Here is a 115343-nt window from a genome sequence, read left to right on the forward strand (position 1 = left end):
CCGCCCATCGACAATATGAATGGTGCGGTCTTCCAATAATTTTCCATTACTGCTATCAAATAATTTGCCAGCGTAAATTGCGATGCTCTCGGCCCCAGCCTGTAAACTAAAAAGCCCGGCAAATACCGACAAAGCCACGGCGGCTGCGCGGTTGACAAAGTAGCTTCGGTTGGTCTTTGTTGTCATTGTCGTCCCCAGTAGATCTCTTTTAGATTCTTAACGTCCTTTACCAAGATCGCACAATCTACGCAATTACCCAGGCGAGAGGAAGCCTCTATGAAAATCTATGAGTTCGCAGCAGCACCAAACTGTCGACGTGTTCGCATGTTTATGGCAGAAAAGGGGTTAGATGCAGAATATGTCGGAATAGATATTACAAAAGGGGAAAATCTTAGCTCAGAGTTTCGAAGCAAAGATATCAATAAAAAAGTACCCGTAATGGAGCTGGATGACGGCACTTACATTGCGGAATCAGTGGCCATTCAGCGTTATTTTGAGGAACTACACCCAGAGCCACCACTCTTCGGCCGCACCCCCAAGGAAAAAGCACTGGTGGAAATGTGGAATCGCCGTGCCGACTTTAACCTTATGTTTCCTGTCGGGATGTGTTTCCAGCACGTTTCCGGTTTCTTTAAGGACCGGATGAATGTTTACCCCGATTTTGGTGAGGATTCAGGCAAGCGAGCCCTGAAGTTTATGGATACCCTCGACAACCACTTTTCAGACCATGAATACCTGGTTGGTGACTATTTTTCAGTGGCCGATATCAGCATGGTTTGCGGACTGGATTTCGGCAAAGTGCAAAACCTTCGACCCGATCCGTCCAAGCACTCTCACTTAATCAGGTGGCGTGAACAACTTAAAGAGCGCCCCAGTTTTAAAGCCTAAACCCTATTTCCCCGCCCAAACAGGGCGGGGAAATAATTTCAATCAGTCCTTTGCAGGAAGCACCTCAACGGGGCCAATATCCAAGGCTTCAACCTCGCCTTTAATCTTACTCAGATCCCCAACAATCACCCAGGTGAATTGCTCTGGCGCAAGATACTCCTTCGCGGAGGCCTCCACTTTCTCCTTATTCAGTGCTGAAACCCGCTGTGGGTATTCGGCAATATATTCCTCTGGAAGCCCCTTCTCCACCTGCCAATTAATACTGGAAAGCAATTGCCCTTTGGTCTGGAATCGAGCACTTTGCTTCAGGACCTCATCATTTTGGTAGTCCTCAAGCTCTTTTGCAGTAATAGGACGCTCTCCTAAGTATTCCTCATACTCTTTTACCAATTCCTTAATCGCTGGAGCTGTTTTATCAGTTTGCACAGGAGCAAAGAGGATATAAGGACGCTGCCCTTCTGTATCGAGGGAAACCGCGCGGGCACCATAGGACCAATGCTTGTTCTCACGAAGATTCATATTGACCCTGGACGTAAACTTTCCGGCAATAATATTTGTCATCGCATCAAAAGCTTCAGCTCCCTGCGGCTGCCAAGGCGGCATCAGCAAACCTGCCATGATATAACTCTGTTGTGCGCCGGGGCGGTCAAGCAAATAAACTCGAGCCTTTTCCGGGCGGGGCACCTTGGCAACTTCAATTTTGGGAAGCTCTGACTTAGGAGCAGTCCACTTTCCGAGTGTTTCATTCAGCAGAGGCTCTATTTCTTTTTCAGTAACATCCCCTACGATCGTCAGGGTTGCATTATCCGGACGCACCCAGGTCTTTTGGAAATTAACCAGATCCTCACGGGTTATGGACTTAATTCCCTCGGGAGTACCCGATCCCGTCAAGGGAGAGCCATAAGGGTGGTTTTCTCCAAATAGCAGCGGCGGCAGTTCACGCATAGCCAAGCCCTGAGGCTGGGCTTTTTCCTGGGCTATTGCATCCAGGCGATTGGACTTAACCCGCTCCAGGTCGGACTCGGGAAAACGAGGTTCAGTAACCACCTTCTCAAATAGCTCCAGCGATGGCTCCAGCTGCGTCTTAAGGGCACTCATGCTGATATTGTTATAATCAAGGCCGCTACCACCACCAATATTTACACCAAGCTCTTCTGAGCGAGAGCTAAATTCCAGGCTATCCAGGTCACCCGCACCTTCGTTCAGCATTTGCGCCGCAACTGAAGCCAGACCCGGTTTATTTTTATCTGCGGAGGCGCCACTGCGAAATTGCAGATTCATCAGAACAACGGGAGTATCGTGGCGTTCGGCCAGAACAACCTTTAATCCGTTTTTGAGAGTAAATTCTTTTTGTTTTGGCAGTTCCAGCTCTACATTTTTGTCTACCTCGGGGAGCTTGCTGCGGTCAGCACCCTCCGCCGCTGCCGTATACTTCTGCTTCGGCTCCATAATTAAGGTGTAGGAGTCCTCTTTCAACCACTGCTCAGCCACTTCCTGAACTTCGAGAGCGGATACTTTTGCATAATCCTCCACGCCTTCTATCAAGGCTCCGGGATCGCCAAAATAAAACTCCGACTGGGCAAGGATGTCACTCTTACCACCAAAACCACCGGTTTTTTCCAACCCCTTTACCAGCCCGGCAAACTCACTCTGTTTAACCCGGCGCAGCTCATCCGCGTTCACACCATTTTTTGCGAATTGCTTTAATTCTTTATTCAGTAAGTCTTCAACTTTTTCTACAGACTGCCCGGGTTTCACGTCGACGATAATCATCAACTGCCCTGCAAGCTGACGGCCGTAATAAAAAGCGCTGACACTGGTGGCCACTTGCTCATCGCGAACCAAACGGCGGTAAAGAAGAGAGTTTTTTCTATTGGCGAGAAGGGAAGTCATTAATTCCAGCGCGTCTTCCACTTCACTACCCACTGCGGGCACATTCCAAACCTTGTAGATTCGAGTTTGGGGCACCTGGTCGTAAACCACCTCCCTCTTTTTCACCTGGGTAGGCAGTTCCCAATTCTTAATGCGCGGTTGCACCCCTGTGCTCGGGATATCGCCAAAATACTTGCGTACCTTGGCCATCGCATCTTTGACCGTAACATCACCCGCAATTACCAAAACGGCATTAGCGGGCTGATAATGGTCCTCAAACCATTTTTTGACATCTTCAAGACTGGCGTTATCCAGGTCCTCCATCGAGCCAATCGGCGTCCACGAATAGGGGTGTCCTTTAGGGAAGGTACTCTTGGCAATAATATCGAACGCTTTGCCATAAGGTGCATTCTCCCCCTGGCGTTTTTCATTCTTTACAACACCGCGCTGCTCATCCAAAACCTCCTGGGTAATTGCACCTTTAAAATGCCCCATTCGGTCGGACTCCATCCACAGCGCCATATCCAGGGCGCCTTTGGGCACGGTGACAAAATAATTGGTGCGGTCATTGCTGGTGGTGCCATTCATATCGGTGGCCCCAGAGCGCTGGAAGGGTTCGAAATATTCCCCTGGGAAGTTTTCGCTACCGTTAAACATCAAGTGCTCAAATAAATGAGCAAATCCGGTTTTACCTGGCGGCTCGTCCTTAGAGCCTACTTTGTACCAAAGATTGGTAGAAACAACGGGGGCTTTGTGGTCTTCATGCACAATCACCGTCAGGCCATTGGGCAATACTTCCCTATGGAAAGGAATCTCCAACTTGGGTGGCGGGACATACGCCTCTTTATCGGATGCAGCAGCCTTGCTACTGGCTGCTGCTTCCTTATCCACCGAAAGCGCATGAGGCGTATCATCGGTAGACTTTCCGCAAGCGGTAAGGCCAGTAATAGCGATGGCAACGCTGATAAGTAGCGGACGCAAGTCCATATTGTCACTCCCTTTTAAAAAACCGCAATTTCAGGATGGCAAGTTTAGGCCAGCTTTCCTCCAGAGTGTCAGCAAAACCTTTTACCAACCGCAATTTAGCAAATATTCCAGGCAAAAAAATGGGCACCGAAGTGCCCAAATCAATACATCACAGAGAGAAGCGAGATGACAATCGCCCAAGGAATCAGGTCACCAGCTCTACTCCTGCGCTGAAAACATTACGCTGCCACAGTACCAGACTTGTCTTCGGCCTCGCCTACAACCGTATGGTGACCAAAGCGCTCCTCGGCAACACGGTCCGCTACGTGAGCGGTGGTCTGGCCGGTTTCATCGGCACGCTCGAACACTTCTTTCATAGTGTTGCCAATCTCTTCGATATGAGCGCGCACTTCTGCAGCGTCGTAATCGCCTTTCTGCTGGTAGTAAACATCGATAATACCGCCAGCATTAATGACATAGTCCGGTGCGTACAAAATACCTTTCTCGCGAAGCACTTCAGCATGGCGCTCTTCCGCCAACTGGTTATTGGCCGCGCCAGCGATCGCCTGAACCTTCAAACGGCTGATGGTGTCATCGTTGAGAATTGCACCCATCGCACAGGGGGCAAACAGATCTACGTCCAGGTCAAAGATTTCGTCGGCAGTTACGGCTATGGCACCAAGCTCTGTAACCGCACGATCGATATTGTCTTGGAAAATATCGGTGACAAACAGTTCCGCACCGGCATCCTTCAATAGTTTACCCAGGCGGAAACCGACGTTGCCCACGCCTTGAATAGAGACTTTTAAGCCGGTCAGGTCAGTCTTGCCCCAGCGGTGTTCTACCGCGGCTTTCAGGCCAACAAACACACCGTAAGCAGTCGAAGGGGAAGGATCACCACCATACTCGGAGCCCGCGAACAGGCCGGAGACAAACTCGGTTGTCTCACCGATAACACTCATATCCGCCACGCTCGTGCCAGAATCTTCAGCAGTGATATAACGGCCGCCCAAGGTATTAATAAATTCACCCATAGCGCGCAGTAACTCAGGAGTTTTTTCCTTGCGCGGGTCACCAATAATTACGGACTTGCCACCACCCAGCTTGAGGCCGGCCATTGCGGACTTGTAAGTCATACCCCGGGAAAGACGGAGAACATCATTCAGGGCCTCGCCATCGTCGGCGTAGGGCCACATACGGCAGCCACCCAGTGAGGGACCCAAATTCGTATTGTGTACCGCGATAATGGCCTTCAAGCCACTCTTTGCATCTTGGTAAAACGCCACTTGTTCGTGTTTATCGTAGGCGGAATGGGAAAAAATACTCATTAACTGTTCCTCTCCGGAAGGCCGGTTCTACAGCTGGGGAACAACCACAGCCCTTATCTGTTTTTATCTGGAATAAGATTATATCCAGCTCCCACAGACAAAGTTTGCATATTTTGCACACATGAGCATTAGAATAGCTAAAGCATCACACCAAAATATCATTTTTAGGATATTCGTTTGCCCCGGAATAACTTGGGCCGCCCAGTCATTAATCTAGGCGGCTAGCTCTACGCTCTTATTTCTCCATCAATTGGCATTGAATACCGGGCCCTCTCCTACCGCTGGCGGCTCTCTTATAAATTTCCTATAACTGCCCCTCAAGAGAACACGATTCCTGTATAAATCTTCTGGCAAAGAACCTCCTTTTGAAGCCTTCCTTAATATGCCTACTTTTTCAAAAATTTTTGAAAATCTCACAACACTGGCAACTAAGATCATTTCCACCGCCTAAGCGCGTTACATCCTCTGCGCATGGTCTGGTAGAATCCGCGCCCAAATCGACCCATAGAGATAAACTCGATGCTGAATGCCGACGCTCTAAAACAACTTTCGCAACTGAAAACAGATATTCGCTCCAGTAAGGAGTTTGCCGAAGGCCGGGTTCGCGGCAGTAACGGCAAGTTTGGCTTCGTTGAGTTGGATGACGGGAGGGAAGCCTTCCTGCCTCCCAATGAAATGGAGCGTGTATTTCCCGGTGACCGGGTTCGAGTAAGTCTCTCAGAAGAGAACAAGGGTAAACTCGCGGCAGAGCTCGATGCATTGATCGACAGCCAGCTCGACTACCTTGTTGGCCAGTATGTACAGCGCGGCCAGGGCCACTTTATCCAGCCCACGCAAAATGGCCTGTCCCGCTGGATTTTTCTCCCTCCCAAGGCTCGCGGCAAGGCCCAGCCGGGAGAGTTTATTGCCTGCAAAGTAAACCGCCATCCATTTAAAGACGGCAGAGCCCAGGCCAAGGTGGAAACCGTTATCGGCAAGCCCGATATGCCCGGTATCGAACACGCCTATGTTGTCGCCCAATTCAAGCTGCCTGAGCAATTTGGTGCCGCTGCACAAAAGCAGGCGGACACAATTGCGGAGAAACTGACAACAGTTACCGGTGAGCGCACCGAACTTTCCGAGCTGGGCTTCGCAACTATCGATGCAGAAACCACTCGCGATATGGACGACGCTCTGGCCGTAAGCAGCCATGACGGGGGCTGGACCCTGCACATTGCTATTGCAGACCCATCGTCGCTAATTGATGAGAACAGCCCCCTGGATAAAGAGGCGTTTAATCGGGCCCACAGCCAGTATTTACCAGGCGAAACCCTACCTATGCTGCCACGCAACCTGTGTGAGAACCTGTTCTCCCTGGTTCCCGGCGAGCTGCGCCCCGCCCTGGTGATCCATATCGATATCGATAGCGATGGCACCATTGGCAGTAGCCGCTATGAATTTGCCGCTATTCGCTCCCAGCACAAACTGAGCTATGAACAAGTCAGCCGCTTTATTGAGGGTGACGACTCCGCCGTGCCCCAGGAGCAACAGGACAGTCTGCGTAATTTGGCGGCGATCTACGAAGCGCGCGCCGCATACCGTGCCAGCCACTCACTGGCAATGGAAGATCGCCCGGACTATGAAATCCGCTTGAACGATCAGCGCAAGATCGAGCGTATCGAAAAGCAGGAACGCAATATCGCTCAGCGAATGGTCGAGGAAGCCATGCTCGCTACCAATATCAGCATGGGTGGCAAACTCGCCGAGATTGAGCAGGGCTGCTTCTCTGTTCACTTGGGCTTCCGTGAAGAGCGCATGGGAGAAGTTCGCAGCCTGCTGAAAGAGCTGCTGCCTGAGCATGCAGAGGCCGATCTGGGGCAACTGGAGCATTACCTTGCACTGGTTAAGCACCTGGAAAACCATGAAGAGCCGCAGATGAACAACCTGCTCGCCGTGCTCAAGCGTATGCTGCGCCCGGGCCAGCTCGATAACAAGGTAGGGGCTCACCTGGGACTAGGCCTCGAGGCCTACGCCACCGTCACCTCTCCAATTCGCAAGTACAACGACCTGCACAACCACCGCGTTCTGCGCGCTGCTGCGCAGGGAGAGAAAGCCTCCACCCTGGCCGATGATAAAATCGAATCCCTGCAGGAAAGCCTGATTCGCGGTCGCCAGGCCAACCGAGCCCTGGAGCAATGGCTCTACGCTCAATTTATCGAGAAGAAAGTTGGCCAGGAATTTACAGGGAAAATTACCCTGGTAAACGGCGCAGGCATCGGCGTGCGACTCGACGACTTTGGTATTGACGGCTTTGTGCGCATGAATGGCGATAAGAAGAATCTGCCCGCCTTCGATGGCAAGCACCTGGTTCTTACGCACAATGAAAAACGCTTCCACCTAGAACAGGAAGTTTCAGTTAAAGTAGCGTCTGTCGATGTAGACAAACGACGCATCGCCTTTGAACTGAACGCTGAAAAAACTGAGACTGCCGACGCGGCTCAAAAATAAACTCCTGCACATTTACCCAAGCCCGGCGCTCGCCGGGCTTTCCTGCCGGGGGCCAAAGCCCACCGCCTTTGATCGGCCAGCTAGCTTATAGCTCCGGCAACAATAGAATAAATCGAGGCCACTCATGAGCAATATTGCTGAATTGAACCCAACTCCACTGTGGGCACACTTTTCCAAGCTCTGTGAAATTCCACGCCCATCCAAGCATGAAGACCGCGTAGTGGAGCATATCGTTAACTTCGCTAAAGCACGCGGCCTAGGCGTTCAGCTGGATGAAATCGGCAATATTGTTATCAAGAAGCCGGCCACTCCAGGTATGGAAAACCGCAAGACACTGGCCCTGCAGAGCCATGTGGATATGGTGCCGCAGAAGAATGCCGACACTGAGCACGACTTTCTCACCGACTCAATCAAACCCTACGTGGATGGTGACTGGGTAACTGCGGAAGGCACCACGCTCGGCGCAGACAATGGTATTGGTGTTGCCGCAATCCTGGCCCTGATGGAATCTACTGATATTCCCCACCCCGCCTTGGAAGCCCTGCTGACAATTGATGAAGAAGCAGGCATGACCGGCGCCAAGAATCTTAAGCCTGGCTATTTTGAAGCTGACCTGCTCCTCAACCTGGATACTGAAGATGAAGGCGAGCTGTATATCGGCTGTGCCGGCGGTGTCGACGTCAATGTCAGCCTGCCCTATACGCCAGAAGCGATCCTGCCCGGTGCCGAAGCAGTAAAACTCTCTGTTCGCGGCCTCCGTGGCGGGCATTCAGGCTTGGATATCGACAAAGGCCGAGGCAATGCCAACAAGATCGCAAACCGCATTATCCACGCCGTTCTAACCCAGGTCCCCGAGCTGCGTATTGCCAGCCTGGATGGCGGTAGCCTGCGCAATGCGATTCCCCGCGAATCCTTCACAACCCTGGTCGTGCCTTCAGTAGCGGTCGATAAAGTACAGGAAATTGTAAAAAGCGAGAGCGCTCAAATTGCCCGTGAACTGGACAATGAAGCGGCACTGGACATCACCCTGGAAGCTACCGAAACTCCAGCCAACACCCTGGACGCAGATAGCCAATTGACCCTTATTCGCGCAATCCGCTGCTGTCCCAATGGTGTTGAGCGAATGAGCACTGCTCTCGAAGGCATTGCTGAATCATCCAACAACCTGGCCCGTGTTGTAACAATGGAGGAGAACGGTGAGCATCGAGTAAAAATCCAATGTCTTGTACGCAGCCTCTCTGACAGCGCCCGCGACCAACACGGCCTCAATGTCGCCGCCACCTTCCAGCTGGCAGGTGCGGAAACGACACTGGACAACGACTACCCTGGCTGGACACCAAATCCCGATTCACCGCTGTTGGCGATGATGAAGGATGTCTATAAAGAAATGACTGGCGAGGAAGCTGAAGTAAAAGTTATTCACGCCGGCCTGGAGTGCGGATTGCTGGCCAAACCCTACCCCAACTGGGATATGGTTTCCTTTGGCCCAACCATTCGCCGCGCTCACTCTCCTGAAGAGAAGGTACATATCCAGAGTGTCGCCAATTTCTGGGATTACTTTATTAAAGTGGTCCAGGCAATTCCCACTCGCGACTAACCGCCCGATCGGGCCTCGGATTACCCCGAGGCCCGAAGCCTTGCCTTTCCACTCCGCCCTCCAATTGCTACACCCAACGTATTAATCATACTAAAAACTGCTTTCTAGCTATTGTTAAAGAGTCAATGGACTATTTTAATATTTCTTAACTCCGCAGGTGCCCTGGGAAAATGAAGGAGAGTTATTCACTGGGTGCAAAAGCCTCAGAGCAGAAACGTGATCCTACCCACCAAAGACGGACACTCTCTTAAGCGATAAACTACGCAGCAGAGGTGCCCTATGACACGATCAAGTAAATCAACCAAAACCACTCGTAAAAAATACTCAGAGGAATATAGAAAAGATGCCCTAGCACTGGCGGTCAAGGTAGGGGTAAGCGTTGCCGCTAAACAGCTTGGGTTACATCCTTCCCAGATTTACGGATGGCGAAGCAAGGCTAAGTTACATCAGAGCCGAGGGGATGCCGAGAGAGAGCTGGCCACAGAGAATGCTCGCCTTAAGCGGCAGCTGGCTGAGCAGGCAGAGGAGCTGGCGATCTTAAAAAAGGCCGCAGCGTACTTTGCAAAGAGCCTGAAATGAGGTACGCCTTCATGCTAAAGCACAGGCATAAGTTCAGCATCAAAGCGATGGCTAAGGTATTGAGCGTATCTCGCAGTGGGTTTTACGATTGGGTGTCAAGATCGGCCGATCAATCCAAGCGCCAGCAGTACCAAATGGAGCTTGATGGTTTGGTACAGCAGCGCTTTATAGCCAGTAAAGAACGTAGTGGCGCCCCTCGCCTGACGAGGGAATTGGCCAGTGAGGGGAGTAAATATAATCAAAAAACAGTTGCTGCCAGCATGCGTCGACAGGGCCTACGGGCTAAAGCCGCCAAGAGATATAAAGCCACAACCTACTCAAAACATGGTCTGCCAGTGGCCCCAAATCTGCTCGAGCAGAACTTCAATACTGAAGCGCCGAATCAGAAATGGGTCGGGGATATTACCTACCTACGAACAGAAGAGGGTTGGTTATATCTGGCTGTAGTGATAGACCTATATAGTCGGCTGGTTATTGGTTGGGCGATGTCAGAAACGATGACAGCTACATTGGTCTGTGACGCCCTTCAAATGGCTTTATGGCGACGTAAGAAACCTACAAATGTTATCGTGCATACTGACAGGGGAAGCCAATATTGCTCTAAAGATTATCAATCTTTAATTACAGCTTATGATCTGCGGTGCAGCATGAGCGCCAAAGGTAACTGCTATGATAACGCCTGCGCAGAAACGTTCTTCCACTCACTTAAGGTAGAAGTAATCCATGGTAACCGCTTTCCTACAAGGTGCCTCATGCGGGAAACCGTATTTGAGTATATAGAAATAGACTACAATCGAAATCGCTTACACAGCGCCAATGGCTATCTCAGCCCTGAGGCGTTTGAGGAACAACTAGTCGCTTAGTGGTGTGTCCGTTGTTGGTGGGTAGGATCAACGCCTGCTGTTACAGAGGAAAATCTACGGGGATACAGAAGACATACATTTTCCTTCAAACTATCAAGTAGCAGAGTTTGGTTGTGGTGCAGGCGCCAATCTCTGGATTGCGCAAGAGGTATCCGCTGGTAGTTATATTGGCCTCGATATCCAGCCTGCCCAGTTAAACAAAGCCGAGCAAACAGCCCAAATGTTGGGGCTTTGCAACACAGAATTTAAGCTCTGTAATGCAGAAAAATCAGGGTTAGCAGATTCATCGGTAGATGCAGCTTTTGCACGCTTGGTTTTGATACATCTTCCAAACCCAAAAACCATGCTGCAAGAAATGATTCGCGTTGTACGCCCCGGTGGCAGACTTATTATTCACGAGCCTTACGACGCAACCTATTACACTGGCCCCGACAAGTTCAACCTAATGAAATGCTTCCGTGCACGTAATACGCTGGCCTACGGCAATGGGCGCGGTTCTCCTGAAATAGCCGTTAATCTTTTTCCAGTACTATCCTCCCTAAAGATCAGCGAAGTTGTAGTTTCACCCCATGTGATCAATGCCAATGGAAAAAGTGACGGGATTAGGTGTAAAAACTTACTGGAAAATATCATTGGACTTATAGAGCCTGTATCCGCAGAGTTAATTGCACAGAGCAAAATCACCCCTGAAGAATGGAAATCTGCACAACAAGAGGCCGGTATAGTTACCGCATACACTTTCCACACACAAACGCTTTGGAAAGCTACCGCCCAAGTTACCTAGCGGTAGAGAAATTGGAGATCCAATGTTGCGCTACCTCGTTGCGGCGACAAATCCAAATGGGTTCAAATCGCTGGATATATTTCAAGAAACGATAAACTCCAGCAGCCCTGGCAGGGTGGCCGCTGACTCGCCCATGTAGTCCAACACTCATCAACTTAGGACTCACGCTCCCTTCCCGCCAAAGCTGATCGAAAGCGCCTTTTAGCAATAAAAAGAAATCATCGGCAGTCGTGCACCCACTGGGCAGCAGGTACTGAATATCGTTATTCACCAAGGTGTAGGGAATCACCACCAATGAATCTGATTTCTGTTCCCAGAATGGCAAATCATCACTGTAGGAATCTGACGTATACAGTAATCCATCAATTTCTCGTACCAATGATCTAGTATGGGAGCTTACCCGGCCTGTATACCACCCAAACGGAGGCCTAGCGGTTAACTGCTCGATTATCTTAACAGTGAGCTGAATATCGTGTTTTTCTCGACCCTTAGGAGTATCTTTATAATCAATCCACCGGTATCCATGGCCAGCAATCTCATGTCCCGCTTCAACCAGGGCCAGCGCTAAAATCGGATTAAGCTCTAACGCCTGACCGGTAGCAAAAACTGTTAAAGGTACGTTGTAACTATTAAAGATATCGAGAAGCCGCCAGACACCAGCGCGAGAACCATACTCATACATACTCTCTACACTGAAATCCCGCCCTCCAACCCGTGCAGGCCTGCCAGGAAGTTCATGTAGGTAAGATTCCGATTGGCTATCGCCGTTTAGCTTGGTGGATTCTGATCCCTCCTCTAAGTTCAAGACAAACTGAATTGCAATGCGGGCCTGATCAGGCCAACGGGGATGAGGTGGACGCCCAGCGTAACCCTCCAGATTTCTCTTGTGCATCAACCCAGCTCAAATGTCGTTACACCAAAAATTCGGTCCCGCGCAATATCCGGCATTGGCCCCAGGTACATCCTTGCGCAGCCAAAAACTTCCTCCATTCCATAGTGCTTGGCCAGCGACATAGCCGCAGGATTATTTTCCGGCACATCCAGAAAGATAGGTCCATCATCTGCAAATGAGACCAGTCGCTTCAGCAACGTATCTGCCACTTTATAGCTATTTGCAAACAGAGGACCGACTTTACATCCATTGCGGCAACGCCTGATTACACCATAGCCACAAAGACTTCCAAATTGGACATAGCCCAAACTCAGAGCCTCTGGCTGGGAAATCCATGCTTTCAGAAATACCCGTCTACTTGCGGGAAAGCAGGTCCTGTCGTAAGCAATTATTTGATCGAAAGAAACTTCACTAAGCTGGATAACTTCATCAGGGCATTGAGTACTCACACCCTCAAAAGCAGAAAGCTCGACTCGATAACGGAGATTCCGATGGGAGAAGTTAAAACCGCCGCGGGCATAGTAATCCTGCATCGCAAATACCCCATCCATACCGATGCTTGCATCAGGCCTCAACCGGGTTTTTAAGCGGTCCCGTCGAATATACCAAAGTCTATTACCAAACCCATGACCTCTGAATTCAGGCCTAACGATAAAGAATCCCATAAAACCGAAATCATCACCGTACGCAGTAATTGCCCCTCCTCCAATCAAGTCACCCCGAACTTCCGCCGCAATGTAAGCTTCTGGATCTGTTTTCCAGAAAATTTCTGCATCGTGCAACCCCGGATTCCAGCCTTCAAGTGCAGCCCAGTCAACCAGTAAACCCACTTCTTTACGTGTCATCTCCCGAACAGTAAATGATTCATGCATTGACTTAGACTCTTCTCGTTATCGTATTTATTCAGCTACCTGGAGCGAGGAACTTAAAGGGTTCTGAAGGACTCAACTTAGATGCCACTTCCCCACCAGTATCCATTGGAGTATCTAATTTCATTGTCATTACTTTAGATCCCGGCTCAATAGAAACACTATCCATATCCAACCAAATTACTGATGGATTAATAACAGAGTCGAAATAGTAGCGGCTACTTTTTTGATCAATAACCGACCGCCACAATGTTGAGGCTATATTGGGTTTATCTGGATCATCCATTCCCAGCGGCACGCTGACAGCACGAATTTGGGAGAATGCGGATGCTAATGCATCGCGATACTTTTTATATTCTGGTGATGTTTTTAAAGCATAACTCGCCCGTACAAACCTGTCCGCCGCACTAATTGTACCCGGTAGAAAGTTTTGGCCTCCAATTGAATTCCAATAGGAATTGATTGCCAGTTGCTGATCATAAGGAGGAGAATTAGTCATTACCGTAAACTGCTTACCGTGATGGATCTTTAGCACACCATCAAGATATTCAAAAATAGCGGAATCACCACTGGGGTCTGAAATTGCAATATGTGTACTTGCCGGTCTCCCATTGGGAAGGTCTGCGCCAACCACAGTGAATGGGTCACTCTTTAACCCCTTTACCGCAGCATCAACCGTTGCGTAGTTATCCAGGATGTATTGCAACCAGGCCCCAACAGAGATAGTCGGCTTATCCCTATCGGCAGCACTCCCATAATCTGCCTCAGCCAAGTATAAAAGGTTGCCTACGAGGCCCTTTTCATTGAGCCCATCAGTTGTAGCCGCATCGTAAATACTGATAACAATTGAGCCAAACTTCGATGTCCAAGTAATAGATTTTGGGCCCAAGCCACCATTGCGCTCCATCCCCTGAGGGAAAACCCAAAATGCCATAGCTGCATCGGTATCACTCCAGTCCATGCTACGGGCAGTAATATAGGTCTTATCACCAGTTTCATAGAGTATTCGGGTACAAGCAATCGAAGACCTGGGCTCGAGTAGGCACAGCACTACAACAACAAAAACCATAACGGAGTTTATAGCTTTAGAAAAACATGAAATCCTTTTCACTTTACCAACCATCCCTCGAAATCATTAATTAATATACTGATCGTTTACAGTCACTATAATCGGCTATAAACAATAGAAAGTCCGGTTTCCATCATAGATGGCCAACAATGGTGAGACTGTCTTTCATTCCAATACTTGGCAACCTTGGCGTAAAGGTCCAGAAACTGACACCGCTTTCAACATTTACAGTTCAAATATCTTGTAACTTCAGTAAACTTTTACAGCTTATCAGCTTCACGCTAAAAGCATTCATTTTGGTATAGGCCACTCAAATAAAAACTATTTGAAAAACTGTACACCTATTAACCAGAAAGAAATGCCCCCTCTTATCGAAGTAGCAATAAGGCCAATCACGGAGCCCCTAATGAACTCAATTGGCAGACTGGTAATCCTAGTCAACAACTATGAAGAAGCTATTGCCTTTTATCGTGACAAATTGGGGTTTGAAGTATTTATTGACTCTCAAGCAGCACCACATCGATTTGTTCATATTCGACTTCCGGCACAAAAAGATATGGGTATATGGTTACTTCAGGCAACTTCTGAAAGCCAGCAAAAGAAAGTGGGAGCACAAACTGCAGGGCAGCCTTGTGCCGTTATTTATACAGATAATTTTGACAGAGAATATAAAAAACTTGCAAAAAATGGCGTTCACTTCAGCAAGCCACCCACTTCTGAAGGGGGTGCAGAGTTTGCCCACTTTGAAGATCTCTACGGCAACGAATTTATTTTAGTTGAACTACAAAAAGAAACCGTAGAGTAAATTTTAACCTGTCGCTTCTGATTCCCCCATAGAGTGCGGTGTAAGCAGCGACAGATCTTCACCTTCGCTAGTCTACCCCCTTAACCGCGATGAAATAACTTCCGACAAGTAATTTAAGAAAAGAAGTACGAAGCGGCTTTTCCTCTCCCAATCAATAAATCTTTTTCTTTTCTATATTTACATCTCGTTTTGTATCACATATAAATCGAGTAACATTCAGTTGACATGCACCTATATCCAATGTCCTTCGGTTAGTATAGAGCTGGCCATCGCACAAAATTTCACCACTGAGATACACCGTAGCTAGCTACTGGCTAGCGTACTTATATATGGAAATACTCACTTACTGAAACGATTTTCACACAGAAAAAACAAAGGCAGGAGCAAACCTTGGCAGAAGGTTATATCTCCAGAATAGAGCCAATTGGAATAACAATGAGAAGAAGCTTAATTATGCTGGTGCCCGGACTGACACGAGTCACCAGCACCGCCCAACTGTCAGAGTTCACCGAGGGAATGATCGCAGCCAGTGAGCGTATGCCTCTCACTCAGATTTCTGATCCTACCGTCCCCGCCGGCATCAACCGCCTGAGGGTCAACGGTAAACAGGAGCTTGACCTGGTTGAAGCTTACTGGAACGACTTAGTTCCTAGCATTACCCAGCAGAGCCTGAAAGTCCGCTTAGCCCGAGGCTTCTCCCTAATCTGGTTCTGGCTGGCCAACCTCCATATTTGGAAAGGGGTGCTTAAACGAAAGTACCTGACATTTGGTCTAACCCTTTCAGCATTAGCCTTTATTGTTTGGTACATTGGTACCATCATTTTGTTTGTCGAAGCTGTTGAGCCCACCAGTGACAGCCCGTTTTATCCCGCAGTACAACAGCTCAAGCAAGGTGTTGAGTATATAGGGGGCTGGCGGATCTGGCTGATTGCTACTGCCGTTGTTGCCGTTATGCCGGTTGCCTTACTAGTAGATATTTCTGACTTTTGTAAGCGCTATCTCACCAATGAGCCGGCGGCCAAGGGCAAGCCTGCAGTCCGCTTTGAGATTATCCAACGGGTCAGAGAACAGCTCGAAAAAAGTATTAAACTATACGACTACGATTCCGTAACAATTGTCGGACATAGTTTTGGCAGTGTTGTTACTGTAGACCTTTTTGCCGATCTTCCGCCAATCGGTAAACCAATCCGTATCCTAACAATGGGGTCCCTAATCGAAGTTCTGGGTAAGCAAGCTCCTTGGCTGCAGAATGAAGTAGAGCAACTGTCACAAAGAAAAGATCTAATCGAGTGGATTGATATCAAGTCTCACTCAGACTGGTTTGCCAGTGGTTCTGCGGTCCCAGCACGCCACCACTGTTATGAGAGAATTATCGGGTCTTACGGTACTTTTCCGGACAAATTGGCAGCTCGAGTTCACTCCCGATATTTCGATAATCAGGAGGCTGTTCGCTTACTGCTGACTTACTTTGAAAAGCAAAATGATCCCAGTATTTCGCCAACCTCGCACGAGATTTTGGAACCGGTATAAAGGGGTACCCAGACGACCAAATCAGAAATAAATGTATCTATACCTCAGCCCCCTTCCGGCGACTGGAGAGGGCCGAGCAGGACTATTAAAATGAAAATTAAAGAGGGAGCGATCATGATAAGGCAGCCAATAGCAATCTTTGCAGTTTTAGCCTTTCTTACCATTCTAGTTAGCGGATGCTCACAAATGGCGCCGCGCTATGATGCCGCGCTATACTCCGATTTAACCACTGTCAATGTAGAGATAATGGAATTTTTCTCTTCAGTTTCCAGTGGAACCAACAAAGATTCTTACTCAAAAAGAGATGAGAGATACCATGCATTGATCGGCAAAGTAGATGCGCTGGCAATGCAATCGAAAACCCGCCCTGCGCCTGAAAGTAAACTACTCAAAAAGATTAACAACTATTTGGAATCCTCTGGCAGGAATATTAGCTTTGAGCGGGAACCCCCCAGTGTTGCGTCACTGGAGAAAATTTCAGAGAGTTTGAACATGATGCGCACGGTAGATGAAGATAAGGGCCTAAACGCAACCGCTGTTTCTCTATTCAAAAATGAAATTGTTGTTTCCATGGACCAAGCACTCACCTATGAGTCTTTTCTGAATCGCTGAGGAAATTACTATGTCTATTGACGTTAACCAACTCGTTGCCGATATCAAAGGGGCAGCTTCTGCGGTAATTAACAGTGATATTTCTGAACTCAGGGGATTTTCCGAGCGCCAGTTATCCGCAATGGCTCAGCAAACAAAAATGATTGCTAAAGCAATTGCATCTGATGAAATATCTGGCGACCTGCAAGATTACTTTCTCGACTCCCTGGAGGATATGGCTAAGAACTTCGCCAACACCTTACGTGGACTCCTGTTAGTTACCATCGAAAAAGTCTGGAATGCAGTTCTGGGAGTTCTCTGGGGAACAATTGAAGCTTGCACCGGCATTTCCTTGAAAGCTGCTATCTGATTTCTGTTTAAATTGGGCTGGGGTAACTCAGCCCTCCCCCTCTACACTCAATCAAGATTACTCACCGGATCACCCCCACTACCAAGGACTCTATTCAGTCAGTCCGAAACAGCTCATGTTTCTGGCTCTCAGGATTTATTGAGCACTCACCAACGGGTAAAAAGAGTTTAACCCCCCTGTAAAGAATTATTCATCAAGACGCGTCAATGTACGCGCGCAAATAACCCAAGCCGCTAACCAGGCTGGTTAACACTTGCTGAATCACTACAAACTGGGGTATCCCGATGAATACTAAAAAGACCTACCTGGCAGCCGCCATTTCAGTGGCCACAATAATGAGTGCCAGTCCCGTGACCGCTGAAGACCTCAGCAACGCACAAATTGAAGAAGTAATGGTTCTGGGCTCCGGTAGCACTTTTAACAGCAGCGAAGTATCTGAGGCAATGCGCAAGCAACAGTCCTCTATCACCAGCGTTAATGCATTGATCGATAACCTTCCCGGTGTCTCAATCAATGAAGGAGATACTTACGGCTTTGACGACTGGTCAACCAATATCAGTATTCGCGGATTTACTAACAGCTTAGATGAACAGCAAATTGGCACTACCATCGATGGTATTCCCAATGGCGGTTCGAATTATGGTGGAGGCTCAAAAGCAAACCGCTTTGTTGATCCGGGTAATATCGGTTCAGTAGAAGTATCACAGGGTACTTCAGATATCGCTTCACGTTCCCGCGAAGCCCTGGGAGGCACTATTGATTATCGCACTGATGATCCTTTGGACACACAGCGCAGTCGAATAGAACTGTCCGCAGGCGAATTTGATGCACAGAGAGTATATTTTCGCTATGACACTGGTATTTTTGCCGGGAACAGCAAAGCCTGGATCTCATACTCTAACCAGGCAGCGACCGACTGGATTACTGAAACTGCTGAGAATGAACGAGAGCATATCGCGGCAAAACTAGTGACCAACTTGGAAGCTGGTACCATTAAGGCCTACCTATCTTACGACGATATCCACGAAGATAATTATCAACGAGTCTATTCGGACGCCCAATTTGAAGAGTACCCTGAAAACGATTTCCTTACCGGCAACTGGTCCGGTATTCCCTATATCGATCAACTCTATCGCCGTGGCTGGTCTACCTTACGCGAGAACCTGCTGGCCTACACCCAGTTCGATTTTGACCTGACAGACTCATTCAATCTACAGGCCGGACTCTACTACCACAGCAACGAAGGCCGTGGGGACTGGGTGCCCCCTTACCTGGTTGATATTACAGATGACAGCGAACAGGGCGAGTCCGAGTTCCTCGGCGGCTCAACTGCCTATGGCGGTAGCCAGTCGGGCATCATTTATTTTGTTGATGCCAATGGCAATGCCCTTACTTACGATGAAACATGTACAGCGTCAGTCACCAATATCTATGGCGATTCAGGACCAGCCTACAATCCAGATTGCTATGCAGAGGGCGCCATACCCGCAATGTCTTATCGGCACACTCATTATGAAAAAGAGCGTGCCGGACTGACTCTAGACTTTACATACGCTACCACCATCGCCGGGTTGGACAATGAGCTACGAGGCGGCCTCTGGTATGAAGACTCCACCCGTGACGAACACCGCGATTGGCACAAAGTCACTGATGCAACTCAAGGTGCCAGTTTCAATTCAACACCTTACTGGGTTCAATACGACCGCAGTTACCCCTCAACCAACACAAAGTGGTATTTACAGAACTCCCTGACCATCGACACTCTCACTTTGACACTGGGCGCCAAGCAATTCTTTGTCGATGTTGAAAGGGAAGATCTATTTCAGGAGTCTTCCGATGCAAGTGTTGACTCTGACTCAGACATCCTGCTCTCCGCCGGTTTGATTTGGGAAACACCTCTGGAAGGTGCAGAGCTGTTCGCAGGCTACGCTGAAAACTTTAAGGCGATTGGAGACAGCGTATTAGAGCGGCCCGATTCAGATCTCGACAATATCGAACCGGAAACCTCAGAGACCACAGAGCTCGGGCTTCGCTATACCGCCGATAATTTCTCGGCAACTGCCACCTATTTTCAAAATGATTTTGAAAACCGAATCATTTTCCTGGATAACAATACTTCCGCAGGTAATAACTATTTGATAGGTACCAATGGGACCTATTTTAATGCCGGCGGAATCGAATCTGATGGTCTGGAACTTTTCCTGGACTACGATTTATCAGAAACTCTAAATCTCTATACATCCTATACCCTGCTGGACACTACCTATATTGGCTCAGGAAACTCAGCAGTAGATGAAACTCAAGGAATAACACCAGGGAATGACGTAGTCGGAATAGCTGATCAACTCTATGTGATTGGCCTGGACTGGAATTCTGAAATATTTTACGGCGGCATCTCCAGTAAGTTTACCGGAGATCGCTTTGTCGACTTAGACAATAGCTGGACAGCCGACTCCTATATAGTTGTCGATGCCTACCTGGGCATGAATCTGGAAGAATTTAGCCCGGCACTACGGGGAGCCAACCTGAATTTAGTGATAAATAATTTACTGGATGAGGATTACTTAGGAACTGTCGTCTCTGGCGGCGCTTGGATAGGTGCTCCACGGACAGCCTCACTCTCTGCAACTATTGATTTCTAAGATTTTTTTGGCAGCCACACAATCGGCTGGAAATGCTAGCCGATTGTGCGTATGTTTAGTCAAGCAGTAGATTCAAAAATAAAGTGCAATAAATAATAAATATAGTCGAAAAATAATTTTGATTATTTGCGACAAATATAAATAATCCAAAAATATGCAAAGAGCTCTTTCAATGAACAGATTGACTACAGCAATCCTGACCCTGTTTCTTTCTACTCAATCCCTTGCCGCAGACAACCTCGTATTAGTTACTATCGACGGCTTGCGCTGGCAGGAAGTGTTCTCCGGTTATGACCCTGAACTTCTCAACCACACAGAGTTCACTGAAAATAAACAAGACCTTATCAATCACTTTCACGGCGATTCACTCATCGAAAAACGTCAAAAATTATTGCCTTTTATCTGGCAAATAGTGGCTAAAGAAGGGGTTTTAATTGGCAATCGCGACAAGGGGTCTAAAGCACAAGTTACCAATAGCTGGTGGTTTTCCTATCCCGGTTATAATGAGATTTTAACCGGCTCCGCCGACCCCAAAATCCATAGTAACGATCCAACTCCCAATGCCAATACCACCTTTCTCGAGTGGCTAAACAGCAAATCTGAGTACAAAGGCCAAATCGCTGCATTCGGTAGCTGGGGAGTATTCTCCTCGATACTTAATCGTGATCGCAGTGATATTTACATTAACGCGGGCCTGGAAGCTGCCGATTGGCCAAAATTGAGCCAAAGAGCAGAGTTTCTCAATGACTTGCAGGGGCAACTGCCGGTTTTCTGGGAAAACGTGCGGCCCGATGCATTTACCTATGGATTTGCAAAAGAGTACTTAATTAGCAAAAAGCCCAAGGTAATGTACATTGCCCTGGGTGAAACCGACGATTTTGCCCACGATGAGGAATATCACCAGTATCTCCACTCCGCACATCGGAGCGACATGATACTCGCCAAACTCTGGCAGACACTGCAATCTCTTGATCAATACCGAGACAATACCAACCTACTCATTACCGTTGACCACGGGCGTGGCAACACCGCTGAATCCTGGCCGCACCACGCCAGTGGCCCTGCACTGACCCAATACTTCGGTAAAGAAGATCACCCCCACAAAGCGGGTATACCCGGCTCCAATGAAATCTGGATTGCCGCACTGGGCCCAGACATTAAGGCCTTGGGAGAAGTATCCAGGGGAGAAGCCATTTTTCAGGATCAGATAGCCGCAACCGCACTACAACTGCTCGGCCATAAGTCAGAAGAGTTCTCGCAGGATAGTGGCAAAGCAATAGACAGTATTCTCAAATAAACCTTTGTTCAGCCAGGCCTGACAAGTTCGGCTGAACAAATTTTCACCGCCTTGGACCAGTAATATTCTGGAGCTTGATAACAACTTAAAGAACCCATCAATTAAGTGTTAACAGGCTCTAGCTGCCCCGCCCCGGTTTCCGCATAATGCAGGCCGCACTCGCAACTGAAAACAGATGGCCTGATGTATGTGGTTTAAAAACCTCCGTATTTATCGTTTGACGAAAGAATTTTCCCTGGATGCTGAAAAATTGAACGAATTGCTGGAGCCCCATGCATTTGTTCCCTGTGGCAGTCAGGACAGCACTCGCTATGGGTGGGTGCCTCCACTAGGGCGCCACGGCAGCCAGTTGGTGCACGCAACGAATGGCTACCTAATGGTCTGTGCTAAGAAGCAAGAAAAAGTGATTCCTGCTGCGGTAGTCAATGAGAAAGTTGAAGAGCTGGCACAAGCTATTTCTGAAAAAGAAGCCAGGCAGGTAGGTCGCAAGGAGCGGCAAAACCTTAAAGACGAGATTCTCCTTGAAATGCGCCCCAAGGCATTCGCTCGCTCCCGTCTGCAATATGCCTATATTGCACCTCAGGATGGCTGGGTAGTGGTTGACGCCTCTTCTGCCTCCGCCGCCGAGGAACTGCTGGAGAACCTCCGCGAGGCTATCAGTAGCCTTGCCGTGGTACCACTCTCCGCTAAGAACCTGCCTCAGCAAACGATGACCCACTGGCTCAGTGCCCCTGAAGCACCGCTTCAATTTGATTTTGGCCACGAATGCGAGTTGCGCGATCCCAAAGACAGCGGCAGTGTTATCCGCTGTAAAAACCAGGACCTCTGTGCCGAGGAAATTCATAATCACTTGGTGGCGGGACTACAAGTGCACAAGCTGGGACTGACCTGGCGTGGGGGCGTTGAATTCCTGGTAGATGATCAGCTGTCCCTAAAGCGCATCAAATTCAGTGACGAGCTTCTGGAGAAGGCCGATAGTGCCGATGCAGAAAGTGCAGCCCAGCGATTTGATGCAGATTTTGCGGTGATGACTCTGGAAATCTCAGCCCTGACCAAGGACTTGCTCTCTGCCTTCGGTGGCGTCAACACCGAGTCAGCTAGCGTAGAGGAACTGGCGGCCAAAGCCAGCCGCCAAGAGGTGGAGGCCCTGGCCAAAGAGGTAGAAGAGGTCGTTCTTTAGGGAACTCACATTGTGATGCGTACCTGAAAGGCACGTATCACCTCCCCCCTACCCCATCAATCAGATCTCAACCATTGGGCGGCCTGGTTCGGTCCACTGAACGTGGTACTTGCGCTGCTCAGGTTGGTCCACACGCGCAAAGGTATGGGCTCCAAAGAAATCCCGCTGTCCTTGTAGCAGGTTCGCCGGCAGCGACTCGGTGCGGAAGGCATCGTAGTAATTGAGCGCCGATGACAGGGCCGGTACCGGAATACCATTCAGAGTGGCGCTCGCCACCGCTTGGCGCCAGTTGGCCTGGTGATCGGCAATCTGCTGGGTGAAGAAATCATCCAGCAGCAAGTTGGAAAGCTTGGAATCTCGATCGTAAGCATCACTAATAGATTGCAGGAACACTGCTCGAATGATGCAGCCTGCACGCCAAATTCTGGCAATTTCAGAGAAGTTCAACTGCCATCCCTGCTCCCGCGCAGCCAGCTTCATCAAATCGAAGCCCTGGGCGTAAACACAGATTTTTGCGCAGTAGAGAGCGTCGTGTAGCTGTGCAATCACCTCTTCCCGTTGCTCTGAAGCCACTGGTGTCAACTCAGGCCCTTGCAGCTTCTTCGCTGCGCGGGTGCGCAATACCTTCCGGGTAGATAATGAACGGGCGTAAACCGCTTCGGCAATACTCGGAGCCGGACAGCCCACTTCCAGACTGCTCATGGCTGTCCAGAGACCAGTACCTTTTTGCCCTGCTCGGTCGAGGATAACGTCTACCAGCGGTTGTTCTGTCACGGAGTCCAAGGTAGAGAGCACTTCCGCACTGATATTGATCAGATAGCTGTTCAGCGGGCCTCGATTCCACTCGCGGAATACCTCTGCAATTTCCTCTGGGGCCATACCCAGCGCCGTGCGCATCACATGGTAGGCCTCACAGATCATCTGCATATCGGCATATTCAATACCGTTATGCACCATCTTCACATAGTGGCCTGAGCCTATCGGGCCGATATAAGCCGCACAGGGCTCACCTTCGCGAACCGGGTTGCCAGGCTCAAAGCGCTCAATCGGCTGGCCGCTGGCTTTATCCACTTTGGCGGCAATAGCATGCCAAACTGGCTCAATACGACTCCAGGCATAACGGTCGCCGCTGGGCATAAGGGATGGCCCAAAACGAGCACCCACTTCGCCACCGGATACTGCGGTGGTGAAGAAAATCAATTTGCCTTCATACCGTTTAGCCCGCTCTACAGAGTCGGTCCACAGGCTGTTACCAGTATCAACAACGATGTCGTCAGCCTTCAAGCCCGCATCGAGCAGCTTGCTGCATACGTCATCAACGGGGGCTCCAGCCGGAACCGAGAGAATAATCAAGTGCGGGGCTTTAACCTTCGCCAACAGCTCTGTGTAAGAGTTGCAGGCTTCAACACGCGCAGGCTGGTCTCCACGCTCTTTCTTGTCCTGCTCCAGCAGCGCATTCAGCCGGTTGTGATCCAAATCAAAGGCACAGACCCTATAGCCATTGTCGGCCAGGTTCAGGATCAGGTTCTTACCCATCACACCGGCGCCGATAAAGCCAATATCGCACTGTGAATCAGACATCAAGTTCTCCATATAAAGACAGGGGGCTTTCAAGGGCGCGGAGTATAGCAATATGAATCTGGAGCAGGGAGAGCAAAAACCAAACAAAATTGCCTTGAGGGCAGCAAATACAGCCTACAAGGTGTAGAAGCCGATAGCAGGTGGTCCGCTATGGGCAAATACTCCCAACCTGGTGTATTTTATCTTTTGGTGCCAACCGGCAATTCAATTGCCCCGACACCAGAGCTCCATAAGTTATTTCAAGTCTATTACGCTTTATAAGAAAAGCTGATAACGAACTGTAAGAGCAAGGACATATCCGCCCAATACGCTAATTGGGGAAATCTCTTCCGATGAGGCTGAGTTTCCTAACGATAACGTAGCCGGTTTCCCATGCACCGTAAGTGGCACTATCTTTACTAGCCCATAATTCTCCATCACAACTACTTAATCCACCATAAATCCATTTTATCGATTGAATTGAAATTTAATAAAATAAAACACATATTATTGGGGAGTTTGACTAAGAGGGATGACCTTGGACACTCTACTTTACTGAGCTTACTTACCAATGAAAGCCAACATTAAAATAAATCATAAAATACAATCAATCCATTATTTGGTCTTTCAGGGTTTATCGCCGACACCTCGATACTGGCATTTCAATATTCGCTTCACTACAGCAAAGCGTAAAATAAAAGCTCTTAACCTTACTGAAAGCAAGAAGTAAGCGATGAAAATAAATTGATTTTTTCAGCAAGATGGATCCTCACGATTTATCCTATAAGTGCATGAGCAATACCATGGTCATTAAAAATAGACTTATTAAGTCGACCGCCGGTGAATATGCTGGAGACCTCATAAGATCATTGAATCAGCCAAATGGAAAAACTACCTTCAACAGCGCCAAAACTCCCAGCGCAGGTTCAGACAACTAGAGGGAAATTAATAGTGTAATTTCAACAAGCTCTCATTTCACCTATACAGCCTCTAAGTCTATCCCGCCTTAATTAATAGCCCTAGATGCTAACAACACTAGCATTACGGAAACAGTTAATTTATATACCTGCCAACAATAATCAATGACTATTTTTGTAACCCAAAACTCATATGCAGTACGAAAACTGGCAGCGCCCCTAAAGCCAAGACCGCCAGATTTCAGAAGACATCAATAAAAATGCAAAAATAGGTTGGCAAGAAATCCTCTCACCAACCTAGATATTCATTCAATCAAATCTAAACAATGAATCACAGATTCCACTGGATTAATCAAAACCCTTTGCTAACACTTAAGCCAACAATACGAGGCTCTAATGTAAACACATTAGTAGTAAGACCTGAATCATCACTATTAGTGAACATATCAGTGATAGGCGCATCATCAAAAATATTCTTCACGTACAGCTGCATATATAGATCAGAGTCAGGATTGCTGAGGCTAACTGAAGCATTGAGATTACTCCAAGCCTTCAAACGATCATACTCAGTATTATATACACGAGCATAACTTTCCGACTGGCGGTAGTAATCTGCTCGTAGAGTTAAATCCCAATTCTCAATAGGAATCGTATGTTCCACTCCGAAATTAACGGTGAAACGTGGTGCGTTGGGTAACTCATTTCCACTTAAATCAGCAGCAAAACCACGCCCCCCATTAGGTGCATCGGTTAGCGGGTTGTAGGGATCGACTCCATAATTGATATCATGGCGCAATGCATCCGAGACTTCGATTTCTGGAGAGAATGAACCATACTGGGCGGAACCTGCACAAAGCGACCAAATAGCAAAAATATTAGGCGCAGCCATAACCGTTTCAACTAAATCCACAGGTGCAATACAGTTAGACGGCACCTGGATGCTAGGACGAACCAGTACCCAATCTTCATTGCCCTGAGTACGATCCATCACGTCAACAGACTCCTCTCCATCTGCAATTCGGGTTTTTAGGTACCCTAAATTCATATCTATTCGTGTTGCATCTGTAAGCTGCCAAGCCAGCTCAAGCTCAAGCCCCATAGTTTCCGCATCAAAATTCTCATTGAGAGAAATTCTGTCAACAATTTGAGAGACTTGATAGTCAGTATAATCGTAGTAAAAGGCACTAGCATTAAGCGATAAGCTACCATCGAAAAGAATGTTCTTACTGCCAAACTCAATTGCGTTGACAAACTCCGGCTCAAAAGAATCTTCCAGAGGCTGAAACTGTACTATTGCTGGATCAACCTCGGCTCGGGGAGGGTTAGTACCACCCCCTTTGTAGCCGTGGGCAAAGGACATATAGAGCATAGTTTCATCCGTAAAAGGCAGATCCGTCCTCCAGTCCAAAACTGCGCGCCCGGTGTACTCCTTCCAGTTCTGCGTAACCGGATCACCTTCCGGATAGCCTCGATGGACAAGCCCCCCGGAGACTTCACCGGAGGAGACTTCCCCCGTTACCGGATCATAAAAAGTACCTAACAATAGCTGACTGGGTACCGGAGTAGAGCGCTTGCGATCATTTGTATAGCGAAGGCCGGTAGTTAGCTTTACATCATCATTAATTTGCCAATAAGTTTCACCAAATAATGCCCAAGAATTAACTTCCACCAAATTTCGGCTCAAGAAATAGTTATGTCCTTCCTCATCAATGTTTTCTATCGAGTTAGGGTCAACATAAATACAATCTGAACCAACATTTACTTCTGGATCAGTACAGTTTTGAAATACTAAGTTGAAATTTTCATCGCGGTCGGCATTATATAGATATTGCGCCACCATACTAAATATATTATTGAATACAAAATAGTCATCTTGGGTTTTAAAGTCTAAATAGTTTGTGCCCACTGAAAAATTCCAAGGACCATCGAAAGATGTCTGCAATCGGAATTCCTGGCTCCACTGTTTATTATCTGATCGACTAATATCAACCGCCAACAGTCCTTCAGAGGGTCCCAACTGTGGATCAGTAAAAACTCCCCCCGGTGTAGGTTCTAAATTACCCCCATCATTAAAGATGGGGTCTGAAACATAACGATTATAATCTTGGGATGAATAGTAATCGTCCTTAGCATAAGTCGACTGAGAGTAAAATGTGAGAGAGTCTGTCAGGCCCCATTCGAAGTTCAGTTGCACTAAGTCATTCTCTGCGCGGAATACCGGATCATAACTGGTTTCAATTTTACGAAGATCACGTGACTGCGTTGAATTCGCATAAGGGTCAGTAAACCAGTCAATAACCTGGCCATAGCTCGTGACAATTAACCCGGTAGCCAAAACGCTCGCAAAACCCTGGGCATTGGGTGCGCTGTAAGCGTCATCACTATAAATCGAGCTAGGCAGACAACCCTGACTAAAAAACACTGGCGTAAAGCCTGTTAGTTCAGTATCACCAATATGTGTTCGGCCTGGATCTTTTGTACAAAGTTGCTTGCCCGTTCGTGAGCGCCGATCATCTTCTTCAAAGTGCTGCCATATTAAATTGGCACTAAAGGATTCACTGGGCTCCCACTCAAAGATTGCACGAGTAGAATATAGATCGCGGTCATTAACATCGTTACCGGTATAAGTGTTGTAATCAAAACCATCACGCTTAGTCATGGCCCCGGAGAAACGCAACGCCATGGTCTCCCCCAATGGCATATTAAACATTCCGCTGGCGCGCTTGGTGTTATAACTGCCCACCTCCGCCTTGATCTCAGAGGCAAACTCATCTCCAGGCATAATTGGCAACATATTAACTACGCCAGCTGTCGCGTTGCGGCCATAAAGTGTACCTTGGGGGCCACGCAAGACTTCAACCCGTTGCACATCAAAGAATTCTTGCTCAAATAATCGATTGCGAATTAAAGGAGCATTGTTAAAGCTCACAGCAACCGCCGGGTCTGAAGCAGCAGAAACAGCTTTAGTGCCTATACCGCGAATAGAGAAGTTATAGGTGCTGAAGTTGGATTTAGAAAAATTGGCATTTGGGACAGCTCGTAGCAACTCTTCCCCCCGCTCAATTTTAAGGTCATCCATACTGTCACCACTGAGTGCAGATACTGCAATGGGCACATCTTGAATACTCTCTTCAATCTTCTGCGCAGTAACCGTGATCTCCTCAATCACCTGTCTTGGGTGTTTACCTTCTTCACTCTCCTGGGCACTGGAAATGGTAGGAACAACTGCAAATGCCAAAGAGGCAACAATAGAGCTGTACCAGGGAGTAATTTGGCATGAATGTCCAGATTGATAAATCGCTTGTGCAATCAATGTTTTCTTTTTGACAGGTTTCATCATCACACTACGTCTCTCTTTATTGTCGGTATTATTGGGTTATTGACCTGATATAAACCTATTTCAGGCTCAACAACATTTAAGACGCGAGAGCTAAAAGAAAGGGGGGATAAAAAATAAACTTGATTTTCTGGGGGCTAAAGCAGAATTATTAACTAAATATTTCGAAAGCTGCAACAGTTAGAACTAAAAAGCCAAAACTCTAGCGCAGCGCTAGCAGAATCACTCACCAAAAAATTTCTAGTTGAGCTTATTGTCCCGTTAGACATCTACTCGAAAGAAGGTCGCAACCTACAGCACAATATGACCTATTTTGCGCCATCAAGGGGCTTCCTCTGCCACCTGCCTAACCTTAGTCAAAGCACGTTGTATTAATTCTTTAACCGAATCTTTAGAGATTCCCATTTGCTCCGCAATCGCTTGATAAGTCATTCCCTCAAAGCGATGATAGCGAAAAGCTGTACCAGCTCTTGGCGGCAATCCTAAAATAGCTTCCAGCACTCGGGTATAAGCCTGTATTCCCATCACCGTCCGTTCCGGACTAATCATGTAAGGGATGTCGACTTTGTGATCAATAGAGTCATGTAACCCTCCACACCTAGACTTTTGACGCCTACCATGACTAATCAAAAGGTTTCTTGCCATGGCATAAATGTAAATTCTTGGGTTTTCGATTTGCCCTCCATACTTTTTGATACGAATATATAACTGAATAAAAACCTCCTGAACTAGATCATCAACATCAGATAGATTAACTCGGGAAGAAAAGTAACGTTTCAAATCCAATCCATACTCACCAACCCACTGCGTCACATCATCCTGATAAAAGTTTTCCATTTTTCTAGTGAACCATCTCGTGTGACCGACCGGTTTCCCTGAGCTTCTGGAAAATTTTGCAATACTTAGTACAACTTACAGAGGCTCTCTAGAGACAATGAACAAAACAAACCATCGATCAATTATTTTTTGGTCAAATTATTTTTGTAGTACAAAACCAGCCTTTTTTTCAAAATCGAGTATCAACTAGCTAAACCGATATAAGTCTTTAGTTTTACTAAAGTTAACTTCCCCTAAAAACACAGGGAGTAGACAAAAAACATACGATAAACGACCACCTCCAGCGGTTGGAAAAAAGTAACGCCTAAATTACAAGCATAGAGAGGTATTACTATGAACTTCAGCGCCTAAAGGCTAATCAAATCGTAGACTATTAACCTTCAAAAGGAGGGAAAATAAAAGAGGGGAAAATGGAACAAGTACTTGGATAATTGTAGATATGAAAAAGTTACATTACGAAATATAAAAATAGAATTACTTACTTCTTCCGTTTTTGTAGTAGTAAAGTAGATTTTTACACTTCCACAGAAACATTGAGAGCTTCATACTCTTTATCTTATTACAAAAAAAATTGCTATCTTTTGAATAAATCTTATGCGAACAGTTTTCAAGATGAATCATTTCTATATGCTAGAGTACTTTCCTGACTTTTTGTTCACGCCGGCATAGTCGCAACTGGGAAAGAAAATGACACTTTCGTTTATAGAGCCTGTCAAGCCACTATACAAAAAGTACAAGCGTTTTATCCGTGCTAAAGCCCTGATAGGGTCCTAAGCAACCTTGTTTTGCACCCTCAGCCTTTGTTCAGCCCCTCCACTTTCAGTGAACGCAGACATCTCACCGTTCCAAATTCCTCGAAGCAGCAGCCTGGAGTTAAAGATCCTATCAGTACTAGGTCCTATTCACTTTACGTTAAGTTACCTAAGAGTTACGAAAGTACCCTCGACTAACGATATCCTTTAGTGCTTATGACAGATGCAGACTCAGCCTTTCAGGCCACTTCAGGTACAACTCAAGTGGCGATGGATTTAGGCAAACTGCAGGAAGTCATTTTAGTTGGACTATCTTACTCAAAAGGGTCAAAAATCATGCCAGCCGTATTCGGGACTTTACCCCCATCATCGATAAAAACTGGAAATATTTAACTGGCAAGGCCTATGAGCATGCCACTTTTATTCATGACGTCATTTTGCCCCTCCTAGCAAGATCATATCGCCTATTTGACAGTGGACACACGTTTATAGGGCACTCTCTAGGCGAGCTATTTGGCACATATATGTTGCTTACCAGGCCAAGCGGCTTTGATAACTATATCCTCAGCAGTCTATCGGTGTGGCACGATCGTGCAAGAATCCTTAATGTGAAAGCTACTCCCAGCTCTAATCACCGAAAGGTGTTTATTGAAGTTGGTGCTATAGAAACTCCAGAAAAAAGCCAAACTCGCAACGACATGTTAAGGGGAGCGAGGCAGCCCTAAAGAAAATTAATCATTGAAGAAGGCTAGAGGTAAGCTCCCGACTGTTCATTATTCCAGAAGCAAATCATGGCACTTCATTTCCAACTACTGCCATTCAGGACTTGGGCTGCCTATACAAAACAATCATGCAAGAGCAACAGTAACGTAAACTAATAGATGACAGTTTCATTAATACAAAGGTCTTTTATATCAACGGATGCAACCACTAAAATTTATAAAAATTTCATAGGTGTGATAAACAAACCAAAGATAAAAAGGCTATCCTTATTGTTATAGCTGGCATTTTTTCATTGACACTATAGCCTCACTTTACCAAAGCTATTATCTAGGGATGATAAACTTCAAATCGCCATACGATTCTCCCTCAGATACCCTACTTCAGGTAAAATATCTACACCAGAGGCAACCCATGAATCTGAGCATAATGATTTTTATAACAACCCATAATACCTGAACACTTGCCAGCCCAGGCGTAGAACCATTTTCTAGTTATTTTAGAGCAAGAGCTTAATTTCCGCGTAGTGAATTTAAGGCAAGCTAGCTTTCATGGAGTAGCAATGTTGCCTATCAATGATTATAACCTTGCACGGACCCCATAAACCCATTAGCACTGGGGTTTAAACATCCACCGTCTATTTTTCGGACTTCTGTCTGACAGCCCAATTAAACCGAAATCCCTAGTGAGAGGTTAATAGCTTATATTACCGATATTCACGAGGTATCTATATCGAGAAAAGCCCCATGGGCTCTCGAATAAACTTTTTATCCACTTGAAAATAAGAGCCCAATCTAAAACAATAACATTCGCCTAAGTTCGACAATAAGGAAGTATCGAAACAATGAAAAATAACGCCAAAAAAGCACATCTTTTAGCTCCGCTAATAATAATGCTATCACTGAGCCCTGTCAGCGGATCAGCAAAGTCCATTAACAATGAAAAACCGCACACCCTTACTACATGGAGCAAACAAACTGCAGAGGGCTATCAAGGCTTTATTGAGGTTCCAGAAGATCGCACTAAGAAAGATAGCCGTAATATCACCCTCCAATATGTAAGGTTTCCTGCAACAGGAAAGAAAGTGGGTCCACCAATAATCTACCTGGCAGGCGGCCCTGGTGGCTCAGGAATTACGGCCGTTAACTATCGCTTTGATATGTTTATGGCGTTGCGACAATTTGGTGATGTTATCGCATTAGATCAACGTGGTAGCGGCCATTCCAATGACCTTCCCAATTGTGAATCCAAGCAAATTGTACCTTCCCTTGAACCAATCACCGATACCCAGTATATCAACTACCACCGCAAAGCCCTAAAAGAGTGCTTACACTTTTGGGAGCTTACTGGTGTAAACCTAAATGCCTATAATACTCTCGAAAATGCCCGAGATCTTGATGCCATACGGAGCCATTTGGGTGCAGAGAAAATAGTATTGTGGGGAACATCTTATGGAAGCCATCTCTCTTTGGCAGCGGTAAAGGAGATCGAAGGTTCTATTGATAAGCTAATTTTATCCAGTGCAGAGGGTTTGGACCAAACCATCAAGCTGCCCGCCCGAACAGATTACTATCTAAACCGTCTACAACAGGCAATCAATCAGCAACCCGCAGCAAAAAAAGCCTATCCAGATATTAAAGCACTTATAAGCCGAGTCCATAAAAAACTTGAGTCACAACCATTGAAAATTAAAATCCCTCAACGGGATGGCAGGGAAGTCGAATCCCTCCTACAGCGTAGGGATATGCAACAACTAGCCTCGGCATTCATTGCGGACCCTAAAAGTGTCAGCCATCTACTCAGGTTTTATCGCGATTTGGACCAAGGAGCTACATTAAGTTTCGACAAGGTGCCCAGACGTTACTTCCCCGATGAATTTCTGCAACCAGGCATACCCATATCCCTGCGCCCGATGCCTACGGCGATGGATATAGCCTCTGGAATTGATATGAAGCGTAAAGCACAGGTTGTAGAGCAGGCACAAAAATCTCTACTGAAAGACTACCTAAATTTCTCTCTGCACTACGATAATTTAGCGCCAGAGTTGGATCTTGGGGATAAATTTCGGGAAAAGCCAGTCAGCAATATTCCGGTATTACTATTTAGCGGGACCTTGGACGGAAGAACTTACCTGGAAGGTCAATATGAAGCCATTTCAGGGTTCAAAAACGCCACTAAAATAACAGTCGAAAATGCAGGGCATAATTTATTAATGGCTTCCCCTGAAGTCCAGGATGCGATAAACCTATTTATGGAAGGGCAGCCTATCCCGAATACCCATATCGTAGCCAAACTACCCAACTTAGCTCCATAACCAGTATCCGCCGATCGATAGCTGCGCTGTTAGGGTAAAAGACTCTTCCGCAGCTTTCTCCCTTTTTCGCATCCAACAAACCCTCACATTACCCTTGTCCTAGAAGCAACTGGAGGCTGGGGGATGACCAATATCACCGACGAAGTCCATCGTGGTGCCATCTGTGACCTCAGGGCGTTGCAGCAACCTGGTCTCGACACCTTTAAACGTTACATTCGCGGCAGCTTACCCGGGCCCCCTTTTTGGCGACTAACGGGTATGACTCCCACCGAGGCCGGCCTTGGTAAGGCCACCTATTCTATGCCTATTACGCCGTGGCTAGCTGATGGGACCGGGATCTATTGGGGTGGGATCTATGCCATGTTTGCAGACGCCCCCTTGGCCTCCGCAATATGGACAACCTTGCCCGCTGGTAAAGTCTTGAGCACATCAGAATTAAATATGTGCTTTATTCGACCCATCACTAGCAGTACACAAAATATTGTTGGTAGAGCTACGACCGTTCATTCAGGCAACCAGGTGGGGCTCTCAAGTATTCAGATTAACGATCAGGAGGGGAGAACCCTCGCTTTCGGTAGCACTCGCTGCCTTATTGCCGACTTTCCAGTCAACCCAGATCAGGAGCTTCCAATTCCCGACCTAGGACCAACAGATACACCTGACCCTTATCTTCGCCCTCCTCCAAAAACGTTCTTTTGCGACATGGCACACTTACCGGAGCAAGTCCCTATCGAATTGCAGAGAACCACGATTAGTGAGGGGCGAACTCACCCTATCTGGATGCTCACAGGTTACCGCGCAATAGAGGTTGAAAATGGTCGCTGTATCTCGACTATGCCCTCCTCTCCCTGGTTCTCCAATGGGACCCTTTCTATATATGGTGGACTTTTGGCATGGGCCGCAGATTTCACCATGGGAGGCGCGGTCTACTCCACACTGCCTGCAGGATCTATATTCGCTACTCTGGACATGCATATCCGCTTTGCTCGCCCAGCCAAGCTCAACAGTGGCGACTTGATTCTGGAGGCGCAGGTACTCCACCGCGGCCGGCAGCTGAGGGTATCCTCTTGCAACATTGATACTCCCAGTGGCAAGCGGGTGGCTATTGCTACTGGCTCAGCCCTGGTAATTCCAGGGGGCGCTCAAATGCTGAGTGACGGCAAGGAACCCGATGAAATCATCGCAACTGCTACCTCCGGTAAGCCTTGGACACCATAAAAATCTTTAGCGGTAGTTGGACCATCTTCAGGTAAAATACCCTCACAAACTATCAACCCATATGGTTGGTGAAAATTTGATCAGGCATACCTGTAAAGGCTGCCGAAACTTTAGACTTTCACGGGGAAGAGACTATGGCCTCATTGCAAGACCAACTACTCCAAGCAGGACTTGTCGATAAAAAGAAAGCCAAACAAATCAGCAAAGATAAACGGAAGCAACAGAAAGTTGCGAAGAAGTCTTCACAACCCCAGATTGATGAAACAAAGCTAGCAGCACAAAAGGCTCAAGCAGAGAAAGCCGCTCGTGATCGCGCCCTCAATGCTGAGCGCGATGCGGCTGCACAGCAGAAAGCTATTGCCGCGCAAATCAAGCAATTGGTGGAAAAAAATCGCCAACCTTATACTGGTGAAATTACTTATAACTTCACTTTCGACAAAAAAATCAAAACCATCTATGTCAGCGAAGAATTAAGGGATCACTTGATTGCGGGGCGCCTGATGATTGTTGTCCAGGGAGAACAATTTGAGTTGGTTCCACGGGTTATTGCCGAAAAAATTGCGGAGCGCAATAGCGATATCGTAATCAGGCCTGCTGAAAGTTCAGCAGTGGTAGATGAAGATGATCCCTATGCAGACTTTCAGATCCCCGATGATCTTATGTGGTAAGCAGTCAAATGGAAAAAGCTGTTACTCAGGCGGTAGAACAATGGCTTACTGATGTAGTTGTCGGTCTCAACCTCTGCCCTTTCGCACGCAAACCTCTGCGTGCAGGGCAAATTCGACTCAAGGTGAGTCCTGCCACAGGAGACGAGGCGCTACTCAGTGATCTATTGTCGGAATTACGTCGGCTCGATACCACTTCGGAATCTGAATTGCTTACCACCTTATTGATTATCCCTAATCACCTAGGGAAATTCAGCGACTACAACCAGTTCCTGGATTTAGCAGAGTGGTTACTGGAACGCAACGACTATGTAGGCACCTATCAATTAGCCAGCTTCCACCCAGATTATCAATTTTCTGGCACTGCAGCCGCCGATGCGGAAAACCTAACTAATCGCGCACCCTATCCTATCTTACACCTGCTGAGAGAAGAAAACCTGGAAAAAATGATTGATCTATATCCAGATCCAGAGAGTATTCCAGAAAATAATATCCGTCGTATGGAATCATTAAGCCATGAGGAAAAACTAAAGTTATTTCCCTACTTATTTCTTCAGGGCAACAAGAAATAATGAAGTCTCTGGCAGAATTATTACGATTAAGGAAGCAGATCCGAGTTATCGGTTTTGATGACGCCCCTTTTGAAAAACGAAGGGGCGCGCCGGTAAAAGTAAGCGGTATTGTCTGCACCAAAACTCGCTTTGAGGGAATGCTTTGGGGGCAGGTAAGCAAAGATGGGATGGAAGCTACAGAAACACTTGCCACACTGCTGAAAGAAAGTAAATTCTACAGCCAGGTAAATGTCGTATTGACCGATGGAGTAGCAGTGGGTGGTTTCAATATTATTGATCTACCCAAGCTGGCCGATATCTTACAGCGCCCTTGTATCGCGTTAATGCGAAAACCACCAGACATTCAAGCCATTGATAAAGCGCTGCAAAATTTTCCTGACTATCAACTGCGTAAAGAAACCTTGATGAAAGCTGGGAGTATCCATAACTACAATAACTTCCATTTTCAAGTGCAGGGATGTGAACCGGAGATTGCCGCCCAGGTGTTAGAGCAAACCACTGACACTGGGTATGTCCCTGAAGCTCTACGTTTAGCTCATATGATTGGCGCGGCAGTAATGACCGGACAAAGTGGCAAATGCGCATAATTCCAATAGCATAACAGATCTACCATTTGTCGCGGGCAGCTATAGCTCATCTTTTACCGCGAGAATTATTATATTGCCCACAAATCCTGATATACCCACCTTAAACCTTTTGCCAACCCCACCGGGAAAGTGGAATAGTGGTCCGTACCGCTCACCACCTCTCCACTAAGCTTTAATCCACGATAATTACGCGACTGTAACTTAGCAAGAAATCTCTTATGCTCATCTACCATATCATTACGCATGTGGCTCTTTTGTATTGTCTCCAAAGCGCCAGTGGCAATATAGACGTTTACAGGCAGTGTGTTGTTATGGCTTGCATATTTATCCTCCAAATCAAAGATCATTTCATCCTTAAACCAAAGAGAAGGACTTGTCAGGATATAAGTGGAAAACAACTGTGGATTGGTAAGTAATACCCAAGCACCAAAAGATCCACCCAGTGAATGACCTGAAAGAATCCTACGTGTGGGATCCCCCCTAAAGCTCCCCTCAATAAAGGGCATTACTTCTTTTTCAATAAACTGTAAGTACTTACTGGCTCCACCAGTTGTAAAACGCTTCCACCCACTATCGACTACGGGCGTGAGATCTCGAACTCGACTATACTGTCCGTTTTCTCCGTGAGCGAATGAAATAGCAACTACGATGGCTTTATCCATATCCTTAAAGTGTGTAACACCCGAGGCAACCTTAAATGTATGAGGCCCATCATTAAGGTAAATTATCGGGTAGGTCTTATTTTTATTGTCATCGTTCGAGTAACCTGATGGTAACTTCACGTACAAGTCGTATTTGCGTTTGAGAATATCAGAGTCAACTGTATATATTTTAGATCCACTTAACTCAAAAGATTCAGAAACCTTGGTAATGAGGGGCTTTGCAATTAGTGAATTAGACAGCACCAGAATGGCTATCAGCAGAATAGCTCTAATCATATTTAACCTAGTTTAATTTTATACTCAATATTGCTTTAAGAAAAAATTCGCTACCAACAAAAATGTAAGTCAGTTAAACCCTGAATATAATAAGGTGAGAGAGAAATAAAAAAGCTTAATTATGAATCAAACTGATTTTGTTGAGCGTACTTTATCAATTCATCTTGAATCTTTTGAACCTGTTGAGAAAATTGATTTAAAGAATCTCCTACCAGCCCCTTACTAATAGGGAGGTCAAGCCTTAATGGATCAACAGCCGTACCATTTTTATGAATCTCATAGTGCAAGTGACGCCCCTGCACACGACCTGTAGCGCCAAGGTAACCGATTACCTGCCCTTGTTTTACTCTTCCCCCTTTACTAATTCCTTTCGCGTACCCCTTAAGGTGCGCATAAATAGTCTTTATCCCAGAGCCATGGCGAATACGAATATAGTTGCCGAAACTACCAAAATAAGAAGCTCGCTCAATAATACCATCACCTGCAGCCAATATCGGCGTGCCTAAAGGGGCTCCAAAGTCCAAACCTTTATGTACTCGAGTATACCCTAGGACTGGGTGCTTGCGGCGCCCAAAATAAGATGACAACCTTGCATTCTCTAACGGAGTACGCATTAGAAACCCTCTAGAGCCTTGGCCATCAGGGTAATAATAATCCACCCCCTGAGGCCCCTCAGTAGAAAACCGATATAAACTTATTTTTTCTCCACTAAGAATAAGCTCAGCAAATAAAATTCTATTTAGTTTTTCCTTTTCAGTTTGGCTATTGAACAAGGTATCATAGAAAACAGAGAATTGATCACCTGCTCGAATCTGCCGTTGAAAATCTACGGAATAACTAAATATTTCATTTAGTTTTGTGAGCACAGAATTAGATAGGCCAGACTCTTTTCCACTTTGGTATAAACTGCCCGAAATTTCACCTTTAACGTAGTATTTCCTGGCATCGACAGGAGATTCAAATTGATTAGCTCTATAATTGTCTCCATGTCTAACCAACTCCAAACTCTCTGCAAAGCCAACAACCAAGGTAAGCTTATTAAGCTTTCCAGTAGTATCTATTGTTAAGTTAAATTCCTTACCAACTGGTAGGATACTGACATTGACATGTTCCGACAAAGCCTGAATTATTTTATACGCTTCTGCACGATCGACTCCACTATCCACCAATAGTGATAAAACCCCTTGGTTTTTAGCTAGTTGAACTTTTTTTGTGCGCTCTAGATATTCTTTCTCAACTCTATATGGAGGGGCCACTTCCCTACGCTGCATCCCTTCATCTTGATGTACCAAGGATAGATCATTGAGTAGGGGCAGTGTAAAAGATAAATCATATTGTACCGATTTAACATTGGAATGGTTTTCCAATAACGGCCCTGCTATCGCCAGTGATTGAATCGACAAAAGAACCAGCAACAAAGCCATCCTCCAGATATCGATCAGAAAGAAAATAGTTAATCGCCTCACTGGTAACCCTACTTTTCTTAAGTAATAAATCACACTCCCCCCTTACTTCGCAAGCAAAGTGTCTGGGTTGATTCGCTTGCCTTCTTTGATGAGTTCAAAGTGAAGATGTGGCCCTGTTACACGCCCTGATATACCCACAGTTCCTATCGCCTGGCCGGCACGTACTGACTGCCCTGCTTCAACCTCCCGCTGATTTAAATGGGAGTACAGGGTTTTCGTATTATTACCATGATCAATAATTATGATTTTTCCATAATTTTTATGCTTATAATCATCAGTAGAGACTATTACAACACCTCTTTCAGCTGAAACCACCGGAGTACCAATCGGTGCCGCAAAGTCAGTACCTTCATGGGGTTTTTTGCGAATTTTACTGAAATCACCAAAAGGGCTACTAATACGGGCACTCTCAACCGGGACTGTCAATTTGGTAATCTCCACTGAAGCCATTGTTAATCCCGGTTTTAGCAGTAGCCCTCCGAGTATTAAAATGGTTGAAAAACTGCAGAAAAACATAGCGCGTAAATAGACACCTAATTCGCCATTATTAGCCCCCGCCCTTGAGGCTTCCATAATATTCAAAAGTCTGCGTCGGAAAAAAGGAGCCTGACTCGTACCACCAGAGAAAGAGAAAGCTACAACCCAGTCACTTGTTCTTTGTGAAGAGTTCCGTCGAAGAGTGTCAATCATTGCTTGTGCATAAACACGGTGCAATTTTCGCTTACATGACTTTAGAACTTCGCGATCGCACCCCAACTCTATCGCCCAGCTGAATCGAGACTTCATCCAACCTAAGAAGGGATTGAACCATAGGATGCAAGTAAATATATGCACAATCAGAATCAACAAGGGGTCAAGCCTTTTCAAGTGCATAATTTCATGCTCAATGATTAGATGACGCTCCGTTTCATTCATTGATAAAATATAGGAGGGAAGCACCAATTTACGACTGAATAGCTGCATCACAAATGGTGTAATCGTTGAGTGTGTTATAAACACCTGAGTTTTACTTCCGATTAGAAAATCACTTTGAGATGAAGTAAAAAACTGGTCAAATTTAACAACAGAAAGCTTATTATTTGCTATTAAACGCAATTTCTTGCCATAGAAAAACTGGCTCACTACCACTTTAGATAAGGTAAAAAACACCCCGGACAGGTATATAAGCAACCAAAGAAAAGCCAGTAATTCAACAGAACTCAAAGAAGTCGATACATACTCATGCAGAACTATGTTAATTGGTGGTATAGAGGTAGCCTCATAAGCTGGCGGTAATTCAAAATTCAGATCCGGAGCAATACCCAACGTTAACTGGTCGCTCAATTGCGCAAGAAAAAATGGGGAACCGGCAGCAACCATTGCACACAACCAGAAACTTCGCCAATGGTATATCGCATTAAAGCTGCCTTTATTTCTAGCTGTTGCCAGCCAAATAACAATAAAAACCAACCCCGCCCACAATATTGAGAAGAAAGAAGTAGCTAGAAAATCCAGTGCAAATGGTAGAACTGTAGAGACTATCTCGGCCATAGCCTATTCACCATCCTTGTTGACCGGCTCAGAGTCTGGCCAGGAATCGAGCACTGTCTGAAGCTCCTCGATATCCTTATCACTCATTAACTTACTGCCAGCAAACATCGACACAGGAAGGGGACCATCAAGCTCTAATACTCTTTCAGCGAAATCTTTTGCATATGACGCCAAAGTTTCCACCTTCTCAATCGCAGGCCTATAAACATGGATTCCATGGATCTCAGATTGAGCCACAAACGACTTATCCCGCATCCGATCTAGTGTCTTTCGAGTAGAGGAGTATGACCAACCCAATTCAGGTCCCACCCGATCATGTAACTCTCTGGCACTCAGCGGTTCTCGCCTCCAAAGGGCTTTCAACAGCGCAAGTTCTGATGGGGACGGTTTTACCTTTTTCATTTTATCTTCCCGTGTGACAGTCAGGGCTAGTGTGCGACAAGTGTCGCATTCGGTCAACCACCCTGCAGGGAAACTTGTTAGGTTGTTTTTTATACAGCCAGGATCGTAAACAGTTCTTGCCGGCTGGCAAAAAGTTAAAAGCTATCGATAGACCAATCGATTTTGATCAGTTTAAGCACCAACCAATATAAGGTTTGAAAGCGCTTGCAACCAACTCAAAGCCTCAGGGCTTGCTGCACCAGCGCCAAGCAAAGCCCCAATCCAAAGATATAAGTGCCTACGGCACCCAAGAAGCGCATTGGGTTAGGCTTTGCCATAGTGGAGGGAAATAAGATGCCTGCAACAAAAAGAAATCGACAAGCGGTCAGCAGAATAACAAACCACCAAACCCAGGTAGAAGACTGCCCTAAGCTCACTAAGTAAATAAGTACCATCAAAAGGGGAGCATATTCTGCTGTATTTGCATGGGCCCTTACCCATTTGTGCAGAGTATTATCGGGGTCGAAAGAATGCCCAACTAAAACCTCATACTTACCGCGCCCAACAGTAACCAAGGCGCCGAGCAGAAGGGATAATGCCGCTAAGAGCCCAATACACAAATAGTAAACATTCATAGAAATCTCCATTTCCTATGTTATTTGTACAGGGAGGGCATTTTAAGCCTCGCCTCCCCGCCCTAGTTGTTCACACTATATAAGCATCGTTTTCAGCTACATTTTAAAGAATCACAGCAGTATCTCTGGAGCCTGCCGCGAACAATGCAACCAGAGAAAACTGTGAAAAACCTTGATCAGTAGATAAATACTCTTTACACCAAAACCTAAGTTCATCCGACCATTTAACCAAGGCTTCCTGCCTCTTCGGCTCAGCATCATATTGGGAAGCCAGTCCAGCAAAGTGACAGTGCACAACTACTTTAGAGTCATTGCTCCGACTATCATCAACTACAGATACCGTCATAGAAGCAGATACAGACTCCCAACTAATCAGGAAGTACAGAGAAGTATCACTTACATTTTCATCAAGCTTGGAAATTGCGAGCTGTAATACTTCGGAAAGGTCCTGATAAATGTCATCAGTCGCCAAGGCAGTACTTTCCGATCGGTGTAACTCATGCTCCGTAGCAGCTTTATTTTCACCACCAAAGAGGCATGTCGACTTTTCTATCTGCCAAGCCAATCTCATAAACCCTCCAAATACATCAAGACTGAACAGAGAAATATTCTACGAGATTTATGAGTAGAGCACACTTCATCGTCTCCCAGCCGGCATACTCTTCTCCATATTCAAGCTCAAAGTAAGGCAATTCCCCTTGTAAACACACCAAGAATTGACCTCAAATGACAGCTCTACTACTTCGCGCTGGGGCGCTCTGATACACGCATGGTAATATCGGCATGAAATACTTCCTCTCCATTAGTATCAATAACGCTCACAGGCATAACAACATCGCCAGCCTCGATGGTTTTATACCCTGGATACTCACAAACGGCTCGCAGATTAGTCTTCGCCATCTTTAAGTACTTGACTTCCATCCCTACTGGTATCCAGCGAAAGCGTCGATCCAAAGACACATCCAAACAAACACCGCCAGCCAATTCAGCGGCGTTACACATAGCGATAGCGTGTACAGTACCGATATGATTTGTCACGCTCCAACGCTTATTCAGTAAAACCTCCACTTTACCCGGTGATAATTCCAAGAAACGTGGCTTGATTGAACGAAAATACGGTGCCTTAAGTGCCACTAATTTAGATACCAGCCAGCGGCCCAATGCCGAGCTGCCAAATCGCCCCCAAAGATTAAGTACCGGGCTTTTAGAAGATTGATAGTCCACCTTACCTCTCCATCCTATACATCGAACCGCCACTCTATATGGACGGTCTTAAGCTATTTAGGCCACTATATATCAACTTCCGGTAGTCCAGGATAATCAGATCTATCAGTTTTATTGACATAGGCTATTCCAAGTGCAGAAATGCCCAAGAGGAGGTTTGGTTCATAAGCGAGTGCAACTAATAAGGCTAGAGCTAATAATTTGTATTCCTTAAAAGCATATCCATTAATAGGTAAAGTAACTATATCTGCAAGCTGAAAGACATACTTAATGAAAATCGCCACTACGCACCCTGAAAGATTGTTTTTGATGTTCAAAAAATTTACCCATGCAATCTTTCACAAAAAAATTTAGATTGAGTACTTAGTTATATGTCAATTAATATTGGAGAATAGATATCGAAAATTATCAGACTAGAAAATCTTAGATTGTATTCTGACCATACTTCTCACTGCGGCACTTACTTTACCCATTTCTAATACACCTAATTATCACAATAAGTCCACCATAATTAAGGGGGTATTAAACATTTTTCAGAAATTTAATACTACAAAGGGTATCGTGGCAAGTCCACAGCGCACCAACAATATTGGACTCCCAGAATATCTACACCACTAAAGGACTCCTTTTCATGAGTCTAATTTTATTTAGCCACAAATCTATCACTATTTTTTCGTCACACCTATATAGATATCGGGATATAATTTTATGGCTATATCACTTACCAATTGCTACCGGCCTGGTCCTAATAGAGATCGAGAAGCTCAAACTCTACCCGCGAAGATTAGAGCTTCTAGTTAACACAAAAATTTAATTCCTATTCATGGGACCGACTCGGTCAGCCCTAGTAAGGATATATAATGGAGAGAACCAAGCTGTGTAAATTATCATATAAGAATAAAAGCCAGCTAAAAATTTTTTACTCAGGTGCAAATCTAGTGGAGGCACCAGCACAAAGCAAGGCAAGGCAAGGCAAGGCAAGGCAAGGCAAGGCAAGGCAAGGCAAGGCAAGGCAAGAAGAACAGAAGTTTCTAATAAAAATGTTATCTATATCTTGTAACTAAGGATAAAAATATCTTTTCTGAAAATGAGACAGCCCCACCGAATAGACTGTCCCATAAATTATCTCACGACAACTTTCGACGGTATTCCCTCGGCAACATACCCTTATTTCGGCGGAATGCCCTTCTAAGCTGCTCTTGAGACTTAAAACCACAGATAGTAGCAATACGCTCCTGTGTTAACGCTTGAGTTGCTAAAAGCTGGCAAACCTTTTCAATGCGAATTTTCTCAACGAATCGACCTGGAGTTACTCCCATATCCCGAGTAAAGCAGCGAGCAAAGTTTCTCGGGCTCATAGATGTCTTTTCCGCGAGACTATTAACGCATAAAGTTTTATCCAAATTACTATGAATCCATTGCACCAGCTCTAAAAAACGATCACTCTTTAACTGGCTCATAAGATAAGTGCTACTCTGTTTATGATCTCCATCTCTCTTGAGATATAAGACCATTAATTGAGCAACAGCTAAAGCAATACCCCGACCAAAATCATCCTCTACCATTGCCAAAGCCATATCAACCCCCGCACTAACACCTGCAGAAGTATATATATGATCATCTTTGACAAATACAGATTCTGAATCGACATCCACTTCTGGGAATCTCTTCAGCTGATCAATATATCTCCAATGGGTAGTGGCACGCCGACCATTTAGCAAACCTACTTTTGCGAGAATCAGAGCTCCATTGCCAATAGAGCCTATACGCTTAACTAAACCAGACTGAAGAGAAAGCCATCTACTCAAACATTCACTGATATTCAAATCATCAGCAGCATTAAGATTACCGCTCACAAGGAGAGTATGAATTCCTCTTGAATCAGTAAAACATCTATCTGAGCATATCCTTAAACCTGATGAGATTTCCTTGGTATCTCCATCTTCGGCTAAGAATTCAACCTCATACTGATCATCACAACTAAAGCCCCTATCCTTTAGCTGCTGATTTGCCAGCGAAAACACTTCTGCGGGCCCCATTACATCTAATGAGTGTGCCCCAGGGTAAAATACGATAGATACTTTCTTTTTACAGTTCATTTTAAATTGCAGAATAAGCGTAAAACTATATACCAAACTCAAAAATCACTGTGCGGATTACTAACTTATTAAAAGAAACTTCAGGAATACTATCTTGGGTAGCCCAACCACCTCAGAGGAAGGTGAAAAAACGCCATAGCGGAAGCTGAATAAAACCTAAATAAAATCCAGATTAACTGGAAACACTACTAATAAGTTAATTCTTCACTTGATCTGAGTAATATACCAGGTGGCTACTACCCAATAGTGAGAATTGATCACACGATGATTCTTACCCCAATTAGAGACTACAGGCAAACACACTATCCATCAGCCATACTCTCATCATCCATATACATAAAAATGCTATTTAATAAGGCACCTTCAGAACCAATATCACAAACTGTTAATCCTGTATAATTAAGCAATCCTGACCCTAAGGTACCAGCTTTTTCTATTCTGTAAAGTAATAACGATATTTTTTTTCGGAATATATAGTCGTATATGAAACAGCCCTGCATCCTGCCAAATAAACTTTGATTGCGGCCAATAATTACAACAAAGAAACACTACCCAGCCACATCAACAGAAGAGCCGCTTCAAAGACCTAACGCCATTAAAGGAAAAAGATAATCATTCCTAATAAAAGGAGCTGTAAATATCTAAAGTCCTATTCATCTCAGATAATATGAATTGATTCAAGGCAAGAAACAAAAGAAACTCACATTTATCGCCTAAAGCCTTCGCTCTATCGTATAACGACCTAAAAGCCCGCAAGAAGTGCACCGCCGTACCACTTACTTATTCGCTCATATGAGCATCAAAATATTGATGATCTCATAGAAATTTAAATAATTTATCGACTCAAATAACCTCAGGCTTAGTAAGCTCTCTAACATATTGTTACAGTCGGTTGGGTGCTGAGCCCCATAGCTGGGACTTTCGAGGGTTATTAAATATAGATAGGCTTCAGACTACGCATGGTAATCTGCTATTTCCAGGGCGGATAAGCAAAGACTACCGACAACCTTGGCAGGATAGCCAAGACTTCAGAAAGTGAGTTTTCATTATTTATGGAAAATAACACACTAAAGCTATTGCCCTTTATGTTGCCGAAAGCCCTATCTAGCAATTTAACCCGCATAGACTTATATAAGCTAAAAAGGACAGCAACTTGTCTTCATGTAAAGAAGCACTGAATATGATTTATCTCAAAATGCAATACTGCTGTAAAAACTTACGCAAATTGACGTATTCAAGCTTTCGAGTTAACCCCCTATATCACAGACAACTTATAAGCCTTTACGAAATAATACTTCATTTACTTTGATCGTCATTCTTAAGCTGTTGAATAAGCGTATCACCAGACCAAAAGAATCTGACACAACCATCATAATTTTCCTTTCTTACACATCGCCCCAAGGGGTCGTATTGATACCGAATCACATCCTGAAATTTCTCTACACCTTTTTCTACTTTTAGATTTTCTATTTTTATCAACTTTTGCTGACAATTATAATGGTATCGAATCCTCTGTGCCCCCTCCCCTCCAACTTCTTCAACACGACCTGTAGAAGAGGTATAACCACGGGATATATTGCCATTATCAACGATTCTATTCTCAATAACTTCTTTGCCAGGAATCTGACTATCAACCTTACTCGTCGAGTTAAGCTTACCTAGGAGACTATCAGCGGGGTCATAAATTAAGAAGGCAAGAAGCTGATCTGAATCACTCTTACAAAAGTTATGAACATTAAAGATATTTTTATTAACCTTGCCGGAATGATTAACTCTGGCAAGTGAACAGCTACTATTCGGCAATAAATTCAAAATATTTGTAACTGTATCAATTGGCCTTTCAAACTTACTGACAATAAAGCCTTGCACATAAACCTGAGGATCATAATTGTCCAGAGGTTTCAACCCTTCGGTTGTTTTTATCAACAAAGAATTGAAATTTCCATTTACTGAGGAGAAGGGTGAATTCTCAGATTCCACAGAATGATCAAAGATAAATTTAACATCTTCTTTTCTGGATAGTGAAGTTGCCGTAAGATTACCTAAAATATCATACTTATAACTGAGCTTACTATCATCTTGCCATTCCGCTACAATACGACCACTAGCATCATATTCCCACTTCAGACTACAGTAATTATTTTTAGCTTCGATCAGTTGCCCTAGGCAATTATATCTAAAGCTATTAACGCCCTCTAGCGTAGTTTCTTTTATTAACTGGCCCAGCAAATCACGTTCAAAGTAGATATCGGTACCAATGCCTGATTGAGAAGCAATTACTTCCGTAGAATTTACTAAGTGGCCAGCGACATTATATGCATAGTGGGTAACACGACCATAGAAATCCTCCTCTTCTATTAATCGATTATTGAGATCATATTTCAGCCGATAACACTCACCCTTTTCATTTATAAGGCAAATTAAATTGCCCTCTCCATCATAATGATATTCTAATTGACTGCCACTGGAACTAGTCTTGCTCTTTATTTGATGGAGTGCGTTATAAGAATAACGCGTATAATTCCCATCCTTATCTAATATTTCTGAAACTAATCCATGCTGGTTAAATCTGCACTGAATATCTGTATCTTTTTGAGCAACCTTAACATTGATCCGACCCTGATCCTCATTCTTGCAAGAAGCCTCTTTCGTCTCAGCAGGCGTTAACAATTCCGTGCGAATATCAACATCATATCTACAATCAATAGATCGTCCGAAGGGGCAACTTATTCTTAATAGCTTATTGCTGCTTCCCCACAGATAACTCGTAACATTACCTAATGAGTCACTAATAGAATTAATCATGCCAGCAGAGGTATAGTCATATTTCACTTGGTTGCCGAGCGGGTCTTCAGCTAGCACCAGCTGTCTTTTTTTGTTGTAACTATACTGCCAACTGCTATCTGATGGATCAGTATACTTTGTGGCGAGACCTTCATTGTTATATTCAATTTGATAATTATTACCGGCCACATCTATCTTCTCGGTCAAGCGACCCTGATTGTCATATCGGAATAACTCCTCACGTATAGTCCCATCAGTACTGGGTAGCCGTACTTTTGTAACGTGACCTAGATCGCTGTATTCATACCACGTTTCTCCACCTTCAGCATCTTGATGGAACGTGAGTAATCCGCGATTATTGAAGTGAAAACGTTGCCGCCCCCCTCTCGTGTCACACATCGTTGCTCCGTGACCACTTTCCTCCCAGATAAATTGATAACTGTAAGCAGCTTTTTCGTCAATAGGGTCCCCCCACTGCCGTATACAATGCGCTGAACTACCCTCAGCATCCCACTGAAAATAGAAACTATAACCAGTTTTTAAAGTTCTTTGTTTAATAAGGCCTTTGTGATAAACATACTTTTCATTATTGCCAACACTGTCTACAGCTTCAGTCAGATTATTTTCACTATCAAAGACATATTGAGCTACTACTTCAGAACTTCCCGAATTATTTTCTTTTGTCAAAGTATTTATAAGGTGACTTTCAGGAGATTCATCAAGCGAGCTAATGTATAAAATCTCACCGGAACTACTCTCGACCGATCTTAAATACTCCCCTGAGTAGTTGAATAAATAAAAGTTATCGTTATCATCCCGAATCTCAGCGAGCTTTAACGCACCAGTTTCACCAGTAGCTTTAAAATGTCTTTGTACTCCATTGGAAATTCCATATGTCGTAATGATCCAATGCTCATCGTTTACTCGCGTGAGAGTTAATCTCTCATAAATATTATGACTGCGCGAGCTATTTCCGGGAGCTGGCAAGCTAATTATTCTACCTTCAGAATCAAAGAAGAGTATGGGTTTGCCTGGACGCCAAACCAAGCGCTCGCTAAATGTATGAGTCCAGCCACAACCCAATCCGAAATTTCTTGAATTACTACTGCGATAGGTACGAGTTACCGATAAGGGTAGTGCCCCCTCCAATACCAAATCTTCTAAAGTAAACTGAACCTCTCCAGTTTTTAGATTTACAGACCTAGTTACTTCACCAGTAACATTATCGCTCTGACATATATCGGAGTTATAATTTTCACCTACTTCGCTAATGTGGTTATCAGTATCATATGAATAATCCCTGACACAATTTATCTTATAAAATTCAGACTTTACATCATGGGGCACTGTGAAAGCTTGTTCACTACCCCTTTTATTTTCTCGCAGCTCGTTACCCACTTTGACTTGCACTAAATTTCGACTATTTTTTCGGGGTGCAGCTATTTTGGGGGTTTTCTTTCCGGATACAGCAGTGCTTTTGCCTACTGTCGAATATCCTGAATTTTTAGCAAGTATTTTCCTTTGCTTTTTTGTCCTGGCAAAATCAAACATTAAATCGCCAATATTACGGAAAGCATTCACTAAGCGCTTATTCTTAGTTAAGGATGTTATAGCTACATCTCCCTCAGTCAATGCCGCAAGTGCTATAGTCAAAATGATCTCAAAAGTACCACTTGCAGTTAAGTTTGTGTGCTGCAAGCTATGTTGTGTTTTGATGCAGTCCTGGGCAAAATGAAAAACTGCTCCCCGAAGAGTTGGGTCACTATAAATAACCTCAGCTATGTTGAAACTCAAGCGGAGCTGCTTTTTTGAAACAGAACTGGGATTAAAGCCTAGTACATCAATCACACCTCGATACAGGGAGGTTACACATTCATCAGCTTCTTCTTCTGGAGTTTCTTCATATAAGACATAATTGATTGCTGCAGAGCTAAACTCAAATGATTGACGTGCTGGACTTACTATCTTCTCAACATCAACAGCACTCTTTGACCAAATCGATAAGCGCCACACAGAACTGTCAGTTTCTTTTACTTTCTTTTTTACAGTTGTTACACGCTTCACCCAACTCCAATCAGTTTGCTGGCTAATAAAAGCCTTATCTGCAACTTCCTGCGTAATAATTTGCTGCAAGCCCATACGAATCTTAGCAACCAACTCTGTTTGTAGATCCCCCAATGCCGAATATGGCAGTGGGGCCTCTTCAATAATCAGTTGATCCTGAGTCAATGCCAGATAAATGGCTTTATCCCGCTCATTAAGATAGCCAGGCACATTACTTAATCGCGATTGAGATGGGGGACGCTCTTGCTCAGGGTCTATATCTGGCGCAAAGGTTGTGTATAAGCCAAGGTACTGGTCATATACTAACTGAAGAGTGTTAGTATCGAACATCCTCAATAATTCAGCAGCATCAATCTTTCTAGAGGGACCTGTTTGGCATATCCATCCAGGCCTCACCGCATAACGAGAGCCCTGAGAGTTTTCGATATAGAGCTGTATCAAAAGTTAAATCCTGTCAACCGCTGACCGACAATTCTACGGTCATCAAAAAACGAATCCATTCGAGGCACCTAAACCAGGTGCCCATCTTCTACATAATCATTTCTACTTGAACGATTTTTCTTTCAAAAGACGAAGAAATACATTTCAGCCTTCTTACATCGGTATTAAAAAATCGCCTGAACCAAGAACAGTTTCTGTGTCCAAAATTTTGACAATGAGTGTGAATTTTAGTAGTGCGTGTTTCAAAGCCGGGAGCAATAAGCTCTCGATTCACATTCAAGTCTTCAATATCACAAGCAAAATGTTAAAAGTCAAAATAGCAACATCAAAAGCTATACCAATAGGAAAGCCATAATTCATCCACATTTAAAGACTTTTCAAATGATCTAAACGAAATAGTTATAATCCCTATCTAATAGCTACTAGGCCAATCCTCCAAGATACCTAACATACCACCATCTTTCGGAGTGGCTAGAAATTAGGTGAAAGCTAACTTAATTTGTATTGTTGAGATAGGAGAAAACGATTACAGGAGGGTACACTGCATATAGTGCAAGTAAATTTGACTAGGATCAAAGAAAGAAAATCACAGACAAGCGATATATAGCAGCATATTCTGACAAAAAAGTACCATTTAGCGACATTAAATATAGCTTGAAGTTATGGGTGATAAACTAATCTCAAAGAGAACACTTGAACTCTATTAAATTTTTGCCGTAATTTATAGTATTCGCTCAAATGTATAATAAACACCTAATAATGATTCAGCGGTAGAACATATCACGTCTATTACAAGTATCGACATACAAATCGGCTAGATTATCCAGCCGATTTGTGATGAACTCTAATTGCTAACAGTAAAACTGCTCGATTTACCTGAATAGCTGGAAATCTTCCCAGTCCAACCACTCTTCCAGTTACCAAAGTGCTTTATTCGGTAAGTGCCTGATGGCGCATCATCTCCGATGATCCACTGTCCTTCAGCAAATGAACAGGCCATACAATCAATAGCCGTATCTCGTGTCCAAATAAAGCGTGTCTCCAAATCATCATCGGTAAGATAAGTTTCCCAACTACCGTTAACTTTACGCTGTACCTCAATGAACGTACTCTCAGTCTTCAGGTCATTACGGGGATGGCCAGAACGGAAAGTGACAGATACAGTATCGCCAGCACTGTAGCTGGTACCTACATCATCCCAGACTTGACCAAAAGACTCCCACAGGCGTTTGTCATCATAAACAACCCCAATTACATTAATGATTTGGTCATCAGACAGATCTTTCGGAGTAGGCCCTGCAGCAATATCTACGCCATTGACCATAGCATGTGTCATTTCGGTATAAATCTGTCTATAGGCTGCAAGGGTATTGGGGCCGTATATGGTATGTGCTCCCTCATAGTGCTGCCTATCAAACTCTTCAGGGGTAGTTATGTAACCGGAATAAGCATTTGCCAAACCGGCAATCACCACAGTGTTTACACCGCTTCCTTCAAAAGCTGACAAGACTTCAGCCTCAAGACGTCGGCCTGCCATAGTCGTCATTTCACCCGGGGCGGCGACCAAAACAAGTGAGCCTATGCGAAACATTTGGAAAGGTAGGTAAGGGGTATAAAGTGCTTGGCCTATTACCTCACGCTCTACAAATGTAGGTTTGGGGTACTGGCAGGGGTCATCCTGAGTATCCTCATATACTGCGGCTGCAGAGAATGCACTCATCAGGCCAAAAAGTGGATAACCATTAATAGCCGATTCGAATAGTCCCACATCTCTATCCCAATCCACCCCCTCATTTTCAACAGACATTCCCTCAAAAATACCATCAATATTGCTGGGACCATCCCAGGTTGATCCTGCTGTAAATGACCAGCCGACAGCACCTTCACAAATATCTATTTGCCCCTCACCGGTAAATTCACCTTCTACGGTATAGCCAGGGAAATAGATATATTGATGTCGATAATCTAATCCACCTTCAAGTTTCACAGTAGCTGATTGGTAAAGAGACTGAGCTTTTGCAACTTGCTTTTCAGCAGATAAAAGCAAACTTTCATACTCAGAATTTCCGCATCCATCCCTAGGGCCACAAATATTCGGAGACGCATCACCTAAGTTGCTATTAGCAAATGCCGCAGTAAATTGACTTGCAGCACCCTGCTCGGCAGCCCAAGACTCGAGCAACTGACTCGCCGCCCCCTTATTATCCCCGCTAAGTTGCCGCTGCCCTGTTCCTAAAGAGACATTGTGTACTGCAAACCAATTAATAACTCCCAGTGCTTTGTTGTTGGCATCGACCAACTTGAGTTGGGTCATGGTTTTATTGGTATCGTATTGATAGTCGCTTGCATCAGTATTTGCTGAATAAGGGTCTGGGTTTCGATTGATACTAGTATCGAGCAAGATCCCCTGCTCAATAAAGATGTCACCTGGAGTTAGTCCACTGTCTGCTTCAACGATTGACTGAAAAATACCATCAACAATAGCGTCATAGTTATCTTCCGCATACCCGAGAGCACTCATATTCAACATGACATAATGATCATACCCCCCAGGGCCAACATGGGTATGTGTAGCAGTCAGCATTACATTCTTTTCGGTGTACTTACTATTACCATAGAGATTTTTTAATTTATCTACGACACCCTGCTTCACGCCCTGCGGAATACCTTGCAAATCTGCTGATACGAATACCAAACGCTCATTTTCAGAGCTATCAGAAATTATGAATGCGCGGGACCATAAACGGGTATGAATTCCCTTGGTTGTCTGCCCCGTTTCTCCATATCCTACCATTCCAACATCTGCTGCCGGGCCAGTTATATCATACTTACCAACACCAACACGCCAATCAGATGCTTTAACAGTGGAAGAAGCTCCAATAAATACTATTAAAGCAATGACGTAACCATTAATTATTTTTTTCATTTTTTCTCCAGAATCTATACACGCAGGAGTACATTCGCCAGTTCACAGAAGTGAAGGCATATCCTTTTCGTTGAAAGTTGATACCTGAATAAGCCACTTCCGATCAACTCGGACGCGACTCTCTAGATAGTTAGCCAATGTAATCTTGGCTTTTATTATCTCATCCTGAAAAGCGGCTTTATTATTTTAAAAATACTCATAGTAGCCATAACCTCCCTGCTGTCAGCACACTAAAACTGAGAGTACAGCTCTAGTACGCATGTTCAGAATACCCTAACTGGCTGTATTTGGTAGCACCCGCAGAGTAATTGCCCGCCATAAATCCGTTAATTTAGAGTCGAAAGTAAAATAATTTTAAATATACGAAGATTTTCTGAACTACAGCAAACCTAAATATTTACAATTCAAGCAAGTACAATCTAAAAATGAGTGTAAAGAAAGGATAGATTAGGGGATTTGAATTACATTTAGAGAGGAAATGTTAAAAACTTTCGCCATTCAAAATTAGCACTCAATCAGTTTCCAATTATATTCCATAGATTGACCACTTGTTCACAAAAACAATTAAATTAACAATTAATTAGGCAAACACCTGTACTTAACATTCAAAGTTGTCTTGACATGAAATAAGGTGGAAGTTGAATAACATTAATAATCGGTCCTTTTAGCATTTGACGCCCCTGACTATAAATATGTGAACTTTATGTAGCTATCAATATCCGACTACTCTGCAGTAATCCATATAGATACATATATAATGCACGCTAAACTTCTCCCCCTCTCAGTTTTTACCATATTGACCTTCTTATCCCTACCATCCCTGGCCGGTCAAAAGTGCGATGTACAAATGACGATACAGAGCGAATGGGAAGACGGATATATGGCTTCAGTGGTTGTACGTAATACAGGTACCGAGCCAATAAGTGATTGGGAACTTTCATGGCAATGGCCCTCAGACCAAGAAGTCACACATATATGGAATGCTACCTCAGCCCAGGATGAAAACCTGATCTCTGTAGTTGGAAAACAAGGCTATATAAAAGTACCCATTGGCCAAGCCCAATCTTTTGGTTTTAATATTCGCTACTCGGGTGGTGAACAGAAGCCTGCTCATATTAACGCTAGTTGCAACAACACCATCAATAAACCAGATCCGCCCCCACCTTCACGAGACCTGTTAGACCCCCTTTCACAATACAATTTTATTTTAGGCACTCAAACGATAAACCCTAGGTATACATTTACAGATAAGGGATCACTTGTTGAAAGTGCTGAAGCCATTTACTCAATGGGCTCTAACTTACTCAAGATAGCCCTTTCTCCGAGCCTATATAGCGAGCTAAGTAACTCTGGACTCGACTATCAATTCAAGCGAATACTGAAAGAAATACCAGAATTTCAGCAAGTCTTGGAAATGGATTTCTCCATCTACATGTTTTGGGTTGAGGACTCAGGTTCCTGGATGGATAACAAAGGAATGAGTGAAGAAGAGCTAAACTGGCAATATGACAAAATTTATTCGTTGGCTGAATATTTACTAACTGAATATAACGGCTCCGGTAAGACATTCATGATCGGGCATTGGGAAGGCGATTGGAACCTGGTTCAAAAAACTGATGGTACTAGAGATGACAGTCAGGAAACTATCCCTCCTAAGCGTTTACAGGGTCTAATTGACTGGATCAATATTCGACAAAAAGCCATTGACGATGCCAAAGCAAATATCACCCACTCTGACGTTAACTTATATCACTATATTGAGGTCAATAGGGTTGAATCTGCAATACAGGGCAAAGAACGGATAACCAATGCCGTACTTCCCCATACTAATGTAGATTTAGTGTCTTATTCAGCTTACGATCTCACTACCAAAGAAAAGCATTCAGATTTTGCCACTCTACATAGTGAGTTGACTTCAGCTCTAGAATTTATCAACTCAAATCTTCCCAAAAAATCTGGGCTGCCATTTGAAAAGCGGGTTTTCATTGGCGAATATGGTTACGGAGAGTCCTGGTTTAAGGATTGGGGAGCCCGCTCTGGCGAAGCCCAGGATTTGCTATCACGCAATGTAATAAAAACGGCGCTCCAGTGGGGTGCTCCATTTATTTTGTACTGGCAAATGTATGACAATGAATATGATAGCTGGATCAGTGAATTCACTGGCTACTGGCTGATTGACAAGGATGGTAATAAAAAGGAGATTTATAAGACTCACCAAGAGTACTATAAGGATGCGAGAGCATTCTTAGATAACTATTATATGGAAAACTCCTCCCTTCCGTCAGAAAGTGAATTTCGAGCCTATGCCTTAAAATGGTTTGAATCATCGAAAACCCCACCACCACAGCCCAAACCTGACACTCCCCCTACTGTACCGGAAGAACCCGGTGAACCTTCAGGCCAGTGTAATGTGGAATATACAGTTCAAAACGATTGGGGGAATGGTTTTATGGCAAATGTGGTTATTTATAATAAAGGAAAGACTTCTCTTGATAAATGGCAGCTACAGTGGAACTGGCAAGGTAACCAATCAATCACACACTTCTGGAATGCACAAGTCGCAGAAAGTAACGGGACTATAACTGTTACTAGTGAATCATCTATTCCGGCAGGAGAGGCCCGAGCTTTTGGGTTTAATGCAAATTACTCTGGAGAAAACACCCTACCAATTATAATTGGCAACTGCACGGGTACACTCACAACAGAACCTTCACAACCTAGCCAGCCCCCCAATCAGCCCAATGAACATTCAGATAGTAGCAGTATTAAGCTATGGTTTATTGGTGATTCGATTACTTACGGTATGACAACACTCCCTTATAATTCAAACGGATTTCGTAGCCAGATCTGGGACTATCTTGCCAAAGCGGCCGATGGCAACTCAATCTTTCCTATAGATCAAGAATCTACCAGTGAGCAGCTAATTCTAAAATACAATGGAAAACAACTAGAAACGATTGGCACTATCACTGGACCAACAGGCCCTGATGATATGTCTCAACAGACCAAGAATTACTGGCACTCTGGGATACCTGGAGCTACAACCAGCGATTTACTTTGCTATCTTGATCCGATAGGCCATCAAATCACCCCAGGCTACAATTTCACCAACTGCCTCAATTCCATCAAGAACTTCAATCAATTTCTCAGCGAAATGTGCATGGAGGGCGAAACTAGTTCTGGCTGGCTCACTAATCAAGCCTGCAATTTAACGCGGGATATAACCTCTGAGGATAGCGTTGTCATACCTATACAGCTCGGGACTAACGACATCACCTTCCTTAGCATGAATAATGCGATTGATTGTAGCCTTCCTATAGAAGAAAATAGTGAATCCGCCCAGAAGCTAAATATGGTCGTTAGTAAGATAATATCATCACCCAATAATATTCAAGGCATATCAATAACAGATAGAATACAAAATTACTTTGAGAGCATAGATATTCCAACAGAGAAAATTGCATTCGTAATTTCAACTATCCCTCGCCGAAGTGATTTAGACGGACAAGATCCGAAAAATTACTGTACGGACTTTTATAATCAAAAAATCAGGAAGTCACTATCAGAGGCCTCCAATACCAAAAATATTTTCTTAGCAGACCAAGAAAATATTGTCCCAACTGGAGACCCGGTACACCCTACAACTGAGGGCCACAAGATTATGGCTTGCAACTTACTTTATGGTAAAAATCTTGGCCATTCAGATATTCCTTCTTGTATTCTTCCCAGTAACATCCCAGATAAAGGGCTATTGAAAGCAATAGATCATGTATCCAATTAGCTAGGATTTCGCTTAACAGGCCCTGATTAAAAATTTTCAGGGCGCTGCTTTTACTCACCAATAACTTTGGGAGCCTTTATAAACCCGCCTTCTATAGTAGCCGGCCTAACTCTGAACCAGATTTAAGAACTGCTTCCTATATTCTGCCCAAATCACTTTCCCTGAGAAATTACTTAAATCAACTTTTTTTAATTTTGAACCCGATAGAATTGACAAAAACATTGATTCCAGCTTTTTTACTGCATCATTACAGTCTGAATAACAGAAGTTCTCGGAATAGAACTCTGGGTAGCACTGTTCATCTGGCACCAGTGGAGTCGCACCGAGAATAGCTGCTTCCATCACCGCCAGCCCCTGGAATTCATGGTAAGCCGTAGAAAGGAATATATGGCTATGTCGCAGTACTTGACGATAGTCTTTAGCGCTTTCGAGATACCCGAGTACCAATAAATGGTCGGCAAACTCTTCTTGTATTTGAGCAAACTCAGCAGGGCTATTACGAAATGACTGCCCCATTAGATTAACGAGAAACTTAACATTTCTGGCTTTCAAGCCCCGAAGGATATCCAGCAATCGGTCCGCGCCTTTGTCATATTCCCAACGGGCCGCCCAACTGATAATCAAAGTATCTTGACCTATCTCGCCCCCATAAATGCTCTCTGCGCAGGAGCTCCAGGAAAAGGCCTCTTCAGTTTTCGCACTATCAAAAACGATGTCTTCTATTGGCACAGGAAGAACTCGCGACTTTTCTTCAATCTCCTCACAAATTCCGGGAGGAACACAATCAGGAAAGCGCTTGAGTAATTTCTTTACTCCTCCTAACAAGGTACTGCGGTTGTATTCAGAGTTGAACAAGACCAGATCACCGGACAAGGCCGTGTAAATATTCAACAACTGGGGTTCTACCGATCGAAACGCATCAGAGCTCACTGGGTAAGCAAATTGATTCTCATGAAAATATACAACTGTAGGCACCCTAACGATTTCAGGAACTAAACCGCACAAGGCACTTAGATCGGTCATTGAGGTTGTAACAATAAGGTCCCAACGCTGCTTCAATATTTGCGCAGTTTCCCCACGGCCCCAGGAAAGGCTATTACCGCGAATTCGCCAGCTAAAGTATCGCGGTGGTAAGGTTAGTACGGTCCATTGCCAATCAGAAAATGCCGCTGCCAGCCCTTTACGCCATCGCTTGTGACTGTCCGCATCATAAGCAGAGAGTAATAAAACTTTCATTAAATAGTAACAAGAAGAAGCGGCACCGGGATCAAACTTAACCCCGGTAGCTATTGATCGGAGGGGTTAATCGAAAGAGCGCACATTCATTAATCGTGCAAACAAGCTGGAAGTATCCCAACGAGCACCACCAATAGCTTGTACCTCACTATAAAACTGGTCTACCAGGGCAGTTACGGGCAGTAAAGCTCCGTTATGTTGTGCCTCTTGAAGGACTATAGCCAAATCCTTACGCATCCAGTCCACAGCAAAACCGTGGTCATACTCGCCAGCTAACATAGTTTTTGAGCGGTTTTCCATTTGCCAGCTCTGTGCCGCCCCCTTGGATATCACATTGACAACCTGCTCTCCATCGAGGCCAGCTGCCTTGGCAAAATGTAAACCTTCAGCAAGCCCCTGAACGACACCCGCGATACAAATTTGATTGACCATTTTACACAGCTGGCCGCTACCTACTGGCCCCATCAGGTTGCTCGCCCGCGCATAACAGTCGATAAGAGGTTGCACTTTATCAAAGTCTGCCTTATCTCCCCCAAACATAACCGTTAAAGCACCATTCTCAGCGCCGGCCTGGCCTCCAGAGACAGGGGCATCCAGAAAACCGATTCCCTTTTCGCCAGCTGCAACTGCCAATTCCCGGGCAACATCGGCAGAGGCTGTTGTATGATCTACAAACAAAGCCCCGTCACCCATACTCGTGAATGCCCCCTGCTCTCCTGTCACCACTTGGCGGAGATCGTTGTCATTGCCTACACAGGCAAAAACAACCTCCGCGTCCTTTGCGGCTTCAGCGGGCGTTACAAAGCTCTCTCCATCATATTCTTGTAGCCATTGATCCGCACGGCTAACAGTGCGATTGTAAATTCGCACCATGTGGCCAGCATTAGAAAGATGCCCCGCCATGGGATATCCCATCACCCCCAAGCCAATAAATGCAACTGTTGCCATTTCCTCTACCCCCATACCATCCAAATAAGTATTACACCGAGAACCAAGCGATAAATCGCGAATGGAGCCATCCCAATGCGGCTAATAAATTGAAGGAAAAAATGAATACACAAATAAGCACTAATACAAGATAAAACGGTACCAAGCAGCAAGTCATTCCATGGAACACTTTCCAGCGCAAGTAATTCAATCGTTAACAAAATAGCGCTGAGGGCAATAACAGGAATGGACATCAGGAACGAAAAGCGCGCTGCAGCCTCTCTCTTCATGCCAAGCATCAAACCAGCAGTCATTGTGATACCAGAGCGGGAGGTGCCAGGGATCAGGGCCAACACCTGTGATAAGCCAATCAGAAGTGCTTTTTTCCAATTTAACTGGGCTAGAGATTCGACCCTGCGCCCCTTTGCATCAGCCCACCAGAGTAAAATACCAAAGCCAATAGTCGTAGCAGCGATAACACCGGCTGAACGCAGGTGAGTTTCTATGAACCCTTTGAATACCAGGCCTATCAGTCCCACAGGTATAGTAGCGAGAACAATTAACCAGGCCAGCCGCCCCTCATCGGTAAATTGTTTATCCGTAAATCCTCCTAGACCATCCCTAATCAGCACCCAAATATCTTTGCGGAAATAGAATACTACTGCCAGTAAAGAGCCAAAATGAACAGCGACATCGAAGGCCAGCCCCTGGTCCTGCCAGCCCAATACCTCAGAAGGTAAAATCAAGTGCGCGGAACTGGAGATGGGCAGAAACTCTGTCAGCCCCTGTATCAGGGCCAAAATTACAATCTGAAATGTTTCCATGTGTTATTAAGATCGGATTTTTTGTCTTTTCTTCCAAGTCACTTCATTGCGCAAATAAACAGGCTCAAGCTCTTCAGCGGTCACTGTATGACCCTGCTCCCATAGTGGTACTGCCAACTGCGCTATATCCCGAGCCTGAATGAGGCTGGCTTGATCAACTGCAGCCAATGACGCCCCTTCAAAAGCCTCATAATGTAATCCCGGACCCGCCCCATAAATCGGAGTACAAATCTCCGATTTCTCTAAAGACAGCAGAACCTCCTCCGGGTTCTGTACCGCCTCCGGGATCAAGCTATCGCAGGGAGAGTCACTGGAGTAAACCCCCCAATATACTTGTTGCATGCGAGCATCCAGCATTGCCACGATGGGTGACTGTCCCCAGTCCGGATGCGATCGCCGAGCTCCAAGCGCTAGGGCTGCGAGGCTGGAAACCGGAACCACCGGTAGATCTGCAGCATAAGCCAACCCCTGCACACTACTAATTGCTATACGGAGACCGGTAAATGACCCCGGCCCGCGGCTGACAGCAAGAGCATCCAGGCCTGCCAGCTTTATGCCGACTTCTGCGAGAACGTCATCCACCATTGGCAAAAGGCGACGGGTGTGATCGCGTTCTGCCTGTACAAAACGCTCAATCAGCTGGCCATCAGATATGAGAGCAACAGAACAGGCGCCCGAAGTTGTATCCAGGGCAAGTATTTTCACAGCGTTCTTAATCCTGGTCATAAAAAAGGGAGGGAATTGTGGCACGGGAGCGGAGGGGAGTCATGCCCAATATCGCAACCCGCAACTAAAAAACCCCGGACTAACCGGGGTTTATGAGGAGCCTGCCAAAGTTCACATCGTTGAGCCCATATATATGACCCTAGGCGGCCTTTTTCGGTGGCCGGCCACGACGGGCAGCACCAGCCTTCGGTGGACGGCCGCGACGGGCTGGAGCCTTCTTAGGAGCTGCTGTCGCAGTCGCTTTCTTGGGTCGTCCGACTCTTTTTGCTGGCTTAGCCGCTGAAGTTGCCTTCTTTGGACGGCCGGCCTTTTTCGCCGTCGCTGTAGCGGCCTTCTTGGGGCGTCCGGGCTTTTTCGCTGCTGTGGCCTTGGCTGCAGGTTTCTTCTTGGCCTTTTGAGTTTCGGCTTTTAATTTGGCTTTAGCCTTCTTCTCTAACTCTTTAACTTTAGCGGCAGCTTTCTTTGCAGCTGCTTTAACCTTAGCTTCAGCCTTCTTCTCAGCAGCCTTCAATTTCTTGGCATGAGCCTTTTCTTTGGTTTTTACCCAGCGTGTTTCAAATGCCTTGAGTGCGGCAGCTAACTCTTTATCTGCTTTGCTGGAGAGGCTCTTAGAGAGACTTTCCACCTTTTCTTTTGCAGCAGCTTCAGCCATATGTACGGCATCCATAGCCTTAGCTTTGGCAAGATCCATCTTTGCCGCTGCCAGCTTGGCGCGTAAATCCTTTGCCTTACTATTGGCACTGGCCAGCGAAGTTTTCGCTGTTGCCGCATTACTTTTCTGCGCTCGAGCCTTAGCCTTAGCAACACGGTCCATTTGCGCATCCAGCGATTTGGTCGCTGAATCTACCGCCTTCTGCGCTTTCACGACCGCTGGCGACGCTGCGGTCGCACTAGTTGCTCGTTTCGCGCGTGTACCTTTTTTTACTACTCTTGCCATCCCTTGTCTCCTCACTGAAAGAAGAAGTACATCCAAAAGTGTGCCGGCAGCATTGCCTTTTAGCTATCGAATAAAAACTGGAATCGGCCGTTTTTATTACTTATGCAGAGCGCCGCACCGCCTATTTCGATACAACTTTATCAAAGTTAATAAAAATACCCGGCATTGCAAGTAAAAAAGCGAAAAATGAGAAACTTTTTATAAAAAAAGTATATTTTTCTTATCAATTTTCACTTTTGGGTCCCGTTTTAGCACTTTGGTAGAAATTATTTTGTCCCATTGAGCTTAGTTTGCACAATTCCCGCAAGCGCCTCTATATGATCCTCACGCAAATTTAATGCAGGAATATATCGGTAGTCACTGCCCCCAGCATCAATAAAATTAGCGCGATTCTCTACCGAAATTTCTTCCAATGTTTCCAGGCAATCCGCAGAAAAAGCCGGGCAAATTACATCGACACTACTAACTCCTGTTTTACCCCATTCAATAAGGGTCTTATCGGTGTATGGCTGCAACCACTCTGCCTTACCAAAGCGCGATTGAAATGTGACTTGCCACTTATCCTCACTGATTTCTAGTTCATCCGCTAATAACCGTGCGGTTTCCATGCAATGGCGATAATAGGGGTCCCCCTTATCAACATTGGCTTTTGGGATACCGTGAAATGAAAGTAACAATTTTTCCGCTGGCCCTGCTTTTTCCCAGTGTTCTTTTACTGAATTGGCCAGGGATTTTATGTAGAGGGGATTTTGGTAATAATCTCGAATCAGAGAAATATCCGGAATATCGCGACTATTGCGAAAAATTTGCGCCACCTGATCATAAATTGCTGCAGTTGTGGTAGCCGAATATTGGGGATATAGGGGAAGCACCATAAAAGACTCAAAACCTTTCTTGCGCAGAGTTTCTATGGTGTTGTCGAGGCGGGGCTCACCATAAGTCATGGCATATTCAACAGCGACATCGCAACCTTTTACTTTTAAACGCTGCTGCAACAGCTCTGCTTGCTTCTGCGTATAGTAGAGAAGCGGCGATCCTTCCACTTTTGTTTCATCTGCACTGCTATTCCATATTTCCGCATAGGCAGGGGCAATACGTTGTGGACGAAAAGGCAGTACCAAGCAGTTCAATATGGTCAGCCAGATTGGCCGCGGTATCTCGACAACCCTCGGATCTGAAAGGAATTCCCGCAAAAAACTTCTTACTGCTGTAGGTGTAGGCTCAGCTGGAGTACCTAAATTCATCAAAATTATTGCCGTAGACATAAACCGCCCCGTTAGAAATCTTATCCTTTCAAGAAATCCTGCCAGTTATCGGGCAGGGAAGAGCGCATACTGCCAGGCCAATACCGCCGTGATCAACTCGCTCTATATCACTTCTGGAGATACAAAAAAGCCCCCAAGTGGGGGCTTTTAAAAAATGTTAGCGATGATCTCAGCTGAGAGCTTCCAACACTTTCTCGCGAATCTCATCCATACCGCCAACACCCATTACCTTGCTGTACTTGGGAGCCGCTTCAGGAGAGCGTGCTTCCAGCTCGCGGTAGAAGCCTACCAGCGGTGCTGTCTGCTCGTGATAAACCGCCAAACGATTGCGAACAGTTTCTTCAGTATCATCTGTACGCTGGATCAGTGCCTCGCCAGTCACATCATCGACACCCTCAGCCTTGGGCGGGTTGTATACGATGTGATAGACGCGACCAGAGTTTTCATGAACCCGGCGGCCCGAGAGACGCTTTACGATTTCTTCATCGTCAACAGCGATCTCCAGAACATTATCGATATGTACATCGGCTTCCAGAAGGGCTTCAGCCTGGGGAATGGTGCGAGGGAAACCATCGAACAGGAACCCTTTAGCGCAGTCTTCCTGGGCAATGCGCTCTTTAACTAACGCAATGATCAGGTCGTCAGAAACCAATTTTCCCGCGTCCATAACATCCTTGGCCTGTAGGCCAAGAGGGGTACCCGCCTTCACCGCAGCGCGAAGCATATCGCCGGTGGAGATCTGCGGAATGCCGAACTTCTCTGTTATGAATTGAGCCTGAGTGCCCTTGCCGGCTCCCGGCGCGCCCAAGAGAATAATTCGCATGTTCAGTAAGCCTCCAATACTATCGACGAACCAAAAGCCGCCGCGCTAAAAGAGCGCTACCTTACACTCACACCTCAGATTGGGCAAGATTGCTACCGATACCCCCACAATCCATACAAACCACAGAGTACTAAAAGGGGCTTAAAGCTCCGCTCTATGTAAGCCTGTTAAGATCCCTAGGTATCAGCACCGGGCTCCCGCTGAACTTTGGCCTTGTCCCAAAGTCTGTCCAGTTCCTCCAGCGTTGCCTCTGATACTTGCCGACCTTCACTGTGTAAACTGGACTCAACATAACCAAAACGCCGCTCAAATTTCCTGCTACACCCCCGCAAAGCTGCCTCAGGATCAACCTTCAGGTGGCGGGATGCATTCACACAAGAGAAAAGCAGATCCCCCAGCTCCTCCTTTGCATGCTCCATATCCCCATTTGTCACGGCCTCCCGCAACTCTGCAACCTCTTCCTCAATCTTATCAAGGACACCATCAATATTGGGCCAGTCAAAACCGACACGGGAGGCGCGCTTCTGTAATTTGGTCGCACGCGTCAAAGCTGGCAGCCCCACAGCCACTCCTGCCAGGGTTCCTGCATCCCCTTTAGCAGTGCGTTCGGCCTCTTTAATCGCCTCCCAATTCTTCTTTACTTCAGCTTCATCAAGAGCTTCGGCAGAGCGGTCGCCGTAGAGGGTTCCACTTGGAAAGACATGGGGATGCCTGCGCACTAGTTTGCGTACCAAAGTGTCAACAATCTGGGGGAAATCAAAGTGGTCTTTCTCACGCCCTAACTGGGCATAAAAAATGACTTGGAAGAGCAGATCTCCGAGCTCTTCGTGCAGGTGCTCAAAGTCTTCCTGCTCAATAGCCTCTGCTACCTCATAGGCCTCTTCAATGGTAGAGGGGACAATACTGGCAAAGTCCTGTTTCAGGTCCCAAGGGCAACCGCCCTCAGGGCTGCGAAGCTGAGCCATCAAGTGGAGGAGGTCCTCCACAGAGTAATTCTTTTCCACGTTATTCCTTACTCAGCGTTCAGCGCAGAATTCGCCGCTTTGCCGCTGCCACATTGGGCAGTTGATTGATCCGATGTAAAACTTGGCTCAACTCTTCAAAGTTGTGGATCTCAGCAGTCACGATCATTTCTACCGTATGCTTGTTCTTATTAGAGCGGGTTTGCATAGCGGTAATATTAATTTTCTGACTGTCCAGCATCACCGTGACATCCCGCAACAGGCCCTGGCGATCGTAGGCTTCGATCATAATTTCAACGGCGTAAAGTTCACGGGGTTTTTCCGCCCAACTTACCTGGAGTACCCTTTCAGACTCCTCAACCTGCATACGCAGCATATTTGCGCAGTCTTTACGATGTATAGAAACCCCGCGCCCAAGGGTGATATACCCCATAATTTCATCGCCTGGAACGGGGTTACAACAGCCGGCAATGTGGGTGAGCAAATTACCCACTCCGTCGATATAGACATCTGCCTTGCCTTCTCCACGGGCAACTGGAGCCGTCAGCGATGGTACCCGAGGCACATTGTCGACCTTCACCATTCGCTGGGCTGCGTTGAGAACCTGACCCACGCCTATATCACCGGCACCCACTGCCGCATAGAGGTCCTCTAGGGAATGCATGTTGAGCTTGGCTGCCAACTTATCGAAATCGAAATCACTCAGCGCCAGCTGCTTAAATTCCCGGTCGAGAATACTGCGGCCATCGGCGATATTCTGATCCCGAGCCTGCTGCTTAAACCAGTGAATAATCTTGGCTCGGGCACGAGAGGTAGTGATATAGGCCATGCCCGAAGAGAGCCAATCGCGACTCGGCGCTTCGAGTTTTCCTGTGAGGATTTCAACCTGATTGGCTGTCTCCAACCGGTGGTTGAGCGGCACGATTCGGCCATCTACTTTAGCCCCACGACAACGGTGACCAATTTCTGTATGGATCTTGTAGGCAAAGTCCAATGGTGTTGCACCCCGAGGCAGGTCTACAACATGACCGCCGGGGGTAAATACATAAATACGTGAATCTGCCTCACTGGAGCGCAAATCATCTTGTAGTGGGTTACCTCCCACCTCTTCATGCCAGTCGAGCACCTGACGCAACCAGGATATTTTTTGCTCGTAGCTATCTTTACTCTCGCTCTTAAGATCAGTGCCCTTGTAACGCCAGTGAGCACAAACACCGTATTCCGCCTCTTCATGCATAGCAAAAGTTCGGATTTGAACCTCGAGCACCTTTCGCTCGGGGCCAATTACAGCCGTGTGCAGAGAGCGATAACCGTTTTCTTTGGGGGAGGCGATATAATCATCGAACTCATTTGGTATGTTGCGCCAGAGGTTGTGCACTATACCCAGAACCGCGTAGCAATCCCTTACTGTTGGGACAAGAATACGCACTGCGCGAATATCATAAACTTGGGAGAAGCCGATATTTTTCCGGCGCATTTTCCGCCAGATACTATAGATATGCTTTGCCCGCCCGTAGACATCACCTTCAATATGGGCGCGCTCGAGTTCAGAGCGCAATAGCTCCAATACCTCATCGATATACTGCTGCCGAGCCAGTCTTTTCTCATCCAGCAAGCGAGCAATCTGCTTGTAATCTTCCGGCTCAAGATAGCGAAATGATAGGTCTTCCAATTCCCATTTGATATGACCAATTCCCAGGCGGTGAGCAAGGGGTGCATAAACATCGGCCACTTCACGAGCAACTCTCTGGCGTTTAGCCGGCTCTGAGTTTTTTGCAGCACGAATGGCACAGGTACGCTCAGCGAGTTTGATCAAAGCGACTCGCACGTCGTCGACCAATGCTACCAGCATACGACGGATATTCTCTGAATGTTCCTCTACCGCACCACTCGGGCTTTCTTCTCCGGTATCTGCGCTGCGACTGCGAATTGCGGCCATACGTAAGACACCACGAATCAACTTGGCAACTCGCTCACCAAATTCTTTTTCCACTGCTTGCAATGGCAGGCGTTTTTCACGTACGGCACGGTACAGCACCGCCGCGACAAGTGCTTCTGAGTCTATTTGTAAGTCGGCGAGAATCTCAGCCATCTCAAGGCCAGTGGCAAAACTGCTAGCGCCCTCAGCCCAGATATTTTCCGCCTCAATTGCGCGCTGTTCTGCTTCGGCACTCACCTCAGCTGCGCGCCGCAAAGTTACTATCGCAGAACCATCCAGGCCCGCGAGTTTCTGTACATGGCGCAACCAGGATTCAAGGTCGAGTTCACCTTCTCCACCAAAGGAATGATGCTTTCTTACTTGAACCATCTTTTAACAAGAGTCATTTGTGTTATTGGCATAATTTTGTCGTTACCTGGCTTAGCAGCACATTTACTCAGTGCTCATGCTGGATTAAGCGCTTCTCTATCATAGGTTTGAACTCACCAAAGTCCATGATTTTCTGTATACATTTCAATAAGCTGCGCGAAATTCAGCAGTTTTTCGTACCAATTTGAGTGGGAGGGTATAAGTCTTGTCCAGCTTGTTGACCTTTTAACCAACAGTAAACCTGCAAAACCAATGCCTATAGAAAACTAAAATTGTGATATTGGGGAATATCGAGAGAAGTGAACAGGTTGCATTTGTTACTTAAAAGTGAATTTCTCCACCTCTACATGAACACAAAACAAGGCTTTACCGAACTTTACAAACTATCAGTTTTTTGTATTTACCGGCTTAGTTATTGCTTTTTTTAACTGGCAATGCACATATAGCAGGAGGATTAGAGGCTCCCCCCAAAAAAAGGGGCAAAAGAGATGATTGTAAATTGATTGGCGAATCACTTTACAAAGCTGCGAATCTCACAAAGTTTTTTCTAGTAGATATCAGGCTCAATGCTGGAGTTAAAGCACTTTATTTCCAGCATTGATCAATAAAATAAGATAAATTAGAGAATAAAAGTAAGAACTATTTTGGGGAGGCAAAAAGTCCTGAAGATAAATAACGATCTCCACGATCACAGACAATTGCAACAATCGTCGCATTTTCTAGCTGCGCAGACAGCCTTAAAGCACCGGCTACCGCCCCTCCAGAGGAAACGCCACAAAAAATACCCTCTTCTTTCGCCAGCCTGCGAGTCATATCCTCAGCTTCTCGCTGGTCCATATCCATGACCATATCTACTTGCTCAGGAACAAAAATCTTAGGTAAGTATGCCTCCGGCCAACGGCGAATCCCCGGAATACTGGAGCCTTCAGTTGGCTGCAATCCAACGATTTGAATATCGGGATTTTGCTCCTTCAAGTAACGCCCGCATCCCATAATGGTACCGGTTGTACCCATTGAGGAGACAAAGTGAGTCACCGTTCCAGAGGTCTGCTGCCAAATCTCCGGACCGGTTCCCTCATAGTGAGCCAGGGGATTATCGCTATTGGCAAACTGGTTCAGTACCAATCCTTTCTTATCCTCTTGCATTTGCAAAGCTAAGTCCCGCGCACCCTCCATACCTTCTTCAGCGCTAACCAATATCAACTCAGCGCCATAAGCTGTCATTGAAGCCTTGCGCTCCTCGGTAGCACTGTCGGGCATAATCAATATCATTTGATAGCCCTTAATCGCTGCAGCCATTGCCAGGGCAATTCCCGTATTACCGCTGGTCGCTTCAATCAGGATATCTCCTGGAGAAATATATCCTGCAGCTTCCGCATGGTTGATCATTGAAAGTGCCGGGCGGTCTTTTACCGAACCCGCAGGGTTATTGCCTTCCAGCTTGAGCAAAACAGTATTACTGGTATCACCTGGCAGGCGCTGTAGTTTAACCAGCGGGGTATTGCCTACGCAGTCAGCAATTGTTGGATAATCCATAATGCAATAAATTCCAGAAAAATCTCGCGGGGTCCAAGTGTACAGCAAGCGGTACTATGCACTAAATACCGTCTACTTTGGTCTACTCCCTACCCAGGTTATTAAGGGAGATATACCTGAAGCGGTATTATTCAGATGGCTATGCCGCGCTATCTAATCTTGGCAAAGTGAATCTTTAAGCCTCTAAAACGCGCATATTGTGACAAAAAAGAAGCGTTTTCTGATAAGTGAATGAGTGCGCTCAGATGTACATAACGGTAAAATGAGGGAAAAATAATCGTACAAGGCCCCTCTTAACATGGCCCCAGGCAACCCTATTCTCTCAATCGAGGAACCAGAGCAACCTCGATCCTTACGAACCCTGGTATTTCGCCTTACTGTAGCACCCGCACTAATTCTGTCCTTGCTCCTCGCTCTCGTTTTCACCCTGCAGCAAATGCACGATCGTCGCCAATTGCTATTAAGCCACGGTCGAGCCAGCGCCGAACAGCTAGCTGAACTAATTGAGATGAGCGGGGGCCATCCAGCTGAACTTAGAATGGAATGGCTGCGTAAAAGTTTGCTGGCGCTTATGCTGGAAAAAGATATGGTCAGATCTGTTCATGTCTACTCCACCGAACCCAGCCCCAAGCTAGCTCTCAACCCCAGCACCGGACTCAGCTTGCTGGCCAGTGTCGGGCCGCGTCCACGCACCCCCATTAGCAGGGACACCCTTAACAAGCGCGAACCCTTTATTTTTGAAGATGATGAGACCCTTCAGGTTTTACAACCATTGAAAGGCGATATCACCACCTGCTGGATAAGTATTGAGCTACATCGCCCCTATTTCCTGGTGGGAACTTACCAAGTTTTACTCGTAGGCTTGGTAGGGTTGATTCTCTGTACCCTAGCCGCGCTGGCCTGGTCGGTCATCATGTCTGAGCGCTTTGCTCACAGCCTGATTAGAATGGGGCATACTCTGGAGGCGATTGGCAGAGGTGAGTTTGATCGACGCACCCATGAAACGGAGAATCGAGAACTCGCTCAACTGGGAAACCAAATTAACGAGATGGCTGAAAACCTGTCCAGTTACCAACAGGAATACAAAGCTAACTTGCTCCAGTCTATGGATGACCTGCGCCAATCCCTGGACAGTATGGAAGAACAAAATATTGAGCTGGACCTAGCACGTAAAAGGGCGCAGGAAGCAAGCAGGATTAAATCGACGTTCCTAGCCAATACCAGTCACGAGATTCGCACACCTTTAAATGGCATTATCGGTTTTACCAACCTGTTGTTAAAAACTGGAATTGATGAGCTACAGCAGGATTACCTGCAAACCATTTTACGTTCATCGGAAAACCTGTTGACTACCATCAACGACATCCTGGACTTTTCCCGCATTGAGTCCGGCAACCTGGTCCTTGACCATATCCCTATGGACCTTGGCTTACTACTTGAAGAGACCCTGCAAATACTGGCCCCAAACGCCTATGAGCACCATCTGGAACTGGTGCCCTTGATCGATTCTCAACTCCCTCCCACTTTAATCGGAGACCCGTTACGAATTAAGCAAATACTTACAAACTTGATCGGTAACGCGGTGCGCAGCTCAGCAAATGGCAATATCCCTGTGCGCTTGTCAGTACATAGCATTAATAACTCAGAACTTGTACTCCGTATTTCGGTTACCGGCCTGGGTAACCGTATTGACGAGGCTGGTCGCCGTGAAATTGAGAACATCCTCACCAGCAAGTCCCCACAGCTCACCCAACAAATCAGCGCAAATGGTTTAGGGATGTCTATAGCCCGCAGCCTAGTTGAGAGGATGAGCGGCTGCACAGGTATTGAAGAAACAGCCAATGACGGCAACACCTGTTGGGTGCAAATTTCCCTCCAGGCTGAACGTAATCGAGGCATGTATCCGCGTATTCAATATCCTGGCTGCCGAATTTTACTTGCAGACCCCAACCCAGTTACACGGACCCAGGTAGCCCAGCTACTCAGCCAATGGCAAGTGGAGCCCATAGAACTCGGCGATACCGATACTCTGCAACCGGCAATCGAGCAAATGTGGCGGCACGATGCCCTACCGGATGCGGTTATTATCGATACAGCTACTGCCAAAGGTGATTTTGATAATTTCAGTAGCAAAGTGCAGTCGCTGGTTGATACCTATCAGTGCCGCGTGATCGTACTGGGCCCACCCGCTGAATTGCGTCGCTGCTACGACCAACTGCGCACCCGCACTCTCACTTTCCTTAGCAAACCCGTCACCCGAGACAATTTGCTGCGATCCCTGAAAAGAGCAGTACCACAGCAGGGACAACAGCGGGTTAGTGGCGGGGTACAGGCGCTACCGTGGCCTGCACCACCACGTGTGCTGGCAGTCGATGACCACGCGGCAAACCGCCGACTGGTCGGCGAACTTCTGCGAGCACAAGATGTAGAAGTCGTTATTGCAGCAAGCGGCGAAGAAGCTCTACAGCTTTGGCAGCAGGGAGCTTTCGACCTGGTGTTTATGGATATTCAAATGCCCGAAATGGATGGTATCGAAGCTACACGTCTGATTCGTGAGCAGGAGACCGGCCGCCGTACTCCAATCATTGCCCTCACCGCCCACGCCGGCGCCGAAGAAAAAGCACGCCTGCTGTCTGCGGGACTGGACGACTACTTAAGCAAGCCTGTTAGCGAGGCCCAGCTCTCCCATATGATCAAGCGCTGGCTTAAGATCATCACTCCCCAGGCCGCAGAAAAAGTGAAGATTGAAGAGATGCGCCTGGTAGACATTGGCGAATGCCTGACCCTCGCCAACGGGGATGCCAAGCTGGCCAGGGACATGCTGCGCATGTTGATTGACGGTCTCAGTTCAGATGAGAGAGAACTGGAAAGGTTGTACAACCTTGGGGATTACAAGGGCATGTTCGAACTCACTCATCGCATGCACGGTGGCTGCTGCTATTGCGGAGTTTCACGCTTGAGAGAATCAACTTGTGTGTTACAAGAGGCATTGCGCACTATCCAAGGCTCCGATGCCCAAGCCTTTGACCAGCGCAAACTCAATGCTGTTCTCAGGGAGATCCGCGCCCTGCGCGAGTGGGCTTCTGAACAAGACTTGGATGCGCTCTTTGGCCTGGAGGTAGTTGCCTAGCAGGATTCAAATACGACGAATGCCAGGGCCGAGTCTTTTTCATCGGACAGGCTGAGGTGGATTCTGTCCACACCAAGTTTTTCGGCCCTCTCCTCAGCTGCGCCCGCCAGCACCACCTGCGGTGCAGCGCCCTTGCGGCGACGGACATCGATGTCTTGCCAGGAAACCCCTTCACCAATCCCAGTGCCCAAGGCCTTGGCTACAGCCTCCTTCGCCGCAAATCGCTTGCACAGATATGCAGCGCGGATGGGCTCAGCCATAGCATAAAAGTCCTTCCTTTCCGCACTGCTAAGAACACGCTCAACAAAGCGATCACCAAAGCGCTGCCACGCCACCTCAATACGGTCGTAGTTACAAATATCGGTGCCAATACTAACAATCATTTTTTTCCGTAAACCTGTCGAAAAAGCTCTCTGCTCTGCAAAGGCTTATCCCCCAATACTTTCCTCAACAATAATCGTGTTAGGCGCTTTGCAGGTGCTAAAGCCTCACCTGACCAAACACCCCCATTCATAGCGCTATCCATCCCCAATAGTTCGGCACCTGAAAAAAAACACTCTCCCAGACTCTCATCTTTGGAGCGGTGAACAGGAATTAAACCCCACTCATCATCCAGGCGATAAACCCCATCTTCACTTACAGGGTCTCCTTGCGGGCCGCTAATATTGAGGGACGGGCAGGTACCGAGCTCCAGGAGCAGTTGTAACTCAAAGCGACGAAGCGGACCTTCCAGTTCAACGTTGGAGAGTCCCTCCAGCTGGGACAGAGATTCCAGCAGGCTCTGATAAGCTGCAAACAGCGTGTAATGCGCCTCGCCCTCGGGAAGGAGCCTTACCATCAGTTCATTGGCATAAAGGCCCGCATAAACCGCTCGGCTCTTGAGCCATAGTGGTACACCAACATTTTCGACTGGACCGAGCGTTTTAAGTGAACCCGCTCCCATCAATGTGACAAGCAACGGGGTGAAGGGCTGCAACGCTTGTTGGCGGCGTTGCTTGTCACGGCGGGCCCCACGGGCGACACAGCCCAGTCGACCGTAATCGGGAGTGAAAAGCTCCAGGATCAAACTGGAGTCTTTATAGGGCCGCGAATGGAGGATATATGCGGGTTGAGGCGGTTGAGGTGTTTTCATAGGTGCAGGGGAAATTGCCCTGATGATTACTCGTCTCTGTAACCGAGACTGCGCAGAGCCCGCTCATCATCAGACCAGCCAGATTTCACCTTCACCCACAAATTGAGCATTATCTTGCTATCAAACAAGCGCTCCATATCTTCTCTAGCCTGGCTGCCAATCTGTTTGATTCGCTCGCCCTTATTTCCAATGATGATACGTTTTTGGCCCGCCCGCTCAACCAAAATAGCAGCGCTGATATGCAAAACCTTACCCTCTTGGGCAAACTCCTCTACCTCCACAGTAACTTGGTAGGGAACCTCGGCACCCAATTGACGCATAATCTTTTCCCGAACAATTTCTGCTGCGAGAAAGCGCGAGCTGCGGTCAGTAACTTGATCTTCGGGGAAGAAATGCTGCCCCTCAGGCAAGTGCTTCAGAATAACCTCTTCCAAAGTATCCAGGTTTACGTTGCGTAAGGCTGATATGGGAACAATTTCAGCTTTCGGATGCTCCTCAGCCAGGGCTTGTAGCTGGGGCAGTAGATCAGCTTTATCCTCGAGCTGGTCCACCTTGTTCACGGCGATAATTAATGGGCATTTAATACCGCGCAGCTTATCTGCCACCAACTGGTCTGCCTCACTCCAACGAGTGCGCTCTACAACAAACACCACTACATCCACGTCCCGCGCAGCACTGGCGGCAGCTCGATTCATATAGCGGTTAATCGCTTTTTCTTGATCAGAGTGCAGACCCGGTGTATCGACAAAAATAATCTGGTTTGGCCCTTCGGTTTTAATACCGAGCATATTGTGGCGGGTGGTCTGCGGCTTGCGCGAAGTAATCGCGAGTTTCTGCCCCAGCAGGTGGTTCAACAGTGTGGATTTTCCCACATTGGGGCGGCCGACAATCGCGACATAGCCACAGCGAGAAGGTTGTTCGCTCAAGAAATTTCTCCGAAAGAGTTGGAGGTCTCCGGGAAGCCCCGGAGCCAGAAGTGCCCCCAGTGATACAAGGGGCTATCATTACGATGCGGGAAATGGATCCGGCGCCTCGTTTCTATTGTAAGGTTAGTCCTGCCCGGTGAGGAGCTTATAAGCTTCCACCGCCGCAGTCTTTTCAGCATTACGGCGACTGCTGGCTTCGCCTTTTACGGGCTGCGTAAGGCCACTGACACGGCACTCCACTACAAAATGCTGTGCGTGTTCAGCGCCAGAAACATCTACGACTTTATATTCCGGCAGAGGTTTTTTTCGAGCCTGCAGCCACTCCTGCAAGCGAGTTTTGGGATCCTTCACGGTCTCTAATGATAGGCCCTGCAAGCGCAATGCAAACCACTCAAGTACCCGCGCGCGCGCAGCCTCCAAACCGGCATCCAGATAGATGGCCCCAATAAGAGCCTCTACGGCATCGGCCAGAATCGATGCCCGCCGAAAGCCGCCACTTTTCATTTCACCTTCACCGAGGCGCAGGCAATCACCAATTTCCAACTCTCGCGCAAGTTTTGCCAGGGTTTCACCGCTAACCAATTGTGCCCTCAAGCGGCTCAACTGCCCCTCGCGCCCGTTGGGGAACTGCTCGTAAAGTGCCGCGCCGATAGTGAACCCGAGTATCGAGTCGCCGAGAAATTCCAGGCGCTCATTATTACGACTCCCATGGGATCGGTGAGTAAGAGCCAACTCAAGCAGCTCGGCCTGATCAAAATCATGGCCGAGGCGCTTGCAAAGGCGTTCCAATAAAAGATCAGTCACGTTTGCGGAATTGCTCCAGATCGATCAGCGCATCACAGCAAAGCTCCGGCTTCGCAGTGTCGAGCTGTTTATTAAACTTCATTACAACATCTACGTTGTATATCAGCGGCTGGCGCAGTTCGTAATTGATGCTCACAACAGAACCCTTTGCGCCACGAACTACTTGCACAGATTTAGTAGGCTCTCCGCGCACATTGTTTACTAGGAAAAAACGGTTCAGCTCTTTTTTAATCTGACCCGTGGTCATATCTTCCAGGTTTGGGTTTTGACCGAGAGTTTTTAGCCCTTCGTTAACGTAACGAGCATCTAAGTAGGCCGGTGCCATCTTGGACACACAGGTCAAAGCAAATCCCAACATCGCGATAATCAGCAGCCAACCCCAGTAGCTCATACCGCGCTGCTGCTGCAGTGAAAGGTTGAGTTTACTACCCATAACTATGCCCTCTATCCTTTATAAATAACCGGGCTAACGCCCGGCTGGTTTCTTTATTGGATTGAGCCTACACGCTTAAAGCTGGGCAAACTGAGCAACTTGTCCCAGTGCATCCAAATGGCGAAAGCTTTGCCGACGATATCCTTCTCTGGGACAAAGCCCCACTCCCGGCTATCGAGGCTGTTATCGCGGTTATCGCCCATCATAAAGTAATGCCCTTCCGGCACTACCCCACTAAAGTTACTGTACTGCCGGGGGCGGACACTTTTCTGCATCTCGTGGCGATAGCCGTCGAGATCTTCCCACATGACTTCTGTTTGCGGGTTACTCGGCGGGATAGCCCGGATCAATTCTTGGCGAGCCATCTCACCGTTGACATAGAGCACATTGTTCTTCAGCTCTATCTTGTCACCGGGTAACCCAATCACCCGCTTGATGTAGTAAGTATCGTTATTGTGGGGTGGAAAGAACACCATGACATCGCCGCGCTTGGGCTCCCCCACATCCATTACCTTGGTTCGGGACACTGGCAAGCGCACACCGTAGGCGTACTTGTTGACCAGAATAAAATCCCCGACTTCCAATGTTGGAATCATTGAACCTGAAGGAATCTGGAAGGGCTCGACAATAAAAGAGCGCAGAATAAATACGATCGCCAGAATCGGGAAGAAAGACTTCGCGTACTCGACAACGATCGGATCTTCTTGCTGGTCCCCGACATTCTTCTTGCGTTGACGGGCGAAAAACAAACTGTCAACTAACCAGATTCCGCCACTAATCACAACCAACCACAGCAGAATCAGAGGTAAATTTATATCCATTACTTTTCTCTACTATCCCTTATTTTTCGTCGTGGCGTAGGGCCGAAGCCCTACTGATCCACCTTCAGTACCGCCAGGAATGCCTCCTGCGGCACTTCAACACGGCCCAACTGCTTCATTCTGCGCTTACCCGCTTTCTGCTTCTCCAGCAGCTTCTTCTTACGAGTAACATCACCACCGTAACATTTGGCCGTCACGTTTTTGCGCAGCGCCTTCACCGTGGTTCTCGAAACCACCTGACCACCAATAGCCGCCTGGATCGCCACATCAAACATCTGACGGGGAATCAGCTCTTTCATCTTTTCCGCCATTGCGCGGCCTTTCTGCTGCGCATTATCGCGGTGGACAATCAGCGCCAGAGCATCCACCCGGTCACCATTAATCAGGATATCCAGTCGCACCAACTTGGCCGCTTCAAAGCGGACAAAGCTGTAATCCAAAGAGGCAAAGCCGCGGCTTACGGATTTGAGACGGTCGAAGAAGTCCATAACCACTTCGCTCATCGGCAGCTCATAGCGCAGGGACACTTGTGAACCTACGTATTGCATGTCCTTTTGAATACCGCGTTTTTCCACGCACAAAGTGATGACGTTGCCCAAATACTCCTGAGGTACAAGAATATTCACCTCGGCAATCGGCTCCCTCATCTCTTCGATGGAGCCTACATCGGGTAAGCGCGATGGATTATCTACCATCACTATCTCACCGTCTGACTGCTCAACTTCATAAACCACGGTCGGCGCTGTGGTAATCAGATCCAGGTCGTATTCCCGCTCCAGACGCTCCTGGATAATTTCCATATGCAGCATGCCGAGGAAGCCACAACGGAAACCAAAGCCCAGGGCATCGGATGTTTCTGGTTCGTAGAACAGGGAGGCATCGTTCAGCGACAGCTTCTCCAGCGCATCCCGGAAAGCCTCATAATCGTCTGAACTAACCGGGAACAAGCCTGCATAAACCTGGGGCTTAACCTTCTGGAAGCCCGGCAGCATATCAATATCATCGGCGCCCTTAGCATGGGTCAACGTATCGCCCACAGGAGCGCCATGAATATCCTTGATACCTGCCACCACAAAGCCCACTTCACCTGCGCGAAGTACACCGGTTTCGTGGCGCTTGGGTGTAAAGATTCCCACGCTGTCCACAACATGGGCACGACCGATAGATTTGGTGACAATCTTTTCTTTGGTTTTCAGGGTGCCCTGTACAACACGCACCAAGGAAACAACGCCCAGGTAACTGTCAAACCATGAGTCGATAATCAGCGCCTGTAGAGGAGCATCGACATCGCCTTCAGGCGGTGGTACCAAGCGCACCAGATCTTCCAGTACATCCTCAACACCGAGGCCAGACTTAGCGCTGCAACGAGTCGCTTCGGCGGCATCGATACCGATAATATCTTCAATTTCTTCGGCAACCTTTTCAGGGTCTGCCTGGGGCAAGTCCATCTTGTTCAAGACAGGGATAACTTCCAACCCCTGTTCAATGGCTGTATAGCAGTTGGCAACCGACTGGGCCTCAACGCCCTGGGCGGCATCTACCACCAGTAGCGCGCCTTCACAAGCTGCCAGAGAACGGGACACCTCATAGGAGAAATCCACGTGTCCGGGGGTATCAATAAAGTTCAGCTGATAGGTCTTACCATCGCGCGCTTCATAGTCGAGCGTCACACTCTGCGCCTTGATGGTAATCCCACGCTCGCGCTCGAGCTCCATGCTGTCCAGCACCTGTTCAGCCATCTCCCGATCGGAGAGGCCACCACAGTCCTGGATAAAGCGGTCAGCCAGGGTAGATTTCCCGTGGTCGATATGGGCAATAATGGAGAAATTGCGGATATGAGAGAGATCTGTGGCCACTGCGGAATAAAAACCCTTGCAAAATCAAATGATTAGCTGGCTATAGTGCCAACTGTGTGGCGCAAGTCTAACAGAACTCATGGACAGAGGTGAGAGCTAGGTGGCCCAATGGGCCACCAATCGCTGGAAAGCGGCTAGCTTTCGATCTTAATTGTACGGAAAGTGGACTGCCCGGCCCGGAAGAAGCGAATCGGCAATAGCTCATCCTCCGGCAGATCCTTGACGACAGTTTTGTAGTCACTAATGTCGCCAACTTCTTCAAAACCAAGTTGCGCGATGATATCGCCACTGCGCAAACCTGCTTTGGCACCGGGCTTGCCTGGAATCACTTGCTTAACCAGCACCCCAGTTTCCACATTCCAGCGTTGCTTCAGGATATCGGGAATTTCCTCAACCACGACACCCAGGCGCCCACCCACTCCAGAGCTGGGATTGGCTGCCACTTGCCTCGCTTCATCTTCAGAACCCGGCAGGGTGCCGACAGTGACACTCAGGCGCTCGGGTTTACGATTGCGGATCAACTCCACCTGGGCCTGTGTACCCGGTCGAATCTGGCCTACAACGTGCGGCAGGTCGCCACGCACACCAATTTCCTGACCATGGAAGCGCAAAATGATATCACCGGGCAAAATTCCCGCTTGAGCTGCGGGCGACCCAGGGCTCACCTGATCGATCAGGGCGCCGGCGGGCTTACCAAGGCCCATGGCTTCCGCCATATTGCGGTCGACATTACTGATTCCCACCCCGAGCCACCCGCGATCCACCCGTCCTTTTTCTTTTAACTGGGCAACCACATCCTGGGCAAGGCTTGCGGGAATAGCGAAGGAGAGCCCGATAGAACCGCCACTGCGGGTATAGATCTGAGAGTTGATACCCACCACTTCGCCATCCAGGTTAAACAGCGGGCCTCCGGAATTTCCGGGGTTAATTGCAACATCTGTCTGGATAAAAGGAACGTAATTCTCGCGGCTCTCATTGGGGATACTGCGCCCCATCGCACTGACGATCCCGGCGCTTGCGGAGTAGTCCAAGCCGAAGGGAGAGCCAATAGCGACAACCCATTCTCCCACCTGCAGTTCTTCGGAATCCCCCCAGCGTACTGACGACAGGTCTTCCGCGTCGATCTTTAACAGGGCCAGGTCGGAGCGCACATCCTTGCCGATAACCTGCGCCTCGTATTCGCGACGATCAGTCAATGTAACGGTTACCTGGTCCGCACCATCGACCACGTGATTATTGGTTACGATATAACCGTCTTCAGAGATGATAAAGCCGGACCCCATACTCGCTACCGGGCGCTGCTGGCGCTGGCGCGGCTCGAAAAGGTGGCGGAAGATATCGGGAATTTCCTGTTGAAGCTGCGGCTGGCTACTGCGACTAGTGCGGTTGCGATCAACCGTGTTGATTTTGACGACTGCCGGAGAGTTATCTTCGATTAACTCCGTAAGTTCAGGCAGTCCGCGGGCACTGGCAGCCCCGGAAACCAGCAGACAAAGAACCAGTAGATATTGTGTACAACGTTTAACCATAGGTTTGTTACCCCTAGTGATCCCTTCTAATATGAAACCATTGGATTTTCGAGTCCTTTCAAGGGCGAGCCTTGGTTTGTCCAGCCCCTTAGGGACTCTCAGTAACGACTTAGTGGCGATCTAGTCACCAAAGTTCTACAACAGACTGTAAAACTGTGTAAAGAGTTAACGATGTCCGAAATGCGCCCGCGCCCAGAACGCGGTCAGTTTCACCTGCCCACTGAGCTCTACGGCCAAAGTGTTTTGGGCGCCCCCCTACTCTATTTTCCCGCGCAAACCGGTACCCACCACGGCCTCATAATGGCCGGTACCCACGGAGATGAAGTCGCCGCAGTCGTCGCTCTATCCTGCGCGTTGCGGGCCCTCGCCACCAATTCATTGAGGCATCACGTAATCCTCGCTGTCAATCCGGATGGCTGCCAGCTGGGCACCAGGGCCAACGCACGCGGCGTAGATCTCAACCGCAACTTTGCCACTGCAAATTGGGATGGCAGTGGCAATGTCTACCGGTGGAACAGTGCTGCGGAAAAACGCGATGTTCGGTTAAGTACAGGTGATAGCGCCGCCTCTGAACCCGAGACCTCTGCACTTTGCCAGCTGCTTGCAAAGCTGGGACCGACCTGGACCGTTTCCATTCACGAGCCCCTTGCCTGTGTCGAGGACCCCAGCAACAGCCCTCTGGGAATGCAGCTTGCCAGCGATTTTAAGCTCCCTCTGGTTGGGGATGTGGGTTACCAGACCCCAGGATCATTCGGCACTTGGTGCGCAGAACAAACACTGCCTTGTATTACCCTTGAATTCCCTCCAATATCAGCAGATGCGGCAAGTGAAGACTATCTGCAAGCGCTAATCGATCTGCTGACTTACGACCAATAAACTCTACCCGCCTTGAAAAGCAGAGGGGGCTCCACATCGCTGGCCAGCCAGGTGGGCCCATCCAGGTCCAGAAAGCTCGCTCGACTTCCCAAGGGCCAGGCTGCTCGGATAGCCCGAGAGGTACAAAGCATACATCCCAGCATAATTTCCAGGCCGAGATCAGTCGCTTCATCTGCCAGTGCCAGGGCCTCGGTAATCCCGCCAGTTTTGTCCAACTTGATATTGACCATCTCATAGCGTTTGAGCAACTTCGGTAGATCCTCCCGAGTATGGCAACTCTCGTCCGCACAAATCGTCAGCGGGTGTTCAAAGCTCTCCAAAAATTCATCTTCACTCGCTGGAAGTGGCTGCTCAAGCATCGCCACCCCCAGCTTGCTTAAATCATGACATCTCTGCAACAAGGTCTCTTTTCGCCATGCCTCATTGGCATCAATCACCAACCTGGCATCCGGTGCTGCTGAGCGAACTGCCGACACCCTTTCTTGCACATGCTGGTCATCAAGTTTCAACTTGAGAATATCAGCTCCCGCCGTCACAGCAATTTTCGCAGCACTTGCCATTGCCTCGGGACTATCAACAACTAATGTCTGTACGGTAGGGAGAAAATCCGGAGCCGGGTGTAGACGCCCCGCTTTTTTAGCCTCCCAATCTGCCAGCGCACAATCCAATGCATTTCGCGCCGCTCCGGCAGGCATACGCAGCTGTAATTGCTCTCGGGTCAACCCATCACTCACCTCTTTGAGCATCGGCTGCAGCTGGTGCAAAACAGAGGCAGCACTTTCTCCATAGCGAGCATAAGGCGTGCACTCACCGACGCCAGAGACTTCACCATCACTAAGCTCCACCACCACAACCTGAGCCTCAGTGCGCGCGCCACGAGAGATGACAAATGCAGTGCGTAGAGGCCAGCGCTCATCAAAACAGCGAGCCCTCATTGACAGAGCCTCCAGGCGATAAAAGGAACTCTCAGTTTAGGTCAGGGAGACGAGGGCTAGCTGGCGAAGGCGGAGGCGGCGGACTATTTCTTTTGGGAGGGCTCAATCTGCAGAAGTACAGGGGTGTAGGTGGGGTTTTGCGACTGGGATCTACTGTACCAGCGAACGCCCAAAGCACCGAAGACCAGACCGATCAAGGCCCCGATTACAGCACCGGGCTCAGCGAAGAGCGAATCCCCAATCAGTGCAACTAGCACCAGGGACATCAAGGGGACGAGGTAAACCAGCAAGGCACTACTGGTCAGGGCATTCTCGGTAATACCAATTACTGCCACATCATCGAGGTGGATTTTATCAGCAGAAAAACCGTTGAGAGCTACTTTAACGCGGGTCGAAGAAGAAAACAGATCGCCCAGCAATCCAGTCCCACAGCTGGACTTGGTAGAACAGCCATTACAGGCGCTACTCTGGGTGGTCTCCACCCAGATAGCATCGGACTCTATGGCCACCACCCGGCCACGCTCTTGAAGCACCTATATGCTCACTTAGCTCTTTGCGGTAATTGAGCTGGCGACACGGCGCGCTGTAGTTTCGGGGATTTCACCCACCACTGTTACAGTGTAAGCAACGCCTTCAATTTCCAGACGGTCCATATAGGCTGTTGTAGCTCCGCGGATTGCGCGACCTTTAAAGCCCTCAAGTTCTGGACTGAGGCGTTGGACAAATACAGAGAACACTCCCAGCCCATCGCTAAACACCATCATGTCGCCATCAGATAACGGCTTGACGGACACTACCCTGAAACCGTCGGGCAACCAGCCCACCTGCCAGCGGCTCTGTGAAGCCGTACACTCATTCCGATTGTCGATGCGCCGGGCATTATTGGAGACCGCCTGTAGTGCGGCATCCTCTACAGGGGAGAGATCCAGTTGTACAAACTGGTAACGCTCCAGTACGCGGCCCTGAGTGCTAACCAGCATGGTCTTCAACGGCAGCCCAGTCTGTTTATCGAGACTCACTACCAAGCCCAGGCGATAGCGATCCCTCGGTCGCGCCTCAATCACAACAGCATCGCGATCCGCGATTCGCTCCTCACCCCGCAAGATAAATTGGTAGGCGCGCTGAGCCTGTTGTTGGCCCGCCGAGTTCCATGCTGTAGCACGATTTCTTGGCGAAGCACTGACATCGCAATTTCCGGCACTGCCGTGGCTGATCAACTCTCTAGGCTCACCACTGAGGTAGCGCACGCGCTCTACCTGCTCACCTTCTCGAACCGCGTGAACTACCTGCAAGGTCTCCAGGAGGCCCGCATGCTCAAAGGTCACCAGACCACTGTATTCAAGCTCAGTTACTGCCTTTGCCAACTTGGCTAGCCAATGCTCAACCTCGTTATTACTCACCACACCCGGGCTTACCATGCCGCTCTGCGCTGCAGGGTTGAGATTCGCAGGATTGAGATTAACTACACCAGATGTCACCCCCTCTTGCGCCGGCACGGTACCAACAGCGCCTTCCGGAGCTGCAGTTGCTGGATCGGCCGGTACTGCGGCAGGGCTTTCCACCTTAACCGAGCCCCCATCTGTCATAGCAACCTCCACTACAGCTGGGGCTGCTGCGGGAGCAGTACTCATATCGAGATTGATGGTGGTGGGGGCACTGGGTTCGACCCCAGTGTCAACCTGGGCAAATGACATGGGTGCCAACAACGAGGAGGCCAACAGTAGACCGTTGGCCTTGAGAATCCCGCTGAAAATTCGGCGCCCCCTGGTTTCGACTTTCGTCACACTACATTCCAACCTGTTCGCCGTAAGTGGCGCGAGCAAAGGGAACCATGCCCTGACTGCCCACATGAGCGGCTTGTTCTGAGTGCTGAATCATTACGCGATTCAGGTGGCGCATCAACTCGGGAGTCGGGGCCTGCTGAATTACGGCCTGCCCCACAACACCGGTGCGTTGTTCCGGCACAAAGCGGGGAGCCGCAGTGCTCACTGAGCGCGTGGAAGGGGCGGGCACATAGAAACCGGAAGGCTGCGGTGCAGACTGAACGACCGGCTGAGCCTCCCGTTCTACCGAAGCTACCGGCTGGTTTGCCCCCTGAATAGCGCTCTGTGGAGAATCTGTCATTTGCTGCACACCCAAAATGGCAGCAAAGGCCACCGTCGCAGCAACAGCACCACGGGACAGCGGACGCCACCAGCGATTGTTGACCAAATTGCCAGCAACCGCAGATCCCCCATTGCCGTTTTGCGACAGAGGCTCTTCCTCATCGATGGCGGCAGAAATACTCGCTGCAAGGCCGATGTCGACCGGCGCGACCTGTTCGCGGCGCATAACACTCGCCGCAAGTTGGTAACGCGACCAGCGCTCACCGAACTCTTCAGAGGCCGCGCTGGCCTTCAGAAGCCGTTGCAGCTCCAGTTCGCTGACTTCGCCATCCATGAGCGCCGAGAGCGACTCGTTAAGACGTTCCTGATGATTCCCGTGGGACATAGGGGTTAACCCTCTTGTGCAATCATTTATTCGGTGCCCACAAGCACCATATTTGGTTACATGTTATGACCGGAGTCTGAGCGGTTGGTTTCCCCGACTGGGAAAATTTTCCGCAATTTTAACCCCTGTCACCCAGTGTTTCCGGCTCGCCGGCCATCACGGCCTGGACTGTCCGGTCTATCGCCTCCCGTGCGCGAAATATTCTAGAGCGCACAGTTCCCACCGGGCATCCCATAACCTCGGCGATTTCCTCGTAGCTCAGTCCCTCAAGCTCTCTCAGCGTTACCGCTGAGCGCAGATCCTCTGGCAGTGCGCGAATAGCGCGATGCACCGCCGCTTCCAGCTGGTCGCGAAACATCTGACTTTCAGGTGTCTCGTTGTCACGCAGCAGGTCAGCACCCGAGTAAAACTCAGCATCTTCCAGTTCAACATCGGAAGATGGCGGCCGACGACTGCGGGAAACCAGGTGATTCTTGGCGGTATTAATCGCAATCCGATACATCCAGGTGTAAAAAGCACTCTCGCCGCGAAAATTGGCAAGAGCACGATAAGCCTTAATAAAAGCTTCTTGGGTTACATCCTGTACTTCACTGTGGTCCTTAATGAACCGACTCACTACAGCAACAATTTTGTGCTGGTACTTGAGTACAAGAAGGTCAAAAGCGCGTTTGTCCCCTTTTTGTACCCGTTCTACCAGCTCACGGTCACTCGTTGACGCCTGATGCGCTGTCATCCCCAACTCCCATATCCAGCCACACTGCGGGCGCCACAAAATTTAACTGCGGGGCCACCGGCGCAGGCGTTTCTTTTACTGTGTTGATGACAATGACAATAGGACATAAGTTCCACGTCAAATCGACGAATAATCAGGAGGCGCTATACTACGCGACCCTTAAACATAATTGAAATCTATGAATGCCCAGGCAAACTACGACGTTCTCGTAATTGGAAGCGGTGCAGCAGGCCTTACACTGGCCCTGCATCTCGCCTCCCAGTATCGCGTGGCCCTGCTCTCCAAACAGAGATTGCAAGATGGCTCCACCTGGTTCGCCCAGGGAGGCATCGCTGCAGTGCTGGATGAGATGGATTCGGTTGAGTCGCATATTGCAGACACATTAGACGCGGGTGCAGGACTCTGCCACCCCGCTTCAGTGCGCTTTACCGTAGAGGAGAGCACTGCCGCGATCAGCTGGTTAATCGATCAGGGTGTGGACTTCACCCGCGAGGAACAGGGTTACCACCTCACCAAAGAGGGGGGGCACAGTCACAGGCGCATTATTCATAGCGCCGATGCCACCGGCCAAGCGGTACACAGCACCCTGATCACCAAGGTGCTAAACAGCCCCAATATCGACTGTTTCGAACACCACGTTGCCATCGATCTAATCCGCCAGCCGGATCCAGATAAAGGCCGATTTCGCTGTGCCGGCGCCTATGTACTCAACAAGAGCAACGATGAGGTCGAGCTGATCCAGGCTAAAGCCGTCGTCCTGGCCACCGGGGGGGCCAGCAAGGCCTACCTTTATACCAGTAACCCGGACGGTGCCAGCGGCGATGGAATCGCAATGGCTTGGCGCGCCGGGTGCCGCGTGGCCAATATGGAGTTCAATCAATTTCACCCCACTTGCCTTTACCATCCCAAGGCCAAGGCCATGCTGGTTACCGAGGCTTTGCGCGGTGAAGGCGCTGTACTCAAGCTTCCCGACGGCAGCCGGTTTATGGACCGCTTCGACAAGCGAGGAGAGTTGGCGCCACGGGATATCGTCGCCCGCGCTATCGACCACGAGATGAAACGGCTGGGGGCAGATTGCCTCTATCTGGACATTTCCCACAAAGATCCACAGTTTGTCCGCGATCACTTCCCAACGGTTTATAACAATTGCCTTCGATATGGCATTGATATCACCCGAGAGCCTATTCCAGTGGTGCCTGCAGCTCACTATACCTGTGGAGGCATTATGGTCGATCGCCATGGGCGCACAGATCTGGACCAGCTCTACGCCATTGGCGAAACGACATTTACCGGCTTACACGGCGCCAACCGCCTTGCCAGCAACTCGCTGTTAGAGTGTCTGGTTTACGCTCGCTCAGCAGCCCTGCATATCGATGAGCACCTGGGTATGGTACAGGCGCCCCGCCCATCTCCAGACTGGGATGCATCGCGAGTCACCGATTCCGATGAAGATGTAGTGATTTCCCATAACTGGGATGAGCTGCGCCGGTTTATGTGGGACTACGTAGGCATTGTGCGCACCCGCAAGCGACTCTTGCGCGCGCAGCACCGAGTAACGTTGCTGCAGAAAGAAATTCGCGAGTTCTACGCCAATTACCGCATCAGCAGCGACCTGGTTGAACTGCGCAATCTCTCCCTGGTATCGGAATTGATTATTCGTTCGGCCCTGGATCGCCGCGAGAGCCGGGGGCTGCACTACTCCCTCGACTACCCCCAACTACGTGAACTTGCTATGGACACGATTTTGGTGCCAGAGAACTTTGCCGGCCAACGCCAATTTATTTAACCGACCAATTTTTAGCCAACTGGGCCCGCCACGGCAACCCAGCTAACTAGCGGGAATAGCGCAGTGCCACTTGTAGCCTGCGCCAATCCTGCGGCGCCAGCATATCCTTGGCCAACACCAAACGGAGCCGGCGCCCAGCCCTGTCCCGACCATTTATCACCACCAACCAAGACCACAACACCAGCTCATTTACAAACTGGAATTCGCGACGATCTGCGCCATCAGGGTGCCAAAACCACCTTCGCTCACGGGTCGATAAATGGCCGCTCACAGTTTTCACCCGGCGCCACTCTATCCCGGCGTAAACCATAACAAAAAGGCTCGCCAGCCCTGATAACACTAAAGGCAGGTTACACAACCAGACCAGTAAGATCGCCAGGAAGGTGATCAGCAAAAGGAGCAAATGCAAAAGAAAGGAAGGCGCAACGACGCAACTTAAGCGGGCGCTGCGCTCATAAAGCGGGGGTGTCGAGCTATTCCTGGAGTCCGGTGTTGTCACGGATGATTTGCACTATACGCTTCAAGTCCGGGTCAGCCGGGTCTTCTCGACGCAAGAACCAGGCGAACAGATCCTGATCCTGCTCATCAAGCAGGCGGATATAGCGCTGCTGATCCTCTGGCTCCAGGGTCTCGTAAACATTATCCAGAAACGGCAGCAAAACCAGATCCAATTCCAACATGCCACGGCGGCTGGCCCAAAACAGGCGGTTGCGATCCATACTTCTTTCCAACCAGATAAAAAGCGCAGTATACCCCCTGCCCCACCAAACTTGAAAAGGGCGCGAAGGACCCCCAAATTATGCCCCGAATACAAATGCAGGTGGCAGGATTATGGATCAGCAACAGTGGCAGGATTTTCTCAGCAACGAGGGCGCCATTTGGGAGGGCAGCAAAGCTCACTTCCCTCTCACTAGTCGCGAAGACCCTCAGAGTTTGCACCTGCTGGACCTGGGCCCAATCGGAGCTATTTCCATTACCGGACCCGACAGCCAGAAGTTCTTACAGGGGCAGCTCACCTGTGACTTGATCAACCTTCCCGATGAACACAGTACCCTGGGAGCTCACTGCAACCCCAAGGGGCGTATGATCAGTGCTTTTAGTGCACTGAAACTTTCGCAAAGTGAGTTCATCTTCCGATTGCCAAAGGATTTGGCCCCCATCGCCCAGCAAGCGCTGGCCAAGTACGCCGTCTTTTTCAAAACAGAGCTGCGCGACATCAGTGATGAAACCCACTGGTTAGGCCTGCAGGGACGCGATGTGGCAGAGCGTACCTCCAAATTGCTGGGCTTCGAGCAACCTTCTGTCGGCGAGGTGAAGCTATTTGACTTCGAAGGGGAGCGCTGCATTGCCCAATGTATTACCGACCTGCAGCTAGCCATCCTGGTACCCACCAGCAAGGTCCAGCAACTGTGGCAAAAGCTATCACCAGAGTGTGAAGCTACCGGCTATGACTGTTGGCAAATGCGCCAAATTGAAGCCGGCATCCCCCAGGTGGACGCCGCCACTACAGAGATGTTTATCCCGCAGATGACCAACCTGCACCTGCTCGGTGGCGTGAGCTTTAAAAAAGGCTGCTATACCGGCCAGGAAGTAATTGCCCGTATGCAATTCCGCGGCGCCGCCAAGCGTCGCCTTTACCGGGCAAGCTGCACTGCGGGGGATCTCCCTGAATCTGGCATGGAGATATTTGGAGATGGAAAACAAAGTATTGGCAATCTGATGGAAGCCTGCCATAGCAAAGAAGGCATTCAGCTACTCGCCGTACTCACCATATCCAAAGTGGCCGCAGGTGAAACCTTACACCTGAAAGATGGCCGCACTTTGGATATCGAGGAACTCCCCTACGATGCAGACGCCGATCCGCTAGCCTAAACAAGAAAATTACTTTTAATCAAAAAGGCGGCTTTTTAGTCGCCTTTTTTGTTTATGAGTTAACAACCAGAAAGAACCTCTGAAAAGCAAAAAGGTTTGCACCACTCAAAACGCAGCTTACTACCGCTACTATATTTATGGATCTTTCCCTGGGGTTCAAAATTCCAGCTAAATAAAGCAGTAGAGGGAGGCAATATTGAAAGAGTTAGACCAACTAATTGTCGTTCTTGAATGCTGTATTATTCTGGCAGGCTTTGCTGCAATAGTTGGCACGCTCCACCCCAGAAAAGGCAGAAATCTTGGCAAAGGAAGAATTGTATCCCTCGCGATGATTATTTATATCAGCTTGATCAACGCATTACTGGCTGCCTTCACCCTGACTCTATCCAATTTTGATCTCGCTGATCGCACCCTGTGGTCAGTAAGCAGTTTTGCCATGAGTGTGGCTACGTCGTTTTCTATCGGCTACCTATGGATAAAGAAACGACTCAAGTCTGTTTCAATTGTTGCCAAGGTTACCTATTTCCTTCTTTTTGGAATTGCCGGCTCAGTAGTTATTATCAATATCATGAATGCGCTAGGGATCGTTTTCAACAGGGAGTATGGGCCGTATTTTTTATCCTTTGTTTGCAACCTATTTGTCGTCGGTTATGCATTTTCAAGACTGCTTATGCGCCCATTATGGGTAGCTGTTAGAGAAAATGAACTAGGCCGAACCGGCAAGGAGAAAACGGTGGCGTCCGGCTGATTTTCAGCTAAAAGTGTGGCGCCAACCGTTGGACACCTACACCAAACAACAATTATTAACCATATAGCAAGCGGGCTAAAATAAAGCTAATTGTGAGACGGGAAACAACTTACCAGCTCTCCATTTCACTCATATACTGTTATCAACTTTCCTATTTAACCTTTCTGCTTGGGACAATAGCGGAAGATGGAAAAACTGTCGGTACAAATCGATCAATTGCTTGTCATTATTGAAATATCCATAGTGCTGGCAGGATTTGCGGCAATGGTTGCCACATTTCAGTCAAGGAGAATAGAGAGTATCTCTAGGGGTCATGTGGTGTCTCTGGCCATGATTGTCTATATCAGCCTATTCAGCGCACTGCTCGCCGCCTTTTCTTTGGCACTTTTGAACTTCCGTATCGATGCTGGCTATGTTTGGTCTACAAGCAGCTCCTTGATGGGAATAGCCACTACAGGCTTTATTGTCTATCTGTGGAAAAAAAGACACTTCAAATTTGTGTCTATTGTAATGAAAGTTACCTACTATGGGCTTTTCAGCATCGCTTCATCGGTAGTTATCGCCAGCACCCTCAACGCTACTGGCATATTTTTCGAAAGAGAGTTTGGGCCATATTTCTTAGCCTACATCTGTAACTTGTTCTTTGTCGGCTTTGCATTTGCTCGGTTGTTAATGCGACCTCTTTGGAAGGCCGTTGAGGCTAAAAAGGGCCACACTGTGAAGGGTCGCCAATCTTAAATAGATAGGATTATTAGCCAAGCAATATATACCACCCAAGTGGAGACCCTTTTCGAATTACTCAATCCATATATTATTAATCAAACTTTAGCCACCAAGCTTATTAGGCCAAATCAATCTCCACCCATAAAATACTAATTTTTCTATTTACAATCCGGGAGAGCTGAAAATTCCGCCTTCTTTGACTCATACCACTTCTGCATTGATTCAGGATCTTTCATCAAATCCTGCATTTTTTTCATTGCTTGCAAGTGCTGTGCATCATTTTTTCGATACATCTCGATTCCGTGCATCTTGCTAAGCTCCGCCACCTCTTCAAAGTTATTCCCACGAAACTCCACATCGCAGGCGCCTCCCAACTCCTTGCAGGTCATCATTTTCATAGCAATTCCACCTTAGATTTCACAACTGATACTTTATCGGACAGATAAATAACTTCAAAAGAGCCAAAAATAGATAATAGCTCTGATTGGCTTTCAAGCCTCGATAGATTTCCATCGCAAAACACTGCCAAAGCAGAGAATTGACGCATATAACCACTAAAAAATAGAAAGATTCTTTATCTGGAAGCCAAGAGAAGGATAACAGGAATAGAATTTTTGGCTCTCTGGATAAATACAAACCCGGATAGATAATACCTATCCGGGGCAAGCCACTAAATCTCCACAGCAATTCGCTTCAATTGATCCGCCTCTGGCAAAGCCCACTCAATAGGCTTTTCTCCACGCTGTTGCAACCAGTGATTTGCCTGGGAAAAAGGACGGGTTCCAAAGAAACCCCGGTGCGCAGATAGAGGAGAGGGATGTGGAGCACGCAACACTAAATGCTTATTGCGGTCGATAAAGCCTCCCTTCTTTTGGGCATAGCTCCCCCAAAGAACAAAGACTAGCCCTTCACGCTGTTCCGCTAGCTTGTGAATCGCCGCATCCGTAAATTGCTCCCAACCCTGCCCCTGGTGGGCGCCGGCCTTGCTGTCCTCAACAGTAAGGGTGGCATTTAGCAAAAGCACGCCCCGCTCTGCCCAAGGTTGCAGGCAACCGTGGTGTGCAGGGGGAATACCCATATCGGAGTGCAACTCTTTATAAATATTTTGCAGCGATGGAGGAATGCGTACTCCGGGCATCACAGAAAAGCACAGGCCATGGGCTTGGCCAACGCCATGGTATGGGTCCTGACCCAGGATAACGACTTTTACCTGATCAAAAGGTGTGGAGTTAAAGGCATTAAAGATCTGGCCACCGGCTGGGTAGATCTTCTTGCCGGCAGCCTTCTCCCCCTTTAAAAACTGACGCAATTGGGCCATGTAGGGTTGGTCAAACTCCCCGCCCAAAACATCGTACCAAGAGGGGTGGATCTTTATTTTGTCCGGAACCGGCATTCTTAAACCTTCAATATCTTTTTAACATGGTGTTGTAACTCGGGCACAACCTCCTCCTCAAACCAGGGCCTGCGACGCAACCACAAGGTGTTGCGCGGGCTGGGATGCGGCAAGGGAAAGTATCCCGCTGGCAGTGCATCACGGTAATGGCGAACATTCTCGGTAATACTGCCATACCAGTGCGGGAGGTAATGGCGCTGGGCGTATTGTCCCACCAACAGCGACAGTTGCAAGTTGGGTAATTGTGTCATTAGGCGCTGATGCCAGGTGGCGGCACACTCGGGTCGCGGCGGCAGGTCACCGCCCTTGCCGCGCCCAGGGTAACAGAAGCCCATGGGAATAATGGCGATCTGGGACTCGTCATAAAAGGTGTCCCGGTCGATCGCCAGCCAATCTCGCAGGCGATCTCCTGAGGGATCATTCCAGGGAATACTGGTCGCGTGGACCTTGGTGCCCGGGGCTTGGCCGACGATCAATAGGCGTGCAGACGCTGCAGCCCTCAAGACTGGATTCGGCCCTAGAGGAAGTTGTTCTTCACAGAGGCGACAAGCCCGTATTTCCTCCAGCAGTGCCGGTAACTTCTCAACTACCACCTACTATATGCCCCTATTGTTTACCGTCGGGGAAAGCCAAATGTAACAACCGAGCGCGGCGATCCTGGGGATCACGGGCACGACTGATATTATTGTTATTGAAAACCACAAATACCCCCTGGTTATTTACAGCAACTCCAGACCCCATCCCCCCCCAACCGCGACACTTCATAGGCGTGCTCCGGGGATTCTTCAATCTCACGGTAAACCAAGCACCATTCAGCTTGCAAGCTCGGCAGAGCTCTTCTACATACCGCATATGCGTTGCTTTCAAGAGTAAAAAGAGCGCCGTCATGATAATCAAGTCCTCTCAGATTCTCCGGGTGGTCTCCAAAATCCAGCCCCACTACAGAAGGCAAGGAGAAAACTTGAAACTCTCCTTTACTTCCCACCTTTAACAATCCCCTGGGTTCCCGCTCTAAAGCTACCCACAAGTCATCGCCAACCTCAACTATTCCCTCCCCGCCATTATTGTATCTCAGCGAATAACCCAGGTGCTCTATTGCTGATGACCACTTGTTATTAATCCAGCGTGAACTCCCATCTGTGTCCACTTCTGCTATTCGATTGTGGCGTTCACTCAATAAAAATGTACCGTCGTCTCTACAACATATTCCACCAAAACGCATTGCGGATTTAGGCTGTAATAAATCCATAACAAAGTGAGAAACATTATCGGCTACCCCCCTTTTGGGCGGAGGCAGGCCGCTAACTTTCAGGTATTTTTCTAATGTCGCACTCTGACCGTGTAAATTGATTCTATATATTTTTTCCGATTCTTTAGGAGAGATCGTTATTAATTGGCCACAAAAACTCAAACCAGATAGACCCACACCCGAGCTATTATCTATCCAGTAATCAGCAATATCTTTAGCCAAAAAAATCTCAGCTGCCATTCCCACGGATGCTAAAAATATGAAATTAATTGCGAGGAAAACTGTCTTGATCATTATATTCCCCATTAAACACAACCCAACTATTCGAACCCCAATAATAGAAAGTCTCTATTGGTATTTAGTCAGATTGATCTGGTAGAGCCAGATGTAATAAGAGTGCTCTGCGATCCTGTGGGTCGTGAATACGACTGATATTATCATTGTCAAACACAATAAAAACGCCCCGCTCTCCAATAGCCAAACCATCTCCCTTGCCACCGGTCCGCGATACCTCGTAGCCGAGTTCAGAGGAGTTTTCATGTTCCCAGTAATCCAGACACCACTCAGCTTTCAAGCTGGGTAATTCCCTGCGGCAAACTGCATAGGCATTAGGTTCCAGGGTCCACAAAGCCCCATCATAGTAATAGAGGCCTGCCATATTTTCCGACTCATCACGAAAATCCAGCCCTTTTACTGGCGGCGGTGTAAAAATCTGTACACTTCCCTTGGGGCCGAGTTTTACCAGGGCACGGGGATCCCGCTCTATAGCCATCCAAAAGTCATCGCCCACCTTCTGTAGCCCTACACCGGAGAGATTGTACCCGTGCATATAGCCTTGGGCTTTAGCCGTAGCCGACCACATATTTTCTAACCAATGCCCCTTTCCCTCCATATTTATTTCAGCTATGCGGTTGTAACGTTCACTCAACAAATAGAATTTATCATCGGCACAGGTGATGGCTTCAAAATCCATCGCTGCAGCTGGGCGAGTAAGTTCCAGTAGAAAATACCATAAATTAGTAGGCCTATCTTTTTTCGGAACCCGGAGCCCAGCCAGCTTGATATAAGGCTCCAGGGTTGCACTCCTATCTCCCAATACTATCTGGTAGATCTCCCTGGATTGCTTATCCGACACCGTAACCATTTTTCCATCGCAAAAACTCAAACCAGATATACTTAACCCGGCACTATCATCCACCCAGTAGTGAGCTATTTTTTTGGCGGGAATAATTTCAGCTGCCAGCCCCATGGATGACAAGAGCGCACATACGATAGTTAAAAAAATACGCTTAATCACGATCCTTCCAATTTATCGCCAAAGTGATTTAAGAACCGGGAGATTCCCTGCGGCCAACAGACACTACCAAGCTGTAAGGTCCCAATAGCTATTGGTACACAGCATAGTTACCCCAATTGCTCTAAACAATTTTAGCGCTAGTGACTAGAAGATATTTTAAAAATGGAGGGACTTGTTGAACGGGAAAGAACTAAAGGGATGGGATTAGCGCCGACTCCCGGAAAGTACGGCGCCAGACAGAGTCAATTATTGCAGCCTACTGACCTCATCTGGCATTGCCAGATGCAACAGCAGCGCGCGCTTGTCGTCAGGCGCCTGGGCACGGCCAACATTATTGTTGTCGAGGATAACGAAAATACCCTGCTCTCCGACTGCCAGCCCCTCGCCCTTTCCATAGCGGGTTTCTTCATAAACCCGCTCGGGAGATTCTTCAAGGGCGCGATAGTCCAGGCACCACTCGGCTTCCAGGCTAGGAAGTGCCCTGCGGCACACGGCGTGGGCGTTGCGCTCCAAGGTAAAGAGTGCGCCGTCGTGGTAATCCAATCCCGCCAAGTCCTCTGAACGGCCAGCAAAGTCCAGGCCATCTACTTGAGGCAGGGTCAGTGTGCTGGCCTCACCATCTGCATTTAGCCTCAACAAACCACGGGGTTCGCGCTCCATGGCTACCCAGAAAGTATCGTCGGCTTTCACCAATCCCTCGCTGGAAGCATTGGTCTTCTGTAGAAACCCCTGGGACCTGGCTAATGCCGACCAGCTATGCTCCTGCCAGCGTGCATTTCCCTCGATATCTACGATGGCAATACGGTTGTAATGCTCACTGACCAGATAGACCTGGCCATCGCTACAGGTAACACCTTCAAAGTCCAGATCTTCTGCCGGGCGGAACAACTCCTTGAAGCCTTCCCAAGCACTGACAGGCTCATCCTGCTCCGGTATCCCAAGGCCGCTTAAGCGAAGATGTGATACCAGGTCGGCACTGCCATCGCGAAGTTCAAGCGTGTAGATCTCTTCAGAATTCTTATCGGAAACTGCCAGCAGATCTCCAGAACAGAAACTTAAGCCGGAAATATCCAGGCCTGCACTACTATCAACCCAATAGCTGGACAGCAACCTAGCCGGGGTAATTTCTGCGGCAATCGCCAGTGGCGACAACAGCACGGATAGAACACTGAAGAGAGTACGCTTGATCACTGCAAAACCAATTAATCGCGGAAGTTATTAAACTGCAATGGCTGTTCCAGCTCTTTACCGCGCAACAAGGCGATCACCTGCTGCAAGTCATCGCGCTTCTTGCCAGTAACACGCACCTGCTCACCCTGAATGGCAGCCTGCACCTTGAGCTTTTCATCTTTGATCAGCTTAACAATCTTTTTTGACAGTTCTTTGTCAAGGCCATTTTTCAGGGTCACGTCCAATTTGACCTGCTTGCCGGATTGCTCTTTATCACCTACATCCATCGCCAGTGGATCGATATCGCATTTGATCAGTGCACCGCGCAGCATATCCACCATCTGGTCTACCTGCATGTCCACTTCAGCACGAACTACTAAGGAGAACTCACTCATCTCCACTTCCGCATCCACACCTTTAAAGTCGAAGCGGTTGGTAATAGTGCGATTCACCTGATCCACAGCGTTGGTGAGTTGGTGCTTATCCACTTCAGATACAATGTCAAAAGAAGGCATTAAGTTGTCTGCTCCTATTTCCAGGTTTCCGGAGTAATCTCCGCGTTGTTGTCACTATCAGCCAGCCAGATATGGCCATCCTGAATGGTTGCACTCAGGTCCATATTGCGCTCAGCCATAGCCGCCAATTGCTCAGTGGCATCAGCGGCTAAATGGTAGACGGTAAGGTTATCAAAGCGCTCCAATTGGCTGGCCTGTTTCTGCCACCAGATTGGTGCTGCACGGCGCCCGTAACTGTATACGATAACGCGCTTCGAGCGGTTGCAGGCTTTGCGAATTCGCTCCTCAGTGGGCAGCCCCACCTCTATCCAGAGATCGATTTCCCCGCTCAGGTTTTTTTGCCAGAGATCCGCTTCCTCATCGGAGGACAATCCCCGGGTAAACTCCAGCGTTTCCGCCGCATTGTGCGCAAAAGCCAGTAGGCGCACCATCATACGCTCATCTGTTTCCGAAGGATGTCGCGCCAAAGTGAGCGGATGTTCGGCGTAATAATCCCTGTCCATATCGGATATCTGGACTTTGGCCTTAAATATTGTTGCTTTTAACGCCATTTTGGCTCCATGGTGATGCCTTCTCCAGCGCCGGGAGTCAGGCGGACTATTCTTGATGGGTTCACGTGAGAATAAGGATATTCCGCATGACCTCTGCGCTCCCCAGCGGCTGGCCCTTTTGGCAGAGCTCACTGCTACTGCTGCTGGCAACCACCCTCAGCGGCTGTGGTGTCAACAATATCCCAACCTATGACGAGCAGGTTAAAGCCACCTGGGCCCAGGTTCAAAACCAATACCAGCGCCGTGCCGATCTGGTTCCCAATCTGGTGCAAACCGTAAAAGCTTACGCATCCCACGAACGGGAAACCCTACAAGCCGTCACTGAGGCTAGGGCGAAAGTCAGCTCTCTCCAGGTTGACGGCAACCTTCTCAATGACCCAGCCAAGCTGCAACAGTTCGAAGCAGCACAAGGCCAGTTAACCAGCGCGCTATCCCGCCTTATGTTGGTGGTAGAGCGATACCCCGACCTCAAAGCCAACCAGAACTTCCTCACACTGCAATCTCAGTTAGAGGGCACCGAAAACCGCATCAGTGTCGCGCGCCGGGATTATATCCAGGCTGTAGAGCGCTACAACCGCGAGATTCGCACTTTTCCAGGAAGAATCTGGCATGCCGTGCTCTACAGGGATATGCCGCTTCGAGAAACTTTCGAAGCCACCAGTGAAGATGCCGATAAGGCACCTGAGGTTAAGGAGCCTCTGAATAACTCCATGATACCTCTGGCATGCAGAGCGGTTCACAATCAAGGCGCGGCTTCGCAGGAATGTCTAGACCTTTCAAGAAGTCGCAACGCGGAGTGTGAATCGCTCTGCAAGCCCCGAAGGGCGAGTCTTGAAGGCCACAGCTGCTGCGTTGCAGCTCTTGCAAAGGGCTACGGCCATTCGCGGCGAGCTGCGCCTAACATCTGCAGCCTTCAAGACCCGCAGAGGCATTACGGAGTTATTTAGAGGCTCCTCAACTTCCAATAGACAGGCGCCATCGACCCCAAAATGAACCGCCCCAGTCTTGCCATAACCACCCTGATCGCTCTGGTCTGTGCCTTAGCAGCCTGGGCCAATGTACAGTTTCCAGCGCTGTCCGGCCGGGTAGTAGATCAGGGAGAGTTGTTAAAGGCCGATGAGAGATACCAACTTACTGAGTTGATACAGCAGTATGAGCGCGACAGTGATAATCAGCTGGTTGTCGCCACCATCCCCGAGCTTCAGGGCATCACTATAGAGGAGTATGCCAACCAACTGGCACGCAAGTGGAAGCTAGGAAAAAAAGACAAAGACAATGGAGTGCTTTTCCTGATTGCGCCCAATGATAGAAAGGTCCGTATCGAAGTAGGCTACGGCCTGGAAGGAGCCCTAACCGATGCACTGGCGGCAAATATTATCCAAACCAAAGTACTGCCAGAGTTTCGCAATGGCGATTTTAGCGGCGGAATCAATGCAGGGGTTCGATCAATTATCGCCGCGACGAAAAATGAATATGTCGCTGAACCCGTAGAAACCAAAGAGGGGCGTCGAATTGCTGTACTGGTCGGCCTGTTCCTTCTACTGGTCATGCTACACCTCTTCGGCAGTGCCGCACTGGGTTCACCTGCACAGAGCCGCATTTTTAAGCGGGGGCGCTACGGCGGCTACTATGGTGGAGGTGGATTTGGCGGAGGTCTATCCGGCGGCAGCTCTGGGGGCGGGTTTAGCGGGGGCGGCGGAGGTTTTGGCGGAGGGGGCGCATCGGGAGGATGGTAATGCTCACCAATACTTATCAACGCCAGGTAGCAGAGGCAATCAAGGAAGTAGAGTCCCGCACCGACGCTGAAGTCATGGCTGTGGTCGCTAAGGAAGCCGACAACTACCTTTATATCTCTACCCTATGGGCCGCATTCCTAACACTGTTAGTCTCCCCTCTGATCGAATTCCTGCCGTTCTGGATCAACCTCCAACAGGCGGTGACGCTTCAGTGGATTTTATTTATTGTCCTGGCAGTAATATTCCGCTGGCGCCCCATCACCATGCGCCTGGTACCAAAGAAAATAAAATTCTGGCGAGCTTCAAATTTAGCCCGCAGGCAATTTCTGGAGCAGGATTTACACGCAACCAAGGACCGACTCGGGCTACTGATATTTGTTTCAGAAGCCGAACACTATGTAGAAATACTGGCCGACAGAGGCATTGCCCAACACATCACCAATGACAACTGGCAGAGAGTAGTTGAAAATTTTGTGCAACAAATCAAGCGGGGAAAAGCTGGAGAGGCATTACTGGCATGTATTGAGCAATGCGGAGATCTACTTCACGAAGCGATACCCACCAGCACCATTAAAGATGAACTGCCGAATCATCTAGTCGTCATCAATTAAATCCCCGTATCCCCCAAACTGGCAACACCAACTTATTCAAGTTTCAAAACGAAACTCCACGCCATACCAACTTACCCTCATATTGTGACTTGAATCATCAACTAAGCTGCCTAAAGGCATAAAACCCATAAGTAAACTCTGTACAAGAAGATGATTCCGACTAAAACCCTATTGCAGCGTTTCAGTATTACTCTTCTGTTACTGGCATCCGGATTCAGTGATGCTCTCTGGTCTCAAGAACTACAAAAGAAAAATACGACTTCGGCAATCGGGGACGCTTACTTGCCCGGCACTCGTATAGCCTCCCCTCGCCAAAAGCAAGCCACCACCTACTTCCTGCCAGCATTGAGTAACAGCGACAAATTAACTTTTCATGTCGAGCATTTGCTCAGCAACCACATTGGCGATCTCGACGCCCTCAGAATGGAATGGGCCATCAGTAACCGGCAAGTGAAATTTCCGACCTGGGACCCCAGCAGTGCAAAGGCGGAGTCCGAAAAGTTACCAGCTGCCCCTACTGAGGTTGTATTCATACCTACCATTTATGGCGGAAAAGTAATTTATAAAAAGCTGATTGGGAAAATCTATGGGGAAGTCAATGCAGCCTTCGGTACTGATCTTGAAGCACCAGACTAAATTAATCCCCCTTCAAAAATGAATAAGGTGCAACTGATAAACTCTGCCCAAACAACACATGACTCCCAAAACGAAATTTTATTTATCATTCAACAAAATACTTATCAGCCTGGCCTTGATATTATTCATCTGTGCATTATCAACAACCAGCAAGGCTGATTTCATCAGTTTAAGTGGCGCTGAGACCGCCAACAATATTGCGGAGATTGATATACAAAAAAATATCCTAAACATTAGATTCGAGATATCAGCAAGCGATGCCAAACTATTTTGGCCAGGAATTGAAGATACACCAGACATTTATCGACTGGCCCAATCAGCAAAAACCCAGCAATCTTTCGATTTTCAAGTACTCTCTGGAAATAAGAACATTAAGCCCAAAGTCATCTCAATTCGAGTAGCCCAGAGGAAACCTATAATTTCCCCTTTTGCTGGGCAAACCGATCCCCGCACCGGCATAAAAATGCCGGATTTCCCGGCAGATAAAAAGATTCTTTTAACTCAGCTGAAATATCCAATCGGTGGACTTTCAGACCTGCAACTAAAACCACCCATGGGTAGTGATGAGCTGGCATCCGTGACAATTGGCTTTACCAGTCGCCACGGGCAAACACCTATCAGCGGCTTTCACTACCTATCCCAACCTGAACCACTCATTATCGACTGGAAAGACCCATGGAATACACATTTTAAGAACACCGATATTAGTCGGCATAATCGCTACCCTCTAATGTCTTTCCTCTACGTAGAGCCCCGCCAGATACGCCATGAGATACTCGTGCGCACCAAGGACTTACTGGAGTGGACTAATCACCCTTTTGATGCCTGGCAACCATTAACACCAGAAAGTAAGGCCTTCCTGCACCACACAGTACGCAGCTATCTAAATAATAAAAATCCAACTTCTATTGATCAGTCGCCCTCACAGCCGAATAGCATTGAGACTGTTTTTCTTCGCGCAAATAACAGCGGGTACTCACAGATTTCGGAGAATGACACTATTGAAATGGGCTCAGTGATGATTGGCTACCGGGAAAAATTTTCCATTGATGCACTGCCCCAGAGTGTTACCGTAGACTGGAATCTATTCACCGATACGATCAACTCCGTTCCCACCCTTATTCAGGACCCCACAGGTCCATTCCCCACCCATGTAATTCCTTCATTTCCTGATATTCAGTGGCACAACTACCTATACGATTACCGCCCTCCAAATAGCGATCCACTCGTAATAGAAACCCCTAGCCTAGCGGTCCCTATGGCCATCCTATTTTCATTTCTTATTATTACGATAATTGTATTGACGCTATCCACCAAACACTCAATTTTAGGCCGCAAGGGTTCAACTATTATCTATACCGCCATAATAATCTCAGCTGTCGCTTTGTACCTCAATCTTCCAGAAGAATACCGGGTAAACCTTCCAGGAACCGCTAAAAAACGAGACTTGGGTCAAGTAACAGAACAGCTACTGTTAAAAGTTGCTGCCGCATTTAAAGAGCCTCTACCGATCAATCTGGAATTAAAGCTAAAAAACCTGATTACCAAGGATGGATTCGAAAGTACCTATTCAAATCTGGCACAAATTTATCGCCCCCAAACAACGAGTGGTGGCTTGGGATCAATCAGTACTATTACAAATCTTAAAGTCGAGTACTCCAGCCAAATTAACCTGAATGGCAACAAAGGATTCCGGTTGATTACAAGTTGGCAGGCGGTAGTAGAGGACCGAAGCTGGGGACACTTTGAACAAAGACCGCAAGAGACCCGGGCCAATATCGCAATTATCCAGTCTGATAACCACTGGAAAATCGCTGGATTTACTCCCCTATCCGTACGGTAAGAATAAAATAGAGAAATAGCTAGAGCCATGAAAAACAGCACACTCAAGTTGCCCGCGATGATTGTTCTATATCTCCTCATATCCAGCATCAGCGGGCAAGCACAAGCGCATTTCCTTCTCAACCTCAATGTACGGATTTTCCATATAGAGCACACAGCCAGTGGTGCCAACCTATATATGAGAGTGCCTATGCCCTATTTACTGGCAGATAAAACAGGACTGGGGCGCGACCCCTATACAGGCAAAATCCCACAACCCGCCCCATATACCAAAAACTCCTTGAATCAAGGTGACTTGGTCCACTATGTTGACTTTCAACAGCTGGAGCTAGCGCCTCTAGGACTCGGTAATATTGCAGAGAGCGCCATTTTTCTCCGCAATACTGACATGCAAATAAAAGGCGATGTAAAAGCCGTGCGCTTGTATCGGATAGGAAGTGAACCGGACTTTGCAACGCTGGAGGAGGCACAGCAGGCATTTTTAAAGCAATATTTACCTGAAGATACCAATCAAAGGTTGTATGTGGGTGACACCTTGGTTGATATTCAGATCTACTACCCTCTGGAAGCTCCCCTTGGGGAATATCAACTATCCAGCTCTCTTAACCCAGGCCTCCCCAACCAGGAAGACACCGCCAACCTGGTACTGGATTACAATCCAGGTAGGACCCAGGTCTTTCGCTCACGCGGTCTTATGCAAGATCCACTACTGATTACCCACTCCTCAATAGACGCTGTGAAGACTTTTCTGGCGGAGGGCATCGCCCATATCCTGAAGGGGTTGGACCACGTGTTGTTTGTACTCTGCCTAAGCCTCGGTGCACTCAGCCTACCGCTACTCTTATGGCGCGCTACCGGCTTTACCATCGGTCACAGTATCACCCTCTCAGCCGGATTCTTTGGCTTTGTTCCCACAGTCAGCTGGTTCGTACCTATGGTAGAAACCGGTATCGCCCTATCCATAATCTATATGGCCTGGATATCACTACACAGGGAAGACACTAAGATCACAGGCAGCGAAAGTACAATTTTTATCGGCACCTGTATGCTCGGCCTACTCCACGGCCTGGGTTTTTCATTTGTATTACATGAAATACTCCAAGTTGATTCCCCGAATATCTGGCAAAGCCTCTTGGCCTTCAACCTGGGGGTAGAAGCCGGGCAAGTACTCATAATTCTTGCCATATGGCCCCTTGCCTATTTAGCCAGGCTGTGGAAAAAGGAATGGGAAATCCGGATACGTTATTCTGTTGCTGGACTCTGCAGCGCAATTGCTTTTATTTGGACATTAGATAGAGGATATGAGCTTGTTTCGGCAATTTTCTGAACAGGAGAATGAGTTATCTCTCTGGCTATTACAGCCGAGATAATACACCTAAAAATGCCTTGTATTCTCAAGCTCCAGAGACAAAACTCACTCCAAAATTAACCTCCCTGTCACTACACACGTAATAGTGAGTAAAAATACAAAGCGCAATAAATCAGGACGTTAAATAATTTAAGATCCAAACCCCTTGGGATGCTGCTTCCCGGCGTCACCTATTACTTCCCAAGAAGCCTTTGAGTCAACCCATAAATGATGAACCACTTTTAGGTTTTCGTTACCATCCACCAAGCTTCCTGCAGGAATGTAAGTATTTAAAGAATCATTCTCTCCGGGCAGAGTCGAACCGCAAGTAGCGCAAAAATTTGTATGCCAATCATGCCCAGGCTTAGACCAATACTTAAGGTTCTCCTTACCTTTAATCCAACTAAACTTCTCGGTAGGCACGATAGCTACAGTAATAGCGCCACTCCCTGTGGAGCGACGGCAGATTGAGCAGTGGCACATATATAAATCTGTGAGGGATTCTTGTATCTCATAAGCTATCTCTCCACAATTGCATTCACCTTTAGTCAAAAAGACACTCCTTTTTTAATAATATAAAGATACAAAGCCCACATATCTGAGACATCTATATCACCTTGTATAGATTTTAACCGATCATAGAGTCCCAAAAGAGCATCTACTCGCACTGAACAATCTCCCCAGCTAATTTTAAGTCCGGCAATAGCTATATGTTCTACAACAAATGTCTCAGGCTGAACTTCCGCTCCAAAGAGATAAAAGGTTATCAGAAAGAACTGGCTTTTGTGGTGCGCATATCTATTTGCACAAACCTTTATCTAACCTGATTTCTCTCATCATTGATTCAAGTTTTCGGTAGCAAGTGGCTAATAGAGGCTGAGTTGAGCAATATATAAAAGTGAGCACCCGCACACTTAGTGTGGTGCTCACTTTCTCACTTGGTGAAAGGATTCTATACAACTTAACAGGTTACTGCGGGATCAACCGGGGCTTCATGTATCGTGAAGACCGGAAATATCATTAAAGAATTTAAATTTAGCAACATGATGATAGATACAGAGAACTAGGCGTAGCTTAGTGTAAATTTTATTTAGGCCTAAGGGCCTCAATAAACTCCGCATCTACCCACATAATTTCAAAATTCGGTGGAGTACAACGCCGACAGTAGAAAAGGTATTTCCCATCGGGCGTTACATATCCACCACCATCTTCCCCTTCTGTATTGATATTATCACCGAAGTTAATAGCCGCGCCCCATGAGCCATCTTGTTGGCGAAAACTGATGTACATATCGCTATCACCATATCCACCCTCTCTTTCACTATCCCAGATAATGTAGGACTCATCAGGAGCAATAAACGGATGAGCAGTCCACTTGCCTGTATTTATCTGCTCTCCAAAAGGTTTTGGCGCTTCACGCTTACCATCTAACAGACGCGAATATCGAAGAATACCATCTCCATTTGAACCTACTTCATCAAATACAAACGTTCCTTTTGCAGAAGCCGTAAGGCGCATGATACGAAAGTCTTCAAATAGTGGCCCCAGGCTTTTAGGTTCAGACCAACCATTATCAGTGCGCTCTCTATATCGATTTCTAGAATACATTGTTTGACCATCAGGTGAGATAGAGCCACCCCAGGCCACTTCCGATTCATACCAACGATTACCCTCAAGCTTGAATGCAACTTTCGAAGACTCGCCACTTTGGTGATATCTTCTTGTAACGTAGTACTCCTTCATATCAGGCGTGAAGTAACCACCCCAATCCCGATACTCTTTCGAGGGATTAGGAGCGAATAACTTTGGAGTTAACCCAGGAGGTTTCTGTCCAAGATAGGGCCCTTCAAGAGCTGTCAGTGTATCCTGACTATAACTGTTAACACTCAAAGTTAGGAGTGAGAGTAGAGCAATTGAAATACAAAGGTGCCTCATGACATATCCTTGCTTAAACATGAAGTAATAAGCAACCAATGTATCTATTCAGGCTTTATAACACCTGACGTCCATATGAATTTTGTCTGATTCTTGTGAGAAGAGGTGTGATCCGCCGACTATTTGTATGAAATATACACAAAAGCGACTCTATAGCGAAGGTTCGGACCTCCCTTTTGCCCTCCATATATACTGACCTTGCGGCTCATTTAGTATTGCCAATCCACACTGAGTACTCAGTTACAGAGAGAGTTATCGGGACACGACGATCTTAAATTTATAGATACACCCTCAGATATCCACCTATTCGCTGTAAGTAAATCCACAAGTCTGTCCAAAAGAATAGATGATGATGGAAACTATGGAGTAACGAGCACTATTTTCTAATATCAATCGAATGATCAATTTTTATTCTGCAGGATTAAGATTGAGCGATACTATAGCCCCAATAGCTACTGCACTTTCTACCAGATAGACATAAACCTGGTAGAAAATACACTCAATTAGATACATTGCATGAAACACACTTTCTTAGATCTCTACCTATTGAAGTGAGAGCGCTTTCCTTGGTGGGAGGCTTGGTAAGTGATGTCTAGAGGTTGGATTGGGAGAAAGAACCCTGGGCGTTAGGTTCCTAGAACTAGATAAGCTATTGAATTTACAACATTTTATCAGCTCCGGTGTCAATACTCTATTTGCTGGGTTTCCAGAACTGCTCCTGGGGTTGTAACTTACCCAAATAACAGAGATGCAATGCCAAACAAACTACCTGCCTTTAGCTGACGCAAGTTGAACTGGGTGTTTAACTAGGCCTGTTGAGTTAATGGAATAGCTTCTAGCTTTGCTATTACGTAGCTTGACAGAATCTTCACAACCCCATTGTTAAGCTGCTCATTTCAAACTTGAGTTTTCGAAATGAAAAGGTTATATCAAATTTGTTTTTTTCTGGTAAGTTCAGTATTGGTTATTGCTTGTAGGTCATCACATCTAGAGATTTTTCCTGAGTTAACAGACAGCTCTTTGTTGGAAAAAAAATTAACTGTTGCTGAAATGCGAGAAGATGTGGAGGCATTCTACTTGGGGGCTTTAGAAAGACATCCGGCACTAGATCATTATACCGATTTACAGGAGCTGGAAGAAGCGGTGAGAGAATTACAGCTACAAATCTCTGATTCTATGAATCGACTCCATTTCTATCGAATTGTAGGGCAACTGGCGCACAAGTTTAATGATGGTCATTCTTTTCTGATATGGCCTTATCAGGAGTATGAAAAACTTATAGCCAGTGGCAAAAAGCCCTTTCCATTGGCTGTTACTTTAACTCCTGATGGTAGTATCGTAACAAAGAATACGTATATAAATGGTAGGCAATCAGTGCCGGCAGGGGCAAGAATTACAGGGATTAATGGTCAAAGTATTCAAACCTTGATGGATCATATGCAGAAGTTTGCAGGTGGGGAGTCTCGCTTTCTAAGAGAGCAAATTATTACTAAACGGTTTGGTGTAATGTTATGGGCTGTCTTTGGGTTTATTGACGATTTTGAATTGAAATGGCAGGAGCCTGTGAGCCGATCCAATCATACTACCCAGTTACTTTCTAAACAAAACTGGCACCTTCAAGATGAAATTATCAATGGCAGGCAGGACTTCTATTTTAAAGTCATATCAGATGACACTGCTTATCTTCATATAGGCAGCTTTGATGTAGGATTGGACTGGTTTAGCGAGTTTATCGATCAAGCTTTTACTGATATCAAAAATAGAAAAATTACATGCTTGATTATCGATTTGCGCGAAAACTTAGGGGGTAATACTGATAGTGCCACCTATTTATTAAGCTATATTGCCCACAAAGAGTTTCGTATGATTTCTTATATGACAGAAAAATTGAACCAACAAAATCGAGGGCTTTTTAACTATAAGGGAAAAGCTGGAGAATTGATTCAATACGACTGGGATGAATGGCACCGCCCCATAGATAATAATAACTTATTTGAAGGAGAAGTTTATATACTGATTAGCCCGGTTACTTATTCTGCTGCTATCGTATTTTCTAGTGCGGCTCAAGATCATCGATTTGCTACATTGATTGGTCAGAAAACGGAAGGCTACTCTAACCAAACTGCGCAAGGTAACTTGTTTAATTTGCCACATTCACAATTGAGGGCTTATATCACTACACGCAAGCTGGTAAGGCCCAATGGGGACAATAAAGTTAGCGGTGTAATACCAGATATCCCAGTAACTCCGAATGCAGAAGCTATCGCTGCCGGATATGACTTGGCCATCAACAAAGTGTTATCTTTACGAAATAGTGCTGACTAAGAGGTAATCATGAACCTGACAGCTTTATTAATTGAAGACAATACAGACATCGCTTGCCAGGTGTGCGACTTTTTAGAGCAACAACTGTTCCAGGTAGACTATGCCAGTAGTGGCAAGATGGGGTATAGCCTGTTTCAACAACATCAATATGATGTAGTATTGCTGGACTTAATGTTGCCTGATATTGATGGTATTAAGTTATGCCGACAGATCAAAACTAATTATGAAGTGAATACCCCGGTGTTGATGCTCACCGCTAGAGATAGTATTTATGACAAAGGGATTGGTTTTGAAGCTGGTGCTGATGATTATCTAACCAAGCCATTTTCATTGGAAGAGGTGGCTATGCGGTGTAAGGCCTTATATCGTCGACATAACCTTTATCGATCTCAAATCCTTAATATTGGAGAATTGTGTATTGATATACGCCAGCATAAAGCTACCCGCCGAGGGCAGACTCTAAAGCTCAGTCGTACAGACTTCAAACTACTATTGTTACTCGCCAAGGCGTTCCCTCAAGCTATGACCCGCTCTGAACTATTAAGTAAAATTTGGGGAGACAATTTTCCTGATAGTGATGTATTACGATCACATATCTATATATTGAGAAGTATATTGGATAAGCCTTTTTCATATAACATGCTAAAAAATATTCATGGGGTTGGATATAAATTAGATGTGCCATATGAATAACCCAGCTCAGTGGCCAAAGAAAGGCATACAGCAGCGCACCTTGTATTTAATTGCAATTTACTCAATTTTTTTGGGTTTGCTTTATAGTCTTGTAATAGTGGCTTATGCTTGGGTAGTAGAAGATAATATTTTTAATAGATTAGTCAATAATGAGGCCGTATATCTCAAGGAAGTCTATAAATCATCGGGAGAAATTACAACTCCAAGATTGCAGTTTATTCAGTTGTATGGAAGTAGAAGTGCTTTGCCAGGTAATATTCCTGTTTTGCTAGAGCAAGATCCAGAAAGAGTTGAATTTGTATTAGATCGAGGCCCAACTCTCCATATCAAACCAGTAATTCTGGGGGAGCTGGAAATGGTATTAGTTGCAGACATTTCCGCTTACGAAGTTAGTACTGATTTTCTACCAGAAGTAACGATATGGCTATCATTGATGCTTGTGTTACTCGTAGTTTTAGGTTTATTGCTGGCCTTCTGGGTATCAAGTTATACTTTAAAGCCTCTACAATCTCTTGCTTATGCAATCTCAAGAAGTAAGCAGCAGCCCATTTCGCCGGGCTTCGCCAGAGCTTACCCTAAAGATGAAATAGGTTATTTGGCAAAGACTTTTGAAGATACCTTATTGTATAAACAAGTCATCTTAAAGCGTGAGTCCGACTTTACTCGGGACATTAGTCATGAACTCAGAACTCCATTGAGTGTATTACGTAATATTATTAGCAAGGTAGCTGGTACTGGCAGAATATCTTTAATGGAGATTGAGAGGCTACAAAAATCTTCATCAGAGATGCAAAGAACTATATCAACTCTGCTGGCTCTGGCAAGGCAGGAGTCACTGGAACGCCAGGAGGTAAGCTTATTGTTTGTACTTGAAAAATCGATATTAAATCATGTACAAGCAAGCCCTGATAGCCTTTTAACTTTTGAACTTCAGGTTTCTGCTGAAGAAAAGGTGCGAGCTAATGAAAATTTGTTGCTGCACCTTTTTACTAACCTCATAGAAAATGCAGATCATTACGCCAGCGACCATAAATTGAGCATTAAATTTTCACAAGGAAATTTACATTTTTCGAATAATATTGATGAGATTCAGCAGAAGTTGATAAAAGATCCTTTTACTGAAAGTGCAAAAAACAAACATAGTTCCGGCTTGGGGCAAGGGCTGTATTTAGTAAAGCGTATTTGTGAAATGTGTTCTTGGCAAGCACGGTATCAATGCGCTCAAAGCAGATTTGAAATAATTATCAGAACTTAAAGGCGTTAACTATTAATGGCCACTCCACTCTCTCAAGTTGGATACCCCAAGGTAGCAGTGGCTCATAACCCTCAACGGATTGACAGTGAGGAATCTGCTCAAGCAACTTGACGTAATACATTTAGGGGGCAAGGCTGTGCATCTTGGCAGTGCGAATCAATCTGAAGTGCAGGCATAGTGCTTTAGCGCCATTGACCAAAGATACAAACAGGAAGGTCTTACGAGCCATCACAAAACTGCTTATCTAATCAATCCTCTTCAGGCGTCTTTCCACTTTTTCTCGCCACTCTTGGGAGAGGGGCCGCAATTGATGGACGGCCTCAAGTACTTGTTTGCTAAAAGCATACTGCTTATCAAATAAGGCTCTAAACATGGCATTTACACTGACAGAACCAGGTGCAGCAACTTTACTTAGTTTTTTTCTTGTCCTATATAACCTTCCTCAAGCACCCTAAAATACACACCAGTGTTGAAGTAATCTTTAAATAATTTAACGGTATTATCATTATCTAAAGCCATATTGTAGTGGTCTAATCCTTCCGGACACTTCGCTAAGATGGTAAAACTACCAAGCGAGGTGAAGTATGACAACAAAAGGTACACGCCGGTATTTCAAGCCGGAATTTAAGAAAGACGCCGTAGCGCTAGTCTCTGAGCAAGGGTATTCAATTTCTAAAGCAGCAGAGGCTGTAGGAACAACAGCCAATAACCTGCGACGCTGGATAAAGGAACTGAAGCAGGAAGAAGACGGTGTAAGGTTGGATGTAGGTGAGCGCGCAGAATTAGAGCGATTACGACGTGAAAATAAGCAGTTGCGGATGGAGAAAGAAATCCTAAAAAAGGCCAGCGCCTTCTTTGCGAAAGAAATGAAATAAAGTACAGCTTTATTGAAAAACAGCAAGGCAGCTTTCCTGTTAGGGTGCTCTGCCGGGTAATGCAGGTAAGTAAGACTGGCTATTACGATTGGTGTTGCCGTGGTAATAGCTCAATAGATGCTCAAACATGGCAACTATGCCATCGTTTGAAGGCCCTATTTGCAGAATCTAGACAGAGCCTCGGAAGTCGTCGGTTAATGAAGCTGTTACGTAAAGAAGGTTTTGAAGTCGGGCGCTATCGAGTCCGCAAGCTCATGAAAAAGCTAGGCTTGGCAGTAAAGCGTAAGAAGCGATTTACAATAACGACAGACAGTAAACATCACCTACCGGTCGCAGAGAACCTTCTGAATAGGGAGTTCTCACCGAGTGCTAAAAATCAAGTTTGGACGACTGATATTACATATATTTGGACTTCGCAGGGCTGGTTGTACTTGGCGGTAGTGATTGATCTCTATTCGCGCCGGATTATTGGTTGGCATCTAGATCGGAAGATGGAAACGGCCCTGGTAACTCGTGCGTTGATGATGGCTGTCAATTTGCGTTCGCCCCCAAAAGGTCTCCTGCATCACTCTGATCGTGGCAGTCAGTATGCCAGCCATACCTACCAAACGTTATTGAGTCAGCATGGGATGGTGTGTTCAATGAGCCGTAAGGGAAATTGTTGGGACAACGCACCGACTGAACGTTTCTTCAGCAGCCTGAAGCGGGAGTGGGTAACAGGAAACCTTTATCCGACAAGGGAGGATGCGGTAGCGGATGTAAGAGCCTATATTGCTTATTACAACTCACGCAGAATACACACAACACTGGGAGACCTAGCCCCTATCGAATTTGAGAAATGTGCTTGAAGAAGTGTCCGGTTGGAGTTGACCACAACATATTGAGTTTAAAACATGGAATTCTTGGCTGACTTACCTCGAGGAGACAATCGCCTATGCTAAATTGGTCGCCGATAAAGACTTCATCTTCGATAAGCCCAGAGACTGTCAAATTTTCCCCGAAAGTTCCATAGGGTAAATGGCTTTTATACAGGATTTGTTGCCAATAATCCTAACTATTGAAGTTAAGGTATCGTCAAGTTTATTGGTTGTCGTTAGGAAGTCATAACTAACATAGATTGATTTGTTCTAGGCTAGATACATCTAGCACCAAGTGCTTTAACAGTTTTCAACCAGGAGCCCTGTTGATTCTTATCAGACAAAATCATTGAACCAAATAAATTAACCTCTGCTTTTGAAAAACCACAGTATTGAAGAGTAAATCGATCAAGCTGCTCTAATACTGGCTTTGCTTGTTCTTCAAAATATTCCGTAGGCGCATCCATTGTCAAAATTATTCTTGATGTTTTGCCTTTAAGAAGCTTTATGGGCTCTGCACTACCACTCTCAAATTTAAAGGTAATTCCGGGAAGAAAAGATCGATCAATCAAGCCTTTGAGCTTTCCTGGCAGTCCGCCCCACCAAATAGGCGACACCACAACAATATGCTGTGCCCATTTAAGAGCCTCTTGAAATTCAGATAGACAATCCTCCAATACTTGATGGTCATCGTACCCAAACTCTAAATTCGAATTGAAGTCCATTTCCGACAGGTTATATCGCCGAACATTTGCCTGTTTCTTTGCTTCAGACTCATAGACATCGCTCAACTGCTTAACAAAACTGTTCTTCTTTGGATTGCCATTTAAAAGTAGGATATTTTTCATCACTTCATACTATTGCTTAAAGACATGATGAAAAGTCTACCGTCTCCCCTTAAGGGGAGAGTCAAGGCTTTTATGACAGGAATCTATAGACGCAATACATTGATCAACCTTTTCAGCTTTATTAGAAAGTGATTTCAATTCAGCCTCAATTTTTCTTTTTACTTTCTTCAGGAAAACTCTGATTCGAGCCCAATCAACCTCTCCATTATGGTACCGAATAACATCCTTCAACTCAGCCAAAGTCACCCCAAGTACTTTGGCTTCTGAGATCAAAGTAAGAATTTCAACATCTTCTGCCGTATAGACTCTATATCTGCCCTGCCTTTTAGGAACGGCAATGAGGCCTTTTTCCTCATAAAATCTTATCGCTTTTACAGTGAGATTCGTCCTTCTTGACACCTCTCCTATAAACATACAGACCTCCTACCTATGCTCAATTTCCCATTGAGATTACAGCCTATGAAAAATATTCATCACATGAAAGGAGCCTTCCATGAGTTTGGGACCTTCGCAGCTCTTACGGGTACTAGTAGAAACCCATAAGAGCCGGGACTCACTTCTTACATTCTCATGCTTTCGGCACAAACATTACGTTGAAGAACGTAAATACGCAATACCGCAAATTAAGAAGAAAAGGCCCTCTAATTTCCTGTAATAAATTCAGACGGGGAACCTAACTACGTAAATAAACTACTACTAATGGCAGTAACACCTCTATGCCGCCTCATACGCATCTGGCAAGTATGGCTAGTATCTGGACTACCTCTTACTTGATTTTCAATGGTCAGTGAGAATGTCTATTCAGAGAAACCTTAGAGACTGGTAGATTTTAATTAGAGGTACTCTACTGTATACCAAAAAGCTCTAGCTAAGTAAGTCTGGAGTTGTACCGCTCGCTTTAAGCATGTGGCCTATCCCCATGTCTTTTTGTTTCAGGTTAACAAATAGCTTTGAAGTAAAAACACCAAAGGGCATTTGAGCTACACCTGTCTCTGTACCGGTCGGCGTAACAATGGCATAACTAGGTGTTTTATAAGGCGTAACCTTTTTACCTTTGGCTTGATTAATGATAACGCTTGCTAAGATGCCTCCTTGAACGTTTGCTATATAGCCGTGCTTATTTTCATCCAGAGTAGAGCAATCACCTATCGCATAAAGGTTAGAATAACCCCTAACCCGCATATATTCGTCCACTTTAATTAATCCCATCTTATCTAACACACCGGGTAATTCTGTTTTTAGAAACTCGGTATTTGGCGACATACCTACACATTCATAAACCAAGTCTGCCTTGAAAGTTTCTTGAGTATTGTTGTGGTCAACTCCAACCGGACACTTCTTCAAGCACATTTCTCAAATTCGATAGGGGCTAGGTCTCCCAGTGTTGTGTGTATTCTGCGTGAGTTGTAATAAGCAATATAGGCTCTTACATCCGCTACCGCATCCTCCCTTGTCGGATAAAGGTTTCCTGTTACCCACTCCCGCTTCAGGCTGCTGAAGAAACGTTCAGTCGGTGCGTTGTCCCAACAATTTCCCTTACGGCTCATTGAACACACCATCCCATGCTGACTCAATAACGTTTGGTAGGTATGGCTGGCATACTGACTGCCACGATCAGAGTGATGCAGGAGACCTTTTGGGGGCGAACGCAAATTGACAGCCATCATCAACGCACGAGTTACCAGGGCCGTTTCCATCTTCCGATCTAGATGCCAACCAATAATCCGGCGCGAATAGAGATCAATCACTACCGCCAAGTACAACCAGCCCTGCGAAGTCCAAATATATGTAATATCAGTCGTCCAAACTTGATTTTTAGCACTCGGTGAGAACTCCCTATTCAGAAGGTTCTCTGCGACCGGTAGGTGATGTTTACTGTCTGTCGTTATTGTAAATCGCTTCTTACGCTTTACTGCCAAGCCTAGCTTTTTCATGAGCTTGCGGACTCGATAGCGCCCGACTTCAAAACCTTCTTTACGTAACAGCTTCATTAACCGACGACTTCCGAGGCTCTGTCTAGATTCTGCAAATAGGGCCTTCAAACGATGGCATAGTTGCCATGTTTGAGCATCTATTGAGCTATTACCACGGCAACACCAATCGTAATAGCCAGTCTTACTTACCTGCATTACCCGGCAGAGCACCCTAACAGGAAAGCTGCCTTGCTGTTTTTCAATAAAGCTGTACTTTATTTCATTTCTTTCGCAAAGAAGGCGCTGGCCTTTTTTAGGATTTCTTTCTCCATCCGCAACTGCTTATTTTCACGTCGTAATCGCTCTAATTCTGCGCGCTCACCTACATCCAACCTTACACCGTCTTCTTCCTGCTTCAGTTCCTTTATCCAGCGTCGCAGGTTATTGGCTGTTGTTCCTACAGCCTCTGCTGCTTTAGAAATTGAATACCCTTGCTCAGAGACTAGCGCTACGGCGTCTTTCTTAAATTCCGGCTTGAAATACCGGCGTGTACCTTTTGTTGTCATACTTCACCTCGCTTGGTAGTTTTACCATCTTAGCGAAGTGTCCGGAAGGATTAGACCACTACATATTCATAGAACGGTAAATTGCACCTTCTTTAACTAACCGGGTATTGAGATGTACGCTAACACCCTTAGCCGTAAGCTGTTCTAGCGCCTTGTTCTGAGCTTTAGGCTTAAGATGGCCAAGTAGTACATCTTTAGAATGGACTAACGTCACGGTTTTATTGGGAAAAGCGCTGCTAATTTCCCCGGCCAGCTCCACGCCAACGGTACCGCCTCCTACAATCAAAACTGACTGAGATTTCGCCAGTATTTTTTGCTCATTCCGCATTTCTTGCTCACGCTCGGAAATTGTATAAGCTGATGTAGATTTAGCTATCGGCAAGGTTGGGTAGCGGCTGCCTGTCGCGATAACTGCCTGCTTAAAGTAAATCTCTAATCCATTCGATGACTTTGCTATCCGGTCATCCATGGAAACCACATCTGCTTGAACAAAATCACTCTGAATAAAGTCACGATAATACTTACGTGGATTAGCAGTCAGTAAGCTAGGAGCTATCGCATTACGCAATGTGGCAAAGGTCACTTCAAAATGGTCCTTTCGATCAACCAACACCACCTGCTTAGCTAACTTTTGGGCCACAGAAACACCAGCAAAGCCTCCGCCAACGATTAACACGTCTGTCCGTTTGATCATAACTCGCCTCAATATCGTCCAAATGTTCGGATAAAGCGCGACCGTTCGCAATGCCTCACGAACAGGTCACTTCTTGATAGGGAGATAAGGATAAAGTTAGACTTAAGCTAATGATATTAACTATAATCTAACCTCTTGTTAGCTTTTGACTAACATGTTGGTTTAGCTGATATCGGGTGATGATACCGCGCAGGTATGTAGTAAAAAGGTGTATGCAGACTCCCAGCTTCTGCTGGCAGAAGAAAAACAAATAGCTGGTTTACGTTACTCATTCAAAATGATCAGCGGTGTTGATGCTGTCCAGTTTGCAAGCACTGGCAAATGGTATCAAGTGCAGATTACTCATGTTGTCAGCACAACAGAAAAGATGCTTCACAAAAGAAAGCCAGTTAATGGCTATTTTCAGTTTAAGATCCTCAAATATGCTGCATCAGAAACTTACCTATATTTTCTCTAAGCTCACGCCACTATGACTTTGGAACAATTACGATATTTTAAGGCGATAGTTGAAGGTGGCTCGCTAAAAGCTGCTGCCCAAACACTTCACCGAACACAGCCCACTATAAGCGCCGCCATCAAGAAATTAGAGGCAGACCTCAATCTACAACTATTTGATCGGGACCAATACAGGAGCACACTCACAGCTGACGGCAAAGCCCTGTATGAACAATCCAAACATGTACTAGCTGAAGCCCACTCGTTTGAGAGCTTAGCTAAACAGCTGGTCGCAGGAGAAGAACTGGAAGTAGGTATTGCGTTTACTTCCGCCATACCGGTCGGCCCAATACTCAGCGCAATACGTCAGTGCAAAATTGAGTACCCAAAAACACGCTTGGAGGTCTATTCCGAAAATGGCCTCGGGCCACTGGACTTATTAAAGGGAGGCCAGGTTTCCATAGCTATTATTCCGTGGACTGAAACTTACGACCAGCTTGAATCCATTCATCTAATGAATATGAAATTCATTTCTGTGATCGCTGGCGACTCTCCCCTACTTACCCAATACGAGAAAGTCCCAAGGCAGATTATGCTACACCATCCCCAGGTGATCATCAGTGGTAGGAAGTCATCCACTAAAACCTACGGGGTGCTTGAAGGGGGCGATCAATGGAAAGTCAACGATTTTCCGGCTAAAAAAGAAATTATTCTTCAAGGTATGGGTTGGGGTACGCTACCAGAACATATGATAGAAGCGGAGCTTGAACAGGGCTTATTATCTCCCATTGCAGTGGAAGGGATCCCAAAACCGCAAGAACTGGAAGTACGCGTGGCAAGACAAGCTTCTAATCCAATGGGCCCCGTAGCAAGTTACCTTTGGCAATTATTCCTAAACCTTCAGGGTTTTCATTAGAAAACACTTACGATATTTCTACCAAGATTTTTCAGATTCTTTATGTTTAATACATAGATTCTAAGAATTCGAAGCTGGCCTACTAGGTGTTTGTATTTTACGAGAGAAACTCTTTGGCTCCTCATTAACTAGATAGTAAGAAAATGAATCATTCCAACTAGCTACGGCAACAGGCTGATACTCGGATAGTGCTGCAATAAGATCGCAACCGCCCTCAAAATTAAACTCATCCGCTCTTCCAAGGGAAATTCCCAGATAGTTACAGAGGGCTACAGCATCAAACTTTTTTGGTGCCTCCCTGAAGAAGTACCACTCATCGTAGCTGTCCGTAAAAAGGAATGATTCGAAATTTGGCTCACTAATGATGGGCGAAACAGCTCGCCGATTACTCGTATGCCAGCCCAAACTGATATCTTCTTTAGTGAGCCTCATAGGTTTCCTACCAAGAACATCTGAATCAAAGGAGGTATTTATAGCCCTAAAGCCTTAAATCAAAGGAAAAATTTCAAAAAAATATCTGCTAGATATACCTCATTATCCTCAATCCAATAATAATTTCCGAGGATTCCTTTTCTTCGCATAGTATGCCTCCCCAGCTGCCAGCAAATGGACTTAACAATATTAGAGGCTGTTTCATAACTTGAAATCTGCCATTTTCACGCAATTACAAGGAAAAAGTGCAGCAATAGTGAGCCGATTCAAGTCAGAGTTAGCCGATGGTCAATGAAAATTGATCGAACCTTGTCTTTCTAAGTTAAAACGAAAAAAGGGAGGTCCAAAACCCATTGATAATCGAGCTTGTTTTAAAGGCATCCTGTGGGTTTTACGTTCTGGAGCACGATGGAAAGATCCTCCTACATACTATCCATCACCGAGTACATGCTGGAGAAGGCTTCAACTTTGGGAAGAGCAAGGTGTTTGGTTACAGGCATGGAGAAGATTCCTGGGGCTGTTAGATCAATAGTCTTTGCTTAACTGAGAGGCACCA

Annotated in this window: 101 protein-coding genes and 1 pseudogene (1 of these 102 running past the window's edge); 40 read left to right on the forward strand and 62 right to left on the reverse strand. The window is 46.8% G+C overall.

Features of this window, described 5'->3' with window-relative positions; genetic code table 11:
- Positions 1 to 186: the 5' portion of a metal-dependent hydrolase family protein gene (locus ACJJI5_RS16540; protein ID WP_282932018.1), read on the reverse strand. The gene continues 1179 nt to the left of window position 1, outside the view; the window shows 186 of its 1365 coding nt (coding positions 1–186); its start codon is at positions 184 to 186; its stop codon lies off the left edge, out of view.
- 90 nt (positions 187 to 276) lie between these two features.
- On the opposite strand from ACJJI5_RS16540, the gene ACJJI5_RS16545 reads away from it, so the two are divergent.
- Positions 277 to 888 (forward strand): glutathione S-transferase family protein, encoded by a 612-nt coding sequence (locus ACJJI5_RS16545; RefSeq protein ID WP_444897963.1) that lies wholly within the window; start codon positions 277 to 279, stop codon positions 886 to 888.
- Positions 889 to 930: 42 nt separating this feature from the next.
- Here the strand turns inward: ACJJI5_RS16545 and ACJJI5_RS16550 are convergent, their stop codons facing one another.
- Complete coding sequence (locus ACJJI5_RS16550; RefSeq protein WP_445354674.1) at positions 931 to 3747, reverse strand: M16 family metallopeptidase; 2817 nt, start codon at positions 3745 to 3747, stop codon at positions 931 to 933.
- Positions 3748 to 3965: 218 nt separating this feature from the next.
- Complete coding sequence (locus tag ACJJI5_RS16555; RefSeq protein ID WP_413662699.1) at positions 3966 to 5054, reverse strand: Glu/Leu/Phe/Val dehydrogenase dimerization domain-containing protein; 1089 nt, start codon at positions 5052 to 5054, stop codon at positions 3966 to 3968.
- A gap of 519 nt (positions 5055 to 5573) precedes the next feature.
- Between ACJJI5_RS16555 and ACJJI5_RS16560 the strand changes: the two genes are divergently transcribed.
- From ACJJI5_RS16560 to ACJJI5_RS16575, 4 genes are all read left to right on the forward strand, one after another.
- A complete protein-coding gene (locus ACJJI5_RS16560; protein ID WP_445354675.1) occupies positions 5574 to 7541 on the forward strand; it encodes a VacB/RNase II family 3'-5' exoribonuclease in 1968 nt (655 codons plus the stop codon).
- Between the two features lie 124 nt (positions 7542 to 7665).
- Positions 7666 to 9138: an aminoacyl-histidine dipeptidase gene (locus ACJJI5_RS16565; protein WP_444936295.1), complete on the forward strand. Its 1473-nt coding sequence runs from the start codon at positions 7666 to 7668 to the stop codon at positions 9136 to 9138.
- Positions 9139 to 9417: 279 nt separating this feature from the next.
- Positions 9418 to 10580, forward strand: a protein-coding gene (locus ACJJI5_RS16570) for an IS3 family transposase (protein WP_444897071.1) whose coding sequence is annotated in 2 segments (ribosomal slippage) — positions 9418 to 9676 and positions 9676 to 10580 — 1164 coding nt in all. Because the reading frame shifts where the segments join, the coding sequence is not laid out codon by codon here.
- Positions 10581 to 10653: 73 nt separating this feature from the next.
- Complete coding sequence (locus ACJJI5_RS16575) at positions 10654 to 11364, forward strand: class I SAM-dependent methyltransferase (RefSeq protein WP_445356323.1); 711 nt, start codon at positions 10654 to 10656, stop codon at positions 11362 to 11364.
- Here ACJJI5_RS16575 and ACJJI5_RS16580 read toward each other — a convergent pair.
- The 3 genes from ACJJI5_RS16580 to ACJJI5_RS16590 are packed head-to-tail and all read right to left on the reverse strand — an operon-like array spanning position 11357 to position 14236.
- Positions 11357 to 12256, reverse strand: a complete 900-nt coding sequence (locus tag ACJJI5_RS16580) for a polysaccharide deacetylase family protein (protein WP_444907728.1) — start codon at positions 12254 to 12256, stop codon at positions 11357 to 11359. The genes ACJJI5_RS16575 and ACJJI5_RS16580 overlap by 8 nt on opposite strands.
- On the reverse strand, positions 12256 to 13128 hold the full coding sequence (locus tag ACJJI5_RS16585) for a GNAT family N-acetyltransferase (protein ID WP_444907727.1): 873 nt from the start codon (positions 13126 to 13128) through the stop codon (positions 12256 to 12258). Before ACJJI5_RS16585 ends, ACJJI5_RS16580 begins: the two co-directional genes overlap by 1 nt.
- Positions 13129 to 13159: 31 nt before the next feature.
- Positions 13160 to 14236, reverse strand: coding sequence for a bile salt hydrolase (locus tag ACJJI5_RS16590; RefSeq protein WP_445354676.1), 1077 nt, complete (start codon positions 14234 to 14236; stop codon positions 13160 to 13162).
- A 364-nt stretch (positions 14237 to 14600) separates the two neighbouring features.
- Here ACJJI5_RS16590 and ACJJI5_RS16595 point away from each other — a divergent pair, with 364 nt between their 5' ends.
- The 7 genes from ACJJI5_RS16595 (at position 14601) to rdgC (ending at position 22609) form a co-directional block, all read left to right on the forward strand.
- Entirely contained in the window at positions 14601 to 14999 is a 399-nt protein-coding gene (locus ACJJI5_RS16595; RefSeq protein ID WP_444897970.1) for a VOC family protein, read from the forward strand.
- A 435-nt stretch (positions 15000 to 15434) separates the two neighbouring features.
- Positions 15435 to 16529, forward strand: coding sequence for an alpha/beta hydrolase family protein (locus ACJJI5_RS16600; RefSeq protein ID WP_445354677.1), 1095 nt, complete (start codon positions 15435 to 15437; stop codon positions 16527 to 16529).
- A gap of 90 nt (positions 16530 to 16619) precedes the next feature.
- Positions 16620 to 17141: a hypothetical protein gene (locus ACJJI5_RS16605; RefSeq protein ID WP_444917752.1), complete on the forward strand. Its 522-nt coding sequence runs from the start codon at positions 16620 to 16622 to the stop codon at positions 17139 to 17141.
- Between the two features lie 10 nt (positions 17142 to 17151).
- Positions 17152 to 17490, forward strand: a complete 339-nt coding sequence (locus tag ACJJI5_RS16610; protein ID WP_413662708.1) for a hypothetical protein — start codon at positions 17152 to 17154, stop codon at positions 17488 to 17490.
- 284 nt (positions 17491 to 17774) lie between these two features.
- Positions 17775 to 20132: a TonB-dependent receptor domain-containing protein gene (locus ACJJI5_RS16615; protein ID WP_445354678.1), complete on the forward strand. Its 2358-nt coding sequence runs from the start codon at positions 17775 to 17777 to the stop codon at positions 20130 to 20132.
- Between the two features lie 172 nt (positions 20133 to 20304).
- Positions 20305 to 21429 (forward strand): alkaline phosphatase family protein, encoded by a 1125-nt coding sequence (locus tag ACJJI5_RS16620; RefSeq protein WP_445354679.1) that lies wholly within the window; start codon positions 20305 to 20307, stop codon positions 21427 to 21429.
- Positions 21430 to 21616: 187 nt separating this feature from the next.
- The gene (rdgC, locus tag ACJJI5_RS16625) at positions 21617 to 22609 is read left to right on the forward strand and encodes a recombination-associated protein RdgC (protein ID WP_445354680.1); all 993 of its coding nucleotides are present in this window, start codon (positions 21617 to 21619) and stop codon (positions 22607 to 22609) included.
- A gap of 60 nt (positions 22610 to 22669) precedes the next feature.
- Here the strand turns inward: rdgC and gnd are convergent, their stop codons facing one another.
- From gnd to ACJJI5_RS16640, 3 genes are all read right to left on the reverse strand, one after another.
- Positions 22670 to 24190 carry an NADP-dependent phosphogluconate dehydrogenase gene (gene gnd, locus ACJJI5_RS16630; protein WP_445354681.1) on the reverse strand — a complete coding sequence of 507 codons (1521 nt, stop codon included), beginning with the start codon at positions 24188 to 24190 and terminating at the stop codon, positions 22670 to 22672.
- Between the two features lie 1248 nt (positions 24191 to 25438).
- Positions 25439 to 28426 (reverse strand): TonB-dependent receptor, encoded by a 2988-nt coding sequence (locus ACJJI5_RS16635; RefSeq protein WP_445354682.1) that lies wholly within the window; start codon positions 28424 to 28426, stop codon positions 25439 to 25441.
- Between the two features lie 318 nt (positions 28427 to 28744).
- On the reverse strand, positions 28745 to 29260 hold the full coding sequence (locus ACJJI5_RS16640; RefSeq protein ID WP_444907717.1) for an RNA polymerase sigma factor: 516 nt from the start codon (positions 29258 to 29260) through the stop codon (positions 28745 to 28747).
- Between the two features lie 968 nt (positions 29261 to 30228).
- Between ACJJI5_RS16640 and ACJJI5_RS16645 the strand changes: the two genes are divergently transcribed.
- The 7 genes from ACJJI5_RS16645 to ACJJI5_RS16675 all read left to right on the forward strand — a co-directional run bounded on the left by ACJJI5_RS16645 (position 30229) and on the right by ACJJI5_RS16675 (position 36088).
- Positions 30229 to 30405, forward strand: coding sequence for a hypothetical protein (locus ACJJI5_RS16645; RefSeq protein WP_444897979.1), 177 nt, complete (start codon positions 30229 to 30231; stop codon positions 30403 to 30405).
- Positions 30381 to 30737, forward strand: a complete 357-nt coding sequence (locus ACJJI5_RS16650) for an alpha/beta hydrolase-fold protein (RefSeq protein WP_445356324.1) — start codon at positions 30381 to 30383, stop codon at positions 30735 to 30737. Before ACJJI5_RS16645 ends, ACJJI5_RS16650 begins: the two co-directional genes overlap by 25 nt.
- Before the next feature lie 839 nt (positions 30738 to 31576).
- A complete protein-coding gene (locus tag ACJJI5_RS16655; protein WP_445354683.1) occupies positions 31577 to 33046 on the forward strand; it encodes an alpha/beta fold hydrolase in 1470 nt (489 codons plus the stop codon).
- Positions 33047 to 33169: 123 nt separating this feature from the next.
- Positions 33170 to 34264, forward strand: coding sequence for a PaaI family thioesterase (locus ACJJI5_RS16660; protein ID WP_413662716.1), 1095 nt, complete (start codon positions 33170 to 33172; stop codon positions 34262 to 34264).
- A gap of 134 nt (positions 34265 to 34398) precedes the next feature.
- Positions 34399 to 34932 carry a DUF2058 domain-containing protein gene (locus tag ACJJI5_RS16665; RefSeq protein WP_445354684.1) on the forward strand — a complete coding sequence of 178 codons (534 nt, stop codon included), beginning with the start codon at positions 34399 to 34401 and terminating at the stop codon, positions 34930 to 34932.
- An 8-nt stretch (positions 34933 to 34940) separates the two neighbouring features.
- A complete protein-coding gene (locus ACJJI5_RS16670) occupies positions 34941 to 35501 on the forward strand; it encodes a DUF1415 domain-containing protein (protein ID WP_444897981.1) in 561 nt (186 codons plus the stop codon).
- The gene (locus ACJJI5_RS16675) at positions 35501 to 36088 is read left to right on the forward strand and encodes an endonuclease dU (RefSeq protein ID WP_444897982.1); all 588 of its coding nucleotides are present in this window, start codon (positions 35501 to 35503) and stop codon (positions 36086 to 36088) included. Before ACJJI5_RS16670 ends, ACJJI5_RS16675 begins: the two co-directional genes overlap by 1 nt.
- A 68-nt stretch (positions 36089 to 36156) precedes the next feature.
- On the opposite strand, the gene ACJJI5_RS16680 is transcribed toward ACJJI5_RS16675, so the two are convergent.
- From ACJJI5_RS16680 to ACJJI5_RS16715, 8 genes are all read right to left on the reverse strand, one after another.
- On the reverse strand, positions 36157 to 37026 hold the full coding sequence (locus tag ACJJI5_RS16680) for an alpha/beta hydrolase (RefSeq protein ID WP_445354685.1): 870 nt from the start codon (positions 37024 to 37026) through the stop codon (positions 36157 to 36159).
- A 119-nt stretch (positions 37027 to 37145) separates the two neighbouring features.
- Positions 37146 to 38525, reverse strand: a complete 1380-nt coding sequence (locus tag ACJJI5_RS16685) for a M23 family metallopeptidase (protein WP_445354686.1) — start codon at positions 38523 to 38525, stop codon at positions 37146 to 37148.
- A gap of 9 nt (positions 38526 to 38534) precedes the next feature.
- A complete protein-coding gene (locus ACJJI5_RS16690; RefSeq protein ID WP_445354687.1) occupies positions 38535 to 40022 on the reverse strand; it encodes a M56 family metallopeptidase in 1488 nt (495 codons plus the stop codon).
- Positions 40023 to 40025: 3 nt separating this feature from the next.
- Entirely contained in the window at positions 40026 to 40424 is a 399-nt protein-coding gene (locus ACJJI5_RS16695) for a BlaI/MecI/CopY family transcriptional regulator (RefSeq protein WP_444897986.1), read from the reverse strand.
- 215 nt (positions 40425 to 40639) lie between these two features.
- Positions 40640 to 41038 carry an MAPEG family protein gene (locus ACJJI5_RS16700; RefSeq protein WP_444914306.1) on the reverse strand — a complete coding sequence of 133 codons (399 nt, stop codon included), beginning with the start codon at positions 41036 to 41038 and terminating at the stop codon, positions 40640 to 40642.
- 103 nt (positions 41039 to 41141) lie between these two features.
- On the reverse strand, positions 41142 to 41609 hold the full coding sequence (locus ACJJI5_RS16705; protein WP_444897988.1) for a hypothetical protein: 468 nt from the start codon (positions 41607 to 41609) through the stop codon (positions 41142 to 41144).
- A 167-nt stretch (positions 41610 to 41776) separates the two neighbouring features.
- Positions 41777 to 42262 carry a hotdog fold domain-containing protein gene (locus tag ACJJI5_RS16710; RefSeq protein WP_444897989.1) on the reverse strand — a complete coding sequence of 162 codons (486 nt, stop codon included), beginning with the start codon at positions 42260 to 42262 and terminating at the stop codon, positions 41777 to 41779.
- 65 nt (positions 42263 to 42327) lie between these two features.
- Positions 42328 to 42579, reverse strand: a complete 252-nt coding sequence (locus ACJJI5_RS16715; protein WP_444897990.1) for a hypothetical protein — start codon at positions 42577 to 42579, stop codon at positions 42328 to 42330.
- Positions 42580 to 43122: 543 nt separating this feature from the next.
- Between ACJJI5_RS16715 and ACJJI5_RS16720 the strand changes: the two genes are divergently transcribed.
- Positions 43123 to 43326 carry a hypothetical protein gene (locus ACJJI5_RS16720; protein WP_445354688.1) on the forward strand — a complete coding sequence of 68 codons (204 nt, stop codon included), beginning with the start codon at positions 43123 to 43125 and terminating at the stop codon, positions 43324 to 43326.
- 63 nt (positions 43327 to 43389) lie between these two features.
- Here the strand turns inward: ACJJI5_RS16720 and ACJJI5_RS16725 are convergent, their stop codons facing one another.
- From ACJJI5_RS16725 to ACJJI5_RS16735, 3 genes are all read right to left on the reverse strand, one after another.
- The gene (locus tag ACJJI5_RS16725) at positions 43390 to 44361 is read right to left on the reverse strand and encodes a GlxA family transcriptional regulator (RefSeq protein ID WP_413662727.1); all 972 of its coding nucleotides are present in this window, start codon (positions 44359 to 44361) and stop codon (positions 43390 to 43392) included.
- A gap of 1296 nt (positions 44362 to 45657) precedes the next feature.
- The gene (locus ACJJI5_RS16730; protein ID WP_445354689.1) at positions 45658 to 49650 is read right to left on the reverse strand and encodes a DUF6531 domain-containing protein; all 3993 of its coding nucleotides are present in this window, start codon (positions 49648 to 49650) and stop codon (positions 45658 to 45660) included.
- A gap of 844 nt (positions 49651 to 50494) precedes the next feature.
- The gene (locus ACJJI5_RS16735; protein ID WP_445354690.1) at positions 50495 to 52576 is read right to left on the reverse strand and encodes a neutral/alkaline ceramidase; all 2082 of its coding nucleotides are present in this window, start codon (positions 52574 to 52576) and stop codon (positions 50495 to 50497) included.
- Positions 52577 to 53333: 757 nt separating this feature from the next.
- Between ACJJI5_RS16735 and ACJJI5_RS16740 the strand changes: the two genes are divergently transcribed.
- Positions 53334 to 56357 (forward strand): cellulose binding domain-containing protein, encoded by a 3024-nt coding sequence (locus ACJJI5_RS16740; RefSeq protein ID WP_445354691.1) that lies wholly within the window; start codon positions 53334 to 53336, stop codon positions 56355 to 56357.
- Between the two features lie 105 nt (positions 56358 to 56462).
- Here the strand turns inward: ACJJI5_RS16740 and ACJJI5_RS16745 are convergent, their stop codons facing one another.
- The 10 genes from ACJJI5_RS16745 to cysM all read right to left on the reverse strand — a co-directional run bounded on the left by ACJJI5_RS16745 (position 56463) and on the right by cysM (position 67901).
- Positions 56463 to 57593: a tRNA-queuosine alpha-mannosyltransferase domain-containing protein gene (locus ACJJI5_RS16745; RefSeq protein WP_445354692.1), complete on the reverse strand. Its 1131-nt coding sequence runs from the start codon at positions 57591 to 57593 to the stop codon at positions 56463 to 56465.
- Positions 57594 to 57659: 66 nt separating this feature from the next.
- Positions 57660 to 58541, reverse strand: a complete 882-nt coding sequence (locus tag ACJJI5_RS16750) for an NAD(P)-dependent oxidoreductase (protein ID WP_445354693.1) — start codon at positions 58539 to 58541, stop codon at positions 57660 to 57662.
- A gap of 5 nt (positions 58542 to 58546) precedes the next feature.
- A complete protein-coding gene (locus tag ACJJI5_RS16755; RefSeq protein ID WP_282931976.1) occupies positions 58547 to 59344 on the reverse strand; it encodes an undecaprenyl-diphosphate phosphatase in 798 nt (265 codons plus the stop codon).
- A 6-nt stretch (positions 59345 to 59350) separates the two neighbouring features.
- Positions 59351 to 60049, reverse strand: coding sequence for a tRNA (adenosine(37)-N6)-threonylcarbamoyltransferase complex dimerization subunit type 1 TsaB (gene tsaB, locus ACJJI5_RS16760; RefSeq protein WP_445354694.1), 699 nt, complete (start codon positions 60047 to 60049; stop codon positions 59351 to 59353).
- A gap of 160 nt (positions 60050 to 60209) precedes the next feature.
- Positions 60210 to 61007: a hypothetical protein gene (locus tag ACJJI5_RS16765; RefSeq protein ID WP_445354695.1), complete on the reverse strand. Its 798-nt coding sequence runs from the start codon at positions 61005 to 61007 to the stop codon at positions 60210 to 60212.
- Positions 61008 to 61273: 266 nt separating this feature from the next.
- Positions 61274 to 62272 (reverse strand): ferrochelatase, encoded by a 999-nt coding sequence (gene hemH / locus ACJJI5_RS16770; RefSeq protein ID WP_445354696.1) that lies wholly within the window; start codon positions 62270 to 62272, stop codon positions 61274 to 61276.
- A gap of 169 nt (positions 62273 to 62441) precedes the next feature.
- A complete protein-coding gene (gene adk, locus ACJJI5_RS16775) occupies positions 62442 to 63095 on the reverse strand; it encodes an adenylate kinase (protein WP_445354697.1) in 654 nt (217 codons plus the stop codon).
- 176 nt (positions 63096 to 63271) lie between these two features.
- The gene (gene mazG / locus ACJJI5_RS16780; RefSeq protein WP_445354698.1) at positions 63272 to 64099 is read right to left on the reverse strand and encodes a nucleoside triphosphate pyrophosphohydrolase; all 828 of its coding nucleotides are present in this window, start codon (positions 64097 to 64099) and stop codon (positions 63272 to 63274) included.
- 19 nt (positions 64100 to 64118) lie between these two features.
- Positions 64119 to 66365 (reverse strand): GTP diphosphokinase, encoded by a 2247-nt coding sequence (gene relA / locus ACJJI5_RS16785; protein ID WP_444911202.1) that lies wholly within the window; start codon positions 66363 to 66365, stop codon positions 64119 to 64121.
- A gap of 639 nt (positions 66366 to 67004) precedes the next feature.
- A complete protein-coding gene (cysM, locus tag ACJJI5_RS16790; protein WP_445354699.1) occupies positions 67005 to 67901 on the reverse strand; it encodes a cysteine synthase CysM in 897 nt (298 codons plus the stop codon).
- Positions 67902 to 68199: 298 nt separating this feature from the next.
- Between cysM and ACJJI5_RS16795 the strand changes: the two genes are divergently transcribed.
- A complete protein-coding gene (locus tag ACJJI5_RS16795) occupies positions 68200 to 71031 on the forward strand; it encodes a response regulator (RefSeq protein WP_445354700.1) in 2832 nt (943 codons plus the stop codon).
- Here ACJJI5_RS16795 and acpS read toward each other — a convergent pair.
- The 8 genes from acpS to ACJJI5_RS16835 form a co-directional block, all read right to left on the reverse strand.
- Positions 71028 to 71414 carry a holo-ACP synthase gene (gene acpS, locus ACJJI5_RS16800; protein WP_413662741.1) on the reverse strand — a complete coding sequence of 129 codons (387 nt, stop codon included), beginning with the start codon at positions 71412 to 71414 and terminating at the stop codon, positions 71028 to 71030. The two genes, ACJJI5_RS16795 and acpS, sit on opposite strands and share 4 nt — an antisense overlap.
- Positions 71411 to 72097, reverse strand: a complete 687-nt coding sequence (recO, locus tag ACJJI5_RS16805; RefSeq protein ID WP_445354701.1) for a DNA repair protein RecO — start codon at positions 72095 to 72097, stop codon at positions 71411 to 71413. Before recO ends, acpS begins: the two co-directional genes overlap by 4 nt.
- Positions 72098 to 72189: 92 nt before the next feature.
- Positions 72190 to 73089: a GTPase Era gene (gene era / locus ACJJI5_RS16810; protein ID WP_282931965.1), complete on the reverse strand. Its 900-nt coding sequence runs from the start codon at positions 73087 to 73089 to the stop codon at positions 72190 to 72192.
- A 123-nt stretch (positions 73090 to 73212) separates the two neighbouring features.
- A complete protein-coding gene (gene rnc, locus ACJJI5_RS16815) occupies positions 73213 to 73893 on the reverse strand; it encodes a ribonuclease III (protein ID WP_282931964.1) in 681 nt (226 codons plus the stop codon).
- Positions 73886 to 74326 (reverse strand): DUF4845 domain-containing protein, encoded by a 441-nt coding sequence (locus ACJJI5_RS16820; RefSeq protein WP_445354702.1) that lies wholly within the window; start codon positions 74324 to 74326, stop codon positions 73886 to 73888. Before ACJJI5_RS16820 ends, rnc begins: the two co-directional genes overlap by 8 nt.
- A gap of 53 nt (positions 74327 to 74379) precedes the next feature.
- Positions 74380 to 75147, reverse strand: coding sequence for a signal peptidase I (gene lepB, locus ACJJI5_RS16825; protein WP_445354703.1), 768 nt, complete (start codon positions 75145 to 75147; stop codon positions 74380 to 74382).
- Positions 75148 to 75197: 50 nt separating this feature from the next.
- Positions 75198 to 77003 carry a translation elongation factor 4 gene (gene lepA, locus ACJJI5_RS16830; RefSeq protein WP_413662746.1) on the reverse strand — a complete coding sequence of 602 codons (1806 nt, stop codon included), beginning with the start codon at positions 77001 to 77003 and terminating at the stop codon, positions 75198 to 75200.
- Between the two features lie 134 nt (positions 77004 to 77137).
- On the reverse strand, positions 77138 to 78532 hold the full coding sequence (locus ACJJI5_RS16835) for a Do family serine endopeptidase (RefSeq protein WP_444911207.1): 1395 nt from the start codon (positions 78530 to 78532) through the stop codon (positions 77138 to 77140).
- A 171-nt stretch (positions 78533 to 78703) separates the two neighbouring features.
- Here ACJJI5_RS16835 and mpaA point away from each other — a divergent pair, with 171 nt between their 5' ends.
- Positions 78704 to 79408, forward strand: a complete 705-nt coding sequence (mpaA, locus tag ACJJI5_RS16840; RefSeq protein ID WP_444911208.1) for a murein tripeptide amidase MpaA — start codon at positions 78704 to 78706, stop codon at positions 79406 to 79408.
- On the opposite strand, the gene ycjG is transcribed toward mpaA, so the two are convergent.
- From ycjG to rpoE, 5 genes are all read right to left on the reverse strand, one after another.
- Positions 79396 to 80343, reverse strand: a complete 948-nt coding sequence (gene ycjG, locus ACJJI5_RS16845; RefSeq protein WP_445354704.1) for an L-Ala-D/L-Glu epimerase — start codon at positions 80341 to 80343, stop codon at positions 79396 to 79398. The two genes, mpaA and ycjG, sit on opposite strands and share 13 nt — an antisense overlap.
- A gap of 83 nt (positions 80344 to 80426) precedes the next feature.
- Complete coding sequence (locus ACJJI5_RS16850; RefSeq protein ID WP_282931957.1) at positions 80427 to 80876, reverse strand: SoxR reducing system RseC family protein; 450 nt, start codon at positions 80874 to 80876, stop codon at positions 80427 to 80429.
- A 12-nt stretch (positions 80877 to 80888) separates the two neighbouring features.
- A complete protein-coding gene (locus tag ACJJI5_RS16855) occupies positions 80889 to 82127 on the reverse strand; it encodes a MucB/RseB family sigma factor regulatory protein (protein ID WP_445354705.1) in 1239 nt (412 codons plus the stop codon).
- Position 82128: 1 nt separating this feature from the next.
- Positions 82129 to 82833 (reverse strand): sigma-E factor negative regulatory protein, encoded by a 705-nt coding sequence (locus ACJJI5_RS16860; RefSeq protein WP_444898008.1) that lies wholly within the window; start codon positions 82831 to 82833, stop codon positions 82129 to 82131.
- A 118-nt stretch (positions 82834 to 82951) separates the two neighbouring features.
- Positions 82952 to 83566, reverse strand: a complete 615-nt coding sequence (gene rpoE / locus ACJJI5_RS16865; protein WP_282931954.1) for an RNA polymerase sigma factor RpoE — start codon at positions 83564 to 83566, stop codon at positions 82952 to 82954.
- A 178-nt stretch (positions 83567 to 83744) separates the two neighbouring features.
- Between rpoE and nadB the strand changes: the two genes are divergently transcribed.
- Positions 83745 to 85352: an L-aspartate oxidase gene (gene nadB / locus ACJJI5_RS16870; RefSeq protein ID WP_445354706.1), complete on the forward strand. Its 1608-nt coding sequence runs from the start codon at positions 83745 to 83747 to the stop codon at positions 85350 to 85352.
- Between the two features lie 46 nt (positions 85353 to 85398).
- On the opposite strand, the gene ACJJI5_RS16875 is transcribed toward nadB, so the two are convergent.
- Positions 85399 to 85851 (reverse strand): protein YgfX, encoded by a 453-nt coding sequence (locus tag ACJJI5_RS16875; RefSeq protein WP_413662754.1) that lies wholly within the window; start codon positions 85849 to 85851, stop codon positions 85399 to 85401.
- Entirely contained in the window at positions 85826 to 86071 is a 246-nt protein-coding gene (locus ACJJI5_RS16880; RefSeq protein ID WP_282931952.1) for an FAD assembly factor SdhE, read from the reverse strand. Before ACJJI5_RS16880 ends, ACJJI5_RS16875 begins: the two co-directional genes overlap by 26 nt.
- 112 nt (positions 86072 to 86183) lie before the next feature.
- Here ACJJI5_RS16880 and ygfZ point away from each other — a divergent pair, with 112 nt between their 5' ends.
- The 3 genes from ygfZ (at position 86184) to ACJJI5_RS16895 (ending at position 88710) form a co-directional block, all read left to right on the forward strand.
- A complete protein-coding gene (gene ygfZ, locus ACJJI5_RS16885; RefSeq protein ID WP_445354707.1) occupies positions 86184 to 87224 on the forward strand; it encodes a CAF17-like 4Fe-4S cluster assembly/insertion protein YgfZ in 1041 nt (346 codons plus the stop codon).
- 196 nt (positions 87225 to 87420) lie between these two features.
- Positions 87421 to 87972, forward strand: coding sequence for a hypothetical protein (locus tag ACJJI5_RS16890; protein WP_445354708.1), 552 nt, complete (start codon positions 87421 to 87423; stop codon positions 87970 to 87972).
- 186 nt (positions 87973 to 88158) lie between these two features.
- Positions 88159 to 88710, forward strand: coding sequence for a hypothetical protein (locus ACJJI5_RS16895; RefSeq protein WP_445354709.1), 552 nt, complete (start codon positions 88159 to 88161; stop codon positions 88708 to 88710).
- Between the two features lie 143 nt (positions 88711 to 88853).
- Here the strand turns inward: ACJJI5_RS16895 and ACJJI5_RS16900 are convergent, their stop codons facing one another.
- From ACJJI5_RS16900 to ACJJI5_RS16935, 8 genes are all read right to left on the reverse strand, one after another.
- A complete protein-coding gene (locus ACJJI5_RS16900; protein ID WP_444925507.1) occupies positions 88854 to 89093 on the reverse strand; it encodes a DUF1059 domain-containing protein in 240 nt (79 codons plus the stop codon).
- A gap of 272 nt (positions 89094 to 89365) precedes the next feature.
- A complete protein-coding gene (gene ung / locus ACJJI5_RS16905; RefSeq protein WP_445354710.1) occupies positions 89366 to 90088 on the reverse strand; it encodes a uracil-DNA glycosylase in 723 nt (240 codons plus the stop codon).
- A gap of 2 nt (positions 90089 to 90090) precedes the next feature.
- Positions 90091 to 90681: a uracil-DNA glycosylase family protein gene (locus tag ACJJI5_RS16910; RefSeq protein WP_444941141.1), complete on the reverse strand. Its 591-nt coding sequence runs from the start codon at positions 90679 to 90681 to the stop codon at positions 90091 to 90093.
- Positions 90682 to 90803: 122 nt separating this feature from the next.
- Complete coding sequence (locus ACJJI5_RS16915) at positions 90804 to 91631, reverse strand: SdiA-regulated/phytase-like domain-containing protein (RefSeq protein ID WP_445354711.1); 828 nt, start codon at positions 91629 to 91631, stop codon at positions 90804 to 90806.
- A 64-nt stretch (positions 91632 to 91695) separates the two neighbouring features.
- Complete coding sequence (locus ACJJI5_RS16920) at positions 91696 to 92634, reverse strand: YjiK family protein (protein WP_413662766.1); 939 nt, start codon at positions 92632 to 92634, stop codon at positions 91696 to 91698.
- Between the two features lie 246 nt (positions 92635 to 92880).
- Positions 92881 to 93825, reverse strand: a complete 945-nt coding sequence (locus ACJJI5_RS16925) for an esterase-like activity of phytase family protein (RefSeq protein ID WP_445354712.1) — start codon at positions 93823 to 93825, stop codon at positions 92881 to 92883.
- An 11-nt stretch (positions 93826 to 93836) separates the two neighbouring features.
- Complete coding sequence (locus ACJJI5_RS16930; protein ID WP_108733959.1) at positions 93837 to 94319, reverse strand: YajQ family cyclic di-GMP-binding protein; 483 nt, start codon at positions 94317 to 94319, stop codon at positions 93837 to 93839.
- A 14-nt stretch (positions 94320 to 94333) separates the two neighbouring features.
- On the reverse strand, positions 94334 to 94870 hold the full coding sequence (locus ACJJI5_RS16935) for a YaeQ family protein (protein WP_282931942.1): 537 nt from the start codon (positions 94868 to 94870) through the stop codon (positions 94334 to 94336).
- A gap of 86 nt (positions 94871 to 94956) precedes the next feature.
- On the opposite strand from ACJJI5_RS16935, the gene ACJJI5_RS16940 reads away from it, so the two are divergent.
- From ACJJI5_RS16940 to ACJJI5_RS16965, 6 genes are all read left to right on the forward strand, one after another.
- Positions 94957 to 95817 (forward strand): LemA family protein, encoded by an 861-nt coding sequence (locus ACJJI5_RS16940; protein WP_445354713.1) that lies wholly within the window; start codon positions 94957 to 94959, stop codon positions 95815 to 95817.
- A 42-nt stretch (positions 95818 to 95859) separates the two neighbouring features.
- Complete coding sequence (locus ACJJI5_RS16945; protein ID WP_445354714.1) at positions 95860 to 96606, forward strand: TPM domain-containing protein; 747 nt, start codon at positions 95860 to 95862, stop codon at positions 96604 to 96606.
- Positions 96606 to 97217: a TPM domain-containing protein gene (locus tag ACJJI5_RS16950; protein WP_444911226.1), complete on the forward strand. Its 612-nt coding sequence runs from the start codon at positions 96606 to 96608 to the stop codon at positions 97215 to 97217. The genes ACJJI5_RS16945 and ACJJI5_RS16950 overlap by 1 nt, the downstream gene beginning before the upstream one ends.
- A 150-nt stretch (positions 97218 to 97367) precedes the next feature.
- Positions 97368 to 97853, forward strand: coding sequence for a hypothetical protein (locus ACJJI5_RS16955; protein WP_445354715.1), 486 nt, complete (start codon positions 97368 to 97370; stop codon positions 97851 to 97853).
- A 115-nt stretch (positions 97854 to 97968) separates the two neighbouring features.
- Positions 97969 to 99696 (forward strand): hypothetical protein, encoded by a 1728-nt coding sequence (locus ACJJI5_RS16960; RefSeq protein ID WP_445354716.1) that lies wholly within the window; start codon positions 97969 to 97971, stop codon positions 99694 to 99696.
- A 27-nt stretch (positions 99697 to 99723) separates the two neighbouring features.
- Positions 99724 to 101022, forward strand: a complete 1299-nt coding sequence (locus tag ACJJI5_RS16965) for a HupE/UreJ family protein (RefSeq protein ID WP_445354717.1) — start codon at positions 99724 to 99726, stop codon at positions 101020 to 101022.
- 171 nt (positions 101023 to 101193) lie between these two features.
- Here the strand turns inward: ACJJI5_RS16965 and ACJJI5_RS16970 are convergent, their stop codons facing one another.
- Both ACJJI5_RS16970 and ACJJI5_RS16975 read right to left on the reverse strand, forming a co-directional pair.
- Positions 101194 to 101595, reverse strand: a complete 402-nt coding sequence (locus tag ACJJI5_RS16970) for a GFA family protein (protein ID WP_444925517.1) — start codon at positions 101593 to 101595, stop codon at positions 101194 to 101196.
- A 534-nt stretch (positions 101596 to 102129) separates the two neighbouring features.
- Positions 102130 to 102978 (reverse strand): TolB-like translocation protein, encoded by an 849-nt coding sequence (locus ACJJI5_RS16975; protein ID WP_445354718.1) that lies wholly within the window; start codon positions 102976 to 102978, stop codon positions 102130 to 102132.
- A gap of 915 nt (positions 102979 to 103893) precedes the next feature.
- Between ACJJI5_RS16975 and ACJJI5_RS16980 the strand changes: the two genes are divergently transcribed.
- The 4 genes from ACJJI5_RS16980 (at position 103894) to ACJJI5_RS16995 (ending at position 108974) form a co-directional block, all read left to right on the forward strand.
- A complete protein-coding gene (locus ACJJI5_RS16980) occupies positions 103894 to 105303 on the forward strand; it encodes a S41 family peptidase (protein WP_444925519.1) in 1410 nt (469 codons plus the stop codon).
- Between the two features lie 9 nt (positions 105304 to 105312).
- Positions 105313 to 105996: a response regulator transcription factor gene (locus ACJJI5_RS16985; RefSeq protein WP_444925520.1), complete on the forward strand. Its 684-nt coding sequence runs from the start codon at positions 105313 to 105315 to the stop codon at positions 105994 to 105996.
- On the forward strand, positions 105989 to 107251 hold the full coding sequence (locus ACJJI5_RS16990; protein ID WP_413662778.1) for a sensor histidine kinase: 1263 nt from the start codon (positions 105989 to 105991) through the stop codon (positions 107249 to 107251). The genes ACJJI5_RS16985 and ACJJI5_RS16990 overlap by 8 nt, the downstream gene beginning before the upstream one ends.
- A 584-nt stretch (positions 107252 to 107835) precedes the next feature.
- Positions 107836 to 108974, forward strand: a protein-coding gene (locus ACJJI5_RS16995; protein ID WP_445354143.1) for an IS3 family transposase whose coding sequence is annotated in 2 segments (ribosomal slippage) — positions 107836 to 108085 and positions 108085 to 108974 — 1140 coding nt in all. Because the reading frame shifts where the segments join, the coding sequence is not laid out codon by codon here.
- Here the strand turns inward: ACJJI5_RS16995 and ACJJI5_RS17000 are convergent.
- The 6 genes and pseudogenes from ACJJI5_RS17000 to ACJJI5_RS17025 all read right to left on the reverse strand — a co-directional run.
- A pseudogene (locus tag ACJJI5_RS17000) lies at positions 108949 to 109164 on the reverse strand (MOSC domain-containing protein); the annotation flags it as partial. The gene ACJJI5_RS16995 and the pseudogene ACJJI5_RS17000 sit on opposite strands and share 26 nt — an antisense overlap.
- Before the next feature lie 94 nt (positions 109165 to 109258).
- Positions 109259 to 109831 (reverse strand): NAD(P)H-dependent oxidoreductase, encoded by a 573-nt coding sequence (locus ACJJI5_RS17005; protein ID WP_444925522.1) that lies wholly within the window; start codon positions 109829 to 109831, stop codon positions 109259 to 109261.
- A gap of 36 nt (positions 109832 to 109867) precedes the next feature.
- Positions 109868 to 110245, reverse strand: coding sequence for a MerR family transcriptional regulator (locus ACJJI5_RS17010; protein ID WP_282931931.1), 378 nt, complete (start codon positions 110243 to 110245; stop codon positions 109868 to 109870).
- Positions 110246 to 110695: 450 nt separating this feature from the next.
- A complete protein-coding gene (locus ACJJI5_RS17015) occupies positions 110696 to 111175 on the reverse strand; it encodes an FAD-dependent oxidoreductase (RefSeq protein ID WP_445354719.1) in 480 nt (159 codons plus the stop codon).
- Positions 111172 to 112310 (reverse strand): IS3 family transposase gene (locus ACJJI5_RS17020; protein WP_445354143.1). Its coding sequence is split into 2 segments (ribosomal slippage): positions 111172 to 112061 and positions 112061 to 112310, totalling 1140 coding nucleotides; the frame shifts between segments, so codons are not numbered across the junction. The genes ACJJI5_RS17015 and ACJJI5_RS17020 overlap by 4 nt, the downstream gene beginning before the upstream one ends.
- Before the next feature lie 58 nt (positions 112311 to 112368).
- The gene (locus ACJJI5_RS17025) at positions 112369 to 113004 is read right to left on the reverse strand and encodes an FAD-dependent oxidoreductase (protein WP_445354720.1); all 636 of its coding nucleotides are present in this window, start codon (positions 113002 to 113004) and stop codon (positions 112369 to 112371) included.
- Positions 113005 to 113212: 208 nt separating this feature from the next.
- Here ACJJI5_RS17025 and ACJJI5_RS17030 point away from each other — a divergent pair, with 208 nt between their 5' ends.
- Positions 113213 to 113461, forward strand: a complete 249-nt coding sequence (locus ACJJI5_RS17030) for a hypothetical protein (RefSeq protein WP_444911237.1) — start codon at positions 113213 to 113215, stop codon at positions 113459 to 113461.
- A gap of 12 nt (positions 113462 to 113473) precedes the next feature.
- Positions 113474 to 114355, forward strand: a complete 882-nt coding sequence (locus ACJJI5_RS17035) for a LysR family transcriptional regulator (RefSeq protein ID WP_445354721.1) — start codon at positions 113474 to 113476, stop codon at positions 114353 to 114355.
- A 60-nt stretch (positions 114356 to 114415) separates the two neighbouring features.
- Here ACJJI5_RS17035 and ACJJI5_RS17040 read toward each other — a convergent pair whose 3' ends face one another.
- The gene (locus ACJJI5_RS17040) at positions 114416 to 114787 is read right to left on the reverse strand and encodes a hypothetical protein (RefSeq protein WP_445354722.1); all 372 of its coding nucleotides are present in this window, start codon (positions 114785 to 114787) and stop codon (positions 114416 to 114418) included.
- Positions 114788 to 115085: 298 nt separating this feature from the next.
- Here ACJJI5_RS17040 and ACJJI5_RS17045 point away from each other — a divergent pair, with 298 nt between their 5' ends.
- Positions 115086 to 115319 (forward strand): transposase, encoded by a 234-nt coding sequence (locus ACJJI5_RS17045; protein WP_445354723.1) that lies wholly within the window; start codon positions 115086 to 115088, stop codon positions 115317 to 115319.
- The last annotated feature ends 24 nt before the right edge of the window (positions 115320 to 115343 follow it).

This window comes from Microbulbifer maximicatervae (SeqCode) (assembly GCF_052467955.1).

Bases quoted from the DNA above. Each gene is read 5' to 3' on its own strand.
- ACJJI5_RS16555 (WP_413662699.1), bottom strand. From the start codon at position 5,054: ATGAGTATTTTTTCCCATTCCGCCTACGATAAACACGAACAAGTGGCG.
- ACJJI5_RS16595 (WP_444897970.1), top strand. From the start codon at position 14,601: ATGAACTCAATTGGCAGACTGGTAATCCTAGTCAACAACTATGAAGAA.
- ACJJI5_RS16965 (WP_445354717.1), top strand. From the start codon at position 99,724: ATGAAAAACAGCACACTCAAGTTGCCCGCGATGATTGTTCTATATCTC.
- ACJJI5_RS16940 (WP_445354713.1), top strand. From the start codon at position 94,957: ATGACCTCTGCGCTCCCCAGCGGCTGGCCCTTTTGGCAGAGCTCACTG.
- ACJJI5_RS16985 (WP_444925520.1), top strand. From the start codon at position 105,313: ATGAACCTGACAGCTTTATTAATTGAAGACAATACAGACATCGCTTGC.
- ACJJI5_RS16900 (WP_444925507.1), bottom strand. From the start codon at position 89,093: ATGAAAATGATGACCTGCAAGGAGTTGGGAGGCGCCTGCGATGTGGAG.
- lepB (WP_445354703.1), bottom strand. From the start codon at position 75,147: ATGGATATAAATTTACCTCTGATTCTGCTGTGGTTGGTTGTGATTAGT.
- ACJJI5_RS16620 (WP_445354679.1), top strand. From the start codon at position 20,305: ATGAACAGATTGACTACAGCAATCCTGACCCTGTTTCTTTCTACTCAA.
- ACJJI5_RS17035 (WP_445354721.1), top strand. From the start codon at position 113,474: ATGACTTTGGAACAATTACGATATTTTAAGGCGATAGTTGAAGGTGGC.
- ACJJI5_RS16670 (WP_444897981.1), top strand. From the start codon at position 34,941: ATGGAAAAAGCTGTTACTCAGGCGGTAGAACAATGGCTTACTGATGTA.
- ACJJI5_RS16580 (WP_444907728.1), bottom strand. From the start codon at position 12,256: ATGCACAAGAGAAATCTGGAGGGTTACGCTGGGCGTCCACCTCATCCC.
- ACJJI5_RS16700 (WP_444914306.1), bottom strand. From the start codon at position 41,038: ATGAATGTTTACTATTTGTGTATTGGGCTCTTAGCGGCATTATCCCTT.
- ACJJI5_RS16675 (WP_444897982.1), top strand. From the start codon at position 35,501: ATGAAGTCTCTGGCAGAATTATTACGATTAAGGAAGCAGATCCGAGTT.
- ACJJI5_RS16665 (WP_445354684.1), top strand. From the start codon at position 34,399: ATGGCCTCATTGCAAGACCAACTACTCCAAGCAGGACTTGTCGATAAA.
- ACJJI5_RS17010 (WP_282931931.1), bottom strand. From the start codon at position 110,245: ATGTTTATAGGAGAGGTGTCAAGAAGGACGAATCTCACTGTAAAAGCG.
- ACJJI5_RS16755 (WP_282931976.1), bottom strand. From the start codon at position 59,344: ATGGAAACATTTCAGATTGTAATTTTGGCCCTGATACAGGGGCTGACA.
- ACJJI5_RS16690 (WP_445354687.1), bottom strand. From the start codon at position 40,022: ATGGCCGAGATAGTCTCTACAGTTCTACCATTTGCACTGGATTTTCTA.
- ACJJI5_RS16955 (WP_445354715.1), top strand. From the start codon at position 97,368: ATGATTCCGACTAAAACCCTATTGCAGCGTTTCAGTATTACTCTTCTG.
- ACJJI5_RS16635 (WP_445354682.1), bottom strand. From the start codon at position 28,426: ATGATGAAACCTGTCAAAAAGAAAACATTGATTGCACAAGCGATTTAT.
- rdgC (WP_445354680.1), top strand. From the start codon at position 21,617: ATGTGGTTTAAAAACCTCCGTATTTATCGTTTGACGAAAGAATTTTCC.
- ACJJI5_RS16930 (WP_108733959.1), bottom strand. From the start codon at position 94,319: ATGCCTTCTTTTGACATTGTATCTGAAGTGGATAAGCACCAACTCACC.
- ACJJI5_RS16860 (WP_444898008.1), bottom strand. From the start codon at position 82,833: ATGTCCCACGGGAATCATCAGGAACGTCTTAACGAGTCGCTCTCGGCG.
- ACJJI5_RS16600 (WP_445354677.1), top strand. From the start codon at position 15,435: ATGAGAAGAAGCTTAATTATGCTGGTGCCCGGACTGACACGAGTCACC.
- ACJJI5_RS16565 (WP_444936295.1), top strand. From the start codon at position 7,666: ATGAGCAATATTGCTGAATTGAACCCAACTCCACTGTGGGCACACTTT.
- ACJJI5_RS16560 (WP_445354675.1), top strand. From the start codon at position 5,574: ATGCTGAATGCCGACGCTCTAAAACAACTTTCGCAACTGAAAACAGAT.
- ACJJI5_RS16835 (WP_444911207.1), bottom strand. From the start codon at position 78,532: ATGGTTAAACGTTGTACACAATATCTACTGGTTCTTTGTCTGCTGGTT.
- ACJJI5_RS16950 (WP_444911226.1), top strand. From the start codon at position 96,606: ATGCTCACCAATACTTATCAACGCCAGGTAGCAGAGGCAATCAAGGAA.
- ACJJI5_RS17025 (WP_445354720.1), bottom strand. From the start codon at position 113,004: ATGATCAAACGGACAGACGTGTTAATCGTTGGCGGAGGCTTTGCTGGT.
- nadB (WP_445354706.1), top strand. From the start codon at position 83,745: ATGAATGCCCAGGCAAACTACGACGTTCTCGTAATTGGAAGCGGTGCA.
- ACJJI5_RS16980 (WP_444925519.1), top strand. From the start codon at position 103,894: ATGAAAAGGTTATATCAAATTTGTTTTTTTCTGGTAAGTTCAGTATTG.
- ACJJI5_RS16705 (WP_444897988.1), bottom strand. From the start codon at position 41,609: ATGAGATTGGCTTGGCAGATAGAAAAGTCGACATGCCTCTTTGGTGGT.
- adk (WP_445354697.1), bottom strand. From the start codon at position 63,095: ATGCGAATTATTCTCTTGGGCGCGCCGGGAGCCGGCAAGGGCACTCAG.
- ACJJI5_RS16605 (WP_444917752.1), top strand. From the start codon at position 16,620: ATGAAAATTAAAGAGGGAGCGATCATGATAAGGCAGCCAATAGCAATC.
- ACJJI5_RS16880 (WP_282931952.1), bottom strand. From the start codon at position 86,071: ATGGATCGCAACCGCCTGTTTTGGGCCAGCCGCCGTGGCATGTTGGAA.
- ACJJI5_RS16795 (WP_445354700.1), top strand. From the start codon at position 68,200: ATGGCCCCAGGCAACCCTATTCTCTCAATCGAGGAACCAGAGCAACCT.
- ACJJI5_RS16820 (WP_445354702.1), bottom strand. From the start codon at position 74,326: ATGGGTAGTAAACTCAACCTTTCACTGCAGCAGCAGCGCGGTATGAGC.
- hemH (WP_445354696.1), bottom strand. From the start codon at position 62,272: ATGTCTACGGCAATAATTTTGATGAATTTAGGTACTCCAGCTGAGCCT.
- ACJJI5_RS16720 (WP_445354688.1), top strand. From the start codon at position 43,123: ATGGAGAGAACCAAGCTGTGTAAATTATCATATAAGAATAAAAGCCAG.
- ACJJI5_RS16735 (WP_445354690.1), bottom strand. From the start codon at position 52,576: ATGAAAAAAATAATTAATGGTTACGTCATTGCTTTAATAGTATTTATT.
- ACJJI5_RS16915 (WP_445354711.1), bottom strand. From the start codon at position 91,631: ATGATCAAGACAGTTTTCCTCGCAATTAATTTCATATTTTTAGCATCC.
- mpaA (WP_444911208.1), top strand. From the start codon at position 78,704: ATGTCCGAAATGCGCCCGCGCCCAGAACGCGGTCAGTTTCACCTGCCC.
- ACJJI5_RS16895 (WP_445354709.1), top strand. From the start codon at position 88,159: ATGGAAAAACTGTCGGTACAAATCGATCAATTGCTTGTCATTATTGAA.
- ACJJI5_RS16745 (WP_445354692.1), bottom strand. From the start codon at position 57,593: ATGAAAGTTTTATTACTCTCTGCTTATGATGCGGACAGTCACAAGCGA.
- ACJJI5_RS16655 (WP_445354683.1), top strand. From the start codon at position 31,577: ATGAAAAATAACGCCAAAAAAGCACATCTTTTAGCTCCGCTAATAATA.
- ACJJI5_RS16990 (WP_413662778.1), top strand. From the start codon at position 105,989: ATGAATAACCCAGCTCAGTGGCCAAAGAAAGGCATACAGCAGCGCACC.
- ACJJI5_RS16750 (WP_445354693.1), bottom strand. From the start codon at position 58,541: ATGGCAACAGTTGCATTTATTGGCTTGGGGGTGATGGGATATCCCATG.
- ACJJI5_RS17040 (WP_445354722.1), bottom strand. From the start codon at position 114,787: ATGAGGCTCACTAAAGAAGATATCAGTTTGGGCTGGCATACGAGTAAT.
- ACJJI5_RS17005 (WP_444925522.1), bottom strand. From the start codon at position 109,831: ATGAAAAATATCCTACTTTTAAATGGCAATCCAAAGAAGAACAGTTTT.
- ACJJI5_RS16660 (WP_413662716.1), top strand. From the start codon at position 33,170: ATGACCAATATCACCGACGAAGTCCATCGTGGTGCCATCTGTGACCTC.
- ACJJI5_RS16550 (WP_445354674.1), bottom strand. From the start codon at position 3,747: ATGGACTTGCGTCCGCTACTTATCAGCGTTGCCATCGCTATTACTGGC.
- ACJJI5_RS16585 (WP_444907727.1), bottom strand. From the start codon at position 13,128: ATGCATGAATCATTTACTGTTCGGGAGATGACACGTAAAGAAGTGGGT.
- gnd (WP_445354681.1), bottom strand. From the start codon at position 24,190: ATGTCTGATTCACAGTGCGATATTGGCTTTATCGGCGCCGGTGTGATG.
- ACJJI5_RS16765 (WP_445354695.1), bottom strand. From the start codon at position 61,007: ATGGCAAGAGTAGTAAAAAAAGGTACACGCGCGAAACGAGCAACTAGT.
- ung (WP_445354710.1), bottom strand. From the start codon at position 90,088: ATGCCGGTTCCGGACAAAATAAAGATCCACCCCTCTTGGTACGATGTT.
- ACJJI5_RS16640 (WP_444907717.1), bottom strand. From the start codon at position 29,260: ATGGAAAACTTTTATCAGGATGATGTGACGCAGTGGGTTGGTGAGTAT.
- cysM (WP_445354699.1), bottom strand. From the start codon at position 67,901: ATGGATTATCCAACAATTGCTGACTGCGTAGGCAATACCCCGCTGGTT.
- ACJJI5_RS16610 (WP_413662708.1), top strand. From the start codon at position 17,152: ATGTCTATTGACGTTAACCAACTCGTTGCCGATATCAAAGGGGCAGCT.
- ACJJI5_RS16615 (WP_445354678.1), top strand. From the start codon at position 17,775: ATGAATACTAAAAAGACCTACCTGGCAGCCGCCATTTCAGTGGCCACA.
- ygfZ (WP_445354707.1), top strand. From the start codon at position 86,184: ATGGATCAGCAACAGTGGCAGGATTTTCTCAGCAACGAGGGCGCCATT.
- ACJJI5_RS16695 (WP_444897986.1), bottom strand. From the start codon at position 40,424: ATGAAAAAGGTAAAACCGTCCCCATCAGAACTTGCGCTGTTGAAAGCC.
- ACJJI5_RS16935 (WP_282931942.1), bottom strand. From the start codon at position 94,870: ATGGCGTTAAAAGCAACAATATTTAAGGCCAAAGTCCAGATATCCGAT.
- rpoE (WP_282931954.1), bottom strand. From the start codon at position 83,566: ATGACAGCGCATCAGGCGTCAACGAGTGACCGTGAGCTGGTAGAACGG.
- ACJJI5_RS16680 (WP_445354685.1), bottom strand. From the start codon at position 37,026: ATGATTAGAGCTATTCTGCTGATAGCCATTCTGGTGCTGTCTAATTCA.
- ycjG (WP_445354704.1), bottom strand. From the start codon at position 80,343: ATGAGGGCTCGCTGTTTTGATGAGCGCTGGCCTCTACGCACTGCATTT.
- ACJJI5_RS16545 (WP_444897963.1), top strand. From the start codon at position 277: ATGAAAATCTATGAGTTCGCAGCAGCACCAAACTGTCGACGTGTTCGC.
- ACJJI5_RS16725 (WP_413662727.1), bottom strand. From the start codon at position 44,361: ATGAACTGTAAAAAGAAAGTATCTATCGTATTTTACCCTGGGGCACAC.
- ACJJI5_RS16945 (WP_445354714.1), top strand. From the start codon at position 95,860: ATGAACCGCCCCAGTCTTGCCATAACCACCCTGATCGCTCTGGTCTGT.
- ACJJI5_RS16740 (WP_445354691.1), top strand. From the start codon at position 53,334: ATGCACGCTAAACTTCTCCCCCTCTCAGTTTTTACCATATTGACCTTC.
- ACJJI5_RS16645 (WP_444897979.1), top strand. From the start codon at position 30,229: ATGACAGATGCAGACTCAGCCTTTCAGGCCACTTCAGGTACAACTCAA.
- relA (WP_444911202.1), bottom strand. From the start codon at position 66,365: ATGGTTCAAGTAAGAAAGCATCATTCCTTTGGTGGAGAAGGTGAACTC.
- acpS (WP_413662741.1), bottom strand. From the start codon at position 71,414: ATGATTGTTAGTATTGGCACCGATATTTGTAACTACGACCGTATTGAG.
- ACJJI5_RS16975 (WP_445354718.1), bottom strand. From the start codon at position 102,978: ATGAGGCACCTTTGTATTTCAATTGCTCTACTCTCACTCCTAACTTTG.